Here is a 115,343-nt window from a genome sequence, read left to right as displayed (position 1 = left end):
TCGAGTTCCGTGATAACAAGAAGTTAAAGCAGGGACATTTTGAAATGGGCATTCACTACGTGAATTTTATGCCCATTTCAAACCGCTGTGCACGCGAGCGTGCTGCGCTATGCCCCTTAACTAAATGTTATCAGGCGTGGCATCAGTATAAATTTTAGGTGAATGAGCGTGTGCAAGGTTGCCGTAGTGCAGCACTACGGCGAAAAGTGAATTTAGAGTTTATTTACAACAATAGTTATGACCCAATACCAATGACGTGGAGCATATGAATCTCTTCTCCACCAAACGGGCTGATAGCTAATTCAATAAGACAATTAAGTACAACGACTGGTTTTAGCATTGAGTATATGTAATTGACATTATCTTGGTTTCCGAAAATCGAAAAGTTGTAGTCTCCTATAGGCACATCCTGTCCAGCTTTGCTTACATTTAACTTTCCGGCATTTTTGTATTTATTGAAATCGAAAACCTCACAGTGTAACTCAATGGTATCTTTCTGTATCTTAGTGGGAACTCTAAATGCATCTTTATCATTCGCTCCTAAGTAAATATCAGTGTGATTCCCTTGCACTGAACCTGCTGAAATTTCACTTAAGTTTTCTTTTCCAATTAAAGTTGCCAATTCCTGATAGTTAGGAAGCGCCATTTGCCCTATCTGTATTACCGTTCCATGGTAGTTATGGACTTCATTTCCTATATGTACTTTTGCGTCACCATTATTATTAAATTCATAGGTCGGCTGTTTACCATCTTGAACTGCTGCGCAAACAGTTTTTAAAAAATTAAATGTATCCTTTGTTGCATCCCATACATTTTGTGGGCCGTATGCGGAAACTAACGGCAATCCTAACTGTATCCCTTGCAAGGCTATATCAAAATAGGTGAGTAATGAACCATGCTTTATTTCTGTCGTTCTTATGAAAAATTTATCTCTATCTTTATGTGTAATGCGTTTGTTTCCACTAATACCTAAATATGATTTATCAATAATTTTTTGAAATTGTTCTAATGCAGCAATTGCAATATGTAAAGGAACACCATCTTTCAGTTTTTCACCATCAATTTTGAACTGCATCTCACTCATATTATTCTCGCACACACGATAGACACTAAAACACTTCAGTGTAAGTAAACATATATTGGCTATATGATAACGTGACGGCTAGTTTTAGTCAGTAGATTATGCACTCAGTTTTGTGAAGTAGACATGATTTAGGTAGGATGGATGATGAATAAAGCACGATATTGCATGGAATCGTTTGTGTATCTAGCATTGATGCCATGATAACAAAAAGCTCAAGCAGGGACATTTTGAAATGGGCATTCACTACGTGAATTTTATGCCCATTTCAAACCGCTGTGCACGCAAGCGTGCTCCGCTATGCCCCTTAGCTAAATGTTAGCTGAAAGGCGAATTTAATTGGCTTTTATTGCAGAAATAGAGCATGACAATTTCTGCCATGCTCAACTATATAATTACATGGCTTGAATTTCATAGTTTAGAGTTGTTCCGTGGATACGGAAAACTTGCGTGTGGCCATTTTTTCTGTATGTGATTTTTTCTTGATAGTCTTTTTCTTTTCCAAGTACTGCTTTAACTGTTAAGGTTACTTCAGTGCCTTCAGCTAAGTTCTCGATCGTTGATAGATCAATAGTTCTTTCTTGGCCTACGGGGAAATTCTCTGTAGATGCAATAGGCAGATTTTTTCCTCCGATTGTAGTTGTAATTGAGAAATGCATTACAAAAGCAGCTGAGTTTACGCATGATATTCTTTGTGCTTCAATTTTCATAGCATGTCATCCTTATTGAATATTCCTAGGTGTTGCCTAGCTAAGCATATATGTGAATGCCTACATATTTGTGATGCAGTTCCATACTTTATAAATAGCCTTGTTTAATTCGTTATATGACATTGTGTGGTTGTCATTTTTAGTAATAAATATGAGCGCTATGGTTATATTGATCATGGTTTATATGTGGAATCATGATGTTAGCGGATGGTTCTGGCGAGTCGAATTTGTTGTGTTGGCTTAGTAGTGAGTTTGGTGTGGCGTATTACTGTTGAAATCAGCTAATTATTAATTAATGTTATTTAGCTAGTCGGAAAGTGTAGTGGCTATAGACACCTAGGGTTACAGCTAACAAAAAACTCAACAGGGACATTTTGAAATGGGCATTTGCTGCGCAAATTTTACGCCCATTTCAAACCACTGCGCATGCAAGCATGCTACGTTATGCCCCTTAGTTAGAAGTTATCAGGAAAGGCATTTAACTAATATTTTTAGGCGAATTCACGAGTTATACTATTGCCGTAGCAGGGTATTACTGCGAATAGGGAGTTACTGTTACCTTCGTATTTGCAGCTGATTTGATGCGAGGTGGTAAATCAGTTTGGGAATGTGCACTTGTTATGCCAAGCAGTATATGACATTTTCTAGCTTGTCGTTCCCATATGCATCAGAATTTGTAAGGTGACCGTTATATGGCCCCACTTTATTTATATAGAGTCCTTGTTTGAATACTATCTGTAATCCATGTTCTTGTTCCCAGTCACAGGAGCATGCCAATGAGATGTAAACTAATTTATCTCCATGTGGGCGACGCGATACCATTGGGTTGTAGCCAAATTTAATATGTTTCCAAACATCATTAGGGCTTGCTATCTCAACATACCAGTCGTCGTCTGGAGTGAGCTTTATAAATATATTGCTATAGTATTGGTATATATAATCTTGTGCTTGCCTAAGCACAGAATAGTCAAGTGATAGAAAATTTTCTATCGCTTCGTGAAACTCATCTTTTGCTCTATCTTCTTCATACTCCTCCAAGATAAACTCGAATTGCTCGCCACCAAGAACATTGACGGTAATTGGCTTGCTGCGTAGAAAATCATCGAAATCATCTATTTCTAGTTCACCCAAAATCGGGATTTCAAGCATTTTCGATTCCTAAAAAAAACACAACATATTCACTTTCCATATAGTAACGCTTGATGCACTCTGCGTCACCTGATGTAACGAGCTGTAGTATGCTTTGTAATGATTTTAACTGTCGAGGTAGAGTTAGCGCATGTTTTGGGGCAGCAAAACACATTGCTGTGCAAGCATCGGGTTCCTTGATAACAAAAAGCTCAAGCAGGGACATTTTGAAATGGGCATTCACTACGTGAATTTTATGCCCATTTCAAACCGCTGCGCACGCGAGCGTGCTCCGCTATGCCCCTTAGCTAAATGTTAACCGGAATTTTCTATTAATTACCAATTCAGCCGAATGCTAAATCGCTAATAGGCATAATTTCTCGTCACCAAACAATTTAATCCCACAAAAACATGCATGTTTCTTTGCTTAGAATTTCTAATTTAAATGCTTGTGTACATGCTGAACCTGCGAATCCGTAGCAAACATGCAAGGGGAGTAAGTGTTCTTCGCGTGGGTGGCAATAGCGAGAAAAGGGGGCTTTGTCCCAGTTGGTCAGGCGTTCACTTCGTTCGTATTCTGACAGTTTTTGGCTTGTACATGTATCAATGAGCCACTGTTGGAATGCGTTGTTTGCGTCTTTCATCTCGGTTGTTTCTGGGGTGAAGAATGCTCTCATGTTGTGAAATGAAAAACCTGACCCGATAAGAAGTATCGATGGATCATTTAAATCTCTTAATGATTTACCTATCCTAATGTGAGATTCAGGATTAAAGCTGCTCAGTAATGAGAGCTGTACGCAGGGTATATCGGCTTCTGGGTACATTATTTTCAATGGTACAAAGAGCCCATGATCAAACCCGCGATTTGGGTCTGCTGTTACTGTAATACCAGTCGATTTAAGTTTGGTTGTGATGTCGTGAGCTAGTTTTGGTGAGCCAGAGCAAGGGTATTGAATGGTGTATGATTCAGGTGGAAATCCACCATAGTCGTAAATCAATGTTGGCATAGCTCCTGAGGTCACTGCAGCACTATGCGATTCCCAATGCGCACTCACCATTATGATCGCTGACGGTTTCGAAATCTGTTTGGCTATCGTTTGTAGGCACGAAACCATCTGCGCATGTTGAGGATCGCCAAGGAGGGGTAATGGGCCACCGCCGTGAGAAATGAAGAGTGCTCGGTGTTGGGTAGCCATATACAAATTCCTATTGGTCAGAATTGAATGCTATTGGTCAGTATAGTCTTTTGCTAGCACTCGAAACTGCGTTTGCGCGTCAAAATAGCAGATAAAAAATTAAGGTAGTGCGGAGGGGCTTCTATACCAAGCTTCTATCAGCATCGGTTCCGGTTAACAAAGAGCTAAAGTAGGGACATTTTGAAATGGGCATTCACTACGTGAATTTTACGCCCATTTCAAACCGCTGCGCACGCAGGCGTGCTACGCTATGCCCCTTAGCTAGATGTTATCAGGAAAGAAATTTAATTAATTATTGAGGCGAATGAGAGATTTTCAATATGCCGTAGTAGGGTGCTACGGCGAATGAAAAATATTACTCCTTTAACGCCTCAATAACCGGCGCAGCTTTATTGCTCCGTCGCCTGAACGGCGAGCGGTTGATTGACTTGTTACAAGGCATTTTTCTCGGCCTTAGCTGCAACTCTTTTTAGTGCTTCGTTATAAGATTTTGCGTCGCTGGAAAAATGCGCACGCCTATGGCAGTTAGGGCAAAGAGCTACCACGTTATCAGGGTGATCCGGCCCACCATCTGCAAGTCTATGAACATGATGGCACTCAAGATATGGTCCGCTTTTAGTTTTGAAGGGAGCGCTTTCTCCACATCCTTCGCATACTCCCTTTGATCTAGCGATAACGTAAAGTTTTAATGCTTGTGAGCGGTAATAAGCGGTTTCTTGCTTTTCTTTTGATGTACTATCTTTAGGACTTTGACTTAAAGCTGCTTCACGTAAATCTTTAATGCTTTTATTTTTAAGTTGCTTCTTGGTTTTTGTAAAATAGGTGGTTTTCGGCTCTGAAATGATATTTTCATTGCCAGTTGAATCTATATCTAGGTGAAAGATGAAGGCAGTTCTATTATTGCCATATCGATCTGGACGATCTTCTTCGTGATAGCCTAAACACTCAGCTGAACCAATGTAGCGCACGTATGCTTTTCGAGTGTATTCAAATACGTGAATGGTTTTGCCATTTTTAGAGTGCTCAAAAATAGCTTTATTGCCAGACACCATTTTCATATCACCAACTTGTCCTTCTCCGGTGTACCAAAATAAACCATCTTCATGATATTCATCACGGTAGCCATGCTGTTCACCGGCATCGGAGGTGAAGATGAAAACTACTGGGTGGCTTTTGGGTGTGGATATTCCGCCTTGAGCTTGACCTCCATATAAACCATGAATTTCTTCTTTTCTTTTATATTCTTTACCAATTTCAAACACGCTACTTCCTTATGCCTGTAACAGCGTTATTAAGCGGAAACCTTCTATATAGTAACGTGACATGTTCTCTGCGTCACCTAATGTAACGAGTAGTGCGGTGTTGCATATGAGGTTTTACTGTGGAAGTAGAGTTAGCTCATGTGTTGGGTGTTTAGAAACGCGTTGTTTTCCAAACATCGGTTCCGTGATAACAAGAAGCTCAAGCAGGGACATTTTGAAATGGGCATTCGCTACGCGAATTTTACACCCATTTCAAACCGCTGCGCACGCAGGCGTGCTACGCTATGCCCCTTAGCTAAATGTTATCAGGAAAGGCATTGAATCTAGATTATTGGCGAATGAAAGTTTTGCAAAACTCCGAGGTAGGGCACTTGCTGATGCGAAGTAGCATCTGAATTTTGCCATTCGCACCATAGTCGTTTGTTAGCTGTCATTATCCGAGGGAAGAAAGATGTTCCTTGATATAATAGTGTAACTTTTTTGTTGGTTATCTATTTTTTCATTTTCAATATCATAGTAGTAATGTGTGATTTCATAGTTTTTAAACAACTCAGGATCTAACTTAGTTACTGCATATGGATTGTGATGTATTTGTAGACCGTCGAGGTGTGTTTCAAAATGTTTATTGTTCGGTGTTACATATACCAGTAAACCATTTACCTCATGAAATCTACTTACCCTTATATCTCGATTCAATTCACTTTGCGTGATTGCCTTTCCGATCGTTGCTGTTGTAGAAAATATAACCGAGCTAATTTCCTTGAATTTATCATTTGTGAATAATCCAAGTTCAAGCGATACGGTATCATTCTTCATGACGTATGGAACTTTCACCTCTTCAAAACCATTACTAGTTTTTACTACACCTTGTCCGTACAGCACACGAATAATAGCTTCATTGTTTTGCATCCAAAAGTATTTTTGCTCAAACGGAGCTATTGCTATAACATAAGGAGCATTCTTTACATGCTCAAACTTAGCATATGTTTTAAAGAATTTTTCGTGCTTACTTTTTATTGCATTTAGAACTCTCACACATGCAAAATCTAGAAACTTATCATGATCAGTATTAGTATTTTCCTGTGACCATTCAGGTTCAGAGTCGTAAGCATGGTTAGCGGTTACAGCCTCAACATTTACGATACTCTTTAAACCATCAGAATTCTTTGAAACAAGAGTAAAGTCAGGACTTGCTTTTGAAAAATCTACTGTAAGATTTAAATCCTTGAAGCATTGATATAGATACACTTCCCAGAAAGAGGAATTAAAAGTCGTCTGAAACTCATAATTGAACTTATTATCTCTATCTTCAAAGCCACTAGCCCATCTATTAATAACCTCTCGAACTGGTTTATACTCTTCAGATAATAACACGGATAAATTAGGGTTCAGTTTTGTCTTATCTGCGATTATTTCAAATAAATTCAATGGTTTTATTGCGGCTTGCGACCAATCATTTATAAAAAAGCATCCAAGTTTATAGTGATGTAAAATGTACTCAACTATCGATATCCGTACTGCAGCTGCAGTCTCAATACCAACCCGTTCGGATAACATCATGCTCAGTGAAACTAAAAATTGTTGCGGCCCCTCAGGACCATCAACATCATCCCAACTTCTTGACATGGCACCAATATATTCAGATTCGTTTATGTAAAAACGTTTCATTCGGTCTTGGACAAAGTCTGAACCATGTCTTGCAGCATCCAGCTCTTCCAACACAAACTGCCATGCTACTTTTTTACTATCTGGTTTTGAGTCGATAATTTTTATCAACTTAGATACTGTTGAATCGATTATTTTTTGCATCTGTATTTTACTTTAGCTTGTAACAGCTAACAGCGTATTATGCGGAAAGTTTCCGTATAGTAACGTGGCATGTGCTCTGAGTCACTAGATGTAACGTTCTGTAGTGTGCTGCGTAGTGACTTTAACTGCAGAAGTAGAGTTAGCTCATGCTTTGAGTACGCAAAACACATTGAAGTGTGAGCATAGGTTCCATGATAACAAAAAGTTAAAGCAGGGACATTTTGAAATTGGCATTCACTACGTGAATTTTATGCCCATTTCAAACCGCTACGCACGCAGGCGTGCTGCGCTATGCCCCTTAACTAAATGTTATCAGGAAGAGCATTTAACAGGCAGTTGCTTAGAATGTTAGTATGGTAATGTTGCCGTAGCAGGGGGAGGCTACGGCAAATGGAAAATACTTTACGATTCCGTATTGCCACCACGTGGATGCTCTAGTCCTCGTAGGAAAGCTTTTATAACGTGGTCTTTACATTCCCTATAATGCTTATTATCTGGCTTACGGAAAAATGCACTCAATTCATGTTTGCTTAAACGAAAATCTTCAAATTGCAAAATTTCTAAAATATCTTCAGCTTTCAAGTTCAAAGCTATGCGCAACTTTTGGAATACAATATTGTTGTTTACTATTTCTTCATTCCGTGATTCTACGCCATCAAGCTTGCCACGCTTATAATTGATAAAACCATTTAAAAATAACGCAAGCTCTTTATCGCTGAATTCAAGATAAGAGCCGTCACTCTCTTTTTTAAGCCAGCAAGAGAGTTGTTCATCTTGAACAGAAAAGTCTGCTAAAGAAAATATCTTTGACAATTCATGAACATCTAGTTCAAAAGCATAACTTACGTAGCGTAAAACATCATTGTTGGTCAAAATAGTTCCTAGTCTTAGGTAAATCCAGTGCAATCAATGTGATTACTGAAACGCTCGTATTTTAGCAGATTTGGAGCCTGTACCCTATCAATTGCGTGGTTTTATGAGTGAACATAAGAATGTTATCAAGCGAAATTTTTGTGTCGTAGTGTTGCATTAACTCAGTGCAACAAAACGCAACAATGTGTTATATGGAGGGTGTTTGCTTTTGCGGTAAAGAGTCAGCGTTAGCGAGTGTTGTTGATTAGGCAACAATAATTGCTATGCAAGCATCGTGTTCCTTGATAACAAAATATTCAAGCAGGGACATTTTGAAATGGGCATTCGCTACGCGAATTTTACGCCCATTTCAAACCACTTCGCACGCAGGCGTGCTCCGTTATGCCCCTTAATTAAATGTTAACCGGAATTTTCTATTAATTACCAATTGAGCCGAATGCTAAATCGCTAATGGGCATAATTTCTCATCACCTAAAAATTTAAGCCCACAAAAACATGCTCGTTTCTTTGTTCAGAATTTCTAATTCAAATGCTTGTGTACATGCTGAACCCGCGAATCCATAGCAAACATGTAAAGGCAGTAAGTGCTCTTCGCGTGGGTGGCAATAGCGAGAAAAGGGGGCTTTGTCCCAGTTGGTTAGACGGTCACATCGTTCGTTTTCTGACAGTTCTTGGCTTGTACATGTAGCAATGAGCCACTGTTGGAATGCGTTGTTTGCGGCTCTCATCTCGGTTGTTTCTGGGGTGAAGAATGCTCTCATGTTGTGAAATGAAAAACCTGACCCGATAAGAAGTATCGATGGATCATTTAAATCTCTTAATGCTTTACCTATCCTAATGTGAGATTCAGGATTCAAGCTGCTCAGTAATGAGAGCTGTACGCAGGGTATATCGGCTTCTGGGTACATTATTTTCAATGGTACAAAGAGCCCATGATCAAACCCGCGATTTGGGTCTGCAGTTACTGTTATACCAGCCGATTTAAGTTTGGTTGTGATGTCGTGAGCTAGTTTTGGTGAGCCAGAGCAAGGGTATTGAATGGTGTATGATTCAGGTGGAAATCCACCATAGTCGTAAATCAATGTTGGCATAGCTCCTGAGGTCACTGCAGCACTATGCGATTCCCAATGCGCACTCACCATTATGATCGCTGACGGTTTCGAAATCTGTTTGGCTATCGTTTGTAGGCACGAAACCATCTGCGCATGTTGAGGATCGCCAAGGAGGGGTAATGGGCCACCGCCGTGAGAAATGAAGAGTGCTCGGTGTTGGGTAGCCATATACAAATTCCTATTGGTCAGAATTGAATGCTATTGGTCAGTATAGTCTTTTGCTAGCACTCAAAACTGCGTCTGCGCGTCAAAATATCAGAGAAAAATTTAAGGCAGTTCGGTGAGTCTTCTATACCAAGCTTCTACCAGCATCGGTTCCGGTTAACAAAGAGCTAAAGTAGGGACATTTTGAAATGGGCATTCGCTGCGCGAATTTTATGCCCATTTCAAACCGCTGCGCACGCAAGCGTGCTGCGCTATGCCCCTTAGCTAAATGTTATCTGAAAGGCGAATTTAATAGGCTTTCGTGGTTTAAATTTCAGGTCATAGTCATTTTACTTTTAGCGGCGTAATTGTATTTTTTCTTCGATTTAGTGCTTTTGTCGAATGGTGAAGTTGTCTTGGCTACATTTCCCTAGAGTGAATATCGTATTCTTTCCAGTCAGTTGGTTCTGCTGCTACGGGTAGTTTTGGCATAGCATGGCTTGCTGTAACTGAGAAATTGTATTCTTTCCTGTTGGATACATGGTTTTTAGCCGCACGAAATCAGTGCTTTTTCGCACAATTGAAACCGAATGGTCGAGTTACGTGGAAGTTCATCTGTAGAATAGGGGCATTACAGTGCACGCCGAGCAAAATCGTTTTTACTTAAGGCGGTTACGTTGGTCGGCAGAAGCCAGCTTTTAGCAACCTTGGGGTTTCAGATAACAAGAAATTCAAGCAGGGACATTTTGAAATGAGCATTCGCTGCGCGAAATTTACGCTCATTTCAAACCACTGCGCACGCAAGCGTGCTCTGTTATGCCCCTTAATTAAATGTTATCAGGAAAGGCATTTAATTAATATTATCGGAGTATGAGATAATCGTAATATTGCCGTAGTAGGGTACTACGGCAAATGAGAAATATTATATATTTAACGCCCTGTTAAGGTGTGAGCAACGCAATACTATTGTTTGCGCATACGACCTTAAACACTAAACGCAACGCATAGTAAAAATTCCACGCGTAGCGAATCACTCTTAAATATATTATTGTATTTATACTGCAAAATCTTCAGTGAGTCGCTGTAGGCTGTCATTTAAACCTAGGCTTTTAAATAGTTTCTCCGCCTGAATAAGCTTTTCTTTCATTTGCTCATTATTTCCAGCATCTCGGTACACATAAGCCAAACCAAATAAGATATTGGCTCTTAATTTTGGATACGTATCCCCACCTTTTTTTAAGGCTTCGTTTAATAGAGTGAGTGCATGGTCAAAATTATTTTCGTCATAGTAAGCTAATCCCAAATTCATAAGACTACACACTTCACTACGATGATCTTCTATATCCTTTGAAATATCCAGCGCTTTGCTAGCATACTTTTTGCAATTTACGTTATCATCCATCTGCCTGTAAATATTTGACAAATTACCATAATGCCTTAACATTTCTTGTTTTGACTCCAACATTTCAGCAATATCAATTGCTTCTTCTAAAAAGCAAATGGCTTTTTTTAGGTGATCTTTATCGTTATCTTTAATATATAAATGACGAAGCCTAATGGATAAGTTTGTCAACAAATTGCTCTTTACTACTTTGTATTTGTTTTTAAGTCTAACTTCAATGTCAGGATTAATGATTACATGTATCTTATTTAATGCTTCCTGCAAATATATTTCCGACTTGTTGTAATTCTCAAGGTTATTATAAACACTACCTAGGTTATTTAATCCCTTTACAACTCCTATATAGTTCTGATTTAATTTTGATAATTTAAGTGAAATTAATAGGCAGCTTATTGACTGTTCCCACTTACCCTGATTTTTATATAGTACGCCTAAATTGCCATTTATCCATTCCCGCACGACCCTTGGCAATGAGTTAATTGACAGCCTTGATGAAAAAAGACTTTCTGCTTCTTCTAGCTCGCCGCACCCCATGAGATAGATTGCATAGCAATTTATTGCATTATGATTTTCAGGGTCTACATCTAGGGATCGTTCATAAAAATATTTAGCTTTTTTAGGTTCTAAAATCATAAACAGATTTGCGAAATCCAAACAGTCATCAGAGTATTTTTCTGATGTTTCATCTACCAGTTTGTTCAATAGTGCTCTTGCTTGCTTATGTTCACCAGTTCTTATCAGTCTAACTATTTCATGTTTTAACTGATTATCAGATTGAGCGATTTTTTTGAACAATGCCTCAAGTTGAGAGTACAAGACTGATTCCAGGACTTCAGGTGAAACATTAATGCTAATATCACCGATTGCTTGAATGTTAACGGCATTGTCTCCCCCAACTATTTTATGACTCATTTTTTTGATACCTTATGTACTGTAATATCTCTACCTGACTGAATGTTTATGGCGTTATTGCCACCTTTGATATTAACAGACTTCTGCTTATTTAGTTTATATCCACCGAAAAATATGCCAATGACTCCCAATAGCACACCAATATATGTGGCCAAGTTTGCACCGACATTTTGATCCAGCCATTCTAACATCGTACTTCTCCATCAAAAATATAACAGCGGTATAAATCGGAAACATTCTGTATAGTAACTTGATATGCACTTTGCGTCACCTAATGTAACTAGTTGTTCGGTGTTGCATATGCGCTTTTACTCTAGAAATAGAGTTAGCTCATATGTTGGAGGGGGGCTAACATGCATTGCATTTCAAACATTGGGTTCCGTGATAACAAGAAGTTAAAGCAGGGACATTTTGAAATGGGCATTCGCTACGCGAATTTTACGCCCATTTCAAACCACTTCGCACGCAAGCGTGCTTCGTTATGCCCCTTAACTAAATGTTATCAGGCAAGGCATTTAATTAATTTTTTCGGCGCATGAGAGAATCGTAATATTGCCGTAGTAGGGCACTACGGCGAATGAGAAATATTAAATCTTTAACGCTGCAAACAGCGGCGGAGCGAAGCGACGTCCGGGCCCGAAGGGCCGAACTGCTTTGCCTTGTTAGGAGCGTCATGCCGCGCCACGTCATAAGCTTTTTGAAAGGTTAACAAGCTTTTCAAACACATTGTTTTTTTCCTTATCAAAGCTCACTCGTAAGGCATGAAAATCATTTAGGGAAATTTTTGACGCGACATTTTCATCTGCTCTTTTTGATGCCTCATTAATATACGAAATAAGTGCCTGCTTATTTTGGAAGTACAACTCTATCTCTGTTGAGAGATTTTCGGCATAAAGAGCCACAAGCATTAGCACTTTTGCCTTCGTATCCATAGTCGTGGTAGAGGCTCGATTCTTCAACTGACTTAGCGGAAGTGCTCCTTCAAATACTGCCATATAGCCAAGATACCATTTTGCAAAATCAGTACTATCTTTGGCAATAAGGTCATAAATCTCTTCATATTTTTTCTTTGTGTAATTTTTTTGATCTCGCCTACTTGTCAGGATCGAGGTTACAAATGCAGACGCAACACCCCCACCCAATACGGTTAATAGCGCTATTAATATAGTTTGTTCGAATGTCATCTAGACTCCTAACAGCGTATTATGCAGAAACTTTCCGTATAGTAACGATATCGGTACTCTGCGTCACCTGATGTGACGAGCTAAAGTGTGCTGCTTAGTGATTTTTACTGTGGAAATAGAGTTAGATCATGTTTTTGGCGCGTACAAAAACATTGCAGTGTGAGCAACGGGTTCCGTGATAACAAGCAGCTCAAGCAGGGACATTTTGAAATGGGCATTCACTGCGTGAATTTTATGCCCATTTCAAACCGCTGCGCACGCGAGCGTGCTACGCTATGCCCCTTAGCTAAATGTTATCAGGAGTGGTTTTGAGCTAAGAGTGTAGGTGAGTGCTAGAATGATAATGTGCATTTATTAACTGAAATCGTTCAGCATTAATAAATCGTGTTTCAGATGAAGATAAAATTTTTTAATTATATTTTCTGCATGTCTTTTCTTTCTTCTTGGCACTCATATGATCCCATCTCGAATTGACGACAAATCCAAGGTCTATTTTCATATATGGTGCACAGAAGAGTTTCACGATCCAAAGCAGAGCACCAACCGTCCTCTAAGCGTCGCATCGTTTCGCCACCCCATTTGTCGACAGCAATATGGTGCCTAGGAACGCCAGTATCAGAAATTATCATCACTTCTAGCTTGCAACAGCAAGCCTGGCAGTTTGAGCACAATATTTCGTTTTCTGGCTGAATTGTGATAGGAATATTCATGGCGAACTTAAGTAGAAAAGACAGTCTATTATACTATAGCTAAAACTTCTAGCCATAAGCATTATGTACGTTTCAAGGCTCTATTACGAAACAAATGAATACTTGTCTTATAACTGTGGGTGCTGTGTAAATGTTAATCATCAATTTGGTTGCCAACGTTATCATGGGGTTACTATACCTGCTGTTTAGCAGATTAGGTCATTATGTGGTATTTCGTCAAGCATATGGCTTATCGTGCATCGGCTCCGTGATAACAACAAGTTCAAGCAGGGACATTTTGAAATGGGCATTCGCTGCGCGAATTTTATGCCCATTTCAAACCGCTGCGCACGCAAGCGTGCTGCGCTATGCCCCTTAGCTAAATGTTAGCTGAAAGGCGAATTTAATAGGCTTTTGTGGGTTAAATCTGAGCATTTGGCATAGTTAATTGTCACGGCGCAATTGTATTTGTTCTTCGATTTAGCTTCTGTGTCGAATGAGTGAGTTGCCTTGGCTACTTAATCGTTTACGTAAATGTCGTATTCTTTCCAGTAGCCTATTCGGCGTAATCTGGCCAAGTTGCCGATGTATCTTCAGTGTTCACTGTAAGTCAGTATTCTTTCCAATCCTGTGCATTGTTGGTGAGCGGTCGCGTTGAAGAGTCTGCGGTGTAGGCGAATGTAATCCTGTTTTCTTTCCAGTCAGCTGGTTCTGCTGCAACTGGGAGTTTTGGCATAGCAAGTTTTGCTATAAATGCAAAATCGTATTCTTTCCTCTTGTTTGCATGGTGTTTAGCTGCACGAAATCAGCGTTTTTTTGCACAATTGAAGGCGAATGGTCGAGTCACGTTCATCTATTGCGAATAGAATAGGGCCAGTACAATGCTCGCCAAGCTATATTGTCCTTACTTAAGGTTATTTAGCGGGTCGGAAAGTATAGTGTTTTTAGCTACCTTGGGGTTTCAGCTAACAAAAAACTCAACAGGGACATTTTGAAATGGGCATTTGCTGCGCAAATTTTACGCCCATTTCAAACCACTGCGCACGCAGGCGTGCTCCGTTATGCCCCTTAGTAAGAAATTATCAGGAGTCGCGCTGAATTTAGAACTGTGGCGCATGAAATAATCGTAGTTAATTGTCTTGGCTACAATTTCTCATCTTGCCAGAAAGCAGTATTCTCACGCCAACTGTATCTGGGGTTGCATTCACTAGCGATTTTGCTACAGAAATGGCGGTAATTGGTTTGTAGTTTTTAGGAATAAAGCTCATCAATGCATTAGCGAATAGCTGACTGTAATGCTCATTACTTCTTTTCGGTTGGCCCAATGCATCACGATCACCTAATAGCATAGAGGGACGAGCAATGGTCACACCTTTAAAGCCTAAATTTTCAACTGCCATCTCTAATTCGCCTTTGACTCTGCTATAAAACACTGCAGAGTTTGGGTTAGCGCCCATTGCACTAACAATTCCTATGCGGTCTACGCCAACTTTTCGGGCCGCTATTGCTATGGCGAGGTTTGCATCAAAATCCACTGCACGAAATGCATCTTTGCTACCTGCATCTTTGATAGTTGTTCCAAGTGCCAGATACACTTCGTTTGCGCTAGGTAATGCGGGTAAGTCCTTAAAATTCACAACCAGTTGAACAAGCTTCGGATGATCCAGTTTCAGCTTGCGTCTCGTTAAACTGTATACGGTACGAACAGTGTCGTCGTTCAAAAGCTGTTTGAGGATCTCGCTGCCAACCAGTCCGGTACTTCCTGTAGTAATCACATCGCGATTTGGTAGCATTTGGAGGTTCCTTGGTATTCTGTATGGTCTGGTTGTAACCAAGGCTAGCGCAGTCTAAGTGTTTTGGTAATCTATTTTGTTTGGTCTACATCGGCTCCGTGATAACAAAAAATTCAAGCAGGGACATTTTGAAATGGGCATTCGCTACGCGAATTTTACGCCCATTTCAAACCACTTCGCACGCAGGCGTGCTCCGTTACGCCCCTTAATTAAATGTTATCATGAATTTGGTACGCAAATATTAGCTCGGTACAAAGCAGTAGCAGAGTACCGAGTTGATATTACTTCAACAACATTATATTAAATGTTGTTTAGAAGGCTCTTTATTTTTTCATCTATAGCTTTTGCTTCATCAAGTTGACGTTTCTTTTTTTCAACCATATTATTAAATAAGTTCTGATCAAATCTACAGCTGCTTTTCAATGATTGAATTTGATTCTCTAGACGCTCGCAATCCGAAAGGAGATATTGTAAACGGGCAGAGAATGCACCAATTATATTTGAATCTGCATTTTGTTTTGTTTGAATTATTATTGCTATAAGGCCTAGCATTAAAGCTAATGAAGAAATTAGGCCTTCAAGAGTAGAAAATGATTGACCAAGATCAGCTAGCGACTTTGGCCGGCTGAGATGAATGAGAGATGAAGGTAGCCATTCAGGCTGATAGATTCCTAGCAAAAAACCAGCAAACATGAACCATAGTAGTAAGGCTAATACAACTGATAAAGTAAGAAGCTTTTTCATTTCAAATGGTAATGTAATATGTATAAAGGTCTAATGATAACTGCTGGTGCGGTTATTTCAATATAGAGTAATTGCCATTAATCATTTGAAACAAATATGGTTATGCTAGAGCATTCAGGATGAAAGTTAAAGGAGTCCGCTAACGTAATTAACTTGACCGGTAACTTCATGATAACAAAAAGCTCAAGTAGGGACATTTTGAAATGGGCATTCACTACGTGAATTTTACGCCCATTTCAAACCGCTGCGCACGCAGGCGTGCTACGCTATGCCCCTTAGCTAAATGTTAGCTGAAAGGCGAATTTAATAGGCTTTTGTGGGTTAGCTTTGAGCACTACGCATAGCTTATTGTTACGGATAAATTGTATTTTCTCTTCGATTTACCTTTTGCGTCGCATGGGTGAGTTGGCTTGGCTGCTTCATCGTTTAAGTAAATATCGCATTCATTCCAGTAGCGTATTCGGCGGAGTCCGGCAAAGTTGCCGATGCATCTTCAGCGTTCACTGTAAGTCAGTATTCTTTCCATTCCTGAACATTGTTTGCGAATGGCCGCGTTGAAGTGTCAGCGGTGTAGGCGAACGTGCTCCCGTTTTCTTTCCAATCAGTTGGTTCGGCTGCAACTGACAGTTTTGGCATAGCAAGCTTTGCTACAACGGCAAAATCGTATTCTTTCCTCTTGTTTGCATGGTGTTTAGCCGCACGAAATCAGCGTTCATTTGCACAATTGAAGGCGAATGGTCGAGTCACGTGCATTGTTGCGAATAGAATAGGGCAAGTACAATGCTCGCCAAGGTCTATTGTCCTTACTTAAGGTTGTTTGGCGGGTCGGTAAGTGTAGTGTTTTTAGCTGCCTTGGGGTTTCAGCTAACAAAAAACTCAACAGGGACATTTTGAAATGGGCATTCGCTGCGCAAATTTTACGCCCATTTCAAACCACTGCGCATGCAAGCATGCTCCGTTATGCCCCTTAGTTAGAAGTTATCAGGCAAGGAATTTAACCTACATTTTTGGTGAATGTAAGTTCTGCAATATTGCTGTGTTAGAATGCTACGGAAGGTGCGTAAAAAATAATCACTTCTGTAGAATGTTTGGTGTGGAAACACCACCTATTAACCAATCTATATTTATCTCATCATATGATTTTTATCATCTAGATAAGTGTTGTGTAGAAGGGGTTACCACAAACACCTTTACCACCAATATCACTAGATAACCCCATTTTGTTCAGGACTAAAAATGAAAGAGTACAATTACAGCTATGACCATTTTTCCTCGAATCGAAAACAGATGGTTTATTTAGCTTTAAGTCACTGCTCGTTACCTTAGAATTTCCGTGTAGTTCTTTATAAACAAAATAGAGATCTTCGAGTTGTAGCGTCATCTGCGAGTTTCCCCGTCTATAGGTCACTCGATGGTCATTAACGCTACATATCGTCGAAGTACCACCTCCAGGGTTCGAGAATACAACACCAGCAATAATGTGTTTTTTAAAAAGAGATATGAATGAACTTCTATCTATCATGCTTACCTAATTTCCTTCATGGCGTTGTTATGCTGCAACTTTTCGCATAATAATGCTAAGTTTGAGTTCAGACAGTGATGTAACACACTGTATTGTATCTTTGGGGTATCTTGCTTGAGAGTTTAGGGTTAAGTTGATTGCTATCTGTTGAGGTAGATAGCGTATTTAACGCATTGAACTCCCTGATAACAAAAAGCTCAAGCAGGGACATTTTGAAATGGGCATTCGCTACGCGAATTTTACGCCCATTTCAAACCGCTGCGCACGCAGGCGTGCTACGCTATGCCCCTTAGCTAAATGTTATATCTTCTTGTAATAACTAGCCTCATCAGAGCGGTAATATGCGTTTTGGAGCTAACTCAAGTACAATGTAGATAATGCTGATCTAAATGGATTTTGACTCGTGAAAAAATATTTTGTTAGGCGAGAGATGATAGCGGCTACATACCTCTTTCGTATGGCTAATGTATCTAAGGGGCTTGCGCTTAGTGCAACAGAGGAATGGGAAGTAACGCATCATTGTGTATCCGGTATGCTCTTTGTTACATTTGCTATAGAAGCAATGATAAATCATTTTGGAGCTGAGAAAATCGAAGGTTGGAATAGTCATCAAAATGATAGAAAAAGTATGCATCGTGAGGTTTTTAAAGCCTATGGCATGAAAGGCTATTTAGGTGGTAAAAATTACCAAGCCATTGAAGCTTGTTTTAAGCTGAGAGACTCTATTGTGCATGGTAAAACAGTCAATGAAGAGTTTGAGGTTAACGTCCCATTTGATATGAGCGATTCTTCGTTAGTTTCGCATATTTTATCTATTCCAAGTGATGCTGTGAAATCTATAGATCTAAAAAAATTGATTTTATGGATTGATGTAGCAAAGAAAATTCAAGATGATTTTTATTCAAGCATTGGAGATGATGCAAGTATATCACAAAGTTTACCATTAGATGTCACAGGGATTAGCTCTTGGCATCGTATTTAGCATAAGTGGTAATTTATTGATATAACAAAATGTCCCTTAACTAAATGTTATCATGTTTATAGATAATGGTTCGTGTAATGAGTATGGTTATTCAACGGATGCCATATCCATCTTATTAACCATTAATATTTAGATAGCTCATTAATACACGTCATAAAAGGTACTATGGTTGCTTTTTTGTTATTTTCATTTATTATTCGTTTTATGATTGGTTTTATTTTCACCTTGTCGCTACTGCTTAATTTATAGCCGATTATACTCTTACTCTTCGTGCATATTTTTATATTACTTTGGCAGCCATTGTCTAGAGTGAATCTGCTAATAATAGGTTCTTTTGGCATGTAAAATAAACCGTCAAAATTAATTCCTTCTTTTGAACCTATGCGTATACTGATTACGTGTGCATCATCTGGTAACTCTAACCAATCCTCATAAAAATCAACTTCTGTATTTTTGACATTTTTGTGAGCATGAAGTCGCTCAAATTCGGCTAACGCTTCTGGTGTTGCATCATCATAGTAGATAACAATATATATTTTTCTATCTTTAAAAATTTCAGGCATGGCTATCGCTGCATTTATAAGCGATTTTTTAAATTAATATGAGGGTGATTATTTCTTCTTGAATCCCAAGCTTTAATTCGTTCTTCTATTTGATCATTTGTTAAGTAATGAGACTGTTCCCATAGGTTAGAAAACCAAGCTTTGGATTCATCTATCATATTATTGTTATTTGTCATTATACCTAACTCAGACCATCCGCTTAATTCATTCCCCTCAAGGGCAAGTCCGTTAGCTGAAAAGTTTGCGGATCCAATTATGACCGCATTATCTTGTATTACGCATTTGGCATGTAAATGGGCATTTGTCTTTATTTCAATGTTAGGCATTGCTAGCAGTTTTTTGATAACATTAGGATTACATGCGCCACTTTCTAAATTGCATATTAACCGTATTGATGAGGTGTTTCTGTTTTCAAATGTACTGAGGATGTCGTAGCCTAAAAATGCAACAGCAATGTCAGTATCTTCATTTCTTTTGAATAGCAGATTTACTTCGTGAAAGTAGTTTTCAGATGTTAATAATTTCATGGTTGATTTCAAATTGGCTAAAAGATGTTTTCATATAGCATGAAAATTTAATTCGCTTTGTGCGAAGCGTCTTGTTTTAGGCTTTTGATTAGTGAGTTGTGAGCATGATAACAAAAAGTTAAAGCAGGGACATTTTGAAATGGGCATTCGCTACGCGAATTTTATGCCCATTTCAAACCGCTGCGCACGCGAGCGTGCTGCGCTATGCCCCTTAACTAAATGTTATCAATATCGCATAGTGCTGTATTTTAAAATCGCCGTAACATGATGCTACGGCGAGAGAGTCAGCTAATCACTCATTGCATATCTCTGTGGCTTCTCTTCGAGAATACAGTATTTTTTGACACTCTGAATTAGTACAATTTAAAATTCTTTGTAGATCATCCTCTGAATATCTTTTTATTAATTGATCGATCATTCTTAATGAAGTGTCATAATATCTACATTTGGTGTTTTCTTTTTTTAGGTAGCTGTTAAGTTTGAATCTTGCGATTGCAAGTTCAGATAACGCAGAATCTTTTTCCTGTGTAGCCCTCTCAACTTCCTTTGCTGACAATCTTTCACTTATGTCTAATCTTTCTTGAATGTCATCTATTACTTTATTATTATTTGTTATTCTTGAGAGTTTTAGTTGCTCCTCAGAATATTTGCTGTAAAAGTACTGACGTTGGATTTTTTCTAATGACTTGATATCTGTTTGCCAAAAACCGTCCCAATTCCATAGGACGATGCAGCCTATTACCGCCCAAAATATAATTCCCGCTATATCCGAAAGAAAACTACTGCTCTGCTTAGCACTGATGTTGTAGGTAGCGGTTTTATCTATATCTGACACTAAAGTTACCTTGCTAGTTTTTTATTAAAAAGAAATTAAGTAACAGAGTACCGATGAAATAATGTGCATTACACCAGCAGTCTCTATTTATGGTATAGCAACAGCCATACGGAACATGTAGTGTCGTTAATTAATGAGTGAAAATCAAGTTATTTATAATACAAAATCATTGTTGGAGGATTTACTGAACACTATTACCTCTTTTCTTTGCCCATTTTGATGTTATTGATAACAAAAAGTTAAGCAGGGACATTTTGAAATGAGTATTCGCTGCGCGAATTTTATACTCATTTCAAACCGCTGCGCATGCAAGCATGCTACGCTATGCCCCGGTAACTAAATGTTAGCTGAAAGGCGAATTTAATAAGCTTTTGTGGATTAAATCTGAGCACTTAGCATAGTGAATTTTTACGGCTCAATTGTATTTGTTCTTCGATTTAGCCGCTGCGTCTAATGAGTGAGTTGCCTTGGTTACTTAACCGTTTACGTAAATGTCGTATTCTTTCCAATCCTGTGCATTGTTGGTGAGCGGTCGCGTTGAAGAGTCTGCGGTGTAGGCGAATGTAATCCTGTTTTCTTTCCAGTCAGCGGGTTCGGCTGCAACTGAGAGTTTTGGCATAGCCAGCTTTGCTACAACTGCAAAATTGTATTCTTTCCTCTTGTTTGCATGGTGTTTAGCTGTACGAAATCAGAGTTCTTTTGCACAACAGGTGGCGAATGGTCGAGTCACGTGGAAGTGTGTGAATAGAATAGGGCAAGTACAATGCTCGCCAAGGTCTATTGTCCTTACTTAAGGTTGTTTGGCTGGTCGGTAAGTGTAGTGTTTTTAGCAGCCTTGGGGTTTCAGCTAACAAAAAACTCAACAGGGACATTTTGAAATGGGCATTTGCTGCGCAAATTTTATGCCCATTTCAAACCACTGCGCATGCAAGCATGCTACGTTATGCCCCTTAGTTAGAAGTTATCAAGTGGTTATAACTCTGGCTGGGTGCTTACTGCTCGTAGAATTAGCCATAGAAAATACTACGGCTAATGCAATACCTCTAATAAATATTTTCTACTTATTCATTTTAATTGAGAGAGTGACTTTTGTTTTTTGTCCTTTTGAGCTGATAATGCTTCCACTGATTTATTAAATTCACTAAGCATTCCTGTTCTTTTCCACCAGATATATGCTACATATGTAAATGTAGACCACAATCCCACACTAAAAATCAGTTGCCATGTATCGAATGTTGCTGCTTGAAGGTTGTCGAAAAATCTTTCGATGGAGTTTATCAATCCAAATAAAAAGAGTAAGGCATATATCCCTCTAAATAAAACTCTGTTCATTTCGATGCTTGATTTTTTCATTTTCTCTAATGTTTTTATTTCTAACTCAAGAATTTCAATGTCATTTTTCAATGATTTTGCTCGGATTTTCTTAAAAATGAAAACAAATACTATTGTTATAATCCCACCGATTACTCCAATTATTAAGCTTTTAGCATCATCCATGAGTGACCGCTCCGGTGTTTTAAGTCAGGGTGAGTTAATTACTAGTGTCATCTTATCGTTTTTACGTGGTACGTTAACCTGAAAAATTTATTTTTGCGAAACGTATCAGAAGGATTTGTTCAATAATGCAATTATATTTTATCAATCTTGATAACAAAAAGTTCAACAGGGACATTTTGAAATGGGTATTCGCTATGCGAATTTTATGCCCATTTCAAACCGCTTCGCACGCAGGCGTGCTGCGCTATGCCCCTTAACTAAATGTTATGTGCTTGTGTGAAAATGCTCTATCTAAGAAGCATTAAGAATGGTAAAAAGCTAATCATATAATTTGAACTGTGAGTTACACGGAGTGTATATGATCTCACGAGAATCCATACTCAGAGTTGCGCGGCCAACAGATAACCTAGATAAAATCAAATATATGTATATGACTGGCCTTGGATTTTCATTACTTGGTGAGTTTTACGATCATGATGGTTTTGATGGCGTCATCTTGGGGCATGACAATCACAATTATCATTTAGAATTTACTCATCACAAAGGTCAAGTTGTAGGCTGTGCGCCAACAAAAGATAATCTTCTAGTCTTTTACGTTCCTAATAATGCAGAGTGGGCGAGTGGATGCTCACAAATGGCTATGGCCGGATTTAATGAGACTAAATCATATAATCCATATTGGGATGTGGTTGGTAAAACCTTTGAAGATATTGATGGCTATCGAGTTGTGCTGCAAAATCGGCAGTGGGTAACATCACCACGCACATAACAAAAAATTCAAGCAGGGACATGTTGAAATGAGCATTCGCTGCGCGAATTTTACGCTCATTTCAAACCACTTCGCACGCAGGCGTGCTCCGCTATGCCCCTTAATTAAATGTTATCAGGAGATCAGCTTATGCACTGCATTTAGCTAATATAACCTTATGCACTAATATCTTAATTACATGGGCTCTTTTGTTTCATTTTTTTATTTGCAAGCCAAATAACTACAGCAAAAAAAACAGCAGCTCCAATTAAAATTACGTTTGTTGTAGTGGATGCTTTAAAGTGAGACATCCATTGTGTATATAAATGAATTATGGAGAATGTCGCTGAAATGTTTAAACACCATCGATTTTTGTGTTTCCATGACCACAGCATCGTTATCAATAGCATAGCAGTCCACATTAATGAAAACGCAGATTGTGGTATGATTTGTATTAGGCTTTCTACAAACATAGTACTCAACCAAAATCCAATGTTAGCCAAAATCAGGCTGGTTTTTAGTGCTGTAATTGTTATGCTTTTGTATTCTGTTTTCACTTTCGTCGAAATTACATAAAGTACAATGGTTAATGTGCTGAAAATGATAATAGTGGTAGAGTATTCTGGCATTATAAACAAATACCTTGGGATATAGTCGTATTTATCCGCGCAGGCACTAGCAGAAACCATCAATACGCTAAGGCATGAAAGTAGGCTACTCTTTGAAAATATACTAATCAAAGTGAGTATGATGGTTACGGTGACAAACGAGATGAAATTGTTATTTGTAATAGAAGCAACTCCTAAACCGGCGATTAACGATCCAATTAAAATGCATGTGTTAGAAATAGTTTTCCATTGCTTAAATCTACTGCGCAATAATAATAGGCCAGTAAAAAGTACACATAATCCAACTGTAATTACCGTGGTTGTTGTTGGGAATCTAACAAGAATGAAATAACTAGCCATTATGGTTAATAGGCCAATTAGAAGATTTAGTGCTAGATAATTTTTTGTTTTTCCTGGTAACATAGTAAGTTTGTCATACTCAGCTTGCGTAATACAACCCTTGCTTAATAGTTGTTCTAGGTCTAGCGTTTTTTTCATTTAAAATCCCTTGGCATTTTTCAAACAGAACTAAAAACAATACCAGCCTCAATACTAACTCGCCATCTTGTCATACATAATACAGCAAATGTTTGTGTTTCTAAATGATTTTAGTGGGGGAATGAAGTCGATATCCTTTATTGTTAGCTGCAACACATCTAGCCTTTCATTAATCGAGTTCCTTGATAACAAAAAGCTAAAGCAGGGACATTTTGAAATGGGCATTCACTGAGTGAATTTTATGCCCATTTCAAACCGCTGCGCACGCGAGCGTGCTACGCTATGCCCCTTAGCTAAATGTTATCTGAAAGGCGAATTTAATAGGCTTTCGTGGTTTAAATTTTAGGCCGTAGCCAAGCTAATTTTCGCGGGGCAATTGTATTTTTTCTTCGGTTTAGCTTCAGCGTCGAATGGTCGAGTTGTCTTGGCTACAGTGCTATTTACGTAAATATTGTATTCTTTCCATTCTTTCCATTCTTGAACATAGTTGGCGAATGTGCGCGTTGCAGTTTCAGCGGTATAGGCGAATGTAATCCAGCTTTCTTTCCCGTCAGTTGGTTCTGCTGCAACGGGTAGTTTTGGCATAGCATAGCTTGCTGCAACTGAGAAATTGTATTCTTTCCTGTTGGACGCTTGGTTTTTAGCCGCACGAAATCAGTGCTTTTTCACACAATTGAAGCTGAACGGTCGAGTCACGTGGAAGTTCATCTGTAGAATAGGGGCATTACAGTGCACGCCGAGCAAAATCGCTTTTACTTAAGGCGGTATCGTGGGGCGGTTACTGCTTGCTTTTAGCAACCTTGGGGTTTCAGATAACAAGAAATTCAAGCAGGGACATTTTGAAATGAGCATTCGCTGCGCGAATTTTACGCTCATTTCAAACCACTTCGCACGCAGGCGTGCTACGCTATGCCCCTTAGCTAAATGTTATCAAAGTTAAAATCGGCTCAACTGTGTTATTCTCTTAGCTGATTACCGCCGCAGCAAGATGCTACGGCGAATGAAGATATTATGATTCGGACTCCTCTTGTCCAAATATTCTGTATGTCGGGAAGTGTAAATTATCGTCATATAGATACCTAAATGCCGAAACTTCAGGTAATAGATTTCTTCTGTTACCCCAATTGTAGACATGAGTCTCTAGCGGAATATCATTACTGACGGTATTTATGTTTGATGAGTTCAATGCGGGAGAGTGTGTGAAGATTAGTAGCTTTTCTGCTACAGAGATCTGCTCGCTCCATTCTTTATCGGAAATTTCCTCATTTCCAGCAAACCGTCCAACATAAATTTTTAGCTCATTTTCATCTTGCACATATCCCCATTTAGTATGTTGAAGAATACGAACACCAAATGTTTGATATGTGGCTTGACCTATGTATAACAAGACATTTGAGCCATAAACTGTATGAACGCCATAGGCTTGATATAGGCCATAATCTTTTCCAGAGTTCATGCTCTTAATTTGTTCTAGTGAGTATGGGCCATCCCATTGGATATGTATCTTTTTCATATTGCTAGTATTTATATTTGCCATGTTCGTTAAGTAATTTTATAAATATAAAGTCATGTGATTTATTTGTGGGTGAGGTTTTTTTATGCGCTAGTTGTTCTCGCTTAGTAATTTGCTAGCCATTTAGTAACTAGATTAGGTACTGCGATGCTTGCTCGTTCTTGAATAAATTTAAACCCATAAGGTCGTTTTTGGGGATGCAAGGAAATGATGATTTTTTCTGCTTGTTTAGGTGATAGCTTTAGCAGTGTATTTGTAGGGTATACAGAGAGAGATGTACCAATAACTAAAACCTTATCAGCGGTAGATATGTGATGTTGGCATAGGTCAAAGTTGCGCACATCTTCACCAAATAGGACAACATCTGGGCGGAGTTGACGGTGGTCAGTTGCCAAGTCACCAATAAAAATAGGTTTTCCGTTTAATTTTATTCGTGCAGTAGCGTCTTTTTCACTGTGTGCATAATCGATCTCACCATGCACATGTATAACTGTTTGTGATCCCGCTTTTTCATGCAGGTTATCTACATTTTGCGTTATTATGACAACTTCATACTTTTCTTCTAAACGCTGTAGTGATAAATGAGCCTCATTTGGATCTGCTTTTAATGTTAGATCTCTTCTGTCATTAAAAAAATTAAGTACCGCGCCGGGATCGCGCTGCCAAGCATCAATGCTGGCAAGTTTAGTCCACGAAAACCTCTGCCAGAGTCCATCTGAACTTCTAAACGTTGGGATTCCGCTTTCTGCACTGATTCCAGCACCAGAAAGAATAACAATCTTTTGTGTATGTGGTGATTGTAAGCAGTGCATGTGAACTTCAAAAAATCCTTGTTGACATTATGTCGTATAAAGTCTATAGACCATATCATGATTCAGCTTATTGTAGTAGTCATATGGAGTTTGTGTGAGGATTTTTCTTGATGACGAACGGGTGACTCCACCCGGATGGGTTAGAACATACTGGCCTGATGAGGCTATTAAGCTATTAGACAAGGGGGGCGTGACAGAAATTAGCCTTGATCATGATTTAGGTGATGATACCCGTGGTACTGGATATGACGTCATAGTTTGGATTGAGGAAGCGGTAATAACGCGTGGTTTTATTCCGCCAATAATAAAAGTTCATTCAGCAAACTCTTCTGCTAAAGTTAAGATGCAACTCGGTATTGATAATATAAATAGATATAGGTGAGTTTTTCTACCAGATGTTATTTTGATAACAAAAAGTTGAAGCAGGGACATTTTGAAATGGGCATTCGCTGCGCGAATTTTATGCCCATTTCAAACCGCTGCGCCCGCAAGCGTGCTGCGCTATGCCCCTTAACTAAATGTTATCAGGAAAGGCATTTAACCTATGTTTGAGTCGAATATAATAATTGTAAGGTTGCCATGGTAGAGTGCTACGGAAGATAGTAAGCATTACATTTTTAACGTAGCATTAAGGTGTGAGCAGTACTACTACCAAACCTACTCATATCACTGTAAATAAAAAAACCAACGAAGACATCAAAAATGCCAAACGTTGGGAATTAATCTTAAATGCTTTGATATATATTAAATTGAATTACTTTCATATATTTCAAAGCTTGGTGCCTCTGAGTCACAGCCTTCTGGCTTGCTCAGCAGATAGATATCTTCTATGACTGCATACCCGTCAAAACCTGATCTTCTTGCGATTACTAACCATTCAAAAATACCATGCTCAGACTCTGCGTAATAGATATCTTCCATAACATCATCATCCGGCTCTTTATAGCCGCTACTAGGTTCTTGACGAATTTTTCGGTTTTTTAAATAAATATCATTAATCTCGAAAGACTCATTTCTGTAAGTATAACCTATAGAATAACCATTCCATTTTATTTGCCAAGCCATATGAACTTCCTTTAAGTTTAACTAGCCACTTCTCATATATGGGGGCTAGTTTTGGTAATTCAAGCCTATTTTTACACATAACAGCACTTTAAGTGGAGTTTCCCCTATAGCATAGTAATACTTCCCATGCTTCCGGTTGCTGAAATGAAAAATATTATGCAATATTGAGTGTCGCATGCTGCCGTTTGGTTAATCGTTGGGTTGTGTGCAGGGTGTGAGAGTACACATTGCTGTGCAAGCATCGAATTCCGTGATAACAAAAAATTGAAGCTGAGACATTTTGAAATGGGCATTCGCTACGCGAATTTTACGCCCATTTCAAACCACTGCGCACGCAGGCGTGCTCCGTTATGCCCCTTAACTAAATGTTATCAGGAGTTGTGCGGAATTACCTTTTGTGGCGAATGCTAATTAATGATTTGGCGTGTATTGTGAAATCTACAAGTTGCAGGAGTGAACTGGGCGAATTTGCTGTGCTAGTTTGCAAACAAAACATTACATAAAGTGTAACCCTCTGATTTATCGAACTAGTTAAATTGCTTGCATGTGATGTGGTTTACTGTAGTGTGAAATGTACACTAATTTTGTCATCTATAAAAATATATGACTTAGTTAATCTAACCAACTTAAGGCATATATGACTAATAAATTGCGACTTCGCTATCAAACGATCGAGATTGGTAGCCATGACATGCATCTGTGCACTTTACGTGATAAGCAGCAGTTCTCTGATCCAAAAGATGTAGCGCGTGATCTAGGCATATCATCTGCAACGTGGCCAATCTTTGGCGTAGTGTGGCCATCAAGTCTTGTGCTTGCTCATCACATGCTCGATTTTGACATTTCAGGCAAGCGGATATTAGAAGTTGGTTGTGGTATGGCAGTAACGAGTCATTTACTTAACAAAAGAAATGCGGATATTACGGCGACAGATTATCATCCAGAGGTACAGCAATTTTTAGATCGCAACACTCAGCTTAATGACGGTGAAAATATTGCATTTGAACGTCTTGATTGGGCTGGTGAAGATAGTCATTTGGGATTATTCGACGTTATCATTGGCAGCGACTTACTTTATGAAGATGAGCATGTGGATTTACTCGCAGGATTTATCCAAAAACATGCAAATCAGCAGTGTGCGGTCATCATTGTTGATCCTGGCCGTGGAAGAAAAAGTAAGTTTAGTAAGAAAATGGTTGAGTACGGATTTGGCTATGATCATATCAAACCTGAACATACAGAATTTTTAAGTAAAGATTTCAATGGCTATATATTGAGATTTTACCGTGGTTTTGTTGATGAAGTTAACAACACCATAAACGCTTAATATTTAGAGTTAGTTCGTATATTTTTAGCTTACTCCAAAGTTGCTGAGCCTGCATCTAGCTCCGTGATAACAAAAAGCTCAAGCAGGGACATTTTGAAATGGGCATTCACTACGTGAATTTTATGCCCATTTCAAACCACTTCGCACGTAAGCGCGCTTCGCTATGCCCCTTAGCTAAATGTTATCAGGAAAGGCATTTATTTAATGTTTTCGGCGCATGAGAGAATTGTAATATTGCCGTAGTAGGTACTACGGCGACGGCGAATGAGAAATATTATATTCTTGACTATAAGCTAAGCGGCGCAGCTTGCTGCGTCCACTCTTGAGCGCCTTGTTAGCTCTTGGTTATCTTTTTAAAGCAGTGATAAATCTCACCATCACTCTCATCTTTTAGTGACAGCTCTGTTTTTGATAACTTTAATATTTGTGCTGATTCACTAATATTTTGAGGGAACATTTTTTCAAGATTCATTATATTGTCGAATTCTGGATGACTTACATTTACTAGCTTTATCTCTGCGGTTGTAGATATGAGATAACCATCTTTTATTTCCCAACTTCCACTATCTGCATATAAATACTCCAGCTCAGGGAGTTCAGGATAGTTTAGTTTCATGTTGCCAAGGCTATTAAATTTTCCATTTCTAATATATGTTGAATCTACTTCATATGATATTTTTCCCGCATCTTCCTCTATAACTACTTTGCAGTTCCAAGTTCCGTAAAATAATTTGCTTTTATCTATTTCAATTTCAGAATTATTGGCACGTGCTGAAGATGATGCGATTAAAAAAGTTAAGATTAAGTAAATTAGAGGTTTCATAAACTTCCTTTTGATTGTATAGAGCTAACAGCATATTATGCGGAAAGTTTCCTTATAGTAACGTGGTATGCACTCTGAGTCACCAGATTAAAGTTATGTAGTGTGCTGCGTAGTGATTTTAATTGTGAAAGTAGAGTGGCTCATGCTTTGAGTACGCAAAACACATTGCAGAGTGGGCATCGGTTCCATGATAACAAAAAGTTAAAGCAGGGACATTTTGAAATGGGCATTCGCTACGCGAATTTTATGCCCATTTCAAACCACTTCGCACGCAAGCGTGCTTCGTTATGCCCCTTAACTAAATGTTATCTGGAAGTGTATTGAATTCATAATTACTGCGAACGTAATTACTTGTAATAGTGCCGTAGTGAATACTACGGCGAATGTTTTTATTGGTCTAATTCTTTAATTGTTTTTGCTGGCGTGCCGCCGACTAACGTATCCGGCGGAACATCTTTTGTGACAACAGAGCCAGCGGCTATCACTGAGCGTGCGCCAATAGTTACGCCCTGACAAATCACCACATTTCCTCCGATCCATACGTCATCTTCAACCACGATTGGTAGGCTGCTGCATTCCCAGTTTCTACGCTGTTTGTAATTAAGTGAATGTGTAGGTGTGTAGAACTGAGCGTTGGGGCCAATCAGTACGTTGTTTCCGATAGTAATCGGGGCATTGTCGAGCATTGTAGCGCCCATATTGATGAATGTATTATCACCAATAGAAATGGTTTTACCGTATTCACATAAGAAGGGCGGGCAAATGACAGAGTCTCTACCTACATGTTTGAGTAGCTGAGCAACAAACGGTTTTCCATCCTCAAATTGATGTGAATTGATCTTTTTGAGCAGGGTAAATGCTTGTTTTCTCTGTATCCCAAATTCAGGGCTAAAGGCATCATACTCCAAGCCTAAGCACATCTTTTCGAATTCAGTCATAGTGTCTCCATCTCAACAACAGTTCAGCAACTCAACTGGGTTTGTGATAGTACCAAACGCCTGAAATTATACTGTGACTGGAGCGGCATCATGCAGTCTGTTGGAAAAGAAGAGTAAGGTAGGGTGTTGGGGCGGAAACATTGTGCTTTTAGCAGCATCGGTTCCAGATAACAAACAGCCAAACAGGGACATTTTGAAATGGGAATTTGCTGCGCAAATTTTACGCCCATTTCAAACCACTGCGCACGCAGGCGTGCTCCGTTATGCCCCTTAGTAAGAAGTTATGATTTCATTAGAACTGTGCTGTTTTCTTCAAAGCTAGAATAAATCGTGTTACCTTTTAGCCAGTTTTACAGGGTATCAAATAATGCATGGAGCTGCATGATGAGGGCTTTTTTTCTTGGTGCTTTACTTGTTCTTCAACCGACAGTCTCAATGAGTACTGAAAATACTCAAATCTCATCAGAGGTTACGAGTTCTTCTGCTATTCCTGTGTTCAAAGATTTTCCTTCTTCTGCACCTTATATTGGTCCAGCAGGAAAATTAATAAAAAATTCAGAACTATCTAAAACATTCCCAACTCGACTAAGCAAAGCAATGGCTGAACCGCCGGTAATTGCTGGTGAGTATGTTATTACTGGTTGGGGGTGTGGTGGGTCTGGTTGCTACGTTGAAGCATTAGTGAATAGGAAAACCGGGCAAGTGATTGATACCACATTTAATGCATATAATTTGTGGCAAGAGAACGAGAGTGGGGATGGTGAAGATTTACGAGTTGGTGAGTGGATTGACTCGTACAATCTTAATAGTCGATTAGTTGTCACATCAAAAGTTGCTGAGGACGTTGATGATGGCAACTCACGCGAATATCTAAAGAATTATTATGTCATAAATGGTAATAGTCTAGAGCTAATTAAAACTGTTAAAGAGAGCAAATAACTTATTTTTAGGAATGTCAGTGCCTAAAATAATAACAAACAGCTCAAGCAGGGACATTTCAAACCACTGTGCACGCAAGCGTGCTCCGCTATGCCCCTTAGCTAAATGTTATCTGAAAAGCGAATTTAATAGGCTTTCGTGGTTTAAATTTCAGACCGTAGTCAAGCTAGTTTTCGTGGCGCAATTGTATTCTTTCTTCGATTTAGCTTCAGAGTCGAATGGTCGAGTCACGTGATCAATCATCGGGAGAATAGGGTAAGTTCAGGCTCGCCGAGGAAAACTGCCTTTACTTAAGGCTGTTACCTTGGTCGGCAAAACTCTGCTTTTAGCAGCCTTGGGGTTTCAGATAACAAGAAATTCAAGCAGGGACATTTTGAAATGAGCATTTGCTGCGCGAATTTTACGCTCATTTCAAACCACTGCGCACGCAAGCGTGCTTCGTTATGCCCCTTAATTAAATGTTATCAAGAAATTGTCTAAATCAACATTTGCGGTGGTGGTGAATAGTTGTGATAGGATTATCTGAAGTAAGACAGTGCCAATAAGCGGCTAAATTATTGGCACGATTCTCTTAGCTAATCATCGAATTTTTCTCTAGCCACTCTAAAGTTACTAATGTTGCGAGAGAACAAATGCTCTTATTGTCCGCACCAATGAACTTTAATTCTTCAATTTCTGACTCAGGATGTAGATGGCCGCTGTAATCAGATAAGTAGCAAGTTAACTTAACAGTAACACCTTCATCTTTTCCGTCCGCTTGCGCTTCAAATGTACCAGTGTATTTTATGGTTTCAGGTATTAAATCAACGTCTAGCTCTTCTTTTATTTCGCGGAGTAGGGCTTGCTCATCTGATTCACCAGATTCGCGCTTACCACCTGGCAGATAAAATAGTGATTTGCCTTTTGACCTAACGGTTAAAAGTTTACCGTCACGAATGAGTATCCAAGCTAATTTATCAATTATCATTTTCACTAACCTAAATTTGGTTGCAGCATAGGACTATATTCGCGGTTTGATATACTATATTGCTGAGACTTTTACCATAGCATAGGCTGCTAGTTGTGAAGTTAGTATACAAATTCTGCCATTGATAGAAAGTTAGCCTGTTATTTGGTGCTATGTATTTTGGTTGCTTTGTTAGCTGCGGATTCTTGATAACAACAAGTTCAAGCAGGGACATTTTTAAATGGGCATTCGCTGCGCGAATTTTATGCCCATTTCAAACCGCTGCGCACGCGAGCGTGCGCAGCTATGCCCCTTCGCTAAATGTTATCAGAAAAGGCATCAAATTAATATTTTAGACGCATGAGAGAATAGTAGTATTGCCGTAGTAGCGTACTACGGCGAATGAGAAATATTATACCTTTAACGCCGCATTAAGGTGTGAGCAACGCTACCACGAAAGCCAACCATACCACCGTAAACACAAAACCCAACGATGGAATGAAAAATGCCAAGCGTTGGGAATCACTCTTAAATGCTTTGTATTAGTGGCGATTAAAAATTACCCCACCTCACAGTCGTCAGCCATCACCACACCCCTAGCCATTACAAATATACCCATACAACCGCAATGTATCCTCCAAGGAACACAAGCGAGTCCCTAGATTAAGCGTTGCGGCACTGCCGGCGGCGACGCCAAAGCGTACGGTATCAATGAGATCTGCGCCTTGGGATAGTTTTAATGTCATTGCGCCAACCATGCTGTCACCCGCGCCAACAGTACTCATTTTTTTCACCGGTGGAGGTACAACTTGCACGCAATGATCACGGTCTACGGCGAGTGCCCCTTGTGGCCCGAGTGACACCACTACGCGCTCGACGGCGCCAGACTGTACTAATTCTTTGGCTGCATTGCGCACGTCATCAGGATCTTCCAAAGTTCGACCAATCAGTGCAGAGAGTTCATTTTGGTTCGGTTTGACCAACGCAATACCGCCTAAATCTAAACACGCTTTTAGGGCATCGCCAGAGCTATCGATGATGCACTGGAGACCGTTGGCTTTTGCTTGTTGCACCAGTTCGATTAATTTTTCTAACGGTGTGCCGGGAGGTAAGCTGCCACTAATAACCAGAATCGAACCGGCAGGTATGGTATTGACGCGCTGTGCCAGTTGGTCAAACTCGGATTGGGTTAATTGCGCGCCTGGCATCACAAAGCGAAATTGTTCGCCACTGCTGTCTACATGGACATGCAGATTTTGCCGTGTCCAATCGGCGGTAGTTAAGGTCTCAGTCTGAATACCTTCGCGATCAAGCAGTTCTTTGAGATGCTCGCCTGTCGGTCCGCCAATCGGGAAAATCGCGTGAGCTTGACCGCCCAGATAGACGATAGCGCGCGCAACATTAATTCCACCGCCGCCCGGTTCAAATACCGGTGCGGTACAGCGCAGTTTTCCTTCCGGATACATTTTGGCGGTGGTGGTAGCGCTGTCTAATGAAGGAGACAACGTTAACGTGAATATCTCGGTCATGATAATACACCCTTAATGGTCGTCATTAGCGCACGACATGGTGCGTGAGCGGGGCGGATGCGAAACTGTGCATCTATAAGCCGCGTCTCTAGAAGCTATGCATCTAAGTAAAGCATATAACCGAGAACTGATGAGCTGGCATGTAAAAGAGCGTGATGTTGCGTTGAGATATCCCTGAGCAGGTGGCTTCGTGTATAAATGAATCAATCAATATGAGAAATCAGATAGGGAAAGCAAATGAACATATCTATCCAAAAAATCACACCACACGATGATGCGGTGATTTGCCACATTATCAAAACAGTTGGCGCTGAGTTTGGGGCAATTGGGGACGGTTTTGGTCCTTCTGATGCTGAAGTTCTGCATATGAGCGAACATTACTGCGCTTCAATGCGAAGCCAATATTGGGTAGCACGTATTGATGGCGTGGTGGTGGGCGGCTGTGGCATTGCGCCATTTAATGACAGTACAGAGACCTGTGAACTGCGTAAGCTCTTTTTACTGCCGGAAGGTCGAGGCTGCGGGTTGGGGCGGCAATTAGTGCAGCAATGTTTATCTTTCGCTCAAGCGCAAGGGTTTACTCACTGTTACCTCGATACCTTAAAAAGCATGCATGCGGCGATTTCCCTGTATGAATCTTTAGGATTTGAACATTTAGCTCAACCGCTAACGGGTACACCACATTGTGGTTGTGATGTTTGGATGCTAAAGAAAATCAATAAGTAAATGAATACGGGGAAGTGCAGCCTGCTGTCGTGCATCCCCTTTATTACTGCGTTTTATAAATTGCAGCACTGAATTTACTGCGATTTTTGCTCCAGCAGCGGCTCAATAAATGCAGCCACTTTATCGCGGATCAGTGGCTGCGCCTCGGCTGTTGGGTGGATCCTGTCACTCATCATCATTTCCGGTTTTAATGCAATATCTTCTATAAAGAAAGGGAGCAGTGGCAGGCTGTATTGCGTGGCAAGCTCAGGGAAGATTTGCTCGAATTGTCTCAGATAACGCGCACCATAGTTGCGAGGAAGTTGAATCTGGGTTAATACCACGTGAGTCTGTTGCGCTTTAGCCAGCTCAATCATTTGGATGAGGTTTTGGCGCACAAGGGCTGGGGTAAAGCCGCGCAGGCCATCATTACCACCCAGTTCAATCAGCAACCAGTCGGGTTGATGCTCAGTAAGTAGAGCCGGTAAGCGATTCAATGCACCTTGCGTTGTTTCACCGCTGACACTGGCATTAATCAGCGAGTGGTCGGTGCCCTCGGAATGCCATTTTTGCTGTAGCAATGCAGGCCAACTTTGCTCTGCCTGCATTTGATAACCGGCACTGAGGCTGTCGCCAAGAATCAGCAGTGTCTGGGCATGAACGGATGAAACCCATAAACACAAGGCAAACAGGATACGTGCCATGAATTCAACTCCCATTATTGTTGTCAGGGGCCTTGGCAAATCAGTGCGTCTTGGCCAAGAAACTCTCACTATCCTTGAAGGTATTGACTTACAAGTCAATAGCGGAGAAACCGTGGCGCTAGTTGGCGCCTCCGGTTCGGGAAAATCCACTTTGTTAGGGTTATTGGCTGGGTTGGATTTGCCTTCCGTTGGTAGCATCAGCATCTTAGGGCAATCGCTCACCGAACTGGATGAAGAAGGGCGTGCGAAATTACGTGCAGAGCAGATCGGCTTTGTATTCCAGTCATTTTTACTGCTTCCCACCATGACCGCACTTGAGAATGTCATGTTGCCGGCGGAGTTACGGGGCGAGACCGATTGTGAGCCTCGCGCTCGCGCGTTACTGGAATCCGTCGGCCTTGGCGATCGTTTGCATCATTTACCTCCGCGCTTGTCGGGTGGGGAGCAGCAGCGAGTGGCGATTGCGCGTGCGTTTATGATGCGACCACGTTTATTACTGGCGGATGAGCCGACCGGTAATCTCGATAGTAAGACCGGTGAAAAGGTGATTGAGTTGCTGTTTGCCCTTAATCGTGAACATGGCACCACGTTAGTAGTAGTGACCCACGATCGTGAATTGGCGAGCCGCTGTCAGCGTCAGGTCGTGATGGTTGCTGGCCATTTGGAGGGGTATGATGTATCGGTATGATCGCGAAAATTCTGCGTACCGCTTACCGCCAAAACCGGCCATATACCTAACAATGAGCCTAACCCTAACTCGAGCAAACCGACATTCGGCTAGTCTTCACCATAAAGAACTATGCGGAGGGATGGGCATATGACGCAATGGCGATTAGGCTGGCGTCTGTTGCGCCGCGAAGGGTTTAGCGGTGAGCTGCGTTGGTTTGTGTTAGCACTCGCGCTGAGTGTGGCCTGTGTTCTGAGCGTAGCGCTGGTGGCTGATCGTCTTGGGGCAGGGCTTAAAGCGTCAGGGCGTGATTTTATCGGCGCAGATCGCGTATTACGAACGGCAACGCCAATTCCTGATGGGTGGTTACAGCAAGCAACGCAAGAGGGATTAGCTGCACAAACCTCCGTCAGCTTTAACAGCATGCTGTTTCACGGCGATGCGCTGCAGTTGGCGTCAATCCGCGCTGTGCCTGATGGTTTTCCTTTCTATGGCCGCTTAGAGTTAACGCCTAAACTGCCGCCAAAGCCAGGGGAAATCTGGTTGTCGGCCAGAGTGATGCAGCTGTTGGATGCCAAAGTCGGTGACGATATTGAGGTTGGTAATACCGTGTTGCGGGTGGCGGGTCTTTTGGGTGAAGAACCCGATCAAGGGTTTAGTCCTTTCTTACTGGCGCCGCGCGCCTTGATCCATAGCGCGGATATTGGGGCGACGGGCGCTTTGTTACCAGGTTCACGTCAGCAATGGCGATACTTGTTTAAAGGCACAACCGAAGACCTGAACCGTTATGCCAACTGGCTAACCCCGCAGTTACAAGCCGGACAAAAATGGATTTTACCGGATGACGCCGAATCCCAAGTCGGGCGCTCTTTAGGCAATGCCGAACGTTTTTTCCGATTAGCCTCGTTGTGTGGCGTATTACTCGGCGCGCTGGCTATGGGGATTGCGGTGCGGCACTTTGCCGAGCGGCAGACCAATATGGTGGCTCTGCTTAAAACCTTGGGTGCATCGCGCGCCAGTTTATGGCAATTGATGGGAAGCTTATTGTTTTCACTGACATTGCTGGGCGCGCTGTTAGGCGTGGTAGCCGGTACCGCAATGCAGTGGGTGACCTTGCAATTGCTCGGTGAGCTGCTGCCTCCTGATTTGCCGGCGCCGTCATGGCGGCCTTTTGCGCTAGGCATTGCGGTGGCATTTTTCATCACCGCATTATTGGCGTTGATCCCGTTCTTACGCTTGCTGAAAGTACCGCCGCTGCGGGTATTACGCCGCGAACTCGAGGCCGGTATTCCCAGTTGGTTTGCCATTCCTGTCGGGTTGCTTGGGCTATTTGCATTGGTCTGGGGATTTACCGCCGATGTGCGCTTAGCACTAGGGTTAGTCGGCGGTATGGGCATATTGATGGGGCTGCTTGCTGCCGTGGCTGCTTTATTGCTCCGCTTGGGCGCACGCATCAAAGGGCCACATGCCTTGCGATTGGCGCTGGCACATCTTTCCCGTGAGCGCGCCAGTGGACTGTTTCAATTAGCCGGTTTTGCGCTGGCGTTAATGCTGCTGGGTTTGCTGTGGGCGGCGCGTACGGATTTGTTGGATGAGTTTGCCGCTCGTTTACCGACAGATGCGCCTAATCGCTTTTTGGTCAATGTGGCTGAGGGCGAGCGTGATGCAATTGGGCAAGCGCTGCACGCCGCCGGAGCGGTGATGTCTGACTTTTACCCTGTGGTGCGAGGGCGTTTGACACATATTGCCGGTGAAGCTGTTGGCGAAGGCGCGGATAGTGGGCGCGAAGGTGTCGATCGAGAACTGAACTTTACCACCACGGGTACCTTACCGACTGATAATCAGGTGACCAGCGGCAAATGGTTGCAAGGTAAGGGGGAAGTCTCGGTTGATAGCGAATTAGCCAAGCGCCTAAACATTCAACTTGGCGATATGCTGGGTTTCACAATTGAAGGACGCAGCTTCGAGGCGCGCGTTACCAGTTTACGTAGCATCAAGTGGGATAACATGCGTCCGAATTTTTACATGATCTTCTCGGACGATTTGCTGGCGCCATTCTCGCGCACGTGGCTCGGAAGCTATCGCTTACCAGAGAGCGGACGGGCAGCGGAAATTGAACTTATCCGCCAACATCCGACGGTCAGCCTGATTGATGTTGATGATTTGATCACGCGTTTATCGCGGGTATCCGAGCAAGTCAGCCGGGCATTGGCATTGATGCTGGGGTTAGTGACCATTGCCGCTTTACTGGTTTTGCTGACGCAGACGCAGGCCAGTATGGCCAGTCGCCGTCGCGAGCTCTTATTGATGCGTATGCTGGGGGCTGGTAGCCACTTGCTGGGTAACATGTTGCGTTGGGAATTGGTGGCCAGCGGGGTACTCGCCGGTTTGTGTGCAGCCACCGTGGTAGAGCTCAGTTCGCTGGCGCTGCAGTGGTGGTGGTTTGATAGACAATGGCAACTGCATTGGGATATCTGGCTGGGCTTACCTTTATTTGGCGCGGTGTTGATTACACTGACCGGACAAGGCATGCGTCGGCAGCTGTTGGCCGGTACGCTGAGTGAACGATTACGAGGCTTAGGGCAAGAGTTACAGTGAGGCGTAGGGAATATCGCGCGTAATATTCGTATGCAGAAGGTGTCGCTGTCCGGTCATGCCGGGCAGCGCATTATCCTGGCTGTGTGAAGTGGCGTTGTGCTGTTAACCGGTAATGGGTATTACGCGGTGATGCGGTTATTGCGTACTAACGCGCGCCGTACGTTTTTACACATTTTGCCGAACTGATTGAGATCATCAAAGCCGGGTGCGATCCCCCGATCTAGCTGGTGTTGCCAGTATTGCAATTCAGTATCGACCAAATCCATCAGCTTTTTCGGACATCCGACACAGGAGTTATCCGGCCCACAGGTAAAGGTATCTTGCTGATACAAAGGGAATTCGGCTTTTACCGCATCGATGATCTGTTGCATCGCGGTGATGCGATCAGGTTTGATAGACATGCATACTCCCCAGTCATTCTCCCCATTAACAACACCCACATAAAATACGAAGGCTGTGCGTATATTTAGGTTGTTTGTCTCTGAAAATAACTGTTTTCACAAAACAGCTGGTTAGAGAAACTGAACGGTTTCAAACGAACACTCAAATTTAGCGGTGTATTGTAGCGAGCGATGCAAAATAGTCTATTTTCTATGAGGTAAAAGATATTGTCTTGGCCGGTTGCTTAATGTTTGTATTGTGTGCTGGTTTATTTGTTTCGAGTGAAAGATAACGTTGAGCGCGGGCGACACCTAATTTGTAACTTGAAAATGCGGCCCGCACTCTGAGATCAGCGCTTTAAAATGCGGATTGAGCGAATCTTATTATCAAAATCAATCGCTTCCTGATCACCGCCCTGACGGGTGTAGTAGCCACCGGTGTAGCTGATGCCCTCATAGAAACGGACAGTCCAGCCATCAGGAATACTGAAGGAAGAGAGCCGATCCGCGAAACCATAACGGGCAAGATCCGGCATATCACGGCTAATCGCCAATGATGCGCCGCGCTGGTGGCTGCCATCAAAAATCATCAACACGTTTTGTGCGTGGCCATCATCCTCGTCTAATGAGGTGGCTGTGCATACGGCATCTTTAGTTTTACAGAAAATACTGCCATTGCCTTGGCCTTGTTCACAGCGTTGGCTCACTTTGTGGCGAGCGCTGCGCTCTGAGCGGCCGGCATCAGCGTACACATCACTGAATGGGGTCAGGGTGCATACATAGATGCGTTCACGGTAGGCTGGGCGTGAGGCCGGCTCATACACCGGATCTAACCCGATATTTTGATTGATGATAATCGATGCATCGGCGCAGCCGGCAACCGTGAGGAGTAAAATCCCAGATAATTGCTTGACCATAAATGACCTTGTATTACAAATGGGGCGAGAGAATTGCATAAATAGATACGAATGACCAGTGTTTGCTGCGTGATATGCGGCAAATTGTGGTGAAAAAGAAGTAGCGAAGAGGTGGGGAAACGCATTTAAAAGAGACAAAAATGCCGCGGTGTACAGGCCGTGATGTTGATGTCACTGGCTAGCACAACGCGGCGGGAGTGCCGATTTATTCGCTAAGCGTATTAAATATCAAAGCGATCGGCATTCATCACTTTGGTCCATGCGGCGACAAAGTCATGAACAAACTTCGGATGATTATCATCTTGCGCATACACTTCGGCGTAAGCCCGCAAAATGGAATTGGAGCCAAACACCAAATCCACTCGGGTAGCGGTCCAGCGCACGGCACCGGTTACGCGGTCACAAATCTGATACAGATTTTCGCCTGCCGGTGTCCATGTGTAGCTCATATCGGTCAAGTTGACGAAGAAATCGGTCGACAAGACACCGACACGATCGGTGAATACGCCATGCGCCGAACCTGCGTAGTTGGCACCTAACACCCGCATGCCGCCCATCAGTGCGGTCATTTCTGGCGCAGTCAGCCCCATCAGTTGCGTTCTGTCGAGCAGCAACTCTTCCGGCGTGACCACATAATTTTTCTTCAACCAGTTGCGATACCCATCAGCCAGTGGCTCTAGCACGTTAAAAGATTCTACGTCGGTCATCTCTTGTGTTGCATCACCGCGGCCTGGAGCAAACGGCACCGATACTGCCACTCCCGCTGCTTTCGCTGCTTCCTCAATGGCGGTATTCCCGGCTAGCACAATCACATCGGCAATGCTCGCTCCGGTTGCTGCAGCGATCGGCTCCAACACCGCTAATACGCGCGCTAAGCGCTCAGGCTCGTTGCCTTGCCAATCTTTTTGCGGCGCTAAACGAATACGCGCACCGTTGGCACCGCCACGTTTATCTGAATTACGGAAGGTGCGGGCACTGTCCCATGCGGTCGTGACGCGATCACTGATAGACAGGCCGCTGGCTACAATCCGTGCTTTGACATCAGCCACATCGTAATCAGTGCGTCCAGCTGGCACCGGATCTTGCCACAGCAGAGTTTCGGCTGGCACATCGGGTCCGAAATAGCGGGATATTGGCCCCATGTCGCGGTGAGTCAGCTTGTACCACGCGCGGGCGAACACCTCAGAGAAGTAGGCTGGGTCTTTATAGAATCGCTCGGAGATCTTGCGGTATTCCGGATCCATCTTCATGGCCATATCTGCATCGGTCATGATGGGGTTGTAGCGGATGCTTGGGTCTTCCACATCAACCGGCTTGTCTTCTTCTTTGATGTTGATTGGCTCCCATTGCCATGCGCCCGCCGGACTTTTGGCCAGCTGCCAGTCATAATTGAGCAGCAACTCAAAGTAGCCGTTATCCCATTGGGTAGGGTGGCTAGTCCATGCGCCTTCCAGTCCACTGCTGACTGTATTGCGACCAATCCCTCGGCTGGTTTTATTCAGCCAACCGAAACCTTGATCTTCGATTTCTGCACCTTCTGGCGCGGGGCCTAAATCTTTGGCGGAGCCATTACCGTGACATTTCCCTACGGTGTGGCCACCAGCGGTAAGCGCGACGGTTTCTTCGTCATTCATCGCCATACGTGCGAAGGTGACGCGCACATCATGTGCGGTTTTCAGTGGATCTGGCTGACCATCCACCCCTTCAGGGTTAACGTAAATCAGCCCCATCATCACCGCGGCGAGCGGGTTTTCCAGATCGCGTTCACCGGAGTAACGGCTATTTTTGGCGGTGCTGGGGGCCAGCCATTCTTTTTCCGAACCCCAGTACACATCTTTTTCAGGATGCCAAATATCTTCGCGACCAAACGCAAATCCAAAGGTTTTCAGGCCCATTGATTCATAAGCCATGGTACCGGCGAGAACAATCAAATCAGCCCAGCTAATCTTGTTTCCGTATTTTTTCTTGATTGGCCACAGCAGTCGACGGGCTTTATCCAAGTTGACGTTATCAGGCCATGAATTGATAGGGGCAAAACGTTGGTTACCGTGTCCGGCGCCGCCACGGCCATCGGCAGTACGGTAAGTGCCCGCAGAGTGCCATGCCATCCGAATCATTAAACCGCCGTAATGTCCCCAGTCCGCTGGCCACCACGGTTGGCTGTCGGTCATCAGAGCTTTAACATCATTTTTCAGCGCTTCCACATCCAGTGTTTTCAGGGCTTCGCGGTAGTTAAAGGCAGTGCCCATCGGGTCAGTTTTGCTGTCATGCTGGTGCAAAATATCCAGATTCAGGCTTTTAGGCCACCAATCTGCGTTGGTATTGGCTGAACCGGATGAGGTCAACGCACCATGCATGACCGGACATTTTCCGGAAGGGGTGCTGTGTTTATTTTCCATATGAGCTCCTGTTCATTTCCAGTATGAAACGCATTGCTGCCATGGTGAACATGCCAGCACTCATCAACGCTAAGGGCCTCTGAGTCCTAGGGTTGAAGCGCATGTTCAGCCATAGCTGAAATCATTATGCAGAACATCAAAACGCTTTCTTGCCTGCTTACTTATCTAAGGCGCAAACAACGTTACGCTGATGTGCATGTACATAAAAACACTGCAAGTATAGGTAGAGAGTGGCCAGTTTGCTGACGACACTACACCATTTAGATGACGCTATCACAAACATGCCGTCACCCCTGTGTAGCACAACCTCGAAACGCTAACACTGCTGTATAACCAAAAGTGTTATGCGGTGCAGCTTCTTTAGATTTGCTATAAGTCGCGGTGTTTTAATCTGTTACAAGGCATGTTGTGCTGATTGAACGGTGGTTGTCGGAATCTGGATATGCGCGTAATTGACCACGAGAAAAGAGAATGGCTAAGCGCGGGATAGGATGCTGGAGTCAGCCACGTAATCCGCTTATAGTGCGTTTTTTAGGGAAAGGACAGGGATATTCAAGATGCATATTGTTTGTGAAACCGCACGGTTGCGAGTGCGTCATTTTACCGATGCCGATACCGCATTTATCCAACACTTGCTGAATGAGCCGGCATTTTTGCAATATATCGGTGACAAACAGGTTCGGGATACGGCAAGTGCATTGAACTATATTCAGCATGGGCCACAAGCCTCTTACGCGCAACATGGTTTTGGTTTGAATTTGGTTGAGCTTAAAGCCTGCGGTACCCCTGTGGGGATGTGTGGCCTGTTACAGCGTAACGAGTTGGATTTGCCCGATCTGGGTTATGCCTTCTTGTCGGCGCACTGGCGTCAGGGTTATGCAAAGGAAGCGGCGCTGGCCGTGTTAGACAATGCTCGTGAACAGCATGGCGTCAACCAAGTGTTAGGCATCACATTGCCCGACAATATTGCATCTAATCATCTGCTTACCGCCTTGGGGTTTGCGCCTCATGGCACCATCGCACTGTATGGCTCGGAAAATAATCTCTATCTGCGTACACTGCTGCCGTGCTAACACGCGCCCCGCACATACCATGATTAGGGACACGTGCAATGAAGATAGAAATCGGCACCTTAGATGATGTGCTGCAGGTCGATTCGGGGATCCCCGAATTTGATGGCCGGACAACGCGTGCACTATTAGAAGAGCGTTTGGCTGGTAAGTCGACGCTGATCTTAATTGCGCGAGCAAAAGGAAGAGCGGTTGCCTACAAACTGGGCTATGCAATTTCCGAGCGTGAGTTTTACAGTTGGCTCGGCGGTGTATTGCCAGAATATCGCCGCAAGGGCATCGCCAGTGAGCTGCGTCAAGCGCAAGAAATGTGGGCGCGCGAGCAGAGGTATCACTGCGTGAAGGTGAAATCGATGAATCGTTATCCGGCGATGCTGCAGTTACTAATTACCAGCGGCTACCACATTGTCGGCTACGAAGAAAGTGCGTTAGTGCCAGAATGTGGGGAAGGAAAAATCCTGTTTCAGCGCATGCTGTAAGCATGTTGAGTGCTGTTATAGTTTATTGAGCCACTCTAAATTTAATTTAAATAAATCAACATAATACATAAGTTTATACACGGAATCTGTTCATGAAAGTATTGGGTCGGACTTTTTTTCGCGCCGCTGCGGTAGTGATTTCTTGCTGGTCACTCGCGGGTTTAGCGCAAAGCTCCTCGGTTAAGGCGCAGGATACTGCGGCGTTATCCGCGCAAGTGAAATCGGTGGAGCAGACATTAGGCGCACGCGTGGGGGTATCTGTATTTATCCCGAGTCAAGGCGTGGTGTGGAATTACCACGGCGACCAGCGTTTCCCAATGATGAGTACGTTTAAAACGTTGGCTTGCGCTAAAATGTTGTCGGATGTTGATGCGGGCAAATTGGCATTGAACGATACCGTTAAGGTTCGAAGTGAAGATCTCATGGAGTATTCACCGGTATTGCGTCCACTGGCAGGTACGGATATCACCTTACAAGCTGCGTGTCAGGCAACCATGGAAACCAGTGATAATACAGCCGCCAATTTGGTGCTTGAAAAAATCGGTGGTCCTGCTGTGCTAACAGCATACTTGCAGTCAATCGGTGACAACGTCACAAGATTGGATCGCAATGAGCCAACACTCAATGAAGCGGCCAAAAACGATCCGCGAGATACCACCACGCCGAATGCGATTAACCACACCTTGAACACATTGGTGCTCGGCGAGACCTTATCTAGCACTTCACGTCAGCAGCTGAAAACGTGGATGCAAGATAATAAAGTGGCGGATGGATTGTTGCGCTCCGTGCTGCCTCAAGGCGTTCAGATAGCCGATCGCTCTGGTGCGGGTGGTTTTGGCTCCCGTGGGATCACCGCGTTGGTTTGGTCTGCGCAACAAGATCCGATGTTTGTCTCTATCTACCTGACACAAACCGAAGCGACCTTTGATGAGCGTAATGCCGCGATTGTAACTATCGGCAAAAGCATATTTGATACATTTTTGACCCGCTAAACGGTATTATTACCGCAATAACGAAGGCAGCCAGCATGGCTGCCTTTTTGTCTGTATTTTGTACTGCATGCCGCTTATATAAAACGAACGCGTTGAGTTTATGATGAAAATTGAATGCCTGAGTGCACATCCACACCTGATTGACCATATTGCCCGCTGGCATTTCGATGAATGGCATTCGCTATACCCGGATCGCACCCTTGATGATTTTGCCGCTGACCTGCGCGAATCTCTGGGGGAGCACGCGGTACCGTCAACGTGGCTGATTTTCCATCAAGGTGAACTCTCGGGCACTGCGGCGGTGCTGCAACACGATATGGAAACCAACCGCGAACTCACACCTTGGCTGGCGAATGTCTATATTAAGCAAGATAAACGTGGGTTAGGACTGGGGCGTAAGGTGGTGCATCATGTGATGAGTGCGCACGGTAAACAGAGTGATGAGCCGCTGTTTTTGTTCACAGAAGATCAGCAAGCGTTTTATCAAAGTATGGGCTGGCAAGAAATCAAACAAGAATGCTACGCAAACAAACCGGTGTCCGTGATGCAGTTTATACCCGCATCTCGTACCGATATTGTGGCGTAACCCAATAGGTATTTACGTGACACTGTCACTTTCATGCGATTGTCTCAAACCATCACGCTCAATCACAGAAAACAGGTTTTCGGCGCCATAGTCTGGGAAAAGGGGGAACAGCAAGCATGCCAAATTTAGATAATCGTATCCCGCCACCACTGATTGCAGCGAGTGCCGCCTTGCTGATCGGGTTACTGTCATTTTTACCCGGGCATTTTCCGTTGCCGCATGGCCTACGTATCGCGCTTATGATTGCGCTGTTCGCTATGGGCATATTACTGGGAATTGGCGGTGTGATAGCGTTTAAGCGTGCACAGACCACGGTAAATCCACTCAAACCGGAAACGGCATCTGCCTTGGTGGTTGGCGGCGTGTACCAATATTCTCGCAACCCAATGTATACCGGTTTAGCCCTCTGGCTGGTGGCCTGGGCATTGTATCTGGATTCAGTCATCGCGTTAGCTGGGGTAGCCGTATTTGTTAGCTACATGACCCGTTTTCAGATTAAGCCAGAAGAGCGGGCGATGCAGGCTTTGTTTGGCACGCAATTTGAGTTGTATAAAGCACGAGTTAGGCGTTGGTTATAAGCGCCTTATCAGTCTACTGTGTGGCATACGTTGACATGTGTTAGATAAACAGCCCCCATAATAAACTTTCACACGAGTAAAGGCAGTGCATGTAGCGCTGCCTTTATTCTTTGTGCCTACAGCGCTACCTCTGATGGGGTAGATTCAGCTTTATTAGTCTACGAAATGACTAACTGTCTGCTTATCAAGATTAATTTTTCAGCACTCACACAACATAATGCGTTTTTTTTAAGGATCGGGGATTAATCTCACATCCTGATACTGGTTTTTGCTTTCAGGGTTTGATATACCGAAATCAGAGGCAACACGGAGCATGACAGAGCGGAGGTATTGCGCATAAAACTGGGGAGATGCAAGAGGGCAACGTTCTCTTGGTTCCGACATCTCTAATGCAACTGTGGGTATGCGGGCTTCCGACATACCGGGCTATCCGTAAGGAGGGCATAATGCTGGTAAGTAAACACGGGATTGGTGGCGTCGGCATGCATGATGATGGATGTGACTACACCGCAGTAATCTTAGATCGGCAAAATGCCGCAGCGAGAGCCAGAACGCGGACGGGGTTTCGTCCCGCAGTAAAACCGGTAAAAGTCTCTGATATTTCTGTACCTGAAATCGCACAGGTTTTTTTGGGTGACAGAATGACCTTTTCAAGAGGTATTCTTGAAGGTATCTATCACCTACAAATGCTAGGGTATTCCGCTGAAACGATAGCGGAGCGAACGGGGATTGGATTGATCACCGTGAAAGATATCCTACGTCGAAAAACAAACTCTCACCGTGCGGCGTTCAGTGCTGCTTCTGTAAAGCCGTTGTCTAGCGAACGGGCAATTTTTGATTTGATCCGTATAGCTGATGAGAGAGATAGGCAAGAGCGTCGAGTCAGTTAATACGTCACTCTTGTTTTCAGCTACGGTGGTTTTGCGCCTCCGTAGTTGATACTAAATGTTTCAATTCGTATCCATTTATTTACTCATCGTTTGCTAACTGGCGTTATCTCGCAAAAAATAATTGTCTTTATACTTAGTTTATTCGTTGTGTAATAATTGAAAGGTTGTTTTGTTTTATCTCGCTCTATCTCTTTTCTATATGGAAAAGGTGTTTTATAAATGAGCTGGTATAAAAATAATAATTAGGCATCATGTTGTATATTGAATAGAAGATATGCGTTATGAGTGGACACTCTTGGGTATGTATCAGGTGTAAAATGCCAGCCATCCATGGAACAGGATTACAAAAACTACGTAAAAACCTTCTCACGTTTAGAGGCATTTTTGCGCTCATAACGTTTGTTCTTGCCGTGTTTTTCTTTGTTCTTCTCGTATTACAATTACGAAAAGATGAGGCCATGGATTATGAAGCGCTGACGTATTGCTGGGATCTGGGTATTTCAGCTGCGTTTATGGCATTGCTTAGCATTATTGCAATAACCAAAGCGGTTTTTTGATTGCTTAATCATTGTGACTGGCAACAGGCTTACTAAGATGTTCAACGGAGGATAAATGCCGTTTAGCATGTTGGTGAGCCTGTTTGCGTTTGATACGGAATAATCAAGAACGTAGGCATAAAGCGGTTATGAGTTGATTTTATTGGTGACCAGATGATTGCTATGTCACTGATTGGAAAGTAAATAATAGCTAGGTAAACTTAGGATAACAAGGAAGATTGGCAATGGGGGATGTAACCGTACTGTGGCATGTCGCTGTGATTTGGGGATTAGCTGTACTGACTCCTGGTGCGAATGTGCTGTTAACCTTGAATACTGCGTTGACGCAAGGTCGTCACAGTGCGTCTTGGGCTGCATTGGGCGTAACTAGCGCGGTATTTATCTGGGCTCTCTTAGGTGTGTCTGGTCTGCTTTTGCTCTTCAAAACATTCCCTTGGTTGCTCTACCTGGTGCAAGGTGTGGGTGGATTATATTTACTCTATTTAGGTTATAACAAGTTGTACAAGGTCGTGTATGAAATAATTAAACGACGCGCAGTAAAAATAGATCCAGTGCCACTGACAACAAGCATAACACCTGTGTATTCGGTTGCGCCATCAACGAAATCAATGTTTAAAACAGCGATGGTAACCAGTCTTATTAATCCTAAAACAGGTCTTTTTGTCCTCAGTCTTTTTTCTGTTACGCTTCCTGATGTATTTCCTGCCACGCTGGCATCACTGGTTGTGATCATTATGTGTTGCATTACACTTATGTGGCATATGACGTTGGCGGTGGTGTTTTCTAAATCCACGGCCAAAAATGTATATCACAAAGCATTTATTCCCATTGAACTTTGCTGTGGTGGATTGTTCACTTACTTTGGATTAAGAATATTATTAGGTTAAATCACTCATCTTGCCGTTGTAGCCCTAATCTTGTTCTTGAACTGGCCGTCTTGTTTAAATGTATAGCGAGCCGGGGATTTGCAGGATAATCTAACGAGTTGTGATTTATCTCATCCTTCGACGACTTCTCCCTTCGGATATCACTTTTTGACTGGCAAGTTCACCAACCTTAACTAAACTCAATAGTGGGTATTGAAAGATAATACCTTTATTCGGATTACCTATAGAGACTTATAGATGAAAGGCATCTGTTTTTGAAAGAAAAATCAAAGACATCTGCTGCAACATAGAAAAGCAACGCGTAAAATCGAAAGCGTAAGACATGTAATCAGATGGTAATTAAAGGTAACCGGCCTGTATACCCTGTTTGATGAATGGTGGTAATGTGACTCTAGGGCATGTTATCCCAGTTGGGAGCAAACACTTCTGGTATCTGAACGCTGAAATGCAGTTTGGTTTGAAGTGATCTCGCTGGAAGCAAATGATGACAGTCCACTTTTGAATGGTATGTGTGATGATACATGTCACGGAATACTGAACACCGCGGTTGTGGTGTCAGCGTCCGGAAACGTGTAACCAAGCAAAGGAAAGGAGGCGTTATCAGGGATTATAGGTAAATCATTCAAACCAATCCTCAAAGAGGTGGCAGGATGCTGATTCCATTATCGTTAAGTGTTGTCGTGTTACTGGCTGTGGTAGGTTTGTTTATGATGAACCGAAAATCCACGAGCAATGGTCAAATGGGTAGCTTCTATGGTGCGTCCAAAACACCATCAGGCTGGGATCAGGAAACTGATTGAAAACGGTAATTTGATATACTAATGTTTGATTAGTGAATCAACGCGATGCGGTCATAAGGAGGGTGACAAAAGGAAGCATAACTCGCGTATCCTTGCTAGCAACAGCAGGAAAATCCTAGCCTAGCGGCAAGTGACAAGAAGCAACAGCAAGATGCAGGAAAGCTAAGCAAGAAACGCAAGCTAGATATGGTAAACAGCGTAAATATGCTCAGGAAAGTAGAGTAAGCAGGAAGTAAAGTCAGTAGTACGTATCAGTGATAAGTAAACGTTATACTGTAATGCGTTACCGGCCATGTAAGGCTTCACGTGAAGATGGCCATCAGGTAAGTGCATGGGGTAATTGACCGGACAGTCAAACAGTAAAATGCAAAGTACCAATACAGCGAGTCTGTAGCTAATACACCTTGTTATAAGGGTATAACTCAAGTGATAGCACATGAATCAACATGCTGTTGTATCGCAAACGAGTGAGCAAAAACTGTAACGTTAAACGTAAAGATACAAATCGGTCAAAACTGACGTTAAATGAGATAAAGCAAAGCAACAAGGTAAAAGTTAGTAAAGCTAAATCGAAACGAAACGCAATGAAAATCAAACACGTAAGGCCTGATTTACGAGCTAGCAATTAGCTAACGGAATCAGTGAAGTCCGGCAGTTACAGATGTTAAACGTAAAACAATCTGGCTGAAGGGGCCAAACGAGTCTGGAGATAGGTTGGGCGTGTTATTGTTGTAGTGATACGGCAATGAGACGAGATGAGAATAGCGACATAATCCGTTGTTAAGTTGAGGTTTTGTGGTACGAGTAATAACCGGTGAAGTCCTTGGTGGTGGAAAACATTGCTGATGACTTTAGTGATTAACGTAAACATCGATAGTATGTACACCTAAAACCGGAATCGCTGATAGAGGATTCCGGTTTTTTATTGGCTATGCTTTGTGAACTGACTTTGTGAGCGAGCAGTGTGAACGGTTGCTTCTCAGCTGCTTTTCTCTGTGGCGCTGTTAATACACCCAGTCTTTCAACTTAAATTGCATCGTATGTTGCCCATCCGTCAGATGAAGAATCTGGTTTTGCCATGTCAGCGTTGCCCCTTGCTGTAGCATCTGGGTAAACATTGCGTCAAATTTCTCCCATTCGGGATTCGCACAATTTTGTTGCGTTAGCGGGCGAAGGTCACTGACGATCCGTTGTCCATCAATGAGGTAAGTGCCTTGTAGCTCATGACAAAAGGTCGCTCCCAGTTGGCTATTCTCATAAAAATCGATGCCGGGATACATAGTGTTGCCTTGTTGAACCGGAGTCTGGTCAACCTGAGTCAACACAAAATGACGATGCGCTAGCATTTGTGGCGTGATCAATGACTCTGACGCAGAGGATGTTGCTATTGCGTTTGCTGATGTGGCGGCGGTGTTGGTGCATGCGGTCAGTGTTAACAAGGGGAGGAGTAGCAGCAGTTTGTTCATAAGGTCGGCCAGCGATTTAATTTGCTTAGTAAAATAATCAGTTCCAGAGTGTTGGCTCTCTGTAATCTTGATGCGACATAATATGAAAATCATACCTTAAATCTGCAAGCGAAATAGCACTATTCTGACTTGGCTGCGCTTTAATGATAAATCCTTTTGTGATGGGCTAAGGCCAAATTATAATCTCTCTTTTCTTGTGGATGCGGTGAGATCTCGTTCATATGCTGAATGTGTTGGATTTTGTGTTTCCAGTATTACTGGGCATTGCGGTGATGGTCAATGTGATCATGGCGGTGGTTCTGTGGAAGGGGCAAATCTGTCCGGGGCAGCGTCGTCGCTTGATTAAGCAGGGGCGTGGGTTGACGGTTTTATGGTTGTCAACGTTGGCTGCGGGTGCCGTTTCTCTAGAAAATTCAGTATTGGTATTTTTGGTTGCTGTAGCGGGGATTGCGTATGAATTTTCTCGCCACCAGCCAGTGCGAGCACGAAATGCATTGTTTGCTTCAGCGATAGTCGGCGTGTTTGCATTTATAGCTGCGCTGTTTGTGCTGCCGGCGAAAGCGGTGATGGTGGTCAGTTTGCTGACATCTGGCGCTGCAGTAACACATACGTTGATGGTTTCTGCACGTTGTCGATTACAAGCATTTTACCGTCTATTACCTGCGACGGGGTTATTGGGTATTTTAGCCGCATGTGCTGAAGCAGTGCGATCCGCACTTAATGTAAATCTTATCAATGCCGTTTCTGCACAATATGCAACCGCAGGGGCATTGCTGATGCTGGCTGTTGCATTTGTCATTTGGATTTGGCCTGAGTTTAGTCAAGAGAAGCCTGGATTGGGTCGAATGGCGGTTGCAAGCACTATTTGTGTGATAAGTAACTTGTTTAATGGTGCGATTAATATTGGATATTGGATTTAACTTACTTTGATTGCTTATTGCATGAATGTAATGCGGATATCGGTTTTGAGATAAGACGAGCCATAATCTCACAGATTAATTGTAGTATTAATGAGGTGAAACTATTTAATAGAGTTAGCGCTGATGTATTGACCGCTGGGGCAATATAAAGGGTAGGGTAACAGGCCGATCCTTGGCCAGTGGTTTACTTACTTTTTAATCCAAACAGCAGATAAAGCATATTACGTAATTCAGCAAAATAATCATCTAACTGCGCTGTGCTGTCTCGTGAGCAATCACGCAGTACAGCCGTTACAATCAGTGGGATCATTCTACGGATAGTGGGTAAGCGGCTCTCATCAAAATGAGGGTTTAAATGAATAATCAAATTACCCCAAACATCAGATAACCATTCATTTTCCAGCTCATACAGGTTATGCAGCTCTGGTGTAATCGCTACAGAAGACCATACAGCCTGATAGCCGGGTTCTTTACTCAGAAAATGGATATGTACGTTCAGTAGAGCGTTAATCAGCTCTTCGCCATCCAATCGTTGATCTCTGACCTGACGGAATTGCTCGCGGAGCTTTTCCAGATGGCTTAGAGCCAGTGCATGAATGACTGAGGTTTTATTAGGGAAGTATCGGTACAGTGAAGTCCGAGTAATACCCGCATGATTAGCGATATCACCAGGGTTAACCGCATCAATACCTTTCTGGTCGAATAGTTCTGCTGCAGCATCCAAGATGCGTTGAACGCGCTCCCGGCTACGGCGTTGTAGTGGTTGTTGTCGCTGCACGACGTGATTCCTCATGTGTTGTGATTTTATCGGTGACCACTGTTCGAACTTGTTTTATCACAATTGGTGTTGTTTTATTTATAAAGCTAGAAGCGAAAGCTTGAGTTCGTCAAATAGCATTTGAATAAATCGTTCAATGTATTTTTGTCGGGTTTCCGACAGCATTGATATCAATTTCCATTCATAAAAGTAACGGTATTCGACGAATTGACATGTTTTGCCTATATTCTGCGCAAAAGAAGGCATAACTTAGCAGAAAATCAGAAACAAACAAGCGGGAGTATAGTGTCGTATCTCACGGATATTTCAGCGTTATTTTTAAGACAGTGTGTTTTAAAATTAATTAACTTAATGAAATATCTTTAGTTCTTTGAGGAGGACTTGGGGAAAATAGGACAGGAGGTATACAACCCCCTGTTGATAATTTTTTTTGGTCAGAGCTCGGATGTCGGATTATATTTCGACTTTATTTACACAGTGTTTTGTTTTAACGAACTCTGCGATATTGCTCAGTGTGGTTTCGGCGATATTGGTCAGTGCTTCTTCGGTTAAGAACGCTTGGTGACCGGTGAACAGTACGTTGTGGCATGCCGACAGACGACGGAACACGTCATCTTTGATCACGTCATTGGATTTGTCTTCAAAGAACAGATCGCGTTCATTTTCATACACATCCAGACCCAGAGAACCAATCTGCTCTTGCTTCAAGGCTTCGATAGCATCTTGAGAGTTCAGCAGAGCACCACGACTGGTGTTGATGATCATCACGCCTTTCTTCATCTTGGCAAACGCATCAGCATTCAGCAGATGGCGATTTTCCGGTGTCAGTGGGCAGTGCAGTGAAATCACATCTGACTGGGCAAACAGGGTATCAAGATCCACATATTTACCACCGAGTTTAGCCACTTCAGGGTTTTCGTACGGATCAAAGGCCAGCAGATTCATGCCAAATCCTTTCAGGATACGCATAGTGGCAATACCGATTTTACCGGTACCGATGATCCCTGCGGTTTTACCGTGCATATTAAAACCGGTCAGGCCTTCCAGTGAGAAGTTGGCATCACGGGTGCGCTGGTAAGCGCGGTGAATCCGGCGATTCAGGGTTAGCATCATACCGACCGCATGTTCTGCGACGGCTTCCGGGGAGTAAGCAGGCACACGCACGACGGTGATACCGTACTCTTTGGCAGCTTCCAAATCGACGTTATTAAATCCGGCACAGCGCAGAGCAATCAGTTTGATCCCCTGTTGAGCAAGTACCTGAATAGCTTCACGATCGGCGGTATCGTTCACGAAGATACAGACAACGTCAGCGCCTTCGGCCATCCGCGCGGTCTTCGCATCAAATTTAAAGTCGAAAAATTCGAGATTAAAGCCAAAATCCTGATTTACCAGGCTGAAAAACTTACGATCGTATTGTTTGGTACTGAATACAGCGATATTCATGGTCACATTCTCCGCAACTCAAGCTGTAATTAAATTACAGAAATAATTGATGCAAATCAAATAACGTGCCAGGTCGCACTGTAAGTAGACGTTAACAAAGGTGTACAGCTCTAATTTATGTTATTTATTTTCATAAATTGGCGAGAGAACCCACAGCGACAGAACTCGCAGCGGTGTTGGCTGCGTTCATTCACCCCAATCACGTAGTTTGCCTATGCTCATGGGGATTCACTCACTGGCCGCCCACCTGCAACTTAACGTTGTTTGGGTATATCGACTCTCATCACTTAATGTTTCTACACATCATGTGTCTACACACGGATCGCCATACTTCCCAATCAATGCTGAACTTCAATCTCAATCGGTAACCTCGGCACGAGTCCCGTATAAGTATGGATGAAGCCGGATGTACGGTGAGTGGTGCGTCTGTGAAATTCTTTGCCTAGGTCATCGGGTTCACACTTTACGGACTATACACTGGCTATGTGGACTCTTGAGTCTCGCTGCGGTTGAGTGTCGTGGTCGCATTTTGCTGCGTGCTGACCGCGCGTTGCGGCTCGAATCACCGACAATGTTCAAATAAGCTGGGTTGGTGACTTTGTTATCTGCTGAACCTTGTCTATCTTTAGAAGAAAATACCGAACATTATTCTTTGCTGCCGTGTTTTCTTTCGCTAGAAGAGGGGATTGCCATGGAGTCCATTAAAGTTGCTGATTATATGCATCGCAAGATCGTGACACTGTCACCCAAAATGACGCTGACGGGTGCGCTAAAGGTTCTGCTGGATAATCAGCTGACTGGTGCTCCGGTGGTTGATGCGCACGGTATGTTGGCCGGATTTATCTCCGAACAAGACATGATCAAACGCTTGCTCAGTGCGTCGTACCATAACAGTGAGTTTTCCTATGTGTCTGATTTGATGCGAACCGAAGTCCTGACGGTTGCCCCTGATGACTCTGTGGTGGAGATAGCACAGATGATGGCGCAACAAAAACCGAAGATTTATCCGGTTTGTCTGGATGGTCGTGTGGTGGGCATTATAGATCGCCATGACATTATGCGCGCTATATATAACCATCTTTCCAAAAATCACAATGTTATATAACTGAGATACTTTGTAACGGTGGTGATATTGACTGTTCTTTGCGCACAATCTCGGAGTTTTCCATTGCGTCGTTCCGAGCTGTGCGCTTGGTCCAAAAATAGATATCTAATTGATTCATTATGTTTTTCTGACATAACTCACGGCGATTTTTCCCCAGTCTGAGATGATATCCGTAACTTTTATATGGATTATTAAAGACGGTGGTTACGCATGGATAGAGAAACCTACGGTTCATGGCGGTTTTGGCTCAAAACCTTGCCCTTTTTGTTGTTTATCCTCATTTTATTAGCTCCTTCCGACTGGTTTATGATGCCGGGCTTGACCACCATCGAGCAGCGCGTGATTGCTATTTTTGTCTTAGCTGCGCTCTGTTGGATCCTCGAACCGATTCCTATCTATGCCACTTCAGTGCTGATAATTGTGCTGGAATTACTGCTGATCTCCGATAAATCTATTTGGCTGGCTCTGCCCGCAAACGATGAACTGGCATTCGGCACCCAACTGGGTTACCAAGAGATCATGGCGACCTTTGCCTCGCCAATCATCATGCTGTTTCTGGGCGGGTTCTTTCTGGCCATGGCGGCGACCAAATACCGCCTAGACGTGAACTTAGCCCGTGTTTTGCTCAAACCGTTCGGACGTAACCCACGCAACGTGATGATGGGGCTGATGGTGGTGACGGCAGTGTTCTCGATGTTTATGAGTAACACAGCGACTACGGCCATGATGCTGTCGATTTTGACACCGGTGCTGGCGGCGCTGCCGGCAGGGGATCGCGGACGGGTAGCGTTTGCACTGTCTATTCCCGTGGCGGCGAATATTGGCGGGATTGGCACGCCGATTGGTACGCCACCGAATGCAGTTGCGCTCAAGTATTTGACTGGTGAGAACGCGATTTCCTTTGGTGAATGGATGATGTTCGGCGTGCCATTTGTAATGGTAATGCTGGTTATCAGCTGGATCTTGCTCAACACCTTCTATGCTTCGGAACAAAAAGAAATTGATGTTCAGATTCGCGGTAAATTTTTGAAAACCGGTAAAGCCTACCTAGTGTATGTCACCTTTATCGCGACCGTTTTGCTGTGGATGTTTGGCAGTGCGCACAACATGAACTCCTACGTGGTGGCGCTGATCCCAGTGGCAGTGTTTGTCTCTTCTGGGGTGATCACTCGTGATGACATGAAAAAGATGTCGTGGGACGTGCTCTGGTTAGTATCGGGCGGTATTGCACTGGGCTTGGCGTTGGAGAAAACCGGTTTAGCTGCGCGCTTGGTGCACAGCATTCCGTTTGCTGACTATCCGGCAGTAGCGGTGCTGTTAGGGGCGGTTGCGCTGACCTTGATCATGGCTAACTTTATGTCTCACACCGCCACGGCCAACTTGTTGTTACCACTGATGGCGGCGCTGGCGGGTACGGTTTCAGGGCTGAATGAAGTCACACTTATCTTGGCGGTGACCTTTGCCGCATCTTTAGGGATGGCGCTGCCGATCAGTACGCCGCCTAACGCTCTGGCCCATGCCACGGGGATGGTGGAGTCATCACAGATGGCGAAAACCGGCACGTGGCTTGGCATCATCGGCGTGGTGCTGTGCTTGATGATGTTGGCGCTGCTTGGGCAGTTGGGGGTGATCTAATGCCCGTATCTGCAACGCAACCGACCGTGTTTGAGCGCATTATCCGCGATTATTTCACGCATCCGGCGCAGCGGGTCACCTTGCAGCCCGGCGATGTGCTGATGGACCAAGGCGAGTTCAATGAGCGGCTCTATTACGTGCATTCTGGACAGCTGATCGCCACGGTCAGTGCGCCGGATGATGTGGGGGAAGAGGAGCAAGCCGAGCTGTTTTTGGCAAGCCCGGGCACCTTTATCGGGGTGCACAGTTTCTTCTCTTATCGGCTGGTGGCCTCTAGCCGCGTAGTCGCGCAGACGGAGGCTGAGCTGGCGTGGATAGATATCCGTACGCGGCCGGTCGATCCTGAATTGCACGGCAGCTTAAGTGAGCAGTTTATGCCGGTGATCGTGGAGGAGTTGCAGCGTCGGCAATGGCGTTTGAGCCAGATGGCGCGTGAGCGCGAGGCTGCCAACCGTCGCTTGCATATGGCGGAGAAGCTCTCGACGCTCGGGCAGCTGGCCGCCGGTTTGGCGCATGAGTTGAATAATGCCGTAGGGGTACTGGCGCGCAAATCCGATTATCTGAGTGGGGTGTTGCGGATTTTGCTGCAGGAGAAATCGCCGTCGTTGATCAGTTGGTTTGACCGAGGTCAGCAGACCGGACAAACCGCATCAAGCTCGGTGGTGCGCCAACAGGCGGCGGAGTTGCGTCGTCGTTTTGGGTTAGCGCCGGAGCAAGCGAAAACCTTGGCGCGAGCGTTGGATGATGGCGCTGTCCCGACCGAATTACCACAGCCGCTGGAAGGTGCGTTGCAGCTCTGGGAGATCGGGCGTGATTGCTATGACATGCAACTGGCGGCGTCTCATGCCTCTGGCATCGTCAAATCGGTGAAGCAGTTAGGCGGTGGCGATTATCAGCGGCAGTGGGGAATTGATGTCAATGAATCTGTCCGCGAAGCCTTGGCGCTACTGCAAAGTCATTTGCGTGAGGTTAATGTTGATTTGAATCTGGGGCAATTACCGCCTTTGTATGGAAATACCACCGAACTGGTGCAGGTTTGGGTCAATATCATCAAAAATGGTTGGGATGCGATGAAAGATGCGCAAACCCCTGATCCCACCATCAAGATTTCTACCCGTGCCGGTAAACGCTCGATTCAGATTTCACTGGCCAACAATGGCCCGATGATCCCTGAAGAGGTGGCGGCGCGTATTTTCCAGCCCAATTTTACGACCAAAACCATGTCGGCGCGTCGCCAAGGGCAAACGGTAGGGTTGGGGTTGGGCTTGTATATCGTTAAGCGCTTGGTGGAGAGTTACGGCGGAGACTTGCTCTTGAAAAGCACGCCCGAATATACCCGTTTTCGTGTTCGTTTGCCGCTGCAGGCGGAGCCGCTGTCATCGCCAGAACGCCATGATGACGATGAATAATCGTGTGTTTGCAGCAGGCGAAAAGGGGGGGCTGGAGTTGGCGGTGAGTTAGCCCTTATTGAGGCTAATAGCGAAGCTAATTATTTATCTTCGCTACCAACATCAGCCTTCGCGGCATAACCGCAACACCCTACGTGAGCCTGTGCTGGCACAAGCAAAGGGATTTTACAGGAGGTCAAAATGGAAAAGCTGTATCTGATTTGTGTGGATGATCAGCGAGATGTGCTGAGCGCTGTCGTCAGAGATCTCGAAAAGCTGAGTGACTGGGTCTGTATTGAAGAGTGTGAGTCTGCCGATGAAGCGGCGGGGTTAATGGACGAGCTCGATGCCGAAGGTTGTCCGATTGCGTTAGTGATTTCCGATCATATTATGCCGGGCAAAAGCGGGGTCGATTTTCTGGCCGATATTGCCCAAGACATGCGTTTTATCCAAACCAAAAAGATTTTGCTGACCGGACAGGCATCTCACAAAGACACTATAGATGCGGTGAACCGCGCCCGTATTCAGCACTACATTGAAAAACCGTGGCAACCGGAGCCGCTGTTGGCTATTTGCCGTAAATTGCTGACCGAGTATCTGTTTGATACCGGTATGGATGTCACGCCTTATATTGAGTTTGCCGACCAAGCGGTGTTGCTGGAGCGTATGCGCGACTAGCACCATCTTGATTGCCGCAGACAAAATGAGCCCCAGTATTGGGGCTCATTTGTTTCGGTATACCCGATTTTCCGGCAGTGATTCTCTTTATTGCGTGTTATTCGCGGTACAGCTTCACCAGCTCAGGATCGAGTACCCCTTGTGGGGTGAGTGTGACGCGCAGACTCATCATCAGCATTAAAGTGGATGACAAGGTGGTGCAGGCCAGCAGTGAAAGCATCACCAGAATCTGGTATTTAATTGCCAACAAAGGGCTATTACCGCCCAAAATCTGACCGGTCATCATGCCCGGTAACGAGACAATCCCCAGTGTTGCCATCGACAAAATTGTCGGCGACCATGCCGAGCGCATAGCTTGGCGGACGTACGGTAAGGCGGCTTCCCACGGCGTTGCACCCAGCGACAGATCCATCATCCACATCGGTTGTTGGTTGACGACGGCGCGATAAAAGCGATCTAGCACCAGGTAGTTTGCGGTGAGGGCATTACCTAACAACATACCGGCTAGCGGGATGGCAAAGCGCGCATCAAACCACGGCGTAGGCTGCAAAATGACCACCAGCAAATAGCCGAGGATCAGCAATGCGCCGCAGCTTATTCCTGCGAAAACCGGCAAGAATAAGCGCTTACGTGGCAGTGGGGTGCGTTTGATGGCGTTGGAGGCGGCGGCGCTCATCATCACCAGCAGCCATGCAGCGTTGACCCACAGATTGTTCAGTTTAAACAGATACTCCAAATACACACCGATCAGCGCCAGCTGCACAATCATACGCAGGCTCGACTTCACGATGTCTTTGCCCAGTTTCAGTTGTAACCAGCGGCTGAGAAGCAGCGGAATACCCAGCAGTAACACACCGAGCGCGACATCGGTCCAGCTGACAAATAACTCATCCATGTGCCAGTACCTGCAATTGTTGGTTTTCGATATGCCAATGTTGGTTGCAGAAGGCCACCATATCGGGGTCATGGGAGACACTGAGCAGCGTGCAACCTAATAGCTCCAGCAGAGCAAACACGCGCTGCTTGCTATCGGCATCCAAGGCTGAGGTGGGCTCATCGGCAAACAAAAACGGACGATTCAGCTGCAAGCAGCCGGCTAGCCCGATACGTTGCCGCTGTCCGCCAGAGATGTCTGCCATGCGCTGTTGCAAGGTCTCCGGCTCTAAGCCAAGCGCTGCTAGCAGCGCTTGTGGCTGGCAAATGTCTGGCGGTGTGGTGGCGGTGGCTTGATTGAGCTTAAAGCTGCGCAAGCGCTCCAGATAAGTATCTACCTGCATATCCAGTGGCGGGATCTGCTGTGGTAGATAGGCGATTTTTTGCCGAATAGCCTGCTGCGTGAGCGGAGACACCGGTTGGTCAAACAGCCAGACTGTACCACTGTCGGCGGGATACATACCGGATAAAATTCCCAGCAGGGTGGTTTTGCCGCTGCCGGACATCCCCGTTAGCGCGACGCGTTCGGCGCGGCGAATTTCGGCTGAAAACGGAGCAATCAAGGGTTGTCCATTCAACTCAACGCTAACCTGATCGGCGCGTAATACCGTATTGGTCATAAGTGATGTGTAATGATTCGTGGAGTGATGAGTGAGAGTAAGCATCTGGTTTGTATCAAACGCGCTAGGCGATTGACCGAACAGATGTTTTCTGGATAAGCATCATGCATGGAATAGGTCAGGTAGACAAGTTTCTGTGCACTTTATTCATACAAATCGGAGCAACAATTAATTCAAATTGCGCCGGTGGGGATTACTGGGCATTTAGCGCATCTTTAGGTGGCGGGCTCGTTGGGGGGCGAAGGCGGTGTTTGTGTTGTTGATGCTTTGCTGACTGACGTGGCTTCCGTGTTACGCGCACTACGGCCAAAGGGCAGGATTTGTGCCTGTTGACCCATAAACTCGCCAGGGCGGTTCAAAACCTGTTGCAACGTACCGAGTTGACGCATCAGCAAGCGATTCAGTAACACGCAGGTGTGCAGGGGATTTTTGCCGGTCGAAATGCAGCGGTCAATGTGGCCTTGCAAAGCACGCAAATGCGATTGTGAGCGTGGTGAGGCGGCATTAATTAGCGCTTCGGCATGTGCATGACGCAGATCTTCCAAGGCTTGCGGGTCTTCTTTGGCCAAACGCACTAACTCATCAAACGAAGGTAACGGCAGGTTCGGTGATGCGGATGTTGCTGACGATGTCATGGCCTTCACCCTCTGATTCGCTCCAGCGGTTCTGTTGTATACCGCTTTCTACACATTTCACACTTAAGTACGTAGGGTACTTGCTCTGAGTATTAGCGCAGTCTGCGGGTTTTGCCATGTTGCACGAGAGTTGTGTCTGTTGTGGGAGCTTTAAGTCAGCGAACCCAAGTACATTGGGCAAGACTTTTGTATGGCGATGATGAAATAGCGCTACATTTTCGGATGGAATGTCAGATGATTCACAGATGACGGCAAAGTTACACACAGGTTCTGTGGATAAAATTGGGAAAAGTGATGAATTCAGGGTTCAGCTAATTGAAAATAAAGAATAAATAAAAAGAAAAGAGGCAGCGTTCTGATAGAACAAAAAAAAGCCCGCAATGCGGGCTCGAGTAAGAATCTGATCTAGTTTCTCATCGGTTATCACGCAGATTTGCGTTTGTGATCCCAGCTCAGTGCACTGGCGCCATATTGCACCATCATCAGCAGACCACCGGCCATTGCGATGTTTTTCATGAACATAATCATTTGCATACCATCTTGTGGATGCAGGTGGAAAATCACAGCGCTTGCCACACAGAACAGCGCCAGTGCTGCGGAGATGAGGCGTGTCTGGAAGCCCACCAGCAGCGCAATACCACCACCGAGCTCCAACAAGATCACCAGCGGTAACAAGAAACCCGGTAAACCAACAGATTGCATGTAGGCCTCGGTTCCGGCATAACCGGCGCCCAGTTTGCCCCAGCCAGCGATGATGAAGATTTGTGCCATCAGAGCACGAGCGAGTAAATCAATGAATCTCATGGGATGTTCCTTCTATTCCTGCAACCTTGAATGCGTCTGTAAAAAGCATGTCCTGCAATAAAACGGTATTGCGATGGAGCCTTTCTTATTGTGTTGTTGCTTGTATTAAGCGGATGTGACTGACGCCAGTCACATCAGTTCAGCAATTGCTTCCTGGGCGGCATGTTGCGCTTGCGCGACAGCTTCCGGGCCAAATGCCAGCGCTTCGGCATAAATGTACTGAATGTCAGTAATGCCGATGAAATTGAGTATAGTTTGCATATACGGGGTGATCAGGTCAGAAGGTAAACCTTTGTGGATCCCGCCGCGACTCGTCAGGACCACGGCTTTTTTACCCTTCACCAAACCTTCAGGGCCGTTTTCGGTATAGCGGAAGGTCACACCTGCACGCAGCACCATATCAATGTAGGTTTTCAGTTGCACAGGGATGCTGTAGTTGTACATTGGCGCTGTAAACACAATCACATCATGGTCATTGAGCTCGGCGATCAGTTGGTCTGACAGCGCTACCGCTTCACGTTGACGCTCACTTAACTCACCGGCAGGGCGTAGCGCACCCACGGTTTCGCTATCCAGCATCGGAATTGGGTTTGCCACCAGATCGCGCACAGTGACACTGTCACCTTTTTCTTGGTGCTGCTCAATCAGGAAGTCTGCCATCCGGTTGGATTGAGAGTGTTCAGACATAATGCTGGATTTTAAAACCAATACCTTACTCATGATGTTTCTCCGTTCATTATTCGGGGTCGTGGATTCCGTTTACTGCAACATCATCCCTCGTTGTTTATTCAATTTACGCGAAATATCGGTGCGAAAAAGCGCAAAAAATCGCGCTCATTTTTCTAAAAAATAGAATGATTTGGTTATCGCTCGGCACGAGTGGACTGTGTAATCGGGGGGAAGAGGAGAGAAACGTGGAGAGAAATTCAGTGGTGATGGATGTGGTAAAGTGACTAGCAAGAAAAGGAATAACTCACCGCCGGCCATATATGGGTACCGGCAGTGAGTGAATACGTGCGCAGATTAACAGCGCAGTAGCGATTCTGGCTCGCTTGGCTCGGCGTCGGTTGCCGTACCGTGCGTAAAATGCTGGATGATTTGCTGAACGGCCGGATTGCGCGCGGCTTCCACGCTATAACACCAGCCGATGCGACGCGATAGGGCGAGCTCTGGCACCGGACAATGCAGCAAGGTCGGCCAATCCGCTAACAAACTTTGTGGCAGCAGCCCAATACCTAAACCCGCATTAAGCATAGCGGCCAATTGCTGGTGGTTGTCGGTGGTGCCTTTGGGGGTTAACACCAGTGAGTGCTGCGACAACACGCCCATAATACGCTGATAACTGGCACTGGCGTGGCAGGCCAACCATTCTTGTGCGGGAACGTCGGCCAGCGTCAGCGATTGCTCCGAACTTATTGCTTCCCGCACTAGCTGCGCAAAGGGATGTCGTGCTGAAACGGCCAGATGGTAGGCATCATCCAGCAGAGGGAAGAACAGGTCATCGTCACACAGGGCGTCATCGCGATCAATGCGCATATCACCAGCGCAGCCTTGTAGCAATGTCAGTTGTAATCCGGGAAGGGCAGCATAGCACTCGGCTATCAATTGGCTTTGCCAGTATTGCCCCAGATCGGCCATCAACCCCACTGACAAACTCACCGCACCACCTTGCTGTGCAAACAGCGTGGGCAGGTTTTGCAATTCATTCACCAAGCGGCGGGCGCTCGGATACAGTCGGCGGGCTTCATCCGTCAGTGCGACGCCTTTGGGTTGCCGAATGAACAGGGTGACATTGAGCTGCTCTTCTAGCTGGCGAATGCTGGCTGATAAAGCCGGTTGTGATACGTGGCAACGCTGCGCGGCGGCAGTCATATTTTTTTCTTCAAACACGGCGGTAAACGCACGCAACAGACGGTAATCCATAGTGATAACTGTTTTTTATTTCTAATCGGCTTGTATCGCCAGATTGTATCAAATTTCTCGGGGCGATATACCGCAAAAATGCCATTCACCTTATTTTGCTATCGGTATTGATTATCACTGTGGGCGTAACTTGCTTTCATTTGGTGAAAAATGCGTCATTTATGGGGCGAGAAATTCGTTGCTATAAATCTTGTACGGTCTGTTTTCGCTATATCGTTGAGGTGTGGCGAAATATTGTTCGCATGGTAATCAAACAGGCCAATATTGCGACAGCTAGCAATCTTTTTCAGGCGTCCGCAGAGAGTGATAGAGGCTTTTGTCATAGGTTTTAGTTATGTTTGTCAGTGTTTTTTCCCATTTCAGTCTCATTTCTTACGGGGATATAGTACGCCACATCGAGCAGACACAGATTATGCGATTACTCTTGTTTATAGGGCGCTGTTTAATACCGTGTCTCTCACGTGATGTCTTGAGCTGTTTTGAGGCATCACTGCAATTTATTTGAAATATTTAATTGAGGTAGCCATGAAAGACTCTAAATCCCTGATCGTGATCACCGGTGCAAGCTCTGGGATCGGTGCCGCCACTGCGCGTCTGCTGTCATCTCGCGGTTACCCATTGCTGCTGTTGGCGCGTCGTGTTGATCGTCTGCAAGCGCTGAATCTGCCAAACACCCTGTGCTGTCAGGTTGACATCACTGATGGTGAAGCGGTGAAAGCGGCGATTGCGCAGGCCGAAGCGCAGTTCGGTCCGGTCGATGCACTGATTAACAATGCCGGTGTGATGCTGCTGGGTAATATGGCCGAGCAAGATCCGAAAGAGTGGCAACAAATGCTGGATGTTAACGTGAGCGGTTTGCTGAACGGGATCCATGCCGTACTGAAAGGGATGCGCGAGCGTAAGAGCGGCACCATCATCAACATCAGTTCGATTGCTGGTCGTAAAACCTTCCCTGACCACGGCGTGTATTGCGGTACCAAGTTTGCGGTACATGCGATTACCGAAGGGCTGCGTGAAGAAGTGGCGATGGACAATGTCCGTTGCATCACCATCGCACCAGGTGCGGTAGAAACTGAGCTGCTGTCTCATACCACCAGCGATAGCATCAAAGAAGGCTATGAAGCGTGGAAAACGGAGATGGGCGGCGTAGTGAAAGCTGAGCAAATTGCCGAGGCGATCCGCTTTGCTTACGAGCAACCACAATCGTTGTGTATCCGTGAAATCGTTCTGGCGGCAACACGTCAGCAGCCGTAATTTAGCGCAAAAGCAAAAGAGTGGCGCGATAACATAATGCAACTTGATGAGGTGGCTCAATTTAGCCAATAAACTGAGTCACTTGATTGATAAAGGCGAGGGAGAGCGAGACTCCTTCGCCTTTTCTTTATGGCTTTCCCTGTTTACGACTGTACCGTTTATTACTGCGCATTAGCTTTCCATCATTCCACGTGTTTTCCCATCCCTTATTTTAATCTCCTCTCCATATCATCTCCCGTGCATAATGGTTAATACGCGGTTCAGACTCTGCAGGTTAGAGTGCTGTAATCGGGTAAAATCGCGCATACACGCGGCAACGCTGTTGGCATAAGGATGCTGACCTGTGGCGTGTTTGAATTTCGTGTACAGGAGTCTGCATGTTGTATCCCAAGCGCCATTATTGGCGGCAAACGCTCGGAGCTATCCGAACTTGCGGCAGAAAACTGATCGAGTTTGAGCTGGTCTTTGCCCTGATTTCTGCGGGGGTGATGGTGCCGGCGTTCGGCTGGTTGCTGAATCATCTGATTGCCCGTAGCGGTAATGTCACAATCACCAATTACGATTTGGTGGATTTTGCCATATCGCCCTATGGCGGTTTGTTCATTCTGACGGCGCTGTGCAGTGGCTTTACGCTGTTTTTTACCCAGCGTGCTGGGGTGACGATTTTGGCCGCCTCCGGATTGTACGGTTACCCGATTGGACCGGTGCGCGCATTGGTGTTTGCTCTTGGTCGCTTACCCGTATTTCTGCGCTTAGGGATCTTGTATGCCGTGACGCTGCTGGCGCTCAGTGTGCCTTTTGCCGGTTTGGGTTACCTGCTGTTTAGCCTGTTGCTGCAAGGGCATGACATCAATTACTACCTCTATTACAAACCGATGGAGTGGTATTTGGCGCTCGGCGGCGGCGCTGTATTAGCGCTCGGTTATGCCATCTTGGTGCTGCATTTGTGGGCGCGAACGGCGTTTGCGTTGACCATTATGGTTAGTGAGCCGGTAAATGTGGTGACGGCATTGCGCCGTAGTTGGCGGTTGAGCGCGGGCCATGAAATGGCGATTGTGTGGCGCGCGGGTGGCTGGTGGTTGTGGGTTGGCGCAGTGGCGTATCCGCTGATCCGCTTGATTTCCTGGAGCGCCGATCAGCTACTGGATCAATTAGCTCTTAATCTGTCTGCCGAGGTGACGTTTCTGGCGTTAGTCTCCGCGCTGGTGTTTATGCTCAGTGCCGGTTGGTCATTGCTGGGGATGTTTGGCGAAGCGTACATTATCCAATTGTTGTATCGTGATTTTGGCGAAAAACCGGCTGGCTTGGAGCGTTTGGGACGCGAAGCGGTGAAGCAGGCATCCGATTTGTCGGTGCGCACCTTAGGCGGCGTGTTGACCGGTGCATTTGTAGTGATGCTCGGATTGGGCATTTATGCACTGAGTGGCGAGCCGCAGCGCGATGAAATTCTGATCACCGCGCACCGTGCGGGGGCTGCGCGAGGCCCAGAAAACACCGTGGCGGCATTGCGCCAAGCCATTGCTGAGAAAGCCGATTATGCTGAAATTGATGTGCAAACGGCCGCAGATGGTGAATTGGTGGTGCTGCACGATGCGGATTTGATGCGTATTGCTGGCGATCCGGCGCGCGTTGCCGAATTGAGCCACGAAGAGATCCAACAGCGCGATGCTGGTGCTTGGCATAGCGAAGCATTTCGTGGTGAACCTGTGCCGACATTACGCCAAATGTTGGATGAGGCGCGTGGGCGTATCGGTCTGAATATCGAGCTTAAATACAACCGTCCAGATCCGACATTGGCGGCGGCGGTAGTGGCGATGCTGCAAAAAGAGGGGATGACCCAGCAGGTGGTAATTACTTCTTTGGAAGCCAAAGCCATCGAAGAGGTGCGAAAACTTGATCCATCAATTCGTACCGGATTGATTGTGACGCAGTCTATTGGCGATCCGATTAAAGCCGATACCCAGTTTTTGGCCGTGAATCAGAGTGTGGCGAATGAGAAGTTTATCGCGCGTGCACACAAAGGTGGCAAGCAAGTGCATGTGTGGACTGTCAACAATCCACGTCAGATGATCCGGATGCTGGCGCTGGGGGCGGATGTGCTGATCACGGATTACCCGCAAGAAGCTGCGGATATTCGGGCGCAGTGGCTGGCTCTGTCACCGGTCGAGCAAACGGCGCTGCGCTTGCGCTATGTCCTGTAAATAGTCCTGTAAATGGTTCTGTAACCAGTTCTATAACTGGCTCTATAAAAGCACGGCCAACCCTGTAAATCTCTCCGATATAAGCGTCGGTGCTAGTCATGCATCGGCGCTGAGACTTTAGTCTATATTGTCGACAATTTTCTTGAGTTACTGCATTACTGATGCTTAATTAAGCATCAGAGTACGGGTGCAGTTGCATAATCTCATGCGCTGCTGAATCCGTGTCGACAGGAGCGCAGGATGGCGTCGTCCTCTTCATCACTTTCATTTTCTACATCTTCGCGTGTAACGGTTGAGCACCCGTCGAGTTACGCAGCAGCGCATGCTACGGAGATGCTGACCTTGCCACTGCGTGATGCGACTAAAGCTGCAAGTTTGACCGACAGTTTGCGTGAGGCAATTGTCAGCGGTGAAATAGCTGCCGGAAGCAAGCTGTCTGAGCCCGAGCTGGCACGCCGTTTTGGGGTGAGCCGTGGGCCGCTGCGTGAAGCCATGATGAAGATGGAATCGCTGGGATTGGTCGAACGTGTGGCACATGTCGGCGCACGCGTTGTGACGTTGTCACTGGCGCGTTTAAGTGAATTGTACGCCGTGCGCGAGGCGCTCGAAGGAATGGCGGCGCGGTTGGCGGCAGAAAATATTACCCCTGAGCAATTGCAAGCCTTACAGCAATTGCTGAATACCCATTGTGACTACATTCGTGATGTTGATGGTGCGTCTTATTTCCATCAGCAGGGCGATTTTGACTTTCACTACCGGATTATTCACGCCAGCGCGAATCGTCGTTTGATTACGCTGTTATGCGATGAGTTGTACCACCCATTACGCATGTACCGCAGTCAGGCACCGACTAGCCATTCCCGTCCGCAAGCGGCATTAGAAGAACATCGCCAGATTTTAATGGCGGTAGCCGCCGCCGATGGGGAACTGGCAGAGCTGCTGATGCGTCGCCATATTGCGCGCAGTCGCAAGCTGATTGAGCAGCAACTGGCCTAATTATCCACAACACTGACAGCGACAAGGAGAGATGCTGATGTCCATCCGAGACGGTCTGAAGCAAGGAAAATCGCCCGGCGCGCGTTTTCGTCACGCAGTCGCGCAAGGTAATGCTAATCATGGTGGCCCCCTTAAAATTGTAGGCGCCGTGAACGCCTATTGCGCCTTAATGGCGGCGCAATCAGGTCATCAAGCACTGTATTTGTCTGGTGCTGGGGTTGCGAACGCCTCATTTGGATTACCGGATTTAGGCATGACCTCATTAGACGAGGTGCTGACGGATGTGCGTCGTATTACTGCGGTGACCGATGTACCGCTACTGGTGGATATTGATACTGGCTTTGGCGGCGCGCTCAATATTGCCCGCACTATTCGCGAGATGGAGCGCGCTGGCGCGGCGGCGGTGCATATTGAAGATCAGGTGAGTCAGAAGCGCTGCGGCCATCGCCCGAATAAAGCGGTTGTGAGTCAGGCAGAAATGGTGGATCGCATTCGCGCCGCCGTGGATGCACGCACCGATCCTGATTTTGTGATTATGGCGCGTACCGATGCCTTAGCCGTTGAGGGCATGGATGCGGCCATTGAGCGCGCATTGGCTTGTGTGGCAGCTGGTGCTGACATGATTTTCCCTGAGGCGATGCAAACCTTAGCGCAATACCGGCGTTTTGCCTCGGCTGTCGGTGTGCCGGTACTGGCGAATATCACTGAATTTGGGCAAACCCCGTTGTTTGAATGTCGAGAGTTGGGCGAGCAGGGCGTGGCGATGGTGCTGTATCCCTTAACTGCTTTTCGCACCATGAACCGCGCGGCAGAGAGGGTGTATCAGCATTTAGCGCAGGCGCAATCGCAGGTCGCGCTTGTGGATCAAATGCAAACGCGCGCCGAGCTATACCACTATCTGGATTACTTGCGCTATGAGCAAACCTTAGACCGGTTATTCAGCCAAGATGCCGAAAAAAGCGCCCTTTAATAACGGTACTTAATTCTGAATATATTTAAAGCATAACGAGTATGACATCTAGAGCGCAGCGCGGCGGTGCCCTGAACCTACAGGCATCGGATGTCCTGGTCTGCCTCTCCGAATATGCAGTTCTCACTGATACGGAAGGAATGGATTATGACAAGCTCTCCAACATCGGCAGCGCTGGGTGGCGCAGGATTACGCGGACAAAGTGCAGGGCAAACAGCGCTCTGTACCGTCGGGAAAAGTGGTACTGGATTAACCTATCGCGGTTATGACATCAGCGATTTGGCGCGTTTTGCCTGCTTTGAGGAAGTGGCCTTTTTACTGCTGCGCGGCCATTTGCCCAACGAGCAAGAGCTAGAAGCCTATCGCCAACATCTGGTGGCATTACGTGGCTTGCCGGAAAAACTGCGCATTGTCTTAGAGCACATTCCGGCCTCCGCGCATCCGATGGATGTGATGCGTACCGGTTGCTCCGTGTTGGGTAATTTGGAGCCGGAAACTGATTTTTCGCAACAAGTGCACGTTGCCGAACGCTTATTGGCCGTGTTGCCTGCCATGATTTGCTACTGGTACCGCTTTAGCCACCAGCATGTGCGAATTCGCACTGACTCGCCAGAAATCAGTACCGGCGGCTACTTTCTGCATCTGCTTTATGGCTATCGACCTGATCCTGAATTTGTACAAGCCATGCACTGTTCCCTGATTTTGTATGCCGAGCATGAGTTTAATGCCTCGACCTTTGCCGCACGCGTGTGCGCGTCAACGCTGTCTGATTATCATTCGGCTATTACGGCAGCGATCGGTACATTGCGAGGGCCATTACATGGCGGCGCGAATGAAGCGGCCATGGAGATGATTGAACGGTTCACCAGCGTAGAAGACGCCGAGCAGGGGATTTTAGACATGCTGGCGACGAAGGCGAAAATCATGGGATTTGGTCATGCCATCTATCGAACCCATGATCCGCGCAATGCCTTAATCAAAGCATGGGCGCAAAAGCTGGCAGAGAAAACCGGAGACACCCGCTATTACCCAGTATCTGAGCGTATTGAAACGGTGATGATGCGTGAAAAAACACTGTTTGCGAACGCCGATTTCTACCATGCCAGTGCGTATCACTTTATGAAAATTCCCACACTGTTATTCACCCCCATTTTTGTGCTCAGTCGGGTGACTGGTTGGTCGGCGCACATTTTCGAGCAGCGCGCTAATAATCGCATTATCCGCCCCAGCGCTGATTATATCGGCCCTGAGCCGCGCAGTTGGTTGCCCTTGGCTGAGCGATAAAGCAGAGCGTTAATTGATGGATGAGAAGAGCCAAGACTATCAATATAAGTCATCATCCAGTGATGTGCTGTTTTCAATAGCAAGAACGCGCGCTGTAGTAAAAATATCTAATATCAATATCTTATCACGCATAAATGCTATACCCGACAAGGAGTTCAACCATGCACGGAATCAATCAAGCGGAATTAAACCAGCGACCAGCGCCAGATGCCTTATTGTGCCAAATTGCTGATTATGTGATGGATTGCACCGAGCCATCCGCCGAAGCATTAGCCACTGCGCGCTATTGTTTGCTCGATACGCTCGGCTGCGGATTACTCGCGCTGCGGTTCCCTGAATGCACCAAGCACTTGGGGCCGCTGGTGGAGGGCACATCCGTGCGCAACGGGGCGCGTGTTCCGGGGACGTCACACGAGCTGGATCCGGTCACCGCCGCATTTAACATCGGCTGCATGATCCGCTGGTTGGATTACAACGATACGTGGTTGGCTGCCGAGTGGGGGCATCCCTCTGATAATTTAGGGGCTATTTTGGCAGTGGCTGATTATTTGAGCCGTAAAGCCGTGGCGCAAGGCAATGCACCACTGACTTTACGCGATGTGCTGGTGGCCATGATTCAAGCGCATGAGATTCAAGGCGTATTGGCCTTGGAGAACAGCTTTAACCGTGTCGGGTTGGACCACGTGTTGCTGGTGCGTGTGGCATCCACGGCGGTGGTGACACGGCTGTTAGACGGTGATCGTCAGCAGGTGATCGATGCTTTATCACAAGCTTGGGCCGATGGCGGCGCATTACGGACTTATCGCCATGCACCGAATGCAGGTTCACGTAAATCGTGGGCGGCCGGTGACGCCACTTCACGCGCGGTACGTTTGGCGATGATCACCATGAAAGGGGAAATGGGCTTACCGTCGGTGCTCAGTGCGCCGCGCTGGGGTTTTTGCGATGTGTTGATGCATGGTGAACCACTGCGAGTGAGTCAGCCTTTTGCGTCTTACGTGATGGAAAATGTGCTGTTTAAGATTTCGTATCCGGCAGAGTTCCATGCACAAACTGCCGTGGAGTGCGCGGTAACGTTACACTGTAACGAATCATCGCGTTATCTTTCTCAGCTTGGTAGTGAACAACCGGGCATTGAAGATATTGAACGTATTGAAGTGACGACCCATGAGTCAGCCGTGCGGATCATTTCCAAAACTGGTGCGCTGGCTAATCCCGCCGATCGTGATCACTGCTTGCAGTACATGATTGCAGTGCCGTTGTTGTATGGTACGTTGACCGCCGAGCAGTATGAAGATGCATTCCACCGCGCTGACCCGCGCATTGATGCGCTGCGCGAGAAAATGGTGGTATGCGAAGACAGTGCCTATTCCCGCGATTATCTTGACCCAACTAAACGTTCGATTGCCAATGCGGTGCAGATTTTTTATCGCGATGGCTCATGCAGTGAGCGAGTTGCGGTGGAATATCCGGTCGGGCATCGTCGTCGTCGGGAAGAGGGCATCCCGTTATTGCTGGCCAAATTTCGCGCTAGCTTGCAAACTCGATTCCCAGCGGCACAATGTGCGCGCATTCTGACTCTGTGCGGAGTAGACGACGCCAACAACGGGGACTTCGAACATTCTGCAAACGCTACAAATTCGTTGGACGCGTTTGCCGCGATTCCGGTTAACCAATTTATGGATTTGTGGGTGATTAACTAAGTCTAATCGCATAGAAATTCCAGCACAGAAAATTCAAATCGTGAAAACTGGCGCGTCCTTTCACCATTAAGCTAATTGGCGAATGCGTTAATGGGGGCGTCAGTTTTTTATCTGCTTGTTAATCCTATTCCGTTCAACTCTCTTTAAGGCGAGTCGGCGAGTTGTATCCGTTTTCCTTAATCGTTTGTGATCACGATATTTTTCATCTGTTAATCTTTACGATAAGAGTCATTCTGAATTCACCCATTTTGCTTTATGGTAGAGCTGAATTCGCAAAGGGAGTGTGGCATGAGAAAGTGTCTGGTTATGGGCGCGGCGGGTTATATCGGATCTTACCTTGTCCCACATCTGCAAGCACAGGGGTATCAGGTGGTGGCAGGAGCACGGCGTCCGTGCCGTTTGCCAGAGGGCGTGGAGTTTCGTCTGGCCGACAGCCTCAAACCGCGCACCTTACAGGTTGCGTTAACCGGCCTCGACACCGTTTTTTATCTGGTGCATGCCATGGGCTCAGGCGCTGAATTTCACCGTTTAGAGCAGCAAGGGGTGAAGAACTTCGCGGCGGCAGCGCACAAGGCGGGGGTACGACGCATCATCTACCTTGGGGCGATTCAGCCCGAATCTTGCCACAGTCGACATCTTAATTCGCGCCGTTATTGCGGTGAGCTATTTCGAGCTTCAGGAGTCCCAACCGTTGAACTGCGGGCGGGGATCATTATTGGGCCTGGCTCTGCCGCGTTCGAGGTGATGCGCGATCTGGTCTATAACCTGCCATTAATGGTCACACCTAAGTGGGTGCGTTCGCGTACGCCGCCGATTGCGCTGTCGAACTTGCTCTACTATTTGACCGGCCTAATTGAAGCTGAGGGAATCGAAGGACAGATTTTCAATGCGGCTGGCCCAGAATTGCTCAGTTACCAGCAGCAGTTACAGAAATTTGCCGCGCACATTGGTAAGCGTTGCCCGATTATTCCGGTGCCGTTTTTGAGCCCCAAATTATCGGCGTGGTGGTTGCAGTTTGTCACCTCGGTACCGCAGCCGGTGGCAAAAGCGTTAGTCGGCGGACTTAAACACGATATTCCTGCCGATGATGCGGCGTTACGTGCGCTATTGCCACAAACCTTGCTGAGCTTTGATCAGGCGCTGGCGGAAAGTTTGGCGTTGGAGCAAAAGCTCGGTGCGGAGCAGCAAGGGCAGGAAACGCCGTTGGGGTTGCGCTGGCGTCATCCTGAATATGGTTTCTACGATCGCACCGCCAGTGGCGAAGCGCTCTGTTTAGCCAGTACCGATACGGTGTGGCAAGAGCTGCAATTACTCGGTGGCGAACAGCGATACTTTTACATGAATGAGCTGTGGGTGATCCGTGAGTGGATGGATCATCTGATTGGCGGGCCAGCGTTAACGCGCGGTCGAACCAATCCGGATAAATTTGTGAAAGGCGATATGCTCGATTCTTGGCAAATTCTGGGCGTTGATGAAGGGCGGCGGTTAGATTTGCTGTTTAATATGAAAGCGCCGGGTGTTGGGCGGTTAGAGTTTCTGATTCTTCCCGAAGAGTCAGGGCTAACGCGCATTCGCGTAACCGCCCATTGGCACCCACAGGGCGCGTGGGGATTGGCCTATTGGCTGGCCATGTTGCCGTTTCATCTGTTTATCTTCCAAGGGATGACCGAGGCTATCGCCAAGCAAGCCGAGCAGCGCGCCGGCATTCCCGTGATGGATTAATGAAAAAATAAAGGGATAAACACCAAAACGGTTTATCCCTTATTGTTTTTAGCTTTTAAGCCGGTTTCTAGGCTAATTACGTTATCGCGACTGCAAGATTAGCCACGTGCATTCCAACGATACATGCGCCACGCTTTTTGCTGGGCCGGGGTGAAGAAGGTCCAGGCGATAAAGCGACTGATTTTCTGCCCTTGCGACATCTCGATGGTTTTCACTTCGGTTGCACCCACTTCGCTCAATGCTTCATACAGCGCTGGCAAACTGGTTTTTTTCGATACCAATGACGTAAACCAGAAACACTGGCCGGCAAATTCGCGGCTTTCGTGGATCATATCACTGATAAAACGCACTTCGCCGCCATCGCACCACAGCTCATTATGTTGACCGCCGAAATTGAGAGCCGGCTGAGCATCAATGGTGTTGGCGTTACCGCGCGAGACTTGGTTGTAGGCCAACTTGCTGCGTTTACGCTGGGTCGTTTCTGCCGCTTCCTGCGCTGAGGCGTGGAATGGCGGGTTGCACAGGGTGAAGTCAAACATTTCGCCCGGCTGAATAATGCCACGCAAAATGTCGCTAGGTTGAGTTTGGGTACGCAGCGTAATCGCTGATTGCATGGCTGGATTGCGCTCTAAAATAGCCTCAGCAGACGCGATGGCGACAGTATCAATCTCCGAACCGACCATATTCCAGCCATAGCTGTGATGGGCCAGCAGCGGATAAATCAGGTTCGCGCCAGTACCGACATCCAAACCGGTAATGCGTTTCCCTTTCGGAATTCGACCTTGATTGGCTTCGGCCAGCAGATCAGCCAGATGATGAACATAATCGGCACGCCCCGGAACCGGTGGGCAGAGATAACCTTCAGGAACATTCCAGCCTTCAACTGCATAAAAATGCTTCAGCAACGCTCGGTTCAGGGCTTTCACTGCATTTGGATCAGAGAAATTGATGGAATCGGTGCCATAGACATTGCGCTGGACATAGTTGGCCAGCTCTGGGCTTGCTTCGGTCAGCGCCGCGAAGTCATACGAAGAGCGGTGCAGGTTACGAGGGTGCAGATTAGATTTGGTGTCACTCATCAGGATGTCTGGATTTCAGGCTACAAAGATTGGCAACAATAATAGCGGAAAACCGGACATCTTTCGCATTTATCGTTGTTTCTCGGCTTAGGTGGTGTTTTGCGCGTCGGTTACTGGCCATGTGTCACTCATGTTTGTGGCCTGCTTCTTTAAAATGGGTCACATACTGTGCGTATTGCGGTACGTAATGGAATGAGAAGAACAGCAAGCATTCGGAGAGGATCTCATGTTGCCGACACTAAATTTATACGGTGATAGCTTACACGGGGAATGGACGCTGACATCGCCGCAGCACCCTCAGATTCACACGCGTTGCTCGTTGCCGGGCGATATCCACAGTGCCTTGTTAGAGGCGAATTTGATCCCCGATCCCTATTTTGCCTGTAATGAACAGCAGGTGCAGTGGGTAGGGGAAAGTGAATGGCATCTGTCTCGTACCTTTACCTTGTCTGCGCACGAATTGTCGGCCAGTCGGCTGCTGCTGGGTCTTACCTTTGTCGATACGATGGCAACAGTATGGGTCAATGGGCAGGAAGTGTTGCTGTGCCACAATATGTTCCGGCGTTTTGAGGCAGATATTTTGCCGTGGGTGGTGGCAGGGGAAAACCAAATCCAAATTCGGTTGTTGCGTAATGACGTGGAAGCTGCGGAGCGGGCGTCGCGCCTGCCTTTCCCTATCCCTTGGGCGCAGGGTAATAACCAGATTCCGCACATGAATTTGCTGCGTAAAACCCAATGTCATGCCGGTTGGGATTGGGGGATCTGCTTATTGGTCAGTGGCGTATATGGCGAGATCTCGCTAGAACCGGTATTTGCTGTTCAGCCGTTGCAAGTGCGTACCGAACAAGAGTGGCGAGCCGATGGCAGCTGCCGCTTGCACGTAGATTGTACCTATCAGGTGGATAAAGAGAATGTGCCGTTAGTTGCGCAAGTAACCTTGCTTTCACCGACATTCTTAGCTCAGGGAAACAGACAAGAAAACTCGCAGCATCAGGTAGAGCAGATCCATCTTGAGTTACCGCCACAGCCTTGCGGCGAAGGGCGTTTTCGCCATCGCATTGATATTGCACATCCCCAGCGTTGGTGGCCGGCAGGTTATGGCCCGCAGCCACTGTACACACTTCAGGTAGCCTTTATCGATGTTAGCGCGCCAAATACTGACGCGCCGATTACTGCGCGCAACAAGTTGATTGAAAAGCGTATTGGCTTACGCCAGTTAGAGCTGATAACGGAAAACGATGCAATTGGCAGCAGTATGCTGTTTCGGGTCAATGGTCAAGCAATCACCGCCAAGGGCGCTAATTGGATCCCGCTCGATGCACTTCCGTCGCGTCACACGCCAGAGCGTTATCGGCGCTTACTTGAAGATGCGGTGGCCGCCAACATGAATATGCTGCGCGTGTGGGGCGGCGGCATGTATGAGCAGGATATCTTCTACGATCTGTGCGATGAGCTGGGTTTACTGGTATGGCAAGATTTGATGTTCTCCTGCGCGCTGTATCCCTCAACCCCTGAATTCTTGCTCGATGTTGAGCATGAGGTGCGTTATCAGGTGCAGCGTTTAGCCGACCATCCATCACTGGCGTTATGGTGTGGGGATAACGAGGTGATTGGCGCGATTGGCTGGTATCCAGAATCCCGTGAACAGCGCGTCAAATATACGGTGAATTACGATCGCCTGAATCGTCTGTTGGCCGAAGTTGTTGAGCAGGAAAACCCGTCGCGCCGCTTCTGGGCCAGCTCGCCGTGTAATGGAGAGTTAGATTTTGGCGATGCGTGGCATGATGACAACCGTGGCGATATGCATTTTTGGGATGTGTGGCATTCTGGTAAATCCTTTGATGCTTACCACAGTGTGAAACCGCGCTTTTGCTCCGAGTTCGGTTTTCAGTCATGGCCATCGTTGCCCACCGTGAAATCCTTTGCCGAACCGGATGAGTGGAATATCACTTCGCCAACGTTTGAACAGCATCAGAAAAACGGGCGGGGCAACAGCATTATAACGGAGATGATCACGCGCTATTTCCGTTTCCCGATCAGCTTTGAACAGCAGCTGTACTTAAGTCAGGTGCAACAGGCGCTGGCTATTAAAACGGCAGCGGAATACTGGCGAGCTTATAAGAATCACTGTCGCGGCATTTTGTTCTGGCAGCTCAATGATTGCTGGCCGGTGAGTTCGTGGTCAAGCATTGAGTATTCAGGGCGCTGGAAATTGCTGCATCACCATGCGCGTCATTTCTTTGCGCCGTTAATGGCGACCTTTATTCATGAACCTAATGCGCAAGGCCAGCCGATGTTAACGTTGCATTTGGTTAATGATCGGCATGTCACGCAATCGCTGCATGGGGAAGTATTGCAGATCAGCTGGCAGGGGGATGTATTACAGCGTTGGCCGCTAACGTGCACCACTGCGCCAGATAGCTCTGCACCAATTTGGCAAATTCCGCTGCCCGAGCGTAATACACGTAACGCCTCTGGTAGTACGAATGCGTCAGAAAGCGAGGCGCGACGGGGCTTTTATCATGTGGTTCTGCACTCGGAGTCACCAAACCATCAGGCTAATGAACGCATTGAAAACAGCTTCTATCCCGATGAGTTTAAGCGTTTACCGTTGCAACCGGCGCAGATTGAGTACTGTATTAGCGGAGATGATCAAGGTAGCTATATCGAGTTGTGGAGTCAGCATCCGGCGCTGTTTGTGCATGTCGAATATAGCGGCGAAGGGCGTTTTGAGGATGCAGGGTTTACCTTACTGCCTGAGGCTATAGGAGGGCGTCGTCGTTTACGCTTTATCGGCTCTGCAAGTTGTGCGGAATTGGCAGCAGGCGTGAAGGTTTACGATTTGCGTTCGACTTACTGAGTTGTGATATCTAAAAACGTGATTTATACGCATTTACTCTGAATTGATTACTGCATTCTGAATCGCCACCAATAAACTAGACCCTTCATAGGCTAAGCGCAGAAGTACTTAGCTCGAAAGAAGGGACACAAGGGATACAAGAAGGGAAGCGCGGCCTGCTCACACAGGCCGCTTTTTTTATGTCCGTCTTTTGTCGCTGTAGCTCCCTTTGGTAGATTGCTATTGGCTCATTCAGCACTTGGTGAGATAGGTGTTATCCTTGCACTTGATTGAATTATCCCTGCTCATAAAACAATCTATAGATAAAACAAACACCTAAACGGCAGAATAATTTATTCTTAATTAAACAACCGTTTAAAACGGATTAAGTGCTTAGCTAATTTTCACCATGCCGCACAACTGTGCGGAGTAAAAGACTGCCTCAAAATTGATAGCTGGCTGAGAGTTTGAGATTACGCCCAGGCTCCAATGTGCCGTATTCCGGTGCGCCCCAGTAGAAACCGAACGCGGTCGGTTCGGCATAGGCGGCATCGAACAGGTTATCAATGCCCGCCATGAGCTTCAGGCCGTTAATCTGTTGCGGTTCATAACTGGTCCACAAATTGACTACGGTGAAGCCTTTGCGCTCAACGCGGAAGGTGTCTACGCTACCTTGCTTGTTGCGTTCATGCTGGGTGTAGGCGTTATTGGGGGTAAAGCGCATGTCAGTACCAACAACCACACTTTCGGTTAGGGCATAGGCGCCACCCAGCTTCACACTGTGATAATGGGTTTGTGGCAATACCGCTTTCATGCCTTGATGATCGGTGAGTGTGCCGCTGCTGTAGCTGTAATTGGCATACAGGTCGACACGCCCAAATCCGGTATTAGCACTTAACTCACCGCCCCATACTTCGGCATCGCCTTGGCTGACCAGTGCAGTGTTTTTGGTCGGGTGTAGGTAGTTATCCAGCGTATAGCGATACAAGGTAAAACCGCTGGAGGCATAATCGGCTTTGGTCAGCGCAGTAAGATCGTAATCCGCACCGGCTTCGATGTTGTAGCCTGTTTGCGCTTTGACATCTTTAGGTTTGACCATGTTATCGCTGATCATAAAGGTTTCCGGTAAACCGGGGCCTTTAAAGATTCGGCCATAACCGGTTCGCACCGACAGATTATCGGTCAGACGATAGCTAGTTTTGAGCTTTGGCGACCATTGGTGGAAATCACCTTCATATAAACCACCCATCATAATCTGGTCGTAACGCAATCCCGGAGTCAGCGTTAGTCGGCCTAGCGTCATTTTATCTTCCGCATACACGCCGTAACTGGTCATCAAACCACGACCTTTGACATCCTCCTGTACCACTTTGCCGTTTTGCGTGCCGCCAATATAGCGGGTCACACCATCGGCTTTTTTGGTTTGTTCAGTACGATAGGTTTCTACGCCATAGGTCAGCTGATGCTCACCCAAGGGGCCGGTCAGGCGATTGCGGTTTCGCAGATCGGCGCCTGTGGTGGTGTTGTAATAGCTACGGTTAGGCGCATGCTTTTCTGAGCCTTTCTCTTGAGTAATTTCAGCTTCGCGATCAATGCCTTGCTTGGTCTGATACACATTTAACGTCATGTCTAACGGCGAGCCGGTTGGTGCAATGCGCAGCTCAGAGCTGTAGGTATCGCGTGTCATGCCGGAATAGCTATAACGACCATCGTCACTAATACCGGCTTTTTCACCGGCTAGCTGCCGATTACCGCCATCTTCGTAGTGTTGGGCATTGAGCTTCAGCGTGCTGTGCGGCGCCAGCTCGAACACAGCTTTGGCCATGCCGGATTTCAACTTACCTTGTTTGGACTCAATATCCGTACCATCGCCCAAACGCATGGTGCCATCATCATCGCGATGTCCGTACACCAATAACTGCGTGCTATCGCCAACCTTACCGAAGAGGGCGGCACTGCCACTGTTACGGTGATAAGCATCTTGATAGCCACCTTTAACAAAAGCGCCGACTTGCTCACCTTCGCGCAGCAAATCTGAAGGATCGCGGGTTTCATAGCGGAAGCTGCCGGTGACGGTGCCACCACTGTCGAGTGCTGAGTTAGGGCCAAATTCGATAACGGCACGTTTGAGCAATTCAGGGTCGATGGTTTGATCGCCTGAGTGGTGGAAGATTTGACCTTCCTGACGAGCGCCATCAATCGTGACCAACGCAAACTTGTCTTCCAAGCCGCGGATCCACACTTTGCGGCCATAGCGTTTGCCTCCATCCACGGTAACGCTCGGTAGGGTGTTGAGCACATCTTTGATGTCACTGGCTTGGCGGTTACTCAATTGTTCGGCATCAATTTGCTGTTGTACATGTACGTCAATCGCTTCACCGGTGACCACGATGGTTTCGCTGGTGGAGGCTGACGCGGCATAGCTGTGAGATACCATGAGTGGGGAACTCAATAGCGCCGCAACAGCAATAGCCAGTGGTTTGATTGTAAAAGGTGAACAGTCCACGTTGTTTTGTGTTGTTGGCATAGATGCCATTGTTATTGTCATAATTAATTACGGTCGTTATCTGAAAAGAGGGTGCACATCAACAGGCGTTAATATCCCCGTTGATGGTGCGGCTCAGTCGACCTTACTCACCAAAATCAAGTTGCCAAAAGTGATGCTAATGCGCTCTTAATTGAAAGGCTTGATGCGAGACATTGATGACAATGGTGTAAACCACTAATTCATCACTATCTCAGTAGAATAAGATTTCAATTCGGCGATTAGTCTATTTTGTGTTGCAAATGATACCTATTATCATTTGTGTGGCAAGTGATAATTATCGCTAAGTGATTATTTTTAAATGATATTTCACGATGCTAAATTTAAGGCGTGATGAACCCTTCTGCGTCTTTTAAAACGCAGAATGGAAACGATAAATAGCGAGGGAAAAACGTAAACCCTCGTAGGGCGCGAGGAGTGCAACCCTACGAGTTAACCCATCTAAATAACCATCTAAACCAGCATCATCTCGGGATTACGCTCAGAAAGAGGTGTTAAAAGATGAGCTGAGGTATCGATTCGCGGCAAATGCCGACTCACCGGAACAATCATTGGCGTACCGTAAGCCGGATCGGGAATCACATCGGCATGCAGATTAAAGACCTGCTGCAATAAGTCGGCGGACATAATCTCTCTGGGCGTTCCTTGCGCGCACACGTCGCCGTTATGCACGGCAATCAGTTGATCAGCATAGCGACAGGCTAAATTCAAATCATGCAGCACCATCACAATGGTTTTGCCGTGCTCACGGTTCAGCATCACCAACAAATCCAGCAATTCGACCTGATGGTTAAGATCGAGATAGGTGGTCGGCTCATCCAGCAGCAGGATGTCTGCATCTTGCGCGAGCGTCATGGCTATCCATACCCGCTGGCGTTGTCCGCCTGACAAACTTTGTACCGGTTGATGCATCAGCTCATGGGTGTGAGTGAGCGTCAGAGCCCATTCTACTTTTTCTTGATCGTGTGCTGACCACTGGCTAAACCAACGTTGATGCGGATAACGGCCTTGTTTGACTAACTGCAGCACCGTCATTTCTTCAGGCGCGACGGGGCATTGCGGCAATATGGCTAGCTCCCGTGCGACATCGGCTGCTTTCCATTGTGTAAGCGGTTGGCCATCTAAAGTGACCTGTCCTGCCACGGGAGGAAGCAAGCGCGCCAGTGATTTGAGTAACGTTGATTTACCGCACCCGTTCGCGCCGATAAACACGGTGATCGCACCATCAGGAATCTCCAACGATAAATCATGGATAATCCTACGTGGGGTAGACGCGCGAGGGGCCTGTGGATAGGCCAATGTCAGGTTGTGAGTCTGTAAGCGGCTCATAGTTATCACCGGCGTAAAAGAAGATAGAGAAAATACGGAGCGCCTAACATGGCGGTAAATACACCAGCAGGAATATCCAGCGGGATCATGAGGGTGCGGCCTACGGTATCGGCAATGAGCAGTAATAAGCTTCCTGTCAGCGCAGCGCACACCAACAGAAAACCTAACTGATTACCTACCCAGCGCCGTGCAATATGCGGAGCCATTAATGCGATAAAGCCAATCCCGCCGACAAACCCCACCGCTAATGCTGACAGCGCAGCGGATAACATCAATCCAGCCCATTGCCAGCGCGATAACGCGCAGCCTAAGCTGGTGGCCGTATCTTCGCCCAATAATTGCACGGTTAAGTGCCGCAGCAGGCCTATCAGGAGTGGAACCAATAGCACTAATGCCCCAGCCAATAACCACACCTGATCAAAGCGGGCACCATGTACTGAACCGGTCATCCACACGGTGCTTTTGCCCAGCAGCCACGTCGGCGCGTACATCACTAATAAGCTGCGTGATGCATCGAGCAACGTGGCACAGCCAATACCGGCCAAGATCATTTGCCCGGGTTTTAAGCGCAGCAAACGGCTTAAGCCCAGCAATGTCAGCATTATCAGCGCCGCCCCAGTAAAGGCAATGAGCGGAAGCCACACGATAGGGATTTGCTGCTGTGCGAACAGGAAAAACAGCACCACGGCGGTTGCCGCGCCACTGTTGATACCCAAAATGTCAGGGGAGGCTAAGGGATTGCGGATAATGCTTTGTACCAGCACACCAGACATGCCCAGCGCCGCCCCAGCACAGAGCGCTAACAGGATCCGCGGCAGACGAAACTGCCCGACAATGAGTTGTGTTGCGCCATCGGCATCACCCCGCATCCATTGCCATAACGCTTGCGGCGTAAGCCACTGATTGCCAGCACTGATCGCCATGAGGGTCATGATTGTCAGCAAAACGGCAAGCATCGCGACCACGTGGAGTGGATGACGTGGGATCAGCATACTCACTTGACGATGGCGTACGTGCAGGTAGCGATGGCGGTAAGGAGCCATAGAATCAGACATCATATTCTCTCTTTACAGCACATTTACAGAACCGTGCCGCGACGACGGCAAGCCAGATAGATGAAGAACGGCGCGCCCAAGACCGCCATCGCTAACCCTACGGGCACTTCAGACGGGAAGAATAAAAATCGTGCGCTAATATCTGCGGCAGTGAGTAATGATGCGCCTGTCAAAGCGGCTGCCGGTAGCAACCAGCGATAATCAATGCCCAACAAGGCGCGGCACACATGCGGCACAATCAGGCCAATAAAGCCAACCGGACCGGCCATCGCTACGGCGCTGCCGGTAAGCAGTACCACCGCAATCAGCGCACCTAAACGTAAACGACCAAGATTGATGCCCAATCCTTGTGCGGTCTCTTCGCCTAGCGCCAATGTATTTAAACTACGGCTCAGCCCTAGTGCGACTAAGGCTCCGGCCAAGGCAAATGGCAGCAAAGGTAAGGCATGGGCTAATTTGCGACCTTCAATATTGCCGGTCAGCCACAGCATCAGTTCACTCTGCGCGGCCTCATTGAGCACTAACAAACCCGACGACCATGACGACAGCAGCGCACTCAGCGCAATACCGGCCAATGTCAGCCCCAATGGGCCTGATACGGTAGCGCTAGCACCGGCCAATAAGAAAATCAGCGCCGCACTACCAAGGCTGCCGAGAAAGGAAAACCACATTATCTGCTCAGGTGCGCTGATGCCAAACAGGGTATAGGCCACCACAATGCAAAAACCGGCGCCGGCGGTAATACCTAGCACACCCGGTGACGCCAATCCATTTCGGGTAATACCTTGGGTGAGTACGCCAGCCATACCTAAACACGCGCCCACCGCAGCGGCAATCGCTGCCCGCGGTAAGCGCAGGTCACGGACCACGCTCAGGAGATTCTGCATTTGTGGATCGGTAACCGCATCGTCTGACCACAACTTTTGCAGCAATGACCATAAAGGCACGTCGGCCAATGCGGTATAGCCAAAGCGTAGGCTGGCAACAAACAGCATACCCAGCAACGCGGTCAGCATCAGCAGCAGAACACTTTTATTCCGGAAACTGTTAGGCAGTGAGCTATAGAACTGCGAAGCTGGATTCGCGTCGCGCGTAGAGGTGATTGTCTGGCTAGACATCAGCGCTTATCCCTTACTCTGGCTATCACTGCTGTTATTGTGGATATCGTTATCAAATCCGGTCGGCAGTAAGGCGGCGCGCAAATCTTGCAGAACATAATCGGCGGCTAAAATGCCGTAAGACTTGTTCCATGTTTCGTGGTTTACCTTATGAACGGCGTTATTTTTTACTACCGGCAATTGCTGCCACAGCGGCTCGGCCAGCCAACTTTGTTCGGCGGCACTCGCTTTCCCATTACCGGTTTCCATCACGAAGTAGAACAGCTGATCGGCATTCACTTCTGGAATGCGTTCACGCGTCAAACCTTCCGCGAAGCCTTCTTTATCATGCAATGGTGGGCGCGCAAGTCCTACGCGGCGGATAATGTCAGTGGCAAACGAATCATTGTAGTAATAACGTGCCCCTGAGCTTTGGAAGCGCACTACGGCAATCTGTTGCTGCAATTTACCGGCAGCGTCTAAATCGGCTTTCAATTGTTGAGCATTGGCATCCCATGCTGCGAGCAGGGCGGTGGCAGCCTCTTTTTGACTCGCGCCGTCAGCATAAGTCAGTAAGTTTTCACGCCATGCGCCCATAAAGGTTTCACTGAACACGGTAGGGGCTACGGCGGATAACTGATCGTAGATTTTCTCCTGACGCTGCTTGATCCCCAAAATCAAATCTGGCTTCAGAGCGGCAATGGCTTCCAAATTCACTTGCTCTTCATCGCCTAAATCCACGGTACCCGCATTTTGCAGCGTTTGACCAAAGTGGGAATACCAGACGCCATTATCCTGACCGGCAACCGTCATCGAGCGTACGGCACCCACAGGCGTAATTCCCATCGCCAGCATCGCTTCAGTCGCTTCGTTGGTAAGCGTCACAACCCGCTCAGGATGCGTGCGTACCTCGGTAACTCCCATCGCATGTTGCACGCTGCGGGTCTGTTTATCATTGGTTGCCGAGTCAGCGCGGGTCGCTAGTGCTGAATGGGTTTGTGAGGTTGAGTCGGGTGTGGCGTTATCGCACCCAGCGAGAATAAATACGGAAACTGCACCTGCAAGGAGTAGAGAATGTCGCATAACACCATCCCAGTAAGAGTTATAAAGCCAACAATTCAAAATGAAGCGAATGAAATAAAGCGAATCGTAATGTTCAAGTGCTGCGAATGATATTTACTATCATTATCAAATGCAACCAGAGGCACGCGTTAAAGCAAAAGAAGGGGGGATGAGAAGCACAAAGACACAAAAACGAGAGGGATTAAGAACAAGAAAAAGAACGAGAAAAGCCAAACAACCCAGCGGCATAAACGCACCGAGCCGCTAAGTCTGTGATAAAATTCACGACAATTATGGCCGCTATGCATGTTTCCTCGCACAGTCGCGGCCTTCAGAATGAATACGAAGAGCATAATGAACGGAAACCAGAAAGTACCATCGCCTTTTTCCGCCTTGCTGCCAAAGCTCAACGGCTTGACCCTGCGGGATCGCCGACGTTTGCTGCGCCGTATTGAAGGTGCGAAGAAAGTAAAAAATCCCCAGGCTCAAGAAGCCATCGCGCAGGAGTTGGCGGTAGAGATTCAGAGCGCCCAAGCGCGTGTTGACGCCCGTCGAGCGGCGGTACCAAGTATCAACTATCCAGAAATCCTGCCGGTTAGTCAGAAAAAAGACGAGATCCGACGCGCTATCGAACAGCATCAAGTTGTGATTGTGGCGGGGGAAACCGGCTCGGGTAAAACAACGCAGTTGCCGAAGATCTGTCTTGAACTCGGTCGCGGGATCAACGGCCTGATTGGCCATACTCAGCCGCGTCGTCTGGCTGCACGCTCTGTGGCCAACCGGATTGCCGAAGAGCTGCAAGTTCCGATGGGCGGTGTCGTCGGTTATAAAGTGCGATTTAACGATCAAGTTAGCGATACCACGCTGGTCAAACTGATGACAGACGGTATTTTGCTGGCCGAGATTCAAAACGATCGCATGCTGTCGCAATACGACACTATCATTATCGATGAAGCGCACGAACGCAGTCTTAATATCGACTTTATCCTCGGCTATCTGCGTGAGCTGCTGCCAAAGCGTCCAGACCTGAAAGTCATCATTACCTCGGCGACTATCGATCCGGAGCGTTTCTCGCGTCACTTTAATAATGCGCCGATTATCGAAGTTTCCGGACGAACCTATCCGGTGGAAGTGCGTTATCGTCCGCTGGTGAGCGAAGAGGACAACGATCCGGATCGCGATCAGCTACAAGCGATTTTCGATGCCGTCGATGAGCTCTACCAAGAAGGGCGCGGCGACATCCTGATTTTCATGAACGGCGAACGTGAAATTCGCGATACCGCTGATGCACTGGAAAAACGTCAGCTGCCGCATACCGAAGTGTTGCCGCTGTATGCGCGTCTTTCTGCTGCCGAGCAAAATCGCGTGTTCCAACCTGCGGTAGGGCGTCGGATTGTACTGGCGACCAACGTGGCGGAAACCTCTCTGACCGTACCGGGGATCAAATATGTCATTGACCCGGGTACGGCGCGAATATCCCGCTATAGCTATCGCACCAAAGTACAGCGACTGCCTATTGAGCCGATTTCTCAAGCCTCCGCCAATCAACGTAAAGGGCGTTGCGGACGGGTTTCCGATGGTATCTGTATTCGTCTGTACTCCGAGCAGGATTTTATGTCCCGTCCGGAGTTTACCGATCCAGAGATCCTGCGAACCAACTTAGCCTCTGTTATTTTGCAGATGACATCGCTGGGTCTAGGCGATATCGCAGCATTCCCATTTGTCGAAGCGCCAGATAAGCGCAATATCCAAGACGGCGTGCGTCTGCTGGAAGAGCTCGGCGCGCTCAATCCTGAACAAAATGATCCGAAAAAACGTCTGACCGCGATGGGGCGTAAACTGGCTCAGCTGCCGGTCGACCCACGTTTGGCGCGGATGGTATTGGAAGCGCCGAAACACGGTTGTGTGCGTGAAGTCATGATCATCACCGCCGCGCTATCGATTCAAGATCCGCGTGAGCGTCCATTGGAGAAACAACAAGCCTCCGATGAGAAACACCGTCGCTTCCAAGATAAAGATTCCGATTTCATGACTTTCGTGAATCTGTGGAATTATCTGCGCGAGCAACAAAAAGAACTCTCGAGTAATGCCTTCCGTCGTCAGTGTAAGAGTGATTTCCTCAATTACCTGCGCATTCGTGAATGGCAAGATATCTATACCCAATTGCGCCAAGTGGTGCGTGAGCAGGGTATGGCGATTAATGATGAGCCTGCCGATTTCCGCTCGGTTCATCTGGCTTTGCTGTCTGGCATGTTGTCCCATATCGGGATTAAAGATTTGGAGAAGAACGAATTTCAGGGCGCGCGAAATGCCCGTTTCGCTATCTTCCCAGGCTCAGGTCTTTTCAAGAAGCAACCGAAATGGACCATGGTGGCCGAGCTGGTGGAAACCTCCCGTTTGTGGGGACGCATTGCCGCGCGTATTGAGCCTGATTGGATCGAGCCGCTTGCCCAGCATTTGGTGAAACGCAGTTATAGCGAGCCGCATTGGGAGAAAACCCAGAACGCCGTGATGGCGAGCGAAAAAGTCACGCTGTACGGCATTCCGATTGTTGCCGATCGCAAAGTCAATTACGGTGCGATTGATCCGGTGATGTCGCGTGAGCTGTTTATCCGCTCGGCGCTGGTGGAAGGGGAATGGAATACTCGGCATAAGTTCTTCCGTGAAAACCGTAAGCTGTTAGCGGAAGTTGAAGAGCTGGAGCATAAATCTCGTCGTCGCGATATTTTGGTTGATGACGAAACGCTGTTTGCGTTCTATGACCAACGTCTGCCGCATGACATCGTTTCCGGTCGTCATTTCGATAGCTGGTGGAAGAAAGCTGAGCGATCGCAACCTGATCTGCTGAATTTTGAAAAGTCGATGCTGATCAAAGAGGGATCGAACAAAGTCAGTGAGCTGGATTACCCGAATTTCTGGCATCAAGGCAACTTCAAGTTAAAACTGTCGTATCAGTTTGAACCAGGCCAAGAAGCGGATGGGGTGACGGTACATATTCCTCTGCCGGTGCTTAACCAGATTGAAAATATTGGTTTTGATTGGCAAATTCCGGGGCTGCGCGAAGAGCTGATTGTGGCATTGATTAAATCTTTGCCTAAGCCGGTGCGTCGTAACTTTGTGCCAGCGCCGAACTATGCGCAAGCATTCTTAGGCCGTGCTGAAGCCTTGCAAGGCAATTTGCTGGATGCCTTGGAGCGCGAATTTCGTCGTATGTCAGGCGTGACAGTGTCACGTGAAGAGTGGAATCTGTCACAAGTGCCTGACCACCTGAAAATCACGTTCCGCGTGGTTAACGAGCACGGTAAGAAACTGTCGGAAAGCAAAGATCTTGATGAGCTCAAATATGGGCTTAAAGAGAAAGTGCAGGAGACCTTATCGGCCGTGGCCGATGATGGTATCGAGCAGCGCGATCTGCATGTTTGGAGTTTTGGCGATTTGCCGCAGTGCTATGAGCAAAAACGCGGTGGCTACGCCGTTAAAGCTTATCCTGCGCTGGTGGATGAAAAAGATTCGGTCAGTATCCGCTTGTTTGAAACGGAGCATGATCAGCAAAAAGCCATGTTGCAGGGTACGCGTCGCCTATTGCTGCTGAATGTGCCGTCACCGATTAAATATCTGCATGAAAAATTACCGAATAAAGCCAAATTAGGGTTGTATTTCAACCCATTCGGTAAAGTGTTGGATCTGATTGATGACTGCATTGATGCCGGTATTGATAAGTTAACCGCAGAGTTTGGTGGTCCAGCGTGGGAAAGCGAGCGCTTCGAAGCACTGCGCGAGCATGTGCGCGCCAACTTGAATGAAACCGTGGTTGAGATCGCCAAGCAGGTCGAACAAATCCTGACTACATCGCATAACATAAACAAGCGCTTGAAAGGGAAGGTTGACTTCACCATGGCCTTTGCGCTGTCTGATGTGAAAGCGCAAATGGGCGGTTTGATTTACCGTGGTTTTGTCAGTGACACCGGCTGGCAGCGTTTAGCAGATCTGCAGCGTTATCTGAATGCCATCGAACGCCGCTTGGAGAAGTTACCTACCGATCCGAATCGCGATCGCGCGCAGATGCTGAAAGTGGAAAGCGTGCAGCAGGAATACCAACAGCTGTTGGCAAAAATTCCAAAAGGGCAGCCAATTCCAGACAAAGTACAAGCAATTCGCTGGATGTTGGAAGAGCTGCGCGTGAGCTTCTTTGCTCAGCAACTGGGTACCCCATATCCGGTTTCGGATAAACGTGTGCGCATGGCCATTGATGAAGCACTACAGGGCTAACTTGCTCATTACTTGCTTAATTGTTACTACGAACCTCTTGTTACTTTGAGTTCGTGTGTAAGATATAAAATTAAGGTCACCACAAGATTAAGCACATACTCAGTGTTTATCCTGTGGTGACCTTTTTACATTCTTACCGCGCTTTCAATACGCTATGCGGTAATTAGTTCGATTCATCAAAAGCGATACAGCAAACCGGTAGTAAAGTTAGTCAGGGTGGTGTTGAAGAAATTCACATCGGAATTAATTTCGCCGTATGCCACGCCTGCATAAGCAGACAGTTTCTTCACGTCAAAGATATTATTTTTGAACAGTACCACGTTGGCGGCAAAATCAGTGGAATCTGTTTTTTGGCCGAAGACTGGGTTGGCATCTGAATAATCGGTTTTGCCTAAATACAGGTTACTTACAATGTTATATTGCGAATCTTCAGAGCGCCAGAAATAACTTAACAAGCCACCGAATTGTGTATTGCTCATCGCATCGCCGTCCAGTGAGTTATCGACATAACGAAACTCAGGGATCAGTGATTGGCGTTGATCAATAGCATAGAAGTAGGAGACTTTGCTGGTATGACTCTTACCGCTACGCTTGAGCATGTTAACTTCTTGCTGAGTTAAGGTGCGGCCCAGAATTGGGTCGATATTGTTCAGCAAAAATTGGCCACTGTTCTCGCTGTCGACCGAGATATCACGATAGCTGTAATCGGCAGAGAAATTACTGCCCATGATGTTTTGCCAGCCCACTTGTACGCCGTTGATATCACGGCGCGTGTCGCTGCGATCGGTGCCAATGGCGTACGGGTCTTGCCACACTTTATTCGGTAAACCGGAGAAGACATACGATACGGAAACAATACCGCTTTGGCCTAAACGTTGACGCACCCCCAGTTGCTGAGAGAAGTCCAGACGCACGGTATCTTGGATCAGGTTACCCAGATAGAACTGAGTACCACTGTCACCCAGTGTATAACGCAAGTCGAGGTTAAACGCAGGGCTTACCTGATTCTTCCCTGAGGGATCACTGGTCAGGCTGTTAACTTGCTTGTTCGCACCATCTTCGCCGCTTGGGCCAAGGTACAGGTTTGATGAGTTGCGAGTTACGTTCACGCCCGCAGAAACAAATCCTGACCAACCACTTTCTGTTGGAATATCAAATGGCCCCGCCGCATTTGCGTAGCCAGCTATAGTGAGCAAAGGGAGAGTAATTAGCGCTTTAGTCTTCATGATGATCCTGATTATTGTTATTTAGTGAGCCCACTCACGGATATTGCTTTCTCAATGTATCGTTAATGCATTGTTTTTCAATGCAATTTATGGGTAAATACATTTTCTTATTATCAGGCGCTTATCTTATACCGGTTAGTCATAGAATACTGTTTCGATATTGTTTCTCGCGAAATATACAAATACATCTTCAATTAAGTATTTACGCTACCAGCCACTTTGCAACATTAAAGCAAGCTCGTTACGCAAGTTTACATGCTGAAATGTGATCTTTGTATGACTTAACGCTGATGATCGGGTACACCAAAAGACGGTTTTATTTGCTTATTTTGTATTCGGCAGAAAATAACGGATTGTCCTGCTCAAGTGAATATCAATTCAACATGAAATCTGAATGGTTACCTTATCATTATGCCAATGAGTACGATTACCCGATCACGATTGAAAATGATATTTATCAGCATGTCGCTGGTATTTTCTTCAGTTACACACGCCGCTGAACATAGTAATGGCTTGCCTTCCTCAGTGATGAGTGAAAGCGCTATCCGTGACAGCAATATGCAAGCATGCGCAGAGCGATTACACTTTGATAGTGTGCAAGATTACATTCACTATCTTGATACCCATAATATCGATATGGATAGTATTACCGAAAATGGCGTCCCTGCGCTGTATTGCAAAGATTTGCCGTTGGACATGAAAAAAATCAGCGGTGATACCAAGAAAAACACATTTATTATGATCATGCTTCCGGTGATCAAAAAAATAAATCAGCAAATTGAAGATGACCGTAGTCAATTAATCAGTTTGCACGCTAAACAAGAACGTGGAGCTCCGCTATCACCAGAGCAAAAGCTGTGGTTAGAAAATTTAGCGGATCAATATGACGTAAGCAGTGGGAATTATCGTGAACTGCTACAGCGCGTGAATACTATTCCCGCCTCGTTAGTGTTGGCGCAAAGTATTCAGGAAAGCGGGTGGGGGACATCTTATACCGCGCGAGCGGGTAATGCATTGTTTGGTCAGCATCGATCGCCAGGCAATCAAAATTACACGGTTACCGTTGATCGTGGACGAGTGCATCTTGCCGGTTATGATACCATCCATAACGCGGTTTCTGCATATATCCACAACCTCAATATTAATCCAGCATACAAACATTTACGCCAAATTCGCGCTGATCTGCAAGCGAGGGGAGAGCCGCTGTCAGGTTATCAATTGGCGCAAGGTCTTGTTCATTACTCCACGCGTGGCAAGTCTTATATCCGCGATTTACACCACTTAATTCGGGGAGCCGATTTGGAACAATACGACGATATCAGTCTGGCGGATAACCCACCGGTCACAGTCAGTTTTCAGGATGCCTAAACACTCTATTTTGTGGTGTTAATCTCTATGTGGATTAGTGATGTTATGCTGATAGATACGTCGTCTAATCCACACTTTACTCTTTTACTAATCCTATCTTTTTATTATCGCATCAGGTAAGCTGTTATATAAACTTAATTAAGTCATCATGCTGATTATTGATATACCAAAAGGTAAGCGCTTCGCGCTGAACTATCCCTTTAAAAAAGAGCTCATCACAAATGACAAATCATCTTAAAGAAACAAAATACCGTATTGACTGCGCGCTAGATGAGCTTGAACATTTTCTAACGGAAAACCCGCTACAAGCATTATGGCTATACGAGCTACCACAATGGAAAAGGGACGATGAAGGAACGTTACCCGATACTATCCCTGTCACTGAAATTCATGGTGGTAATGAACTCACGCCGCTACTCATGAAAATCTATCGGCAATTTTATGCACCAGAACCGGAGGGAAGGGATGATGAACCTTCGACCAAAATCGTGCAGCGCTATCCCGGCATTGCCGTCTGTTCCGGTTCACATGAAGAATTAACCGAGATTATTGGGCAAGTGAATCAAGCCAAAGACGCATTCGCGGCGGCAATTAAAGCGGTAGGGAACCCTGATCAGCGTTTCGAAGCCGTACATTCACGCTTCCCCATGATGATCACCTTGCAGGCAACTCGATATTTAAAAGTGTTACCCTGTAACACCACACGCATCAGCTTTGCGTGGCAAAAACCCATTGCCTCAAAAAGTGATCACGACAAGCTCAACCGTCAGTCATTGCTAGAAAAGCTCACTCAAGAAAGGCGCTATCCACCGGTTAATATTGCCATGCAATTAGACGGTGATATTTGGGCGGCTCAAATCGAAGAAGAAATCGCACTGGTCGAAGCGCTGCCTGAAAATGCACGCTTGCGTTATCGCCGTGTGCTGCGTGAAGTTCCGCAGGCCAATTGGGTGTATGAAACCTTTGATGCTGAGCAGGGTGAGATCATTGAATTGCGCGGTAACGGTAAGGTCAATTTGCCGCTGCTCACTACGCGAATGCCGGATAAACTCAAGGGATTACAAAGCTATGATCGGCAAAAAGCCGAAGCAAAACATCGCCGTCCTGTAGCGAAAGGTAAGATTCTATTGCCGCGATTAGGCATCGAATTAATCCCTCAGTAGACTGAGCTCAGGTTTAATTTTATAAGGCCCAATCACCATGAGCGATTTACTGGTATTTCTGATCCAGCTGCAAAGCGTGTTTGATGCGCATGCTTGGCTCGCCCAAATCCTGATTGTGGTGATATTTACCGCGATCTCATTAATTGCTTGGTTTGTCTTTCGTAAGAAAAACCGTAATAGCCGTGACTATCACAAATACTTGTGGCGACTGTTTTGGCAAATCAGCTCACCGGTAATCTTGTGGAGCATCTTCATTCTGAGCAGTACGCAGCTACTCAGAATTGTCGCCAATGAGTTTATGCCATCACTTAGCGGTATTATCGGTGACATTCGCTTATTTGCCGTGATTTGGGTGATGGTTCGCGGGATTTTCAAATACCTGAACTCGGTTGAGAAAGTGCAAATTATGCACGGCAAAGACTCAACCACCGTGAGTGCCATCACCAAGCTCAGCAAGTTCTCAGTACTCTTGCTATTTTCTCTGATCATCGCCGATTACTTTGGCGTCAGCTTTTCAGGCTTACTAGCTTTCGGTGGGACAGGAGCCATCATCATCGGTTTAGCCGGTAAAGATATCCTGTCGAACTTCTTCAGCGGCTTGATGATCTACATTGACCGACCATTTAATGTCGGGGATTGGGTCAGCTCTCCAGATAGAAATATCGAAGGCACCGTGCAGTCGATCGGCTGGCGATTAACCAAAATCTTTACGTTCGATAACCGCCCACTGTATGTCCCCAACTCGGTATTTTCGAACATCAGCGTTGAAAACCCTGGGCGCATGACCAACCGTAGAATCACCGCAACCATTGGTCTGCGCTATGAAGATGCAGAGAAAATGGATGAGGTTGTGAACGCAGTCAGAAGCTATTTACAGCAACACGATGCCATCGATCAAACGCAAGATTTACTGGTTAGTTTCAATGAATTCGGCGCGTCATCACTGAACTTTTCCATCTACTGTTTCACTAAAACCAGCGATTGGGCAGAGTGGTTAGCCATCCAACAACAAGTCTTTTTGCGCATTATTACCTTGATTAAAGAGCAGGGCGCGGCATTAGCATATCCTGGCGAAACCGTGTTTTTACAATCGGTACCGCTAAACCATCCGGGAAATGCTGGTTCAGGTTCAAGTAACGGCGGAGCCGGCTCAATGACTCTCAAATCCTAGCGTTGCGTTAAAAGATAACTATCACTAATAGCAGGCTGAAAATCAGCCAGTAACATCAAAGCAAAAACGGGTTTACCGGTACATTTTACTGAGCGCGACACTTAGCACAGTACAAATGCGGTAAACCCGTTTCAGTTCGTGATGTGAGTTTTACGGAAATACTGCCGGATCAACTCAGCGTATATGACGGCCACCATCGACATGCAATGTGCGTCCGGTAACGTAACGACTGCTCAGCAAATACGACACCGCCTCGATAATTTCTTGTTCGCCCGGCGCACACTGCATCACTGATTTATCCAAGGCTTTTTGTTTGTACTCGTCTGAGTCTTGCGGATTGAACATAATCAAAGCCGGAGCAATCGCATTCACCTTAACTGCTGGCGCAAATTTCTTGGCAAACGAAAGAGTCATGTTCTCCAACGCCGCTTTACTCGCTGCGTATGCAATGTGTTTATCACTGCCTTTTTCCACCACATAATCGGTAAAGTGGATGATGTCCGCTTTTGGTGCAAAAGACTTATCTAACAGATGGTTAAGAAGATAGGGGGCTTTGACATGAATTTGCATCATCGCATCTAACGCCTGTGACAGTGTCACTGCATCATGACCGTCTTTTTCCCATGCAGAGGCATTGTGGATCAATGCGCGAATTGAGGCATTTCCCCATTCCTTCAGTTGCTGGGAAACCTGTTCTGCAAACTCGTTAATCCCGCGATCTGTACTAAAATCAGCATACAGACAGCAGACACCGCGCTCACGAAGCTCTGCCAATTCAGGGTATTCACTCCGGTAACTGATGATAACGCGTTTAGCTTGCTCGCTAAAAAAGCGGGTCAGCGCATAGCCAATCCGGCGCGCGCCACCGGTAATGATATAAACCTCATTGCTCATTTCTGACTGCATGACATGTATCTGTTCGGTGAAGGTGATATGCTGTATTGATATCCTGAAATGCGCCACAGCTCAACATCTGAATCGGATTTTTGCTTTACCACTCTGATAGATAAGGTCAAAATCAGGGGGAAGGAGGATTATCGGGTTATGGCAATGGTAGACACTGATACTGTCGAGAGCCGTACAGTAGTGACGTTTGACTACACGGCGTTTTTGGCTGAGTCCTGTAAGAAGAAATGGAGTTTCATTGATGCGATTTACAGTGTAATACCATTATTTGGATTTGTGCTTAACAGTCAGATAAATAAAGATAAAAAGACAGAGGATCGTTTGCGTGATTTAGCACTGCAAATTCTGTCTACGCAAATCAGCGATGAAAACAATATCGCTCGGCTGATCAGACTGGCCAAACAGCAAAAAATTACCCATCTTCGGGTGTGCTTGCCTTATGCGTTAAACGCATCTCAGCTTTCATCGATCGAAAAAGAGTGCCCAGCGGCACAACTTCAGCAGCAAGATGAGTTCCTTGATGTGAATATTCACTGAGCACGTTGCGTGTCATTCAGAAGATCAATTCTGAGCATAGAACTTAGATAGCAGCTATAAAAAAACCGGCAATATATGCCGGCTTTTTTTGCTCTCACATCGAGAAATGAAATGATGCTAGCGTTAGGAAATGCCTTGTGACAGCAACCATGCCGCTGGCAATACACTCAGCAACAGCAGGGAAACCCCAACGCGATCCATTTTCTTCAGTGGCGTACATTCGCAATCATTACGGCGCGCATAGAAGAAAATCAGCAAGCCTGGAGCATACATCAGCACTGACATCATCAGATGAGTCAGACCTGATGCGTACAGCAACCAGATCCCATAAATACACGCACCCGCACCAATTGACTTCAGCACAACACTTTGCTTTTTAATGGCCAACTTCAGCAAGAAAGCACCTACCAAGAAGTAGGGAACCAATACCATCTCTGAGGCAATGGTCAGCAAGGTGTTGTAGGTGCCACCGTACATGTAGATCAGCAACAAGGCGATCTGTACCGCACCGTTGGTCAGCCATAAAGACGCCGCCGGTGAACCGTTGGCATTCATCTTCGACAAGTAACGCGGAAATGCACCTTGCAGCGCGGCCACGTATGGCACTTCAGCGGCCAGAATAGTCCAGCTCAAATAAGCACCGCACACAGACACAATCAGACCAAGGCTGATGATGATTTTACCCATCGGGCCAATCATCAGATCCAGCATACCGGCCATAGATGGGTTACGCAGTTCGGCGACTTCGGCACGCGGCATGACGCCCACCGCCAGCAAAGTCACCAACAGGTAGATTCCCAGCGCAGAGAGCAAACCCAGCATAGTGGCACGGCCGATATCATGTTTGTTCTTCGCTCGCGAAGAAACCACAACGGCACCTTCAACACCGATAAATACCCAAACGGTGATCAGCATGGTTTCTTTAACCTGCTGCCAGATTGGTGTGTCTAACGCGGCACCGGTGAAATCCAGATGGAAGGTTTCCCATTTAAAGAAAAATGCCGCCAGTACAATAAATGCACATAGCGGGATCAGCTTCGCAATGGTCGCCAACATATTGATACTGGCCGCTTGCTGTACACCGCGCAGGATCATGGCATGCACAATCCAGAGCAGGGCGGATGCACCGATCAATGCCTGCCAAGTATTGCCATCACCGAAAATGACATGACCGGGAGAATCCGTGAAGAAACTAAGCGTCGCAAATACAATCACCAGATAAGAAACGTTAGCGATAACAGCACACAGCCAATATCCCCACGCCGAGCAAAAACCAACAAACTCACCGAATCCTTCACGGGCATAAGTAAAAATCCCGCCTTCCAGATCCGGTCGCAGCCTCGATAAATGTAGTAATGCAAGTGCTAGAAAAATAATGCCAACACCAGTAATGGTCCAGCCAATCAGTAATGCGGCGGGACTGGCCACGGCAGCCATATTTTGGGGCAGGCTGAAAACACCGGCACCAACCATGGAGCTAAGAACCAGTGCAGTGAGTGCACCAAGACCAAGTTTTTTGTTCAATGTGGGGAGATCCTGAAGAATGGTCTAAACAAGCCGGTAGGAGATTACCGGCCCCAAGCATTATATTTTTACGACATAAAGTTTTATCCGGTGCTTACGCTGCGAAATATTCTTCGATGCCATTGAATACTCGCGAATTTTACGCACATGCTTTGGCATCAGCAAAGTTTTTTTACCCATGAAGGACTGATTTCTCAGCAATTAAGTATGAAATCACGTTGTAGCGCAGCAAATGTAATCAGCTAATTAGCAATACGCACAAAAACGATCGCGTAGCGTAATCAGCTTGTTGACATCAGGCCATTTACTACAAACCAAGCGCGTCAGATGTAGCTAAAACAGCCTAAATTTAGGTTTCGCTACGCAAAAATTTGTTGGCACTGTATCAGGCCGATTTTCAGATTTCACATAGCGCGATCAGCCTAAATCAGCGCATGAGCGAGTTAATAAGATGAGTGAGTTATGTGAAGCATCGATAACATTAGGCCAGCTGCTTTAGAGCCACCAAACACCCTAGCGACATTACCACATTAGTGCGCACAATGTATATTATGTTAAATCGATAATGAAAAAGGAACTTCATGCATTATCCGCCAGCCAGACCATGCTAACGGATTCTCTAGATAACAATCTACTAACAATCAACACTCGCCTACTCCACCTATAAATCACTGTGATTTGCGTTCATTTTTCACACAGTTCTGTCAGCGATAAAATCCAACCATGGCGTCGGCAACGTTTCACTCAGTAGACGTTGTTGTTCTTCAGTTCGCGAGTTCCAAAATGGCTGCCAGAAATATTCCCACCAATATGCGAGTTCACCTTGCAGTGATCCGAACTCGTCCGGATTTAACTGCGGAAATGCCTCCATCGGCATTGGCGCTAACCAACAACTTTCCGATTGAATACGCTCAACACACTGCGTATCATTAGTCACTACCGTAACTATGATTCCCGCAAATGCTGAGTGCAGACACAGATACATGCTCGGAGTTTGATCAGATAACGATGACTCACTACCATCCCTAAAACGGTCATTGGCTAAACATGATTTTCGCTGAGAGGTTTGCAATGGCTGAGTCAGTAGCCGTTGTGCTGTTTGTTCTGGTATGACGGAATCCGTTGCATAGCCCAGCTGACTCAGCAACTCGGTGAGAACCGACATTTGCTCTGACTTGATCAACCAAGATAATGTCCAGGCTTGGAACTCAGGTATAGGTGACGCTGTTGCAAGCGGATACCCTACTCTTTCCGGCAAACTTTGCGTGGCATAAGGCATTAGAAATGGCAGTGCCCATTTAGGATAACGCCGGCGTAAAACATGCAATCTGGCTGCATCACGCATGCGCACTATACGTGAACACCATAACGCCAATATTCCGGTTGCGCCTTTCATTACGACTCTCTACATCCCTGCATTCTGAATTTTCTCGATGTATTATCCACTAAACATCTATTGAGCGATGTGCACTCAATCAGTAGTTCGCAAGCAAGAAAAAACCGGCTGAAGCCGGTTTTATGTAAGCGCCGATTCGCTAAGCGCATTCAACGTATTCATACGATCATCAAACGTTCAGTACGGAACAATGTGCCAAACTTCCTTAATCTTATCGCCGCTTTTATCGCCTTTTGCCTTATCCTGTGCATAGAGATAAAGTGGCTTTCCTTTATAGGCCCACTGATATTTGCCATCACCACGCGCCACCAGCGTAAAATCGCCCACCGGTTTACTGCCTGTCACCGCTAAATATGGCGGCCAAATAGCGGCACATGCATCAACGCAAGTGCTGGCTCCCGGCTTATCCTTATCAAACGTATATAGAGTCATGCCCGTTGCACTGACCATCATACCGTTTTCGGCATAAGCAGGTTTTGTGACACCGTAACCGGCATGAGCAACACCGGTTAATGACCAAAACAGTGCAAGAATCATTACCATCAGATATTTCATCTTTCCTCCTTGCCGTTCACGTTCCAACTAGCCAGATGACTAAGCATATCAATCACTCAGTCACCCTCACTTTACCCTGATAACGCTATGCAAAATCTGCTTATCCACACGAGGGTTTATCGTGGCAATTTTCGCAAATAACCCTCATATATGACCAAAAAACAGACTAAAAGTTGTTTTTTATCGCCCCATTACGCTATGCAAGCAGTGTTATTCAATCCACCAGCCGATCAAATATAGCTCAATGCATAGGTATTGCTTATGCCATTAGCTAAAAGCCCTATTTTTACTGGATATAACCCCCGTAAAATTTTATACCTCACCTGAAATTTGTTAGAAATCGATTAGTTATGGTTATGCCTGTACGTAAACCAAAATCACGAGATATATTAGTCCCCTGCAGCCGATAACACGCCAGAGTGAAAACAAAGGGAAAACAAGGAAGCGAAGCTAGGCAAATCACAGAATGCAGATAAAGAAAAACCGCCCGAAGGCGGTTTAAAGATAGAGAGATGAAACTCAAATAGAGTTATACACAGTCGTGAGCTTATAGATATAACGTCTCGCCTGCGCATCATTATGTTGCTGATTTATATAGCTATAAACCTGCTCTGGCGACATCCGGTTAATCTTCTGAATCGCTTTTTTCTTGTCCGGATGGAAAGATCGCAATAGCGCCCCAGCCCCATTACTGTAAGCCGCCATCATCGCATAACGCATGCTTTTCGGATGACGGATCCCCGCCAACTGCCGATCGCGCAAGATGCTCAAGTACGCTGTGCCAGTATCAATGTTATTGTACGGATTCAATAAGTACGCTTTCGATGGCATCCCCGAACTATTTTTGTAGACTCGGAACACTTCTCGTCCGGCGGTATCGCGCTTGATTTGCATCAAACCGATGGCGTTAGAGCGACTAATCGCATTCGGATCAAAACTGGATTCCACCTGAATCAGCGCCGTAATTAGCTTCTCATCCACATTATAACGGCGGGAGGCTTTCTTAATCGCCGGCATGTATTGTTTCGCACGATAGCTCAGTACATCACTGGAGTAGTTCGGTTTTGGCCCCCGATGACTCCCCTGTGAACCCGCACAACCGGCCAGAACCAAAGCCACGACTGCAATACCTAACCAGGACTGCATTTTTTTCATTGATAACAACAGATAATCTCCCAGAATATCCCGGCGCAAGAATTTCCGCGTAAGTTTAGCAATCTCAGTAACATGAACCGTATGCAGAATCCGTAATCTGTGATGACGGTCTGCTATTTTATATTTGTCTGACATGCATAACGCGATCGGGTCATTTTTTCTTTAACAACCAAAGTGTTAGTCAATCAGATCTAACAGATGTTCCCTTCGGTGTCAGGAAATCTCTTTTCGTCATGCCGGCACAGTTGCAGTACGGGTCAGCTGAGCAAATCGCACCCCTTTTAGCCCAGAGATAGCATTGCATAACTGCTCAATACGTGTTCCCACACCGCGAATAATGATGGTTTCCAAACAGTTGAAGTGATCGATATGTACATGTGTCGTGCATAACACATGCACATGATGATCGTGTTGGATACTCACCAGTTTTTCCACCAGCCCAGTTTGGTGATGATCATAAATCAGCGTTAGCACACCCACCAGCTCACTTTCGCCCTCTTTCCATTCGTCACGAATCATATCTTCACGAATCAAATCGCGGATATATTCGGAACGTGAACTGTATGCGTGACGTTGTAACTTAACATCCAAAATATCATTCAGTTGTTTTGGAAGAGAAACCGTAAAGCGCTGAGTTTCCTCGTTAATATTTGCCATATTCCATTCTCTGCTGAAACACAATCACACATTCAGGTAAATGTGACACCGTCATTTTCGTGACCTGACGCACTAAGTCATCAAATCTGATTTGTTACCATTTCCGCCAGTAATACTAAATTAGAAAAAGTATTACTGACTACTACCCGATGATGCACTTGATGAACCATTTCTAAAATAAAGTTCTTGATGCAGCACGTTGTCTACCACAATAACAATAGCCATAAGAAAGCACATATGATCTTACCACACTTACCTTCGAGCTTAACGGCACGGAAAGTAACACCTCTGGCTTCTGTTCTCGGAAGCACCCTACTCGCCATGACGCTTATCACACCAGCCGCGCCAGTCGAAGCCAGAACATTAACGCTAGCCATTGGTGATGGTCCCACCGAAGGTTTTGATCCAGTGATGGGTTGGTCACATACCGGAAACCCACTATTTCAAAGCACGCTAATCCAACGTACCCACGACTTTTCATATGAAAATGAATTGATTGAAAACTACCAGATTAGCCAAGACGGGAAAACGTGGACGATTACGCTTAAACCTGATCGCCTATTCTCTGACGGCTCGCCTCTTACCTCTAAAGATGTGGCGTATACCTTTAACGCCGCCAAAGCCTCCGCGGGAAAAGTCAATATGGGGCGCTTTGTCTCGGCAGAAACGCCAGACGCACAAACCGTTGTCCTGCACCTCTCGGCACCACAAAGTACCTTTATTAATGTACTGGCCTCGTTAGGCATTGTGCCCGCAGGTAAACATGGCAGTGATTATGCTTTCCATCCGATTGGCTCTGGCCCTTATACGTTGGTGAGCTATCAACCCGGCCAACAAATGATTATGGAAGCGAATCCGCATTATCAAGGCAAGAAAAATGACTTTGATAAAGTGGTGTTGCTGTTTATGGATGAAGACAGCGCTTATGCCGCCGCACAAACCGGTCAGCTGGATTTGGTGAAAATTCCACAATCTTTGGCTTCGGTACCCGTATCCGGGATGAAACTGTTATCGCATAAAAGTGCTGATAACCGCGGCATTATGTTCCCGATGGTCAAAGCCGGCGCCAAAGATAAAGATGGCAACCCGATTGGCAATGATGTCACTGCCGATGTGGCGATTCGCAAAGCCATTAACTATGCCATTAATCGCCAACAATTGGCCGACCAATTACTGGAAGGTCATGCCGTTCCTGCATTTAGCGCCGTGTATGGTTTACCGTGGGATGCACCGGATGTCGCTTTTAACGACGGTGATGTGAAAAAAGCCATCGATATTCTCGAACAAGCCGGATGGAAAGATACTGATGGCGACGGCGTGCGTGAAAAAGACGGTGTACGCGCCGAACTGACTCTTTGGTATACCGCCGGTGACACCACGCGCCGCGAAATATCACAAGCGGTGCGCGAAATGGTCAAACCGCTCGGGATCAGCATGAATCTACGCTCCGGAAGCTGGGATGAAGTCAGCCGCTATATGCATGCGAACCCCGTATTATTCGGCTGGGGAAGCCTTGATCCGAGCGAACTCTATAACCATTACCACAGTAGCAAACGGGGCGTGGAATTCTTTAATCCCGGTTATTACAGCAATCCTGCTGTTGATAAACAGCTCGATTTAGCGATGAATACACCGGACTGGAAAACCGCGCGCAGTTACTGGCAACAAGTTAACTGGAATGGAAAGGCCGGCGTCGGAATTCAAGGCGATGCCGCTTGGGCATGGCTGCTGAATCTGCAACATACCTATCTGGCTAACCCATGTTTGGATATGGGGAATGTGCCCACTGAGCCCCATGCCTATTGGAGTGTGCTGGGTAACATCACCGAGTGGAAATGGACATGTCAGTGATGTCCACGCTAAAACAGTGGTCAGCCAAACTGACCGGACTGATTGGTCGTGGCGTGCTGTTACTGTTTACCGTCGCGCTGGGCAGCTTTACGCTGCTCAGCTTATCGCCGGTGGATCCCGTACGTGCCTATATCGGTATGGATGCGCTACGCATTGACCCCGAACAATACGCTAAGATCGCTGCACGTTGGGGGCTAGATCAGCCCGCTTGGAGTCGTTTTCTCCACTGGTTAAGTAATATCCTGCAAGGTGACTTGGGCTTTTCTCAAGTCTATAACGCTCCGGTTGCTGAGGTTATCAGTGACCGTTTTCTTACGTCGCTGGGTTTGCTTGCTGGGGCGTGGTTACTTTCCGGTTTGTTCGGCTTTGCGCTTGGCGTGTTAGCCGGTCGGCGCAAAGATTCTCTGACCGATAAGCTAATTTGTGCACTCGCCTACATTATGGCGTCACTACCCGCCTTCTGGATTGGATTACTTCTTCTCTCTGTGTTTGCAGTACAACTGGCGTGGGCGCCAGTATGCTGCGCGCTACCAATGGGGATGTTACCCGAACAAGCCACATGGACGATGCGATTACAGCACATGATTCTACCGATGCTCACTTTAAGCTTAATTGGTACCGGTAATATTATTCTGCATACCCGCGCGCGTCTTATCGAGATCATGCAAAGTGACTTTGTTCGCTTTGCCCGTTCGCAAGGTGATAGCGGTTTACCATTATTGCGCTTTCATCTATTGCGTCATATCTCAGCACCAGCACTGTGTTTGCAATTTGCCTCTTTTGGCGAATTGTTTGGCGGCTCCGTATTGGTTGAAAAAGTGTTTGCTTATCCAGGATTAGGCCAAGCCACCATTGATGCAGGGTTACGCGCGGATGTCCCCCTACTTTTGGGAATAGCGTTGTTCAGCGCCCTCTTTGTCTTTACTGGTAACCAAATCGCAGAATGGTGGATTCGCTCACTTGACCCACGGCTAGCCAAATCTCGCCCTCAGCGTGACTCTTACCGAAACTCTTGCAATGAGCACTGCGATACAACACCGCCCCACATTGCAGCACTGCCAAATACACAAGAAGGCGCGCCACGATGACCCATGATCCACGCCCGGCCATCTGGAAGCTATTTATCGCGGGCGGCTTACTGACGTTGTTACTAGGCTGTGCGACTTACTACCATCAGGCAGACTTGCCCCTGAATTTATTAGCCAAGCGACAAATTCCTTCAGCCGAATACTGGCTAGGTACTGATAATTTAGGACGTGATTTGCTGATCCGATGCCTACAAGGGGTTTATACCAGCTGGCAAATTGGGTTGATTGCCTCACTCACCAGTGGCGCGATTGCCTTATGTACCGGCGTATTATCAGCACTAGGCGGCAAGCGTATTGATATGACGCTGCGCTGGTTAATTGACAGCATGCTGTCTATCCCGCATCTGATTTTACTGCTGCTGCTGTGTTTTACTTTAGGTGGCGGTAAGCAAGGTGTCATTATGGCCGTCGCGCTCACCCATTGGCCAAAGCTAGCGTTACTCATCCGCGCTGAAGTACTGCGAATCAAAGAAAGTGACTTCATTCGCTTGGCCGCCAAGCTGGGTAACAGTCGTTGGCATATTCTGCGCGTTCACTATCTACCGCTACTACTGCCACAAATCCTCGTGGGGATCTTGTTGATGTTTCCGCACGCCATCTTGCACGCCGCCGCGCTCAGCTTTCTGGGATTCGGTTTAGCACAACATGAAGCGTCGCTGGGTTTGCTGTTGGCCGATGCCTTGCGCTACCTCAATACTGGCGCATGGTGGTTAGCGTTGTTTCCCGGTTTGTTTCTAGTCGCCTTAGTGATGCTCATTGAACAGTGCGGACAAGCCGTACAACAGCTTTGGCAGGAGATCCTTTAATGTTACAGCTCAAACAGTTTGGTGTAGAGACAGCCTCCTACCGCTGGTTTGGTCGTCCGCGCTGGCAAGCACGCCTACAAGACATCAATCTACAACTTCATCCGGGAGAGCTGGTTGCGCTTGTAGGCGCTAGCGGTGCCGGAAAATCATTATTAGTACAGGGATTACTGGAATTACTGCCCCCTCATACACGCCGCACCGGCAAGATTTGTATCACTGAACTCACAGGCTCCGCTCAATCGCCATCGGGAAAAAGTCCCGCACCACATCGGTTATTCAGCTACATACCGCAAAGTGTCGCCGCACTGAACCCCTTACGCACTATCGGTGCACAACTACAACGAGCCGGTGAGCTTGCAGGTATTCCCCCCTCTCAACGCGAGCCACATATTGCATCGCTACTGCAGCGCCACCAGCTAGACGATGGGATACAACAGCTGCATCCGCATCAGATCTCTGGTGGGATGGCCAAGCGCACATTGATTTGCTGTGCCAGCCTGCATCACAGCCGTTATTTACTCGCCGATGAAGTCACCGCGTGGCTGGATGACGATAACGCCAGAGCCACGTTGCGCCATTTACGTGAACGTTGTGAAGCCGGATGCGGCGTATTGTGGATCACCCATGATTTAGCGCTCGCCGCGGAATATGCCGATCGCGTCGCGGTTTTGCATGCTGGCCGCTTAGTCGAAACCCTCTCGAGCACTGAATTGCGCCGTGGCGAAGGCAGTGCTTATGTACAAGCACTGTGGCAAGCCTTGCCACAACACGGTTTTCACGTCACCGATCCAGCTCAACTTCAGGAGCTTGCCCGTGCTGCAGGTTAAAAACTTAGGGATTTACCAAGATCAGCGCTGGTTATGGCGTAATTTCAATTTGCAGATAGCCGCCGGTGAAGTGGTTGGCATTCAGGCGCCTAGCGGGTACGGCAAAACCACTCTTGGCAGAGTACTCGCCGGGTGGCAAGCCGCGGATGAAGGTGAGATTCTGTATCAAGACCAGCCGTTGCCATCAAAAGGCTACTCCCCAATACAACTGCTACCGCAACATCCTGAGCAAACCTTTAATCCAGTACGACGCATCGCAGACAGTATCCACGATGCGTGGCACCCACCCGTTGAATGGTTAGAACGGTTAGCGATTGACCCCGAATGGCTGCAACGCAGACCTGACCAACTGTCTGGTGGCGAACTCGCGCGCCTCGCATTACTTCGCGCATTAGACCCACGCACAAAAATTTTAATTGCCGATGAAGCCACTGCACAGCTCGACAGTAATTGTCAGGCGCTCATTTGGCATACAATTTTGGGCCTTTGCAGGGAAAAAAAATTAAGTTTACTTGTGTTCTGTCACGATAATGCATTAATGACTTGCGTATGTCAGAGAGTTATCGGCTATACTTAATTTGCAGTGCGCGGAGTGCCGTCCTGTAGTAGTTATGGATTTACGAAAAATTTATGAGAAACCAAGCAAATAAGTATGTACAAGAGGCTAACCTGTGGTACTATCCATCTCGCCGGCCTGTAAAGCAGACCTTATTTATGCAACAATTTGATTCTGAACGCTTCGCTACACCGCTTAACTTTGTTAGTACGTTGTCCTGAAGATTTTCGTTCAATTGGTCATCATAAATATTTCTTTATTCTGGCTAGAACGCGCTATGCGTAATGTTTAACTTTTAAAGATTTTCAGGAGACATCATGTCTAAATCTACTGGTACCGTTAAGTGGTTCAACGAAGAGAAAGGTTTTGGTTTCATCACTCAAGATAACGGCGGTGCTGACGTATTCGTTCACTTCCGCGCTATCCAGAGCGAAGGCTTCAAGACCCTGGCTGAAGGTCAAAAGGTTTCTTTTGACGTTGAACAAGGCCAGAAAGGTCCTCAAGCAGCTAACGTAATCAAGCTGTAATTGAGTCCTCCTACGGAACTTCGGTTTCGTAAGACAAAAAGCATCCTTAGGGATGCTTTTTTTATGTCTGTAATTCTCATCCCCCCTACTCTTTGTTTCCTTTTCTTTCCCTAGAAAACTTCAATCCGGTCATCAATTTCTTTTAGCTTTCTTACGCTAGTATCCTTAATTACACTTTTTCTTAGCCTCTCCTTACCAAAAAGTAATTAGGGATAAAACACTGGCTACGCAATTCAGCATTTACTGCAATATTTACGAGCTTTGTTGAACGCTCATCCTGAACACAATCATCACGTAATATTATGTAGAACCGAAATTATTACTTATTGATGCGTTACTACACATTGTGTGCATAAATAAAGCAATTAAGAATGAAAAGAGATGAAGGAATAACCGAATGTGCACAAAAGCCAAAACACGGAAGAAAATGGGAAGGCAATAAAGATACGAGTATTAGGAATATTCAGCAGATGGCGCATTACGGGTAACATGCGCCATTGACTTTCAAAAGCCGAGAATCCTGTAGAATGCTATCTGTTAGGCAGAACGACTCACCAACAGGATAGCTACGCGGCGATTACTCGTCTTTAAGTAGCGTAATGGCCGTAAAACCAAGCTTTAAAAAGTAGTTCCGACGAAAATCCTTCACGGCTTTGGAGCCTTTCGAGGTTGCTGCGACCTGTTGCTCCATGATGATGAAGCTTTTCAGATCAATGCCTTCTTCTGCTGCCGCAGCCTCAAACATGTCGTGATATTGTGTATAGGCAAATGGGATTTCTTTCGAGACACCTTTATAGGTGTACGCTACTTTACGGGCCATGATGGGCTCCTGTCTTTTCAATCGTTACCAGTGAGCACTCAGCCCCACTTTCAGAAGACGCGCACTATAACGAGAATAGCCCCCTAAATTCAACCATTGCGGGCATGTCATCAGCAAGTTCTGCCTTCGCAATAATGGGCATACACACCACCATACCTAATCAGGCATAACGCACAAACAAAAACAGCCGTGTTGCACGGGTTACGTACAGCACGGCTGTCAGTGAATCAGTGTTAGCCACTCGCTATTTTACGAATGAACTTTGTGCATGAACTAACTGTAGCTACGAGTTATAGGCGACGAGATTGCCAATACGCCTGACGCCAGTATTGAGTATTCAGCGATGATTTAATCACCCCTGCCGATGTTGAGGCATGAATGAAGCTATCATCATCGGCATAGATCCCAACATGTAACCCATTCGGGCCTCGACCGGTACGGAAAAATACCAAGTCCCCCGGTTGCAGATCGTTTTTCGGTACTTTCTCACCACGACGCGCCTGCTCACTGGTTGTTCGCGGTAACTTTAGCGCAAAACGATCTTTAAACGTCACCGAGACAAACCCTGAGCAATCAACTCCGCGCTTACTCATCCCGCCCAAATGGTACGGAGCACCATACCAATCATCCAATTGCTCATGTAGCGCAGCAATCACCATAATTGGATCGCCCAGCGAGCCACGAATCGGCGGCCCCTTTACGGTATCCGGTGTCGAGGAACAAGCAGCCAGCAGAGCAGATGCCATTATCAGTAAAGCAGGACGCCACAACGGGCCCTTCTGAAATATCCTTATCATAGGTCTAACTTATTCTGTTGTAATGAAACACGCGGAATATATGCATCCTGCTCAGTCTTACTTAAAGATATGCGAGCTAAAGATGCATGCCGTCTGTTTTATCCGCTAAGAGACCTTATGAGCAAGCATTCCCTCAGCAGTAAATCGTAATATTTCATGTGTCGCGGTACAGCTGCATTTGTTTGTAGCGGGTTCGCAGAATCACGGGGTCAGCAATAGCTCTCGCCCTTCTACCTGTACTCGCCTAAATGGAACCTGATAAACCGCACTCAATCGCGCCTCGGTCATCACTTGAGCGGTATTTCCCTGCGCGACACAGCGACCATTTTCGATGAGCCAGACCTGATCGGCTTGAGCCAACGTATGATTTAAATCATGTCCGGTCATCACTATAGTTAAACCCGCGTCTTTAAGTTCACCCAATAGCGTATTAAATACCGCTTGATAAGCAATATCCAGCGCGGTCATCGGTTCATCTAACAATAACAAACGTGGTGCGCCAGATAATGTCGGCCACACTTGTAAAAGAATAGAGACTAACCGGACTCTTTGCCATTCCCCACCAGATAAATGTGAAATCATGCAAGAAAGTTTCGGCTCTAACGATAACCGGCGGGTTAATTCACGCACAGCCAACTCCGTCTCTGCAGTTAGCGGATGGCGTAGATAGGTATGAATATACTGGTAGACGGGTAAATCTAACCCAGGATACTGTTGCTGCGGCAAATAGCCACGTAAGCGTGCTAATTGCGCTACCGAACAACTTGATAATGGGCGCGGCTTCTCGTAATCAGTATCCAAATCGGGATGACGCGATGTAACCCTTAATGGCGTTACATCATTCAGCAATACTTGCCCCTGTTCGGGATGTAACATACCCGCCAATATCGCCAGCAGTGTACTTTTGCCAGCACCATTAGGGCCAATGAGATGCGTAATTTGCGCTGGCTGGATAATGCCCGATACGCCGCGCAAACGAGAACCGAGGTGTAAATCAGTCGCCTGTAACATGACGTAATAGCATCCATACAAAAAGTGGCGCACCAATACTGGCCGTAACAACCCCTACCGGCAATTCTGCGGCATTCAGCGACAATCGCGCGACTAAGTCCGCCAGCATCATCGCCGCCGCGCCACACAGACCACAGGCCGGCAATAAATAGCGCTGATCCGTAAAGCCGCCGAGACGCAGGAGGTGCGGCACAATCAGCCCGACAAAACTAATAATGCCGGCCAATGCCACGCTACTGCCAATAATGACCGCAACGGCCAGCACCAACATGATCCGTAATACCCGAGTATTAAGACCTAATTGACGCGCAGCGGTATCACTCAACATCAACAGATTAAACACTTGCCCACGGCTTAGCAGCCATAACAACGGAATGACCAGAAGCGGCAGCAGCCACAGTTGTGACCAACTGATCCCGCTAAAGCTACCCATCATCCAGTACATGAGCTGGCGCAGACTTAAATCATCACTGAGATACACCATCCACGTCATCAAGGCACCGCTAAGAATACTCAGCGCCACCCCCATCAATAACAGACGTGCATTATTCAGCTGTCGATAATGTGCCAACCAGAGAAGAAAAAGAGTGCTGATCAGCGCTCCCGTTATGGCCAATACACTGACTAACCATAACGGAGGAAATCCCTGATAGGCCCACATGGCTAACACCAGTAAGACCCCCGAGCCATTAGACAGCCCTAATAAGCCTGGCTCTGCCAGTGGATTAGCAAACAGATTCTGCATCGCCGCCCCAGCAGTGGCCAGCGCCGCGCCGGTTAAACAGGCCACAATTAAGCGCGGTAGACGCAATTGGAATACCAGCATCTCGGTCATCGGATCATGCCAGTTTTGCAATGTGACCCATTGCTCACCCGCCGCCAGACTAAATACAAACAACGCCACAACCAACAGCGCCATATAGCCGAGCCGACGTCGGCAGCGCTGCTGCTGTGCTAACACTAATTGATAAAATGGCATCAGAACATCAAATCACGAGAAGAAACAGGAACGACCGTCAGACAAGCACGCTGGCCAATAGCCACATTCAGGTTTGGGAACACCACGGTTTCCCCATCCTGCTCAATGCAGTAGGTAGTTTGCCCATCCTGCGCAATCACATCGCCACAACGAAACGCCGAAAAGTTCGGTAAGTCATCTAAGAAAAGAAAGCGAAAATCATCACTCTGCCGACGGATTTCACGTCGCACCTGATACAGGTGGAATTCCGTACCCGCCGCGTTAGCCTGCTCAAGCGATTGCCAACGCGGCCATACGTATTGACGATCTGACAGTAATGCCATCAATGCCTGTTGTAATGGACGCAGCGGCGTTAAATCATTCTGCCCAAATGGACAGGCACGGCCAAGCTCGATGGTAAACGCATGCGCATCAAACTCACGCGCAGTGAAATAACTAAATGTGGTGGTCGGGCAATGCATCAACAGCACAGTGCGAATATCACTCGCCGCAAGGAAACCCAGTTGTGCTTGGCTATACGGTTCGCCATGACGAAATGGATAGATAGCAAAGCGTTCATGGCGCGACGCGCGTAGCGCGGTATGTAAATCATAGTGACAACGTTCGCGAGCTACCGCCTCAGCCCCGTCAGTGCTATCACGATAGCCCCCCTCACGAAAGAAGCGATCGACATAGGCTTCCAACTTCGCCGCCCGATCACGTTCGCGCGAACGCCCGCCCAAATGTGCGCCGCTGAACAACCGGTTAAGGTTGTCACGGATTTCGCGTACATTGGCATTCATCGCCGCGGGGTTACCAAAGATAAACATCACCCGCTGCTGTACTGCCCACTCCTCCAGTAACAGCCCCTGCACCATCTGCGCCAGTAACTCTACAGGTGCGGTTTCATTACCGTGAATGCCGCAGGACAAAATAATATCGCGCGTACCGGGATACGCCGGAGTAAAGACAATCACACCGGTATCCCACACGGAAACCAGTGTTCCATTTTCCAGCTCAAATTCACCGGCAGGCAGGTGCCACTCATGAGCCAGAGTCAGAGCTAAAAAGTCGCCATTCAGCAAAGCCGCCTGTCGCATAGCGCTATCCTTCGTATTTCTCTGTTTTGTTTTATGCCGTGTACTGACACTGCGTATCTTACTTAAAAATACCGCAAATTCAGGCGAGTGATGATAAATCCTCGCGGTGAACTAACATATTTTTGCTTTGTAACCGAAAAGCTGTTTTCAGCAGCACACTTATTACGCGATATAACAATGCTCAAGGTAAAGCTCGAGGTAAAAACACCAGATATGAAAAAGGCTGCCGTCAGGCAGCCTTTTGTGTGATAGGAGGCGTTATTCCTTTATTGTGGCATTTTCCACACGGGCTTTAAGCTTTTGCCCAGGCTTGAATGTCACTACCCGACGGGCAGTAATCGGAATATCCTCTCCAGTCTTGGGATTGCGCCCAGGTCGCTGGTTTTTATCACGAAGCTCGAAGTTTCCGAAACCAGATAGCTTAATCTGTTCGCCATTCTCCAAAGCCTTTCTGATTTCCTCGAAAAAAGCTTCAACCAGATCCTTGGCATCCCGTTTACTGAGCCCGAGGCTTTCAAACAGATTTTCTGCCATTTCGGCTTTGGTGAGCGCCATAGATTTAGTCCCTCAAGGATGCTTGGAATCTTACTTTTAACGCTTCCACTATGCCAGACACAGCGTTAGCGATTTCCTCTTCTTCCAGTGTACGGGAAGTGTCTTGTAGAGTCAGACTGATCGCCAAACTCTTACAACCATCATTTACACCTTTTCCACGGTACACGTCAAATAAGTTTACGCCAACTAACTGATTTCCGCCAACTTTCCGACATTCATCGATAATATTTTGTGCAGAAACTGACTCATTGACCACAATAGCAATATCACGACGGTTCGCTGGGAAGCGAGAAATACTCTGTGCAGAAGTGATGGTACGCTGAGAAATCTTGTCCCACAGCACTTCAAACAGCATGGTGCGACCATTCAGGTCCAGCTTACGCTCCAGCTCCGGATGCAGTGCACCGATGAAGCCGATTTGCTCGCCATCCAGTACCAGCGCAGCGCTTTGGCCTGGGTGCAGGGCTGGGTTTGAGCAAACTTCAAACTTCACATCATCCAGACGGCCGGTCAGCTCTAGAACAGCTTCCAGATCGCCTTTCATGTCAAAGAAATCAACGGTCTTGCTTTCCTGACCCCAATGCTCGTTGCTGCGGTTACCAGTCAACAAACCGGCCAGCATCACTTCCTGACGCACACCGTTTTCAGCCGCCGCATCTGGCACAAAGCGCAGACCGCTTTCAAAAATGCGCACACGTGGTTGCTGACGGTTTTGGTTGTAAACCGCTGCACCAATCAGACCAGACCACAGAGACAGACGCATTGCAGACATGTCTACCGAAATTGGGTTTGGCAGGATCATCGCCTCTTCACCCGGATGCAGCAGTGCTTGCACCTTAGGATCAACGAAGCTGTAGGTGATCGCTTCTTGGTAGCCTTTATCAACCAGCGCCGCTTTCACACGCTTCAGCGGCAGATTCGCTTCGCGGTGATCGTTCATACGCAGTTCAGCCAGTGGAGCTTCATTTGGAATATTATTGTAACCAAAGATACGGGCCACTTCTTCGACCAGATCTTCTTCAATTTCCATATCGAAACGCCAAGATGGCGCTACCGCTGTCCAGCCTTCTGCAGTCTTGCTCACTTGGCAACCCAAGCGAGTCAGGATATCTGTAACCACGTCATCTTCAACATGGTAACCAATCAGAGCATCCAACTTGCTACGACGCAGCGTAATGGTCGCCGCTTGTGGCAGATGGGCCGCAGAGGTCACATCAACCACTGGACCGGCTTCACCGCCGCAGATTTCCAGCAGCAGCGCGGTAGCACGCTCCATCGCTTTGTTCTGCACCGCGTAATCCACACCACGCTCGAAACGGTGGGAAGAGTCAGTGTGCAGACCGTAAGCACGAGCTCGGCCAGTGATGCTCAGTGGGCTGAAGAAAGCACATTCCAGCAGAACATCTTTAGTTTCTGCCGTTACGCCAGAGTATTCACCACCGAAAATACCGGCCATCGCCAATGGACGGCTATGATCAGCCACCACCAGAGTGTCGGCACGCAGGGTCACTTCATTGCCGTCCAGCAGAGTCAGCTTCTCGCCCTCTTCTGCCATACGCACCACGATACCGCCATCAATCTTCGCGTGATCAAACGCGTGCATTGGTTGGCCCATTTCCAGCAGGATGTAGTTAGTCACATCCACCACAGGATCGATAGAGCGAATACCGCAACGACGCAGTTTTTCCTGCATCCACAGCGGGCTGGTGGCGTTCGCATCAATACCTTTGATGACGCGACCCAAATAGCGTGGGCACGCATCCGGTGCGCTCACCTTGATTGGCATCACGTTGTCGATGCTCGCGGCAACTGGGCTGATTTGTGGCTCAGTCACTGGCAGACGGTTCAGTACGCCCACTTCGCGCGCGATACCCAGCATGCCTAAGCAATCAGCACGGTTTGGCGTCAGACCAATTTCAATCGCGTTATCGTTAAGCTTCAGATATTCACGAACGTCCATACCCACTGGCGCATCAGCTGGCAGCTCGATAATGCCATCTGACTCAACCGGAATCGCCAGCTCGTCGAAAGAACACAGCATGCCTTCTGATGGTTGGCCACGTAGTTTGGCTTTCTTGATTTTGAAGTCGCCCGGTAATACCGCACCCACGGTGGCACAGCACACTTTCAGGCCCTGACGGCAGTTTGGTGCACCACACACGATATCGATAGGCTCGCCCGCACCGACATCCACTTTGGTCACACGCAGCTTGTCAGCATCAGGGTGCTGAGCGCATTCCACAACATGGCCAACAACCACCCCCGTAAACGCACCAGCTACTGGCTCTACGGCGTCAACTTCCAGACCGGCCATGGTAATTTGTTCGGACAGTTCTTCGGTGCTAATCGCAGGATTCACCCACTCACGCAGCCAAGATTCGCTGAATTTCATCGTGTTCGACTCCTGAAATTATTTGAATTGCTTAAGGAAACGCAGATCGTTCTCGAAGAAAGAACGCAGGTCTGTTACACCGTAACGCAGCATGGTCAGACGCTCTACGCCCATACCAAATGCGAAACCGGAGTAAACTTCAGGATCGATACCAACATTGCGCAGAACGCTTGGGTGCACCATACCGCAGCCCAACACTTCCAGCCACTTGCCGTTTTTACCCATCACATCCACTTCGGCAGAAGGTTCTGTGAACGGGAAGTAAGATGGACGGAAACGAATGGTCAAATCTTCTTCAAAATAGTTACGCAGGAAATCGTGCAGGATCCCTTTCAACTGAGTGAAGCTGATGTTCTTGTCGATCATCAACCCTTCCACCTGATGGAACATTGGGGTGTGAGTCTGATCGTAGTCGTTACGGTATACTCGGCCTGGCGCAATGATACGAATTGGCGGCTCTTCGTTTTGCATGGTGCGGATCTGTACACCAGAAGTCTGGGTACGCAGCAAACGGCGTGCATCAAACCAGAAAGTGTCGTGATCAGCACGTGCCGGGTGGTGACCTGGGATATTCAGTGCATCGAAGTTATGGAAATCATCTTCAATTTCCGGACCGGTTGCTACGCTAAAGCCCAACTCACCGAAGAAGGTTTCAATACGTTCAATGGTACGGGTTACCGGATGCAGACCACCGTTTTCGATGCGACGACCCGGCAGAGAAACATCGATAGTTTCCGCAGCCAGACGAGCATTCAGCGCGGCAGACTCCAGCGCTTCTTTCTTCGCGTTCAGCGCTTCCTGAACTTCCTGTTTCGCCTGGTTGATCACCTGGCCTGCAGCCGGACGCTCTTCCGCCGGAACATTACGTAAAGACTGCATTTGCAGGGTCAGGTGCCCTTTCTTGCCCAGAAACTCAACGCGGACGTTATCCAGCGTAGCGACATCATTCGCCTGCGCGATGGCCGCCTGAGCCTGTGCAACTAATTCTGCTAACTGCTGTTGCATGTATTTCCTCGATTACCCTATTCAGGGAATTGCCCGTAGCCGTAACCTACCAATAAACAAGGATATTATCGTTTTCCTGTCTATTCACCAAACGCTAATACGGTTCCGAAGACAATACCGGATGCACGTTACAACCGGATTGTGCTTTTTTCATCGTTTCCGCATGTTTTTCTGACGATAGCACCAATAAAAAAGCCTCCCAGAGGGAGGCTTTTTCTGCATTCGTCTTTCGTTTCTTTTCTCAGAGCGAAGCAACCTCCCGATTAACAGGGGCTAAAGAAGAAGAAACGAAAAAAGAATGTATGGACAGTCATTAAGTGCTTACCAAATTGTTTGTGTTCTACTTTACTGCGCCAGCTTCGAGCTTCGATTTTCTCAGCGGTGCTGAGACTGGTTTTACCAAACAGCCGATGACTGAGTCAATCACTACCGCATCAATACCAATCTGCCTAGACTCGCTCTAGCTAACCTGCACTACTTGGCCAATACGCTTGCGATAGACCGTGTGATACAGAAGCCAGAAATGAATAAGGGAGGCAATGCCTCCCTTACCCGAGTTCGGCTTACGCCAGAGCTGCTTTCGCTTTTTCTACCAGAGCAGCGAATGCTGCTTTGTCGAATACTGCGATATCAGCCAGGATCTTACGATCGATCTCGATAGATGCCTTCTTCAGACCGTTGATGAAACGGCTGTAAGACATGCTGTTCTGACGAGCAGCAGCGTTGATACGCGCAA

103 protein-coding genes, 1 pseudogene and 1 other annotated feature (1 of these 105 running past the window's edge) are annotated in these 115,343 nt (G+C 46.5%); of the genes and pseudogenes, 42 read left to right on the top strand and 62 right to left on the bottom strand.

What is annotated here, in order from left to right:
- Nucleotides 1-235: 235 nt before the first annotated feature.
- The 14 genes from LQ901_RS06740 to LQ901_RS06675 form a co-directional block, all read right to left on the bottom strand.
- A complete protein-coding gene (locus LQ901_RS06740; RefSeq protein WP_233672076.1) occupies nt 236-1,084 on the bottom strand; it encodes a hypothetical protein in 849 nt (282 codons plus the stop codon).
- Between the two features lie 392 nt (nt 1,085-1,476).
- Nucleotides 1,477-1,791: a hypothetical protein gene (locus tag LQ901_RS06735; protein ID WP_152110135.1), complete on the bottom strand. Its 315-nt coding sequence runs from the start codon at nt 1,789-1,791 to the stop codon at nt 1,477-1,479.
- Nucleotides 1,792-2,409: 618 nt separating this feature from the next.
- Entirely contained in the window at nt 2,410-2,940 is a 531-nt protein-coding gene (locus LQ901_RS06730) for a hypothetical protein (protein ID WP_233672075.1), read from the bottom strand.
- Between the two features lie 374 nt (nt 2,941-3,314).
- Nucleotides 3,315-4,115, bottom strand: coding sequence for a class III extradiol ring-cleavage dioxygenase (locus LQ901_RS06725; protein WP_233672074.1), 801 nt, complete (start codon nt 4,113-4,115; stop codon nt 3,315-3,317).
- Between the two features lie 431 nt (nt 4,116-4,546).
- The gene (locus LQ901_RS06720) at nt 4,547-5,377 is read right to left on the bottom strand and encodes an HNH endonuclease (RefSeq protein WP_233672073.1); all 831 of its coding nucleotides are present in this window, start codon (nt 5,375-5,377) and stop codon (nt 4,547-4,549) included.
- Nucleotides 5,378-5,800: 423 nt separating this feature from the next.
- Nucleotides 5,801-7,186: a hypothetical protein gene (locus tag LQ901_RS06715; protein ID WP_233672072.1), complete on the bottom strand. Its 1,386-nt coding sequence runs from the start codon at nt 7,184-7,186 to the stop codon at nt 5,801-5,803.
- Nucleotides 7,187-7,588: 402 nt separating this feature from the next.
- Nucleotides 7,589-8,059 carry a DUF1456 family protein gene (locus LQ901_RS06710; RefSeq protein ID WP_064977672.1) on the bottom strand — a complete coding sequence of 157 codons (471 nt, stop codon included), beginning with the start codon at nt 8,057-8,059 and terminating at the stop codon, nt 7,589-7,591.
- 479 nt (nt 8,060-8,538) lie between these two features.
- A complete protein-coding gene (locus LQ901_RS06705; RefSeq protein ID WP_233672071.1) occupies nt 8,539-9,339 on the bottom strand; it encodes a class III extradiol ring-cleavage dioxygenase in 801 nt (266 codons plus the stop codon).
- A 1,030-nt stretch (nt 9,340-10,369) separates the two neighbouring features.
- Complete coding sequence (locus LQ901_RS06695) at nt 10,370-11,629, bottom strand: tetratricopeptide repeat protein (RefSeq protein WP_233672070.1); 1,260 nt, start codon at nt 11,627-11,629, stop codon at nt 10,370-10,372.
- A complete protein-coding gene (locus LQ901_RS06690; RefSeq protein WP_233672069.1) occupies nt 11,626-11,820 on the bottom strand; it encodes a hypothetical protein in 195 nt (64 codons plus the stop codon). Before LQ901_RS06690 ends, LQ901_RS06695 begins: the two co-directional genes overlap by 4 nt.
- Nucleotides 11,821-12,315: 495 nt before the next feature.
- Nucleotides 12,316-12,813: a hypothetical protein gene (locus LQ901_RS06685; protein WP_064977666.1), complete on the bottom strand. Its 498-nt coding sequence runs from the start codon at nt 12,811-12,813 to the stop codon at nt 12,316-12,318.
- A gap of 413 nt (nt 12,814-13,226) precedes the next feature.
- Complete coding sequence (locus tag LQ901_RS16890; RefSeq protein WP_010865012.1) at nt 13,227-13,523, bottom strand: YkgJ family cysteine cluster protein; 297 nt, start codon at nt 13,521-13,523, stop codon at nt 13,227-13,229.
- A gap of 1,109 nt (nt 13,524-14,632) precedes the next feature.
- A complete protein-coding gene (locus LQ901_RS06680) occupies nt 14,633-15,295 on the bottom strand; it encodes an NAD(P)H-binding protein (RefSeq protein WP_233672068.1) in 663 nt (220 codons plus the stop codon).
- A 300-nt stretch (nt 15,296-15,595) separates the two neighbouring features.
- Complete coding sequence (locus LQ901_RS06675; RefSeq protein ID WP_233672067.1) at nt 15,596-16,039, bottom strand: hypothetical protein; 444 nt, start codon at nt 16,037-16,039, stop codon at nt 15,596-15,598.
- Nucleotides 16,040-17,964: 1,925 nt separating this feature from the next.
- Between LQ901_RS06675 and LQ901_RS06670 the strand changes: the two genes are divergently transcribed.
- Complete coding sequence (locus LQ901_RS06670; protein WP_152135833.1) at nt 17,965-18,543, top strand: hypothetical protein; 579 nt, start codon at nt 17,965-17,967, stop codon at nt 18,541-18,543.
- A gap of 122 nt (nt 18,544-18,665) precedes the next feature.
- Here the strand turns inward: LQ901_RS06670 and LQ901_RS06665 are convergent, their stop codons facing one another.
- The 4 genes from LQ901_RS06665 to LQ901_RS06650 form a co-directional block, all read right to left on the bottom strand.
- Entirely contained in the window at nt 18,666-19,106 is a 441-nt protein-coding gene (locus LQ901_RS06665; protein WP_233672066.1) for a hypothetical protein, read from the bottom strand.
- Between the two features lie 14 nt (nt 19,107-19,120).
- Nucleotides 19,121-19,633 carry a phospholipase D-like domain-containing protein gene (locus tag LQ901_RS06660; protein ID WP_152135835.1) on the bottom strand — a complete coding sequence of 171 codons (513 nt, stop codon included), beginning with the start codon at nt 19,631-19,633 and terminating at the stop codon, nt 19,121-19,123.
- 292 nt (nt 19,634-19,925) lie between these two features.
- Nucleotides 19,926-20,468 carry a hypothetical protein gene (locus tag LQ901_RS06655; protein WP_233672065.1) on the bottom strand — a complete coding sequence of 181 codons (543 nt, stop codon included), beginning with the start codon at nt 20,466-20,468 and terminating at the stop codon, nt 19,926-19,928.
- A gap of 1,065 nt (nt 20,469-21,533) precedes the next feature.
- Nucleotides 21,534-21,965, bottom strand: a complete 432-nt coding sequence (locus tag LQ901_RS06650; RefSeq protein WP_233672064.1) for a hypothetical protein — start codon at nt 21,963-21,965, stop codon at nt 21,534-21,536.
- A 358-nt stretch (nt 21,966-22,323) separates the two neighbouring features.
- Here LQ901_RS06650 and LQ901_RS06645 point away from each other — a divergent pair, with 358 nt between their 5' ends.
- Nucleotides 22,324-22,734 (top strand): VOC family protein, encoded by a 411-nt coding sequence (locus tag LQ901_RS06645; protein ID WP_064977677.1) that lies wholly within the window; start codon nt 22,324-22,326, stop codon nt 22,732-22,734.
- 170 nt (nt 22,735-22,904) lie between these two features.
- Here the strand turns inward: LQ901_RS06645 and LQ901_RS06640 are convergent, their stop codons facing one another.
- The 4 genes from LQ901_RS06640 to LQ901_RS06625 all read right to left on the bottom strand — a co-directional run bounded on the left by LQ901_RS06640 (nt 22,905) and on the right by LQ901_RS06625 (nt 26,144).
- Complete coding sequence (locus LQ901_RS06640) at nt 22,905-23,819, bottom strand: hypothetical protein (protein WP_152135640.1); 915 nt, start codon at nt 23,817-23,819, stop codon at nt 22,905-22,907.
- A 342-nt stretch (nt 23,820-24,161) separates the two neighbouring features.
- Nucleotides 24,162-24,404: a hypothetical protein gene (locus tag LQ901_RS06635; protein WP_233672063.1), complete on the bottom strand. Its 243-nt coding sequence runs from the start codon at nt 24,402-24,404 to the stop codon at nt 24,162-24,164.
- Between the two features lie 424 nt (nt 24,405-24,828).
- The gene (locus tag LQ901_RS06630; RefSeq protein ID WP_064977680.1) at nt 24,829-25,356 is read right to left on the bottom strand and encodes a hypothetical protein; all 528 of its coding nucleotides are present in this window, start codon (nt 25,354-25,356) and stop codon (nt 24,829-24,831) included.
- 80 nt (nt 25,357-25,436) lie between these two features.
- A complete protein-coding gene (locus LQ901_RS06625; RefSeq protein WP_064977681.1) occupies nt 25,437-26,144 on the bottom strand; it encodes a Sir2 family NAD-dependent protein deacetylase in 708 nt (235 codons plus the stop codon).
- Between the two features lie 94 nt (nt 26,145-26,238).
- Between LQ901_RS06625 and LQ901_RS06620 the strand changes: the two genes are divergently transcribed.
- Nucleotides 26,239-26,526, top strand: coding sequence for a cyclic-phosphate processing receiver domain-containing protein (locus LQ901_RS06620; protein ID WP_064977682.1), 288 nt, complete (start codon nt 26,239-26,241; stop codon nt 26,524-26,526).
- 362 nt (nt 26,527-26,888) lie between these two features.
- Here LQ901_RS06620 and LQ901_RS06615 read toward each other — a convergent pair whose 3' ends face one another.
- Nucleotides 26,889-27,209, bottom strand: coding sequence for a hypothetical protein (locus LQ901_RS06615; protein WP_064977683.1), 321 nt, complete (start codon nt 27,207-27,209; stop codon nt 26,889-26,891).
- Between the two features lie 637 nt (nt 27,210-27,846).
- Between LQ901_RS06615 and LQ901_RS06610 the strand changes: the two genes are divergently transcribed.
- Complete coding sequence (locus LQ901_RS06610) at nt 27,847-28,536, top strand: methyltransferase (protein WP_064977684.1); 690 nt, start codon at nt 27,847-27,849, stop codon at nt 28,534-28,536.
- Between the two features lie 334 nt (nt 28,537-28,870).
- Here LQ901_RS06610 and LQ901_RS06605 read toward each other — a convergent pair whose 3' ends face one another.
- The gene (locus LQ901_RS06605) at nt 28,871-29,359 is read right to left on the bottom strand and encodes a hypothetical protein (protein WP_064977685.1); all 489 of its coding nucleotides are present in this window, start codon (nt 29,357-29,359) and stop codon (nt 28,871-28,873) included.
- Between the two features lie 389 nt (nt 29,360-29,748).
- On the bottom strand, nt 29,749-30,297 hold the full coding sequence (locus LQ901_RS06600) for a sugar O-acetyltransferase (RefSeq protein ID WP_064977686.1): 549 nt from the start codon (nt 30,295-30,297) through the stop codon (nt 29,749-29,751).
- 381 nt (nt 30,298-30,678) lie between these two features.
- On the opposite strand from LQ901_RS06600, the gene LQ901_RS06595 reads away from it, so the two are divergent.
- Nucleotides 30,679-31,236, top strand: a complete 558-nt coding sequence (locus LQ901_RS06595) for a hypothetical protein (RefSeq protein ID WP_152136289.1) — start codon at nt 30,679-30,681, stop codon at nt 31,234-31,236.
- A 571-nt stretch (nt 31,237-31,807) separates the two neighbouring features.
- Here LQ901_RS06595 and LQ901_RS06590 read toward each other — a convergent pair.
- Together LQ901_RS06590 and pfkB are read right to left on the bottom strand one after the other, a co-directional pair.
- Nucleotides 31,808-32,203, bottom strand: coding sequence for an NUDIX domain-containing protein (locus LQ901_RS06590; RefSeq protein WP_064977688.1), 396 nt, complete (start codon nt 32,201-32,203; stop codon nt 31,808-31,810).
- 575 nt (nt 32,204-32,778) lie between these two features.
- Nucleotides 32,779-33,711, bottom strand: a complete 933-nt coding sequence (gene pfkB, locus LQ901_RS06585) for a 6-phosphofructokinase II (protein WP_152136287.1) — start codon at nt 33,709-33,711, stop codon at nt 32,779-32,781.
- 237 nt (nt 33,712-33,948) lie between these two features.
- Between pfkB and LQ901_RS06580 the strand changes: the two genes are divergently transcribed.
- Entirely contained in the window at nt 33,949-34,437 is a 489-nt protein-coding gene (locus LQ901_RS06580; RefSeq protein ID WP_152136286.1) for a GNAT family N-acetyltransferase, read from the top strand.
- A 74-nt stretch (nt 34,438-34,511) separates the two neighbouring features.
- On the opposite strand, the gene LQ901_RS06575 is transcribed toward LQ901_RS06580, so the two are convergent.
- Complete coding sequence (locus LQ901_RS06575; RefSeq protein ID WP_152136285.1) at nt 34,512-35,120, bottom strand: arylesterase; 609 nt, start codon at nt 35,118-35,120, stop codon at nt 34,512-34,514.
- Between LQ901_RS06575 and LQ901_RS06570 the strand changes: the two genes are divergently transcribed.
- On the top strand, nt 35,119-35,808 hold the full coding sequence (locus tag LQ901_RS06570; RefSeq protein WP_152136284.1) for an ABC transporter ATP-binding protein: 690 nt from the start codon (nt 35,119-35,121) through the stop codon (nt 35,806-35,808). The genes LQ901_RS06575 and LQ901_RS06570 overlap by 2 nt on opposite strands.
- Before the next feature lie 129 nt (nt 35,809-35,937).
- Entirely contained in the window at nt 35,938-38,385 is a 2,448-nt protein-coding gene (locus LQ901_RS06565) for an ABC transporter permease (protein WP_233672062.1), read from the top strand.
- A 119-nt stretch (nt 38,386-38,504) separates the two neighbouring features.
- On the opposite strand, the gene LQ901_RS06560 is transcribed toward LQ901_RS06565, so the two are convergent.
- From LQ901_RS06560 to katG, 3 genes are all read right to left on the bottom strand, one after another.
- A complete protein-coding gene (locus tag LQ901_RS06560; protein WP_010863499.1) occupies nt 38,505-38,786 on the bottom strand; it encodes a hypothetical protein in 282 nt (93 codons plus the stop codon).
- Nucleotides 38,787-39,115: 329 nt separating this feature from the next.
- On the bottom strand, nt 39,116-39,682 hold the full coding sequence (locus LQ901_RS06555; RefSeq protein ID WP_047708609.1) for a beta/gamma crystallin-related protein: 567 nt from the start codon (nt 39,680-39,682) through the stop codon (nt 39,116-39,118).
- A 221-nt stretch (nt 39,683-39,903) separates the two neighbouring features.
- Nucleotides 39,904-42,081 (bottom strand): catalase/peroxidase HPI, encoded by a 2,178-nt coding sequence (gene katG / locus LQ901_RS06550; RefSeq protein WP_233672061.1) that lies wholly within the window; start codon nt 42,079-42,081, stop codon nt 39,904-39,906.
- Nucleotides 42,082-42,638: 557 nt separating this feature from the next.
- Here katG and LQ901_RS06545 point away from each other — a divergent pair.
- From LQ901_RS06545 to LQ901_RS06505, 9 genes are all read left to right on the top strand, one after another.
- Nucleotides 42,639-43,154 (top strand): GNAT family N-acetyltransferase, encoded by a 516-nt coding sequence (locus LQ901_RS06545; protein ID WP_233672060.1) that lies wholly within the window; start codon nt 42,639-42,641, stop codon nt 43,152-43,154.
- Between the two features lie 38 nt (nt 43,155-43,192).
- Complete coding sequence (locus LQ901_RS06540) at nt 43,193-43,630, top strand: GNAT family N-acetyltransferase (protein WP_115149547.1); 438 nt, start codon at nt 43,193-43,195, stop codon at nt 43,628-43,630.
- 92 nt (nt 43,631-43,722) lie between these two features.
- The gene (gene bla / locus LQ901_RS06535; protein ID WP_152136281.1) at nt 43,723-44,622 is read left to right on the top strand and encodes a class A beta-lactamase; all 900 of its coding nucleotides are present in this window, start codon (nt 43,723-43,725) and stop codon (nt 44,620-44,622) included.
- 100 nt (nt 44,623-44,722) lie between these two features.
- Complete coding sequence (locus LQ901_RS06530; RefSeq protein ID WP_081632858.1) at nt 44,723-45,208, top strand: GNAT family N-acetyltransferase; 486 nt, start codon at nt 44,723-44,725, stop codon at nt 45,206-45,208.
- Nucleotides 45,209-45,324: 116 nt separating this feature from the next.
- On the top strand, nt 45,325-45,786 hold the full coding sequence (locus LQ901_RS06525; protein WP_064977700.1) for an isoprenylcysteine carboxylmethyltransferase family protein: 462 nt from the start codon (nt 45,325-45,327) through the stop codon (nt 45,784-45,786).
- Between the two features lie 446 nt (nt 45,787-46,232).
- Nucleotides 46,233-46,676: a hypothetical protein gene (locus LQ901_RS06520; protein WP_052181418.1), complete on the top strand. Its 444-nt coding sequence runs from the start codon at nt 46,233-46,235 to the stop codon at nt 46,674-46,676.
- Nucleotides 46,677-46,993: 317 nt separating this feature from the next.
- Nucleotides 46,994-47,233 (top strand): hypothetical protein, encoded by a 240-nt coding sequence (locus LQ901_RS06515; RefSeq protein ID WP_039044694.1) that lies wholly within the window; start codon nt 46,994-46,996, stop codon nt 47,231-47,233.
- 224 nt (nt 47,234-47,457) lie between these two features.
- A complete protein-coding gene (locus LQ901_RS06510) occupies nt 47,458-48,120 on the top strand; it encodes a LysE family translocator (protein ID WP_064977701.1) in 663 nt (220 codons plus the stop codon).
- Between the two features lie 650 nt (nt 48,121-48,770).
- Nucleotides 48,771-48,920: a hypothetical protein gene (locus LQ901_RS06505; protein WP_156121201.1), complete on the top strand. Its 150-nt coding sequence runs from the start codon at nt 48,771-48,773 to the stop codon at nt 48,918-48,920.
- Between the two features lie 1,004 nt (nt 48,921-49,924).
- On the opposite strand, the gene LQ901_RS06500 is transcribed toward LQ901_RS06505, so the two are convergent.
- The gene (locus LQ901_RS06500) at nt 49,925-50,479 is read right to left on the bottom strand and encodes an META domain-containing protein (protein ID WP_064977702.1); all 555 of its coding nucleotides are present in this window, start codon (nt 50,477-50,479) and stop codon (nt 49,925-49,927) included.
- Between the two features lie 128 nt (nt 50,480-50,607).
- Between LQ901_RS06500 and LQ901_RS06495 the strand changes: the two genes are divergently transcribed.
- Nucleotides 50,608-51,306 (top strand): hypothetical protein, encoded by a 699-nt coding sequence (locus tag LQ901_RS06495; protein WP_233672059.1) that lies wholly within the window; start codon nt 50,608-50,610, stop codon nt 51,304-51,306.
- 184 nt (nt 51,307-51,490) lie between these two features.
- Here the strand turns inward: LQ901_RS06495 and LQ901_RS06490 are convergent, their stop codons facing one another.
- Complete coding sequence (locus tag LQ901_RS06490) at nt 51,491-52,084, bottom strand: TetR family transcriptional regulator (RefSeq protein WP_010863513.1); 594 nt, start codon at nt 52,082-52,084, stop codon at nt 51,491-51,493.
- A 453-nt stretch (nt 52,085-52,537) separates the two neighbouring features.
- Nucleotides 52,538-53,530, bottom strand: coding sequence for a 2-hydroxyacid dehydrogenase (locus LQ901_RS06485; protein WP_010863514.1), 993 nt, complete (start codon nt 53,528-53,530; stop codon nt 52,538-52,540).
- Between the two features lie 691 nt (nt 53,531-54,221).
- On the opposite strand from LQ901_RS06485, the gene LQ901_RS06480 reads away from it, so the two are divergent.
- The 4 genes from LQ901_RS06480 to LQ901_RS06465 all read left to right on the top strand — a co-directional run bounded on the left by LQ901_RS06480 (nt 54,222) and on the right by LQ901_RS06465 (nt 58,336).
- Nucleotides 54,222-54,635: a CBS domain-containing protein gene (locus tag LQ901_RS06480; RefSeq protein ID WP_039044699.1), complete on the top strand. Its 414-nt coding sequence runs from the start codon at nt 54,222-54,224 to the stop codon at nt 54,633-54,635.
- Nucleotides 54,636-54,845: 210 nt separating this feature from the next.
- The gene (locus tag LQ901_RS06475) at nt 54,846-56,270 is read left to right on the top strand and encodes a DASS family sodium-coupled anion symporter (RefSeq protein ID WP_010863516.1); all 1,425 of its coding nucleotides are present in this window, start codon (nt 54,846-54,848) and stop codon (nt 56,268-56,270) included.
- Nucleotides 56,270-57,679 carry a sensor histidine kinase gene (locus LQ901_RS06470; RefSeq protein WP_233672058.1) on the top strand — a complete coding sequence of 470 codons (1,410 nt, stop codon included), beginning with the start codon at nt 56,270-56,272 and terminating at the stop codon, nt 57,677-57,679. The genes LQ901_RS06475 and LQ901_RS06470 overlap by 1 nt, the downstream gene beginning before the upstream one ends.
- A 180-nt stretch (nt 57,680-57,859) precedes the next feature.
- Nucleotides 57,860-58,336, top strand: coding sequence for a response regulator (locus LQ901_RS06465; protein WP_010863518.1), 477 nt, complete (start codon nt 57,860-57,862; stop codon nt 58,334-58,336).
- A gap of 97 nt (nt 58,337-58,433) precedes the next feature.
- Here LQ901_RS06465 and fetB read toward each other — a convergent pair whose 3' ends face one another.
- From fetB to LQ901_RS06435, 6 genes are all read right to left on the bottom strand, one after another.
- Nucleotides 58,434-59,231 (bottom strand): iron export ABC transporter permease subunit FetB, encoded by a 798-nt coding sequence (gene fetB / locus LQ901_RS06460; protein WP_064977705.1) that lies wholly within the window; start codon nt 59,229-59,231, stop codon nt 58,434-58,436.
- Nucleotides 59,224-59,889, bottom strand: a complete 666-nt coding sequence (locus LQ901_RS06455) for an ATP-binding cassette domain-containing protein (protein ID WP_178091333.1) — start codon at nt 59,887-59,889, stop codon at nt 59,224-59,226. Before LQ901_RS06455 ends, fetB begins: the two co-directional genes overlap by 8 nt.
- A gap of 215 nt (nt 59,890-60,104) precedes the next feature.
- Nucleotides 60,105-60,524 (bottom strand): DUF3135 domain-containing protein, encoded by a 420-nt coding sequence (locus LQ901_RS06450; protein WP_233672057.1) that lies wholly within the window; start codon nt 60,522-60,524, stop codon nt 60,105-60,107.
- Nucleotides 60,525-60,947: 423 nt separating this feature from the next.
- Nucleotides 60,948-61,328 carry a DoxX family protein gene (locus LQ901_RS06445; protein ID WP_064977708.1) on the bottom strand — a complete coding sequence of 127 codons (381 nt, stop codon included), beginning with the start codon at nt 61,326-61,328 and terminating at the stop codon, nt 60,948-60,950.
- A 129-nt stretch (nt 61,329-61,457) separates the two neighbouring features.
- On the bottom strand, nt 61,458-62,048 hold the full coding sequence (locus LQ901_RS06440) for an FMN-dependent NADH-azoreductase (RefSeq protein ID WP_064977709.1): 591 nt from the start codon (nt 62,046-62,048) through the stop codon (nt 61,458-61,460).
- A gap of 303 nt (nt 62,049-62,351) precedes the next feature.
- Nucleotides 62,352-63,251, bottom strand: a complete 900-nt coding sequence (locus LQ901_RS06435; RefSeq protein ID WP_064977710.1) for a LysR family transcriptional regulator — start codon at nt 63,249-63,251, stop codon at nt 62,352-62,354.
- A gap of 525 nt (nt 63,252-63,776) precedes the next feature.
- Here LQ901_RS06435 and LQ901_RS06430 point away from each other — a divergent pair.
- The 7 genes from LQ901_RS06430 to LQ901_RS06400 all read left to right on the top strand — a co-directional run bounded on the left by LQ901_RS06430 (nt 63,777) and on the right by LQ901_RS06400 (nt 73,381).
- Nucleotides 63,777-64,505, top strand: coding sequence for an SDR family oxidoreductase (locus LQ901_RS06430; protein WP_010863525.1), 729 nt, complete (start codon nt 63,777-63,779; stop codon nt 64,503-64,505).
- Nucleotides 64,506-64,882: 377 nt separating this feature from the next.
- Nucleotides 64,883-66,706, top strand: coding sequence for a glycerophosphodiester phosphodiesterase family protein (locus LQ901_RS06425; RefSeq protein WP_064977711.1), 1,824 nt, complete (start codon nt 64,883-64,885; stop codon nt 66,704-66,706).
- Nucleotides 66,707-66,946: 240 nt separating this feature from the next.
- Nucleotides 66,947-67,702 carry a GntR family transcriptional regulator gene (locus LQ901_RS06420; RefSeq protein ID WP_197665259.1) on the top strand — a complete coding sequence of 252 codons (756 nt, stop codon included), beginning with the start codon at nt 66,947-66,949 and terminating at the stop codon, nt 67,700-67,702.
- 37 nt (nt 67,703-67,739) lie between these two features.
- Nucleotides 67,740-68,672 carry a methylisocitrate lyase gene (prpB, locus tag LQ901_RS06415; protein WP_064978463.1) on the top strand — a complete coding sequence of 311 codons (933 nt, stop codon included), beginning with the start codon at nt 67,740-67,742 and terminating at the stop codon, nt 68,670-68,672.
- Nucleotides 68,673-68,819: 147 nt separating this feature from the next.
- The gene (prpC, locus tag LQ901_RS06410) at nt 68,820-69,956 is read left to right on the top strand and encodes a 2-methylcitrate synthase (RefSeq protein WP_233672056.1); all 1,137 of its coding nucleotides are present in this window, start codon (nt 68,820-68,822) and stop codon (nt 69,954-69,956) included.
- Between the two features lie 161 nt (nt 69,957-70,117).
- Complete coding sequence (locus LQ901_RS06405; RefSeq protein ID WP_233672055.1) at nt 70,118-71,659, top strand: bifunctional 2-methylcitrate dehydratase/aconitate hydratase; 1,542 nt, start codon at nt 70,118-70,120, stop codon at nt 71,657-71,659.
- A gap of 288 nt (nt 71,660-71,947) precedes the next feature.
- Complete coding sequence (locus tag LQ901_RS06400; protein ID WP_233672054.1) at nt 71,948-73,381, top strand: DUF2867 domain-containing protein; 1,434 nt, start codon at nt 71,948-71,950, stop codon at nt 73,379-73,381.
- A 98-nt stretch (nt 73,382-73,479) separates the two neighbouring features.
- On the opposite strand, the gene rlmF is transcribed toward LQ901_RS06400, so the two are convergent.
- Complete coding sequence (gene rlmF, locus LQ901_RS06395; protein WP_233672053.1) at nt 73,480-74,460, bottom strand: 23S rRNA (adenine(1618)-N(6))-methyltransferase RlmF; 981 nt, start codon at nt 74,458-74,460, stop codon at nt 73,480-73,482.
- 226 nt (nt 74,461-74,686) lie between these two features.
- Between rlmF and LQ901_RS06390 the strand changes: the two genes are divergently transcribed.
- On the top strand, nt 74,687-77,320 hold the full coding sequence (locus LQ901_RS06390; protein ID WP_233672052.1) for a glycoside hydrolase family 2 protein: 2,634 nt from the start codon (nt 74,687-74,689) through the stop codon (nt 77,318-77,320).
- A gap of 421 nt (nt 77,321-77,741) precedes the next feature.
- On the opposite strand, the gene LQ901_RS06385 is transcribed toward LQ901_RS06390, so the two are convergent.
- Nucleotides 77,742-79,736 (bottom strand): TonB-dependent receptor domain-containing protein, encoded by a 1,995-nt coding sequence (locus LQ901_RS06385; RefSeq protein ID WP_233672051.1) that lies wholly within the window; start codon nt 79,734-79,736, stop codon nt 77,742-77,744.
- Here LQ901_RS06385 and LQ901_RS06380 point away from each other — a divergent pair.
- Entirely contained in the window at nt 79,735-79,977 is a 243-nt protein-coding gene (locus LQ901_RS06380) for a hypothetical protein (RefSeq protein WP_010863536.1), read from the top strand. The genes LQ901_RS06385 and LQ901_RS06380 overlap by 2 nt on opposite strands.
- A gap of 320 nt (nt 79,978-80,297) precedes the next feature.
- Here LQ901_RS06380 and LQ901_RS06375 read toward each other — a convergent pair whose 3' ends face one another.
- From LQ901_RS06375 to LQ901_RS06360, 4 genes are read right to left on the bottom strand one after another with little or no spacing between them, the layout of a single operon-like run.
- A complete protein-coding gene (locus LQ901_RS06375) occupies nt 80,298-81,173 on the bottom strand; it encodes an ABC transporter ATP-binding protein (protein ID WP_010863537.1) in 876 nt (291 codons plus the stop codon).
- 5 nt (nt 81,174-81,178) lie between these two features.
- On the bottom strand, nt 81,179-82,231 hold the full coding sequence (locus LQ901_RS06370) for an iron ABC transporter permease (RefSeq protein WP_152136982.1): 1,053 nt from the start codon (nt 82,229-82,231) through the stop codon (nt 81,179-81,181).
- Between the two features lie 20 nt (nt 82,232-82,251).
- Nucleotides 82,252-83,346, bottom strand: coding sequence for an iron ABC transporter permease (locus LQ901_RS06365; protein WP_082935507.1), 1,095 nt, complete (start codon nt 83,344-83,346; stop codon nt 82,252-82,254).
- Nucleotides 83,347-83,352: 6 nt separating this feature from the next.
- The gene (locus LQ901_RS06360; RefSeq protein ID WP_082935508.1) at nt 83,353-84,408 is read right to left on the bottom strand and encodes an ABC transporter substrate-binding protein; all 1,056 of its coding nucleotides are present in this window, start codon (nt 84,406-84,408) and stop codon (nt 83,353-83,355) included.
- 333 nt (nt 84,409-84,741) lie between these two features.
- On the opposite strand from LQ901_RS06360, the gene hrpA reads away from it, so the two are divergent.
- Nucleotides 84,742-88,656 carry an ATP-dependent RNA helicase HrpA gene (hrpA, locus tag LQ901_RS06355; protein WP_064977718.1) on the top strand — a complete coding sequence of 1,305 codons (3,915 nt, stop codon included), beginning with the start codon at nt 84,742-84,744 and terminating at the stop codon, nt 88,654-88,656.
- Nucleotides 88,657-88,832: 176 nt separating this feature from the next.
- Here hrpA and LQ901_RS06350 read toward each other — a convergent pair whose 3' ends face one another.
- On the bottom strand, nt 88,833-89,882 hold the full coding sequence (locus LQ901_RS06350) for a DUF2860 family protein (protein WP_039044714.1): 1,050 nt from the start codon (nt 89,880-89,882) through the stop codon (nt 88,833-88,835).
- Between the two features lie 462 nt (nt 89,883-90,344).
- Here LQ901_RS06350 and LQ901_RS06345 point away from each other — a divergent pair, with 462 nt between their 5' ends.
- The 3 genes from LQ901_RS06345 to LQ901_RS06335 all read left to right on the top strand — a co-directional run bounded on the left by LQ901_RS06345 (nt 90,345) and on the right by LQ901_RS06335 (nt 93,584).
- Nucleotides 90,345-91,250 (top strand): glucosaminidase domain-containing protein, encoded by a 906-nt coding sequence (locus LQ901_RS06345; RefSeq protein ID WP_170919747.1) that lies wholly within the window; start codon nt 90,345-90,347, stop codon nt 91,248-91,250.
- A 221-nt stretch (nt 91,251-91,471) separates the two neighbouring features.
- Nucleotides 91,472-92,413, top strand: coding sequence for a DNA replication terminus site-binding protein (locus LQ901_RS06340; RefSeq protein WP_071596470.1), 942 nt, complete (start codon nt 91,472-91,474; stop codon nt 92,411-92,413).
- Nucleotides 92,414-92,450: 37 nt separating this feature from the next.
- Nucleotides 92,451-93,584, top strand: a complete 1,134-nt coding sequence (locus tag LQ901_RS06335; RefSeq protein WP_233672050.1) for a mechanosensitive ion channel family protein — start codon at nt 92,451-92,453, stop codon at nt 93,582-93,584.
- A gap of 174 nt (nt 93,585-93,758) precedes the next feature.
- Here the strand turns inward: LQ901_RS06335 and folM are convergent, their stop codons facing one another.
- Nucleotides 93,759-94,490: a dihydromonapterin reductase gene (gene folM / locus LQ901_RS06330; RefSeq protein WP_215791136.1), complete on the bottom strand. Its 732-nt coding sequence runs from the start codon at nt 94,488-94,490 to the stop codon at nt 93,759-93,761.
- Nucleotides 94,491-94,628: 138 nt separating this feature from the next.
- On the opposite strand from folM, the gene LQ901_RS06325 reads away from it, so the two are divergent.
- Nucleotides 94,629-95,027: a hypothetical protein gene (locus LQ901_RS06325; RefSeq protein ID WP_064977723.1), complete on the top strand. Its 399-nt coding sequence runs from the start codon at nt 94,629-94,631 to the stop codon at nt 95,025-95,027.
- A gap of 123 nt (nt 95,028-95,150) precedes the next feature.
- Here the strand turns inward: LQ901_RS06325 and LQ901_RS06320 are convergent, their stop codons facing one another.
- From LQ901_RS06320 to nikR, 5 genes are all read right to left on the bottom strand, one after another.
- The gene (locus LQ901_RS06320; protein WP_233672049.1) at nt 95,151-96,551 is read right to left on the bottom strand and encodes an amino acid permease; all 1,401 of its coding nucleotides are present in this window, start codon (nt 96,549-96,551) and stop codon (nt 95,151-95,153) included.
- 691 nt (nt 96,552-97,242) lie between these two features.
- Nucleotides 97,243-97,947: a hypothetical protein gene (locus tag LQ901_RS06315; protein WP_152136271.1), complete on the bottom strand. Its 705-nt coding sequence runs from the start codon at nt 97,945-97,947 to the stop codon at nt 97,243-97,245.
- A 177-nt stretch (nt 97,948-98,124) separates the two neighbouring features.
- A complete protein-coding gene (locus LQ901_RS06310) occupies nt 98,125-98,502 on the bottom strand; it encodes a hypothetical protein (protein ID WP_064977725.1) in 378 nt (125 codons plus the stop codon).
- Nucleotides 98,503-99,021: 519 nt separating this feature from the next.
- A complete protein-coding gene (locus LQ901_RS06305) occupies nt 99,022-99,648 on the bottom strand; it encodes a transglycosylase SLT domain-containing protein (protein WP_036769730.1) in 627 nt (208 codons plus the stop codon).
- Between the two features lie 240 nt (nt 99,649-99,888).
- Nucleotides 99,889-100,314 (bottom strand): nickel-responsive transcriptional regulator NikR, encoded by a 426-nt coding sequence (nikR, locus tag LQ901_RS06300; RefSeq protein WP_010863552.1) that lies wholly within the window; start codon nt 100,312-100,314, stop codon nt 99,889-99,891.
- 321 nt (nt 100,315-100,635) lie between these two features.
- Here nikR and LQ901_RS06295 point away from each other — a divergent pair, with 321 nt between their 5' ends.
- The 6 genes and pseudogenes from LQ901_RS06295 to LQ901_RS06270 all read left to right on the top strand — a co-directional run bounded on the left by LQ901_RS06295 (nt 100,636) and on the right by LQ901_RS06270 (nt 105,969).
- The gene (locus LQ901_RS06295; RefSeq protein WP_064977726.1) at nt 100,636-102,165 is read left to right on the top strand and encodes an ABC transporter substrate-binding protein; all 1,530 of its coding nucleotides are present in this window, start codon (nt 100,636-100,638) and stop codon (nt 102,163-102,165) included.
- Nucleotides 102,165-103,145, top strand: a pseudogene (locus tag LQ901_RS06290) (ABC transporter permease); the annotation flags it as partial. The gene LQ901_RS06295 and the pseudogene LQ901_RS06290, both read left to right, overlap by 1 nt.
- A 104-nt stretch (nt 103,146-103,249) precedes the next feature.
- Nucleotides 103,250-104,059: an ABC transporter permease gene (locus LQ901_RS06285; RefSeq protein ID WP_010863555.1), complete on the top strand. Its 810-nt coding sequence runs from the start codon at nt 103,250-103,252 to the stop codon at nt 104,057-104,059.
- Entirely contained in the window at nt 104,059-104,886 is an 828-nt protein-coding gene (locus LQ901_RS06280; protein WP_152136269.1) for an ATP-binding cassette domain-containing protein, read from the top strand. Before LQ901_RS06285 ends, LQ901_RS06280 begins: the two co-directional genes overlap by 1 nt.
- Entirely contained in the window at nt 104,873-105,463 is a 591-nt protein-coding gene (locus LQ901_RS06275) for an ATP-binding cassette domain-containing protein (protein ID WP_047708541.1), read from the top strand. The genes LQ901_RS06280 and LQ901_RS06275 overlap by 14 nt, the downstream gene beginning before the upstream one ends.
- Before the next feature lie 296 nt (nt 105,464-105,759).
- A complete protein-coding gene (locus LQ901_RS06270) occupies nt 105,760-105,969 on the top strand; it encodes a cold-shock protein (protein WP_010863558.1) in 210 nt (69 codons plus the stop codon).
- 577 nt (nt 105,970-106,546) lie between these two features.
- Here LQ901_RS06270 and LQ901_RS06265 read toward each other — a convergent pair.
- From LQ901_RS06265 to rplT, 9 genes are all read right to left on the bottom strand, one after another.
- Nucleotides 106,547-106,789 (bottom strand): DUF2960 domain-containing protein, encoded by a 243-nt coding sequence (locus LQ901_RS06265; protein ID WP_010863559.1) that lies wholly within the window; start codon nt 106,787-106,789, stop codon nt 106,547-106,549.
- 290 nt (nt 106,790-107,079) lie between these two features.
- A complete protein-coding gene (locus LQ901_RS06260) occupies nt 107,080-107,535 on the bottom strand; it encodes an NlpC/P60 family protein (protein ID WP_010863560.1) in 456 nt (151 codons plus the stop codon).
- A 252-nt stretch (nt 107,536-107,787) separates the two neighbouring features.
- Nucleotides 107,788-108,597 carry an ATP-binding cassette domain-containing protein gene (locus LQ901_RS06255; protein WP_152136268.1) on the bottom strand — a complete coding sequence of 270 codons (810 nt, stop codon included), beginning with the start codon at nt 108,595-108,597 and terminating at the stop codon, nt 107,788-107,790.
- The gene (btuC, locus tag LQ901_RS06250; RefSeq protein ID WP_152136266.1) at nt 108,581-109,576 is read right to left on the bottom strand and encodes a vitamin B12 ABC transporter permease BtuC; all 996 of its coding nucleotides are present in this window, start codon (nt 109,574-109,576) and stop codon (nt 108,581-108,583) included. Before btuC ends, LQ901_RS06255 begins: the two co-directional genes overlap by 17 nt.
- The gene (gene astE / locus LQ901_RS06245) at nt 109,576-110,655 is read right to left on the bottom strand and encodes a succinylglutamate desuccinylase (protein ID WP_116546314.1); all 1,080 of its coding nucleotides are present in this window, start codon (nt 110,653-110,655) and stop codon (nt 109,576-109,578) included. Before astE ends, btuC begins: the two co-directional genes overlap by 1 nt.
- Nucleotides 110,656-110,913: 258 nt before the next feature.
- Entirely contained in the window at nt 110,914-111,210 is a 297-nt protein-coding gene (gene ihfA / locus LQ901_RS06240) for an integration host factor subunit alpha (protein WP_010863564.1), read from the bottom strand.
- A gap of 4 nt (nt 111,211-111,214) precedes the next feature.
- On the bottom strand, nt 111,215-113,602 hold the full coding sequence (pheT, locus tag LQ901_RS06235; protein ID WP_116546313.1) for a phenylalanine--tRNA ligase subunit beta: 2,388 nt from the start codon (nt 113,600-113,602) through the stop codon (nt 111,215-111,217).
- Between the two features lie 18 nt (nt 113,603-113,620).
- Complete coding sequence (pheS, locus tag LQ901_RS06230; protein WP_010863566.1) at nt 113,621-114,607, bottom strand: phenylalanine--tRNA ligase subunit alpha; 987 nt, start codon at nt 114,605-114,607, stop codon at nt 113,621-113,623.
- Nucleotides 114,608-114,792: 185 nt separating this feature from the next.
- Nucleotides 114,793-114,922 (bottom strand) — a sequence feature (Phe leader region).
- Between the two features lie 248 nt (nt 114,923-115,170).
- Nucleotides 115,171-115,343: the end of a 50S ribosomal protein L20 gene (gene rplT, locus LQ901_RS06225; RefSeq protein ID WP_010863567.1), read on the bottom strand. 184 nt of this gene lie beyond the right edge of the window; the window shows 173 of its 357 coding nt (coding positions 185-357); its start codon lies beyond the right edge, outside the window; it ends in the stop codon at nt 115,171-115,173.

Source organism: Plesiomonas sp. PI-19, from assembly GCF_021368255.1.
Taxonomy (GTDB): domain Bacteria; phylum Pseudomonadota; class Gammaproteobacteria; order Enterobacterales; family CAMTGL01; genus Plesiomonas; species Plesiomonas shigelloides.
The sequence above is the reverse complement of the archived record's forward strand: the minus strand, read 5'-3'. Positions and strand labels throughout refer to the sequence as shown.

Excerpts from the sequence above, each read along its gene's own strand:
- nikR (WP_010863552.1), bottom strand. The coding sequence starts at position 100,314 with ATGGCAAATATTAACGAGGAAACTCAGCGCTTTACGGTTTCTCTTCCA.
- LQ901_RS16890 (WP_010865012.1), bottom strand. The coding sequence starts at position 13,523 with ATGAATATTCCTATCACAATTCAGCCAGAAAACGAAATATTGTGCTCA.
- LQ901_RS06645 (WP_064977677.1), top strand. The coding sequence starts at position 22,324 with ATGATCTCACGAGAATCCATACTCAGAGTTGCGCGGCCAACAGATAAC.
- LQ901_RS06600 (WP_064977686.1), bottom strand. The coding sequence starts at position 30,297 with ATGACTGAATTCGAAAAGATGTGCTTAGGCTTGGAGTATGATGCCTTT.
- katG (WP_233672061.1), bottom strand. The coding sequence starts at position 42,081 with ATGGAAAATAAACACAGCACCCCTTCCGGAAAATGTCCGGTCATGCAT.
- LQ901_RS06315 (WP_152136271.1), bottom strand. The coding sequence starts at position 97,947 with ATGAAAGGCGCAACCGGAATATTGGCGTTATGGTGTTCACGTATAGTG.
- LQ901_RS06510 (WP_064977701.1), top strand. The coding sequence starts at position 47,458 with ATGGGGGATGTAACCGTACTGTGGCATGTCGCTGTGATTTGGGGATTA.
- LQ901_RS06385 (WP_233672051.1), bottom strand. The coding sequence starts at position 79,736 with ATGGTATCTCACAGCTATGCCGCGTCAGCCTCCACCAGCGAAACCATC.
- LQ901_RS06370 (WP_152136982.1), bottom strand. The coding sequence starts at position 82,231 with ATGATGTCTGATTCTATGGCTCCTTACCGCCATCGCTACCTGCACGTA.
- LQ901_RS06580 (WP_152136286.1), top strand. The coding sequence starts at position 33,949 with ATGAACATATCTATCCAAAAAATCACACCACACGATGATGCGGTGATT.
- LQ901_RS06625 (WP_064977681.1), bottom strand. The coding sequence starts at position 26,144 with ATGCACTGCTTACAATCACCACATACACAAAAGATTGTTATTCTTTCT.
- astE (WP_116546314.1), bottom strand. The coding sequence starts at position 110,655 with ATGCGACAGGCGGCTTTGCTGAATGGCGACTTTTTAGCTCTGACTCTG.
- LQ901_RS06555 (WP_047708609.1), bottom strand. The coding sequence starts at position 39,682 with ATGGTCAAGCAATTATCTGGGATTTTACTCCTCACGGTTGCCGGCTGC.
- fetB (WP_064977705.1), bottom strand. The coding sequence starts at position 59,231 with ATGGATGAGTTATTTGTCAGCTGGACCGATGTCGCGCTCGGTGTGTTA.
- LQ901_RS06500 (WP_064977702.1), bottom strand. The coding sequence starts at position 50,479 with ATGATTTTCATATTATGTCGCATCAAGATTACAGAGAGCCAACACTCT.
- LQ901_RS06255 (WP_152136268.1), bottom strand. The coding sequence starts at position 108,597 with ATGTTACAGGCGACTGATTTACACCTCGGTTCTCGTTTGCGCGGCGTA.
- LQ901_RS06730 (WP_233672075.1), bottom strand. The coding sequence starts at position 2,940 with ATGCTTGAAATCCCGATTTTGGGTGAACTAGAAATAGATGATTTCGAT.
- LQ901_RS06345 (WP_170919747.1), top strand. The coding sequence starts at position 90,345 with ATGTCGCTGGTATTTTCTTCAGTTACACACGCCGCTGAACATAGTAAT.
- LQ901_RS06605 (WP_064977685.1), bottom strand. The coding sequence starts at position 29,359 with ATGAAACCTCTAATTTACTTAATCTTAACTTTTTTAATCGCATCATCT.
- pfkB (WP_152136287.1), bottom strand. The coding sequence starts at position 33,711 with ATGACCGAGATATTCACGTTAACGTTGTCTCCTTCATTAGACAGCGCT.
- LQ901_RS06485 (WP_010863514.1), bottom strand. The coding sequence starts at position 53,530 with ATGAATATCGCTGTATTCAGTACCAAACAATACGATCGTAAGTTTTTC.
- rlmF (WP_233672053.1), bottom strand. The coding sequence starts at position 74,460 with ATGAGTGACACCAAATCTAATCTGCACCCTCGTAACCTGCACCGCTCT.
- LQ901_RS06430 (WP_010863525.1), top strand. The coding sequence starts at position 63,777 with ATGAAAGACTCTAAATCCCTGATCGTGATCACCGGTGCAAGCTCTGGG.
- LQ901_RS06715 (WP_233672072.1), bottom strand. The coding sequence starts at position 7,186 with ATGCAAAAAATAATCGATTCAACAGTATCTAAGTTGATAAAAATTATC.
- LQ901_RS06680 (WP_233672068.1), bottom strand. The coding sequence starts at position 15,295 with ATGCTACCAAATCGCGATGTGATTACTACAGGAAGTACCGGACTGGTT.
- LQ901_RS06390 (WP_233672052.1), top strand. The coding sequence starts at position 74,687 with ATGTTGCCGACACTAAATTTATACGGTGATAGCTTACACGGGGAATGG.
- LQ901_RS06570 (WP_152136284.1), top strand. The coding sequence starts at position 35,119 with ATGAATTCAACTCCCATTATTGTTGTCAGGGGCCTTGGCAAATCAGTG.
- LQ901_RS06335 (WP_233672050.1), top strand. The coding sequence starts at position 92,451 with ATGAGCGATTTACTGGTATTTCTGATCCAGCTGCAAAGCGTGTTTGAT.
- LQ901_RS06435 (WP_064977710.1), bottom strand. The coding sequence starts at position 63,251 with ATGGATTACCGTCTGTTGCGTGCGTTTACCGCCGTGTTTGAAGAAAAA.
- LQ901_RS06270 (WP_010863558.1), top strand. The coding sequence starts at position 105,760 with ATGTCTAAATCTACTGGTACCGTTAAGTGGTTCAACGAAGAGAAAGGT.
- LQ901_RS06525 (WP_064977700.1), top strand. The coding sequence starts at position 45,325 with ATGCCAAATTTAGATAATCGTATCCCGCCACCACTGATTGCAGCGAGT.
- LQ901_RS06545 (WP_233672060.1), top strand. The coding sequence starts at position 42,639 with ATGCATATTGTTTGTGAAACCGCACGGTTGCGAGTGCGTCATTTTACC.
- folM (WP_215791136.1), bottom strand. The coding sequence starts at position 94,490 with ATGCAGTCAGAAATGAGCAATGAGGTTTATATCATTACCGGTGGCGCG.
- LQ901_RS06285 (WP_010863555.1), top strand. The coding sequence starts at position 103,250 with ATGACCCATGATCCACGCCCGGCCATCTGGAAGCTATTTATCGCGGGC.
- LQ901_RS06665 (WP_233672066.1), bottom strand. The coding sequence starts at position 19,106 with ATGCCTGAAATTTTTAAAGATAGAAAAATATATATTGTTATCTACTAT.
- LQ901_RS06325 (WP_064977723.1), top strand. The coding sequence starts at position 94,629 with ATGGCAATGGTAGACACTGATACTGTCGAGAGCCGTACAGTAGTGACG.
- LQ901_RS06450 (WP_233672057.1), bottom strand. The coding sequence starts at position 60,524 with ATGACATCGTCAGCAACATCCGCATCACCGAACCTGCCGTTACCTTCG.
- LQ901_RS06565 (WP_233672062.1), top strand. The coding sequence starts at position 35,938 with ATGACGCAATGGCGATTAGGCTGGCGTCTGTTGCGCCGCGAAGGGTTT.
- LQ901_RS06695 (WP_233672070.1), bottom strand. The coding sequence starts at position 11,629 with ATGAGTCATAAAATAGTTGGGGGAGACAATGCCGTTAACATTCAAGCA.
- LQ901_RS06375 (WP_010863537.1), bottom strand. The coding sequence starts at position 81,173 with ATGAGCCGCTTACAGACTCACAACCTGACATTGGCCTATCCACAGGCC.
- ihfA (WP_010863564.1), bottom strand. The coding sequence starts at position 111,210 with ATGGCGCTCACCAAAGCCGAAATGGCAGAAAATCTGTTTGAAAGCCTC.
- pheT (WP_116546313.1), bottom strand. The coding sequence starts at position 113,602 with ATGAAATTCAGCGAATCTTGGCTGCGTGAGTGGGTGAATCCTGCGATT.
- LQ901_RS06480 (WP_039044699.1), top strand. The coding sequence starts at position 54,222 with ATGGAGTCCATTAAAGTTGCTGATTATATGCATCGCAAGATCGTGACA.
- LQ901_RS06365 (WP_082935507.1), bottom strand. The coding sequence starts at position 83,346 with ATGTCTAGCCAGACAATCACCTCTACGCGCGACGCGAATCCAGCTTCG.
- LQ901_RS06530 (WP_081632858.1), top strand. The coding sequence starts at position 44,723 with ATGATGAAAATTGAATGCCTGAGTGCACATCCACACCTGATTGACCAT.
- LQ901_RS06735 (WP_152110135.1), bottom strand. The coding sequence starts at position 1,791 with ATGAAAATTGAAGCACAAAGAATATCATGCGTAAACTCAGCTGCTTTT.
- LQ901_RS06470 (WP_233672058.1), top strand. The coding sequence starts at position 56,270 with ATGCCCGTATCTGCAACGCAACCGACCGTGTTTGAGCGCATTATCCGC.
- LQ901_RS06400 (WP_233672054.1), top strand. The coding sequence starts at position 71,948 with ATGAGAAAGTGTCTGGTTATGGGCGCGGCGGGTTATATCGGATCTTAC.
- LQ901_RS06465 (WP_010863518.1), top strand. The coding sequence starts at position 57,860 with ATGGAAAAGCTGTATCTGATTTGTGTGGATGATCAGCGAGATGTGCTG.
- LQ901_RS06540 (WP_115149547.1), top strand. The coding sequence starts at position 43,193 with ATGAAGATAGAAATCGGCACCTTAGATGATGTGCTGCAGGTCGATTCG.
- bla (WP_152136281.1), top strand. The coding sequence starts at position 43,723 with ATGAAAGTATTGGGTCGGACTTTTTTTCGCGCCGCTGCGGTAGTGATT.
- LQ901_RS06305 (WP_036769730.1), bottom strand. The coding sequence starts at position 99,648 with ATGCAGTCCTGGTTAGGTATTGCAGTCGTGGCTTTGGTTCTGGCCGGT.
- LQ901_RS06310 (WP_064977725.1), bottom strand. The coding sequence starts at position 98,502 with ATGAAATATCTGATGGTAATGATTCTTGCACTGTTTTGGTCATTAACC.
- LQ901_RS06380 (WP_010863536.1), top strand. The coding sequence starts at position 79,735 with ATGAGTGGGGAACTCAATAGCGCCGCAACAGCAATAGCCAGTGGTTTG.
- LQ901_RS06440 (WP_064977709.1), bottom strand. The coding sequence starts at position 62,048 with ATGAGTAAGGTATTGGTTTTAAAATCCAGCATTATGTCTGAACACTCT.
- LQ901_RS06690 (WP_233672069.1), bottom strand. The coding sequence starts at position 11,820 with ATGTTAGAATGGCTGGATCAAAATGTCGGTGCAAACTTGGCCACATAT.
- LQ901_RS06475 (WP_010863516.1), top strand. The coding sequence starts at position 54,846 with ATGGATAGAGAAACCTACGGTTCATGGCGGTTTTGGCTCAAAACCTTG.
- LQ901_RS06740 (WP_233672076.1), bottom strand. The coding sequence starts at position 1,084 with ATGAGTGAGATGCAGTTCAAAATTGATGGTGAAAAACTGAAAGATGGT.
- LQ901_RS06455 (WP_178091333.1), bottom strand. The coding sequence starts at position 59,889 with ATGACCAATACGGTATTACGCGCCGATCAGGTTAGCGTTGAGTTGAAT.
- LQ901_RS06420 (WP_197665259.1), top strand. The coding sequence starts at position 66,947 with ATGGCGTCGTCCTCTTCATCACTTTCATTTTCTACATCTTCGCGTGTA.
- LQ901_RS06650 (WP_233672064.1), bottom strand. The coding sequence starts at position 21,965 with ATGGATGATGCTAAAAGCTTAATAATTGGAGTAATCGGTGGGATTATA.
- LQ901_RS06350 (WP_039044714.1), bottom strand. The coding sequence starts at position 89,882 with ATGAAGACTAAAGCGCTAATTACTCTCCCTTTGCTCACTATAGCTGGC.
- LQ901_RS06515 (WP_039044694.1), top strand. The coding sequence starts at position 46,994 with ATGCCAGCCATCCATGGAACAGGATTACAAAAACTACGTAAAAACCTT.
- LQ901_RS06685 (WP_064977666.1), bottom strand. The coding sequence starts at position 12,813 with ATGACATTCGAACAAACTATATTAATAGCGCTATTAACCGTATTGGGT.
- LQ901_RS06610 (WP_064977684.1), top strand. The coding sequence starts at position 27,847 with ATGACTAATAAATTGCGACTTCGCTATCAAACGATCGAGATTGGTAGC.
- LQ901_RS06265 (WP_010863559.1), bottom strand. The coding sequence starts at position 106,789 with ATGGCCCGTAAAGTAGCGTACACCTATAAAGGTGTCTCGAAAGAAATC.
- LQ901_RS06560 (WP_010863499.1), bottom strand. The coding sequence starts at position 38,786 with ATGTCTATCAAACCTGATCGCATCACCGCGATGCAACAGATCATCGAT.
- LQ901_RS06425 (WP_064977711.1), top strand. The coding sequence starts at position 64,883 with ATGTTGTATCCCAAGCGCCATTATTGGCGGCAAACGCTCGGAGCTATC.
- LQ901_RS06340 (WP_071596470.1), top strand. The coding sequence starts at position 91,472 with ATGACAAATCATCTTAAAGAAACAAAATACCGTATTGACTGCGCGCTA.
- LQ901_RS06595 (WP_152136289.1), top strand. The coding sequence starts at position 30,679 with ATGATGAGGGCTTTTTTTCTTGGTGCTTTACTTGTTCTTCAACCGACA.
- LQ901_RS06280 (WP_152136269.1), top strand. The coding sequence starts at position 104,059 with ATGTTACAGCTCAAACAGTTTGGTGTAGAGACAGCCTCCTACCGCTGG.
- LQ901_RS06495 (WP_233672059.1), top strand. The coding sequence starts at position 50,608 with ATGCTGAATGTGTTGGATTTTGTGTTTCCAGTATTACTGGGCATTGCG.
- LQ901_RS06630 (WP_064977680.1), bottom strand. The coding sequence starts at position 25,356 with ATGGCAAATATAAATACTAGCAATATGAAAAAGATACATATCCAATGG.
- LQ901_RS06505 (WP_156121201.1), top strand. The coding sequence starts at position 48,771 with ATGCTGATTCCATTATCGTTAAGTGTTGTCGTGTTACTGGCTGTGGTA.
- LQ901_RS06705 (WP_233672071.1), bottom strand. The coding sequence starts at position 9,339 with ATGGCTACCCAACACCGAGCACTCTTCATTTCTCACGGCGGTGGCCCA.
- LQ901_RS06295 (WP_064977726.1), top strand. The coding sequence starts at position 100,636 with ATGACGCTTATCACACCAGCCGCGCCAGTCGAAGCCAGAACATTAACG.
- LQ901_RS06260 (WP_010863560.1), bottom strand. The coding sequence starts at position 107,535 with ATGGCATCTGCTCTGCTGGCTGCTTGTTCCTCGACACCGGATACCGTA.
- LQ901_RS06520 (WP_052181418.1), top strand. The coding sequence starts at position 46,233 with ATGCTGGTAAGTAAACACGGGATTGGTGGCGTCGGCATGCATGATGAT.
- LQ901_RS06590 (WP_064977688.1), bottom strand. The coding sequence starts at position 32,203 with ATGATAATTGATAAATTAGCTTGGATACTCATTCGTGACGGTAAACTT.
- LQ901_RS06575 (WP_152136285.1), bottom strand. The coding sequence starts at position 35,120 with ATGGCACGTATCCTGTTTGCCTTGTGTTTATGGGTTTCATCCGTTCAT.
- LQ901_RS06445 (WP_064977708.1), bottom strand. The coding sequence starts at position 61,328 with ATGAGATTCATTGATTTACTCGCTCGTGCTCTGATGGCACAAATCTTC.
- LQ901_RS06660 (WP_152135835.1), bottom strand. The coding sequence starts at position 19,633 with ATGAAATTATTAACATCTGAAAACTACTTTCACGAAGTAAATCTGCTA.
- LQ901_RS06405 (WP_233672055.1), top strand. The coding sequence starts at position 70,118 with ATGCACGGAATCAATCAAGCGGAATTAAACCAGCGACCAGCGCCAGAT.
- LQ901_RS06640 (WP_152135640.1), bottom strand. The coding sequence starts at position 23,819 with ATGAAAAAAACGCTAGACCTAGAACAACTATTAAGCAAGGGTTGTATT.
- LQ901_RS06675 (WP_233672067.1), bottom strand. The coding sequence starts at position 16,039 with ATGAAAAAGCTTCTTACTTTATCAGTTGTATTAGCCTTACTACTATGG.
- hrpA (WP_064977718.1), top strand. The coding sequence starts at position 84,742 with ATGAACGGAAACCAGAAAGTACCATCGCCTTTTTCCGCCTTGCTGCCA.
- prpC (WP_233672056.1), top strand. The coding sequence starts at position 68,820 with ATGACAAGCTCTCCAACATCGGCAGCGCTGGGTGGCGCAGGATTACGC.
- LQ901_RS06360 (WP_082935508.1), bottom strand. The coding sequence starts at position 84,408 with ATGCGACATTCTCTACTCCTTGCAGGTGCAGTTTCCGTATTTATTCTC.
- pheS (WP_010863566.1), bottom strand. The coding sequence starts at position 114,607 with ATGCAACAGCAGTTAGCAGAATTAGTTGCACAGGCTCAGGCGGCCATC.
- btuC (WP_152136266.1), bottom strand. The coding sequence starts at position 109,576 with ATGCCATTTTATCAATTAGTGTTAGCACAGCAGCAGCGCTGCCGACGT.
- LQ901_RS06725 (WP_233672074.1), bottom strand. The coding sequence starts at position 4,115 with ATGGCTACCCAACACCGAGCACTCTTCATTTCTCACGGCGGTGGCCCA.
- LQ901_RS06635 (WP_233672063.1), bottom strand. The coding sequence starts at position 24,404 with ATGCCAAAACTACCCGTTGCAGCAGAACCAACTGACGGGAAAGAAAGC.
- LQ901_RS06615 (WP_064977683.1), bottom strand. The coding sequence starts at position 27,209 with ATGGCTTGGCAAATAAAATGGAATGGTTATTCTATAGGTTATACTTAC.
- prpB (WP_064978463.1), top strand. The coding sequence starts at position 67,740 with ATGTCCATCCGAGACGGTCTGAAGCAAGGAAAATCGCCCGGCGCGCGT.